General features: G+C 69.7%; 92 protein-coding genes, 1 tRNA gene and 3 pseudogenes. 17 read left to right on the forward strand and 79 right to left on the reverse strand.

Annotated features, from left to right (window positions below; genetic code table 11):
* Positions 1–83 precede the first annotated feature (83 nt).
* Both ABZ453_RS34110 and ABZ453_RS34115 read right to left on the reverse strand, forming a co-directional pair.
* Positions 84–575: a DUF6233 domain-containing protein gene (locus ABZ453_RS34110; protein ID WP_359021115.1), complete on the reverse strand. Its 492-nt coding sequence runs from the start codon at positions 573–575 to the stop codon at positions 84–86.
* A gap of 300 nt (positions 576–875) precedes the next feature.
* A complete protein-coding gene (locus tag ABZ453_RS34115; protein ID WP_356951171.1) occupies positions 876–1,211 on the reverse strand; it encodes a WhiB family transcriptional regulator in 336 nt (111 codons plus the stop codon).
* 401 nt (positions 1,212–1,612) lie between these two features.
* On the opposite strand from ABZ453_RS34115, the gene ABZ453_RS34120 reads away from it, so the two are divergent.
* Positions 1,613–1,686 (forward strand) — tRNA-Met (locus tag ABZ453_RS34120).
* Between the two features lie 149 nt (positions 1,687–1,835).
* A complete protein-coding gene (locus ABZ453_RS34125; RefSeq protein ID WP_359021117.1) occupies positions 1,836–2,633 on the forward strand; it encodes a hypothetical protein in 798 nt (265 codons plus the stop codon).
* A 127-nt stretch (positions 2,634–2,760) separates the two neighbouring features.
* Here ABZ453_RS34125 and ABZ453_RS34130 read toward each other — a convergent pair whose 3' ends face one another.
* The 16 genes and pseudogenes from ABZ453_RS34130 to ABZ453_RS34205 form a co-directional block, all read right to left on the reverse strand.
* Positions 2,761–3,174, reverse strand: a complete 414-nt coding sequence (locus ABZ453_RS34130; RefSeq protein ID WP_359021119.1) for an NUDIX hydrolase — start codon at positions 3,172–3,174, stop codon at positions 2,761–2,763.
* 254 nt (positions 3,175–3,428) lie between these two features.
* Positions 3,429–3,628, reverse strand: a pseudogene (locus ABZ453_RS34135) (class I SAM-dependent methyltransferase); the annotation flags it as partial.
* 51 nt (positions 3,629–3,679) lie between these two features.
* Positions 3,680–4,003: a MazG-like family protein gene (locus ABZ453_RS34140; protein ID WP_359021121.1), complete on the reverse strand. Its 324-nt coding sequence runs from the start codon at positions 4,001–4,003 to the stop codon at positions 3,680–3,682.
* 29 nt (positions 4,004–4,032) lie between these two features.
* Positions 4,033–4,830: an endonuclease/exonuclease/phosphatase family protein gene (locus ABZ453_RS34145; protein WP_359021123.1), complete on the reverse strand. Its 798-nt coding sequence runs from the start codon at positions 4,828–4,830 to the stop codon at positions 4,033–4,035.
* Positions 4,802–5,500, reverse strand: a complete 699-nt coding sequence (tmk, locus tag ABZ453_RS34150; RefSeq protein WP_359021125.1) for a dTMP kinase — start codon at positions 5,498–5,500, stop codon at positions 4,802–4,804. Before tmk ends, ABZ453_RS34145 begins: the two co-directional genes overlap by 29 nt.
* A complete protein-coding gene (locus ABZ453_RS34155; RefSeq protein ID WP_359021127.1) occupies positions 5,446–6,555 on the reverse strand; it encodes a radical SAM protein in 1,110 nt (369 codons plus the stop codon). Before ABZ453_RS34155 ends, tmk begins: the two co-directional genes overlap by 55 nt.
* A 175-nt stretch (positions 6,556–6,730) precedes the next feature.
* Positions 6,731–7,156, reverse strand: coding sequence for a hypothetical protein (locus ABZ453_RS34160; protein ID WP_359021278.1), 426 nt, complete (start codon positions 7,154–7,156; stop codon positions 6,731–6,733).
* Positions 7,077–8,177 (reverse strand): hypothetical protein, encoded by a 1,101-nt coding sequence (locus ABZ453_RS34165; RefSeq protein WP_359021129.1) that lies wholly within the window; start codon positions 8,175–8,177, stop codon positions 7,077–7,079. The genes ABZ453_RS34160 and ABZ453_RS34165 overlap by 80 nt, the downstream gene beginning before the upstream one ends.
* A 63-nt stretch (positions 8,178–8,240) precedes the next feature.
* On the reverse strand, positions 8,241–8,507 hold the full coding sequence (locus ABZ453_RS34170) for a hypothetical protein (RefSeq protein ID WP_359021131.1): 267 nt from the start codon (positions 8,505–8,507) through the stop codon (positions 8,241–8,243).
* 32 nt (positions 8,508–8,539) lie between these two features.
* Complete coding sequence (locus ABZ453_RS34175) at positions 8,540–9,352, reverse strand: aminoglycoside phosphotransferase (protein ID WP_359021133.1); 813 nt, start codon at positions 9,350–9,352, stop codon at positions 8,540–8,542.
* A 62-nt stretch (positions 9,353–9,414) separates the two neighbouring features.
* On the reverse strand, positions 9,415–9,555 hold the full coding sequence (locus tag ABZ453_RS34180) for a hypothetical protein (protein ID WP_359021135.1): 141 nt from the start codon (positions 9,553–9,555) through the stop codon (positions 9,415–9,417).
* 4 nt (positions 9,556–9,559) lie between these two features.
* Positions 9,560–10,669, reverse strand: a complete 1,110-nt coding sequence (locus ABZ453_RS34185) for a radical SAM protein (protein WP_359021137.1) — start codon at positions 10,667–10,669, stop codon at positions 9,560–9,562.
* Positions 10,670–10,935: 266 nt separating this feature from the next.
* The gene (locus ABZ453_RS34190) at positions 10,936–12,126 is read right to left on the reverse strand and encodes a glutamine synthetase family protein (protein ID WP_359021139.1); all 1,191 of its coding nucleotides are present in this window, start codon (positions 12,124–12,126) and stop codon (positions 10,936–10,938) included.
* 176 nt (positions 12,127–12,302) lie between these two features.
* Positions 12,303–13,820, reverse strand: a complete 1,518-nt coding sequence (locus ABZ453_RS34195) for an amino acid permease (RefSeq protein WP_359021141.1) — start codon at positions 13,818–13,820, stop codon at positions 12,303–12,305.
* Positions 13,821–13,919: 99 nt separating this feature from the next.
* Entirely contained in the window at positions 13,920–14,936 is a 1,017-nt protein-coding gene (locus ABZ453_RS34200) for a hypothetical protein (protein WP_359021143.1), read from the reverse strand.
* A gap of 108 nt (positions 14,937–15,044) precedes the next feature.
* On the reverse strand, positions 15,045–15,614 hold the full coding sequence (locus tag ABZ453_RS34205) for a hypothetical protein (RefSeq protein ID WP_359021145.1): 570 nt from the start codon (positions 15,612–15,614) through the stop codon (positions 15,045–15,047).
* 222 nt (positions 15,615–15,836) lie between these two features.
* Between ABZ453_RS34205 and ABZ453_RS34210 the strand changes: the two genes are divergently transcribed.
* The 3 genes and pseudogenes from ABZ453_RS34210 to ABZ453_RS34220 form a co-directional block, all read left to right on the forward strand.
* Positions 15,837–17,105, forward strand: coding sequence for a helix-turn-helix transcriptional regulator (locus ABZ453_RS34210; protein ID WP_359021147.1), 1,269 nt, complete (start codon positions 15,837–15,839; stop codon positions 17,103–17,105).
* A 14-nt stretch (positions 17,106–17,119) separates the two neighbouring features.
* Entirely contained in the window at positions 17,120–17,593 is a 474-nt protein-coding gene (locus tag ABZ453_RS34215) for a hypothetical protein (protein WP_359021149.1), read from the forward strand.
* 46 nt (positions 17,594–17,639) lie between these two features.
* Positions 17,640–18,012, forward strand: a pseudogene (locus ABZ453_RS34220) (GNAT family N-acetyltransferase); the annotation flags it as partial.
* 107 nt (positions 18,013–18,119) lie between these two features.
* Here the strand turns inward: ABZ453_RS34220 and ABZ453_RS34225 are convergent.
* A complete protein-coding gene (locus tag ABZ453_RS34225) occupies positions 18,120–19,550 on the reverse strand; it encodes a Twin-arginine translocation pathway signal (protein ID WP_359021150.1) in 1,431 nt (476 codons plus the stop codon).
* A gap of 315 nt (positions 19,551–19,865) precedes the next feature.
* Between ABZ453_RS34225 and ABZ453_RS34230 the strand changes: the two genes are divergently transcribed.
* The 7 genes from ABZ453_RS34230 (at position 19,866) to ABZ453_RS34260 (ending at position 26,458) form a co-directional block, all read left to right on the forward strand.
* Complete coding sequence (locus tag ABZ453_RS34230; RefSeq protein WP_359021152.1) at positions 19,866–21,050, forward strand: cytochrome P450; 1,185 nt, start codon at positions 19,866–19,868, stop codon at positions 21,048–21,050.
* 33 nt (positions 21,051–21,083) lie between these two features.
* Entirely contained in the window at positions 21,084–22,448 is a 1,365-nt protein-coding gene (locus tag ABZ453_RS34235) for a hypothetical protein (RefSeq protein WP_359021154.1), read from the forward strand.
* Positions 22,449–22,465: 17 nt separating this feature from the next.
* A complete protein-coding gene (locus tag ABZ453_RS34240) occupies positions 22,466–22,633 on the forward strand; it encodes a hypothetical protein (RefSeq protein WP_359021156.1) in 168 nt (55 codons plus the stop codon).
* A 99-nt stretch (positions 22,634–22,732) separates the two neighbouring features.
* Complete coding sequence (locus tag ABZ453_RS34245) at positions 22,733–23,443, forward strand: aspartyl/asparaginyl beta-hydroxylase domain-containing protein (protein ID WP_359021280.1); 711 nt, start codon at positions 22,733–22,735, stop codon at positions 23,441–23,443.
* An 18-nt stretch (positions 23,444–23,461) separates the two neighbouring features.
* On the forward strand, positions 23,462–24,604 hold the full coding sequence (locus ABZ453_RS34250) for a glycine amidinotransferase (RefSeq protein WP_359021158.1): 1,143 nt from the start codon (positions 23,462–23,464) through the stop codon (positions 24,602–24,604).
* A gap of 2 nt (positions 24,605–24,606) precedes the next feature.
* The gene (locus ABZ453_RS34255; RefSeq protein ID WP_359021282.1) at positions 24,607–25,842 is read left to right on the forward strand and encodes an ATP-grasp domain-containing protein; all 1,236 of its coding nucleotides are present in this window, start codon (positions 24,607–24,609) and stop codon (positions 25,840–25,842) included.
* Between the two features lie 223 nt (positions 25,843–26,065).
* Complete coding sequence (locus ABZ453_RS34260) at positions 26,066–26,458, forward strand: hypothetical protein (RefSeq protein ID WP_359021160.1); 393 nt, start codon at positions 26,066–26,068, stop codon at positions 26,456–26,458.
* A 148-nt stretch (positions 26,459–26,606) separates the two neighbouring features.
* Here ABZ453_RS34260 and ABZ453_RS34265 read toward each other — a convergent pair whose 3' ends face one another.
* From ABZ453_RS34265 to ABZ453_RS34325, 13 genes are all read right to left on the reverse strand, one after another.
* Positions 26,607–27,590: an aminoglycoside phosphotransferase family protein gene (locus tag ABZ453_RS34265; protein ID WP_359021162.1), complete on the reverse strand. Its 984-nt coding sequence runs from the start codon at positions 27,588–27,590 to the stop codon at positions 26,607–26,609.
* A gap of 96 nt (positions 27,591–27,686) precedes the next feature.
* Positions 27,687–28,364, reverse strand: coding sequence for a hypothetical protein (locus ABZ453_RS34270; RefSeq protein WP_359021164.1), 678 nt, complete (start codon positions 28,362–28,364; stop codon positions 27,687–27,689).
* A gap of 634 nt (positions 28,365–28,998) precedes the next feature.
* Positions 28,999–30,153, reverse strand: coding sequence for a hypothetical protein (locus ABZ453_RS34275; RefSeq protein WP_359021166.1), 1,155 nt, complete (start codon positions 30,151–30,153; stop codon positions 28,999–29,001).
* Between the two features lie 529 nt (positions 30,154–30,682).
* Positions 30,683–31,930, reverse strand: coding sequence for a cytochrome P450 (locus ABZ453_RS34280; RefSeq protein WP_359021168.1), 1,248 nt, complete (start codon positions 31,928–31,930; stop codon positions 30,683–30,685).
* A gap of 322 nt (positions 31,931–32,252) precedes the next feature.
* Entirely contained in the window at positions 32,253–33,272 is a 1,020-nt protein-coding gene (locus tag ABZ453_RS34285) for a hypothetical protein (protein WP_359021170.1), read from the reverse strand.
* A gap of 35 nt (positions 33,273–33,307) precedes the next feature.
* Entirely contained in the window at positions 33,308–34,141 is an 834-nt protein-coding gene (gene trpA, locus ABZ453_RS34290; RefSeq protein ID WP_359021172.1) for a tryptophan synthase subunit alpha, read from the reverse strand.
* Between the two features lie 39 nt (positions 34,142–34,180).
* A complete protein-coding gene (locus ABZ453_RS34295; RefSeq protein WP_359021174.1) occupies positions 34,181–35,476 on the reverse strand; it encodes a hypothetical protein in 1,296 nt (431 codons plus the stop codon).
* Positions 35,477–35,532: 56 nt separating this feature from the next.
* Positions 35,533–36,810 carry an ATP-grasp domain-containing protein gene (locus ABZ453_RS34300; RefSeq protein WP_359021176.1) on the reverse strand — a complete coding sequence of 426 codons (1,278 nt, stop codon included), beginning with the start codon at positions 36,808–36,810 and terminating at the stop codon, positions 35,533–35,535.
* 57 nt (positions 36,811–36,867) lie between these two features.
* Positions 36,868–37,860 (reverse strand): L-histidine N(alpha)-methyltransferase, encoded by a 993-nt coding sequence (gene egtD, locus ABZ453_RS34305; protein ID WP_359021178.1) that lies wholly within the window; start codon positions 37,858–37,860, stop codon positions 36,868–36,870.
* Positions 37,861–37,905: 45 nt separating this feature from the next.
* Positions 37,906–39,111, reverse strand: coding sequence for an MFS transporter (locus ABZ453_RS34310; protein WP_359021180.1), 1,206 nt, complete (start codon positions 39,109–39,111; stop codon positions 37,906–37,908).
* A 156-nt stretch (positions 39,112–39,267) separates the two neighbouring features.
* Entirely contained in the window at positions 39,268–39,600 is a 333-nt protein-coding gene (locus ABZ453_RS34315) for a hypothetical protein (RefSeq protein WP_359021182.1), read from the reverse strand.
* 14 nt (positions 39,601–39,614) lie between these two features.
* Positions 39,615–39,806, reverse strand: a complete 192-nt coding sequence (locus ABZ453_RS34320; RefSeq protein WP_359021184.1) for a hypothetical protein — start codon at positions 39,804–39,806, stop codon at positions 39,615–39,617.
* On the reverse strand, positions 39,776–40,771 hold the full coding sequence (locus ABZ453_RS34325; RefSeq protein ID WP_359021186.1) for an MFS transporter: 996 nt from the start codon (positions 40,769–40,771) through the stop codon (positions 39,776–39,778). The genes ABZ453_RS34320 and ABZ453_RS34325 overlap by 31 nt, the downstream gene beginning before the upstream one ends.
* A 1,885-nt stretch (positions 40,772–42,656) precedes the next feature.
* Here ABZ453_RS34325 and ABZ453_RS34330 point away from each other — a divergent pair.
* Positions 42,657–43,349, forward strand: coding sequence for a helix-turn-helix domain-containing protein (locus ABZ453_RS34330; RefSeq protein WP_359021188.1), 693 nt, complete (start codon positions 42,657–42,659; stop codon positions 43,347–43,349).
* 404 nt (positions 43,350–43,753) lie between these two features.
* Entirely contained in the window at positions 43,754–45,052 is a 1,299-nt protein-coding gene (locus ABZ453_RS34335; RefSeq protein ID WP_359021190.1) for a cytochrome P450, read from the forward strand.
* A 128-nt stretch (positions 45,053–45,180) separates the two neighbouring features.
* Here the strand turns inward: ABZ453_RS34335 and ABZ453_RS34340 are convergent, their stop codons facing one another.
* Positions 45,181–46,149: a DUF4365 domain-containing protein gene (locus ABZ453_RS34340; protein ID WP_359021192.1), complete on the reverse strand. Its 969-nt coding sequence runs from the start codon at positions 46,147–46,149 to the stop codon at positions 45,181–45,183.
* A gap of 54 nt (positions 46,150–46,203) precedes the next feature.
* Between ABZ453_RS34340 and ABZ453_RS34345 the strand changes: the two genes are divergently transcribed.
* Entirely contained in the window at positions 46,204–46,470 is a 267-nt protein-coding gene (locus ABZ453_RS34345; protein ID WP_359021194.1) for a hypothetical protein, read from the forward strand.
* A gap of 435 nt (positions 46,471–46,905) precedes the next feature.
* On the opposite strand, the gene ABZ453_RS34350 is transcribed toward ABZ453_RS34345, so the two are convergent.
* The 22 genes from ABZ453_RS34350 to ABZ453_RS34455 all read right to left on the reverse strand — a co-directional run bounded on the left by ABZ453_RS34350 (position 46,906) and on the right by ABZ453_RS34455 (position 71,643).
* The gene (locus ABZ453_RS34350) at positions 46,906–50,334 is read right to left on the reverse strand and encodes a hypothetical protein (protein WP_359021196.1); all 3,429 of its coding nucleotides are present in this window, start codon (positions 50,332–50,334) and stop codon (positions 46,906–46,908) included.
* 4 nt (positions 50,335–50,338) lie between these two features.
* Positions 50,339–50,782: a pilus assembly protein TadG-related protein gene (locus ABZ453_RS34355; RefSeq protein WP_359021198.1), complete on the reverse strand. Its 444-nt coding sequence runs from the start codon at positions 50,780–50,782 to the stop codon at positions 50,339–50,341.
* Positions 50,779–51,231: a TadE/TadG family type IV pilus assembly protein gene (locus tag ABZ453_RS34360; RefSeq protein ID WP_359021200.1), complete on the reverse strand. Its 453-nt coding sequence runs from the start codon at positions 51,229–51,231 to the stop codon at positions 50,779–50,781. The genes ABZ453_RS34355 and ABZ453_RS34360 overlap by 4 nt, the downstream gene beginning before the upstream one ends.
* Positions 51,228–51,644 carry a TadE/TadG family type IV pilus assembly protein gene (locus tag ABZ453_RS34365; protein WP_359021202.1) on the reverse strand — a complete coding sequence of 139 codons (417 nt, stop codon included), beginning with the start codon at positions 51,642–51,644 and terminating at the stop codon, positions 51,228–51,230. Before ABZ453_RS34365 ends, ABZ453_RS34360 begins: the two co-directional genes overlap by 4 nt.
* A 2-nt stretch (positions 51,645–51,646) precedes the next feature.
* Entirely contained in the window at positions 51,647–51,853 is a 207-nt protein-coding gene (locus tag ABZ453_RS34370) for a hypothetical protein (RefSeq protein ID WP_356949969.1), read from the reverse strand.
* Between the two features lie 52 nt (positions 51,854–51,905).
* Positions 51,906–52,805 (reverse strand): type II secretion system F family protein, encoded by a 900-nt coding sequence (locus ABZ453_RS34375; RefSeq protein ID WP_359021204.1) that lies wholly within the window; start codon positions 52,803–52,805, stop codon positions 51,906–51,908.
* On the reverse strand, positions 52,802–53,719 hold the full coding sequence (locus ABZ453_RS34380; protein ID WP_359021205.1) for a hypothetical protein: 918 nt from the start codon (positions 53,717–53,719) through the stop codon (positions 52,802–52,804). Before ABZ453_RS34380 ends, ABZ453_RS34375 begins: the two co-directional genes overlap by 4 nt.
* Positions 53,716–55,077, reverse strand: a complete 1,362-nt coding sequence (locus ABZ453_RS34385) for a CpaF/VirB11 family protein (protein ID WP_359021207.1) — start codon at positions 55,075–55,077, stop codon at positions 53,716–53,718. Before ABZ453_RS34385 ends, ABZ453_RS34380 begins: the two co-directional genes overlap by 4 nt.
* Positions 55,078–55,312: 235 nt before the next feature.
* Positions 55,313–56,215 (reverse strand): hypothetical protein, encoded by a 903-nt coding sequence (locus ABZ453_RS34390; RefSeq protein ID WP_359021209.1) that lies wholly within the window; start codon positions 56,213–56,215, stop codon positions 55,313–55,315.
* Between the two features lie 2 nt (positions 56,216–56,217).
* Positions 56,218–56,925, reverse strand: coding sequence for an SAF domain-containing protein (locus tag ABZ453_RS34395; protein ID WP_359021210.1), 708 nt, complete (start codon positions 56,923–56,925; stop codon positions 56,218–56,220).
* 32 nt (positions 56,926–56,957) lie between these two features.
* Entirely contained in the window at positions 56,958–57,674 is a 717-nt protein-coding gene (locus ABZ453_RS34400) for an ATP/GTP-binding protein (protein WP_359021211.1), read from the reverse strand.
* Between the two features lie 125 nt (positions 57,675–57,799).
* Positions 57,800–58,402 carry a hypothetical protein gene (locus tag ABZ453_RS34405; RefSeq protein ID WP_359021213.1) on the reverse strand — a complete coding sequence of 201 codons (603 nt, stop codon included), beginning with the start codon at positions 58,400–58,402 and terminating at the stop codon, positions 57,800–57,802.
* A 309-nt stretch (positions 58,403–58,711) separates the two neighbouring features.
* Positions 58,712–59,632, reverse strand: coding sequence for a replication-relaxation family protein (locus ABZ453_RS34410; protein WP_359021215.1), 921 nt, complete (start codon positions 59,630–59,632; stop codon positions 58,712–58,714).
* On the reverse strand, positions 59,632–62,280 hold the full coding sequence (locus ABZ453_RS34415; protein WP_359021283.1) for an ATP/GTP-binding protein: 2,649 nt from the start codon (positions 62,278–62,280) through the stop codon (positions 59,632–59,634). The genes ABZ453_RS34410 and ABZ453_RS34415 overlap by 1 nt, the downstream gene beginning before the upstream one ends.
* Positions 62,256–62,900, reverse strand: coding sequence for a hypothetical protein (locus ABZ453_RS34420; protein WP_359021217.1), 645 nt, complete (start codon positions 62,898–62,900; stop codon positions 62,256–62,258). The genes ABZ453_RS34415 and ABZ453_RS34420 overlap by 25 nt, the downstream gene beginning before the upstream one ends.
* Positions 62,897–64,006 carry an NlpC/P60 family protein gene (locus ABZ453_RS34425; RefSeq protein ID WP_359021218.1) on the reverse strand — a complete coding sequence of 370 codons (1,110 nt, stop codon included), beginning with the start codon at positions 64,004–64,006 and terminating at the stop codon, positions 62,897–62,899. The genes ABZ453_RS34420 and ABZ453_RS34425 overlap by 4 nt, the downstream gene beginning before the upstream one ends.
* Before the next feature lie 38 nt (positions 64,007–64,044).
* Entirely contained in the window at positions 64,045–66,771 is a 2,727-nt protein-coding gene (locus ABZ453_RS34430; RefSeq protein ID WP_359021220.1) for a hypothetical protein, read from the reverse strand.
* A gap of 1 nt (position 66,772) precedes the next feature.
* Positions 66,773–67,123: a hypothetical protein gene (locus tag ABZ453_RS34435; protein ID WP_359021222.1), complete on the reverse strand. Its 351-nt coding sequence runs from the start codon at positions 67,121–67,123 to the stop codon at positions 66,773–66,775.
* The gene (locus tag ABZ453_RS34440; protein ID WP_359021224.1) at positions 67,120–69,813 is read right to left on the reverse strand and encodes an ATP-binding protein; all 2,694 of its coding nucleotides are present in this window, start codon (positions 69,811–69,813) and stop codon (positions 67,120–67,122) included. The genes ABZ453_RS34435 and ABZ453_RS34440 overlap by 4 nt, the downstream gene beginning before the upstream one ends.
* A complete protein-coding gene (locus ABZ453_RS34445) occupies positions 69,810–70,391 on the reverse strand; it encodes a hypothetical protein (protein ID WP_359021226.1) in 582 nt (193 codons plus the stop codon). Before ABZ453_RS34445 ends, ABZ453_RS34440 begins: the two co-directional genes overlap by 4 nt.
* Positions 70,388–70,729 (reverse strand): hypothetical protein, encoded by a 342-nt coding sequence (locus tag ABZ453_RS34450; protein WP_359021228.1) that lies wholly within the window; start codon positions 70,727–70,729, stop codon positions 70,388–70,390. The genes ABZ453_RS34445 and ABZ453_RS34450 overlap by 4 nt, the downstream gene beginning before the upstream one ends.
* Positions 70,726–71,643 carry a conjugal transfer protein gene (locus tag ABZ453_RS34455; protein WP_359021230.1) on the reverse strand — a complete coding sequence of 306 codons (918 nt, stop codon included), beginning with the start codon at positions 71,641–71,643 and terminating at the stop codon, positions 70,726–70,728. Before ABZ453_RS34455 ends, ABZ453_RS34450 begins: the two co-directional genes overlap by 4 nt.
* A gap of 677 nt (positions 71,644–72,320) precedes the next feature.
* On the opposite strand from ABZ453_RS34455, the gene ABZ453_RS34460 reads away from it, so the two are divergent.
* Positions 72,321–72,848 carry a hypothetical protein gene (locus tag ABZ453_RS34460; protein ID WP_359021232.1) on the forward strand — a complete coding sequence of 176 codons (528 nt, stop codon included), beginning with the start codon at positions 72,321–72,323 and terminating at the stop codon, positions 72,846–72,848.
* Entirely contained in the window at positions 72,845–74,290 is a 1,446-nt protein-coding gene (locus tag ABZ453_RS34465) for a hypothetical protein (RefSeq protein ID WP_359021234.1), read from the forward strand. Before ABZ453_RS34460 ends, ABZ453_RS34465 begins: the two co-directional genes overlap by 4 nt.
* A gap of 225 nt (positions 74,291–74,515) precedes the next feature.
* On the opposite strand, the gene ABZ453_RS34470 is transcribed toward ABZ453_RS34465, so the two are convergent.
* From ABZ453_RS34470 to ABZ453_RS34585, 24 genes and pseudogenes are all read right to left on the reverse strand, one after another.
* Positions 74,516–75,232, reverse strand: a complete 717-nt coding sequence (locus ABZ453_RS34470; RefSeq protein ID WP_359021236.1) for a hypothetical protein — start codon at positions 75,230–75,232, stop codon at positions 74,516–74,518.
* 271 nt (positions 75,233–75,503) lie between these two features.
* Positions 75,504–76,124: a hypothetical protein gene (locus ABZ453_RS34475; RefSeq protein WP_359021238.1), complete on the reverse strand. Its 621-nt coding sequence runs from the start codon at positions 76,122–76,124 to the stop codon at positions 75,504–75,506.
* Between the two features lie 81 nt (positions 76,125–76,205).
* Positions 76,206–76,331 carry a hypothetical protein gene (locus tag ABZ453_RS34480; RefSeq protein ID WP_359021240.1) on the reverse strand — a complete coding sequence of 42 codons (126 nt, stop codon included), beginning with the start codon at positions 76,329–76,331 and terminating at the stop codon, positions 76,206–76,208.
* A complete protein-coding gene (locus tag ABZ453_RS34485) occupies positions 76,331–77,131 on the reverse strand; it encodes a hypothetical protein (RefSeq protein WP_359021242.1) in 801 nt (266 codons plus the stop codon). The genes ABZ453_RS34480 and ABZ453_RS34485 overlap by 1 nt, the downstream gene beginning before the upstream one ends.
* 69 nt (positions 77,132–77,200) lie before the next feature.
* Positions 77,201–77,824 (reverse strand): cell envelope biogenesis protein OmpA, encoded by a 624-nt coding sequence (locus tag ABZ453_RS34490; RefSeq protein WP_359021244.1) that lies wholly within the window; start codon positions 77,822–77,824, stop codon positions 77,201–77,203.
* Positions 77,825–78,114: 290 nt separating this feature from the next.
* Positions 78,115–78,372 (reverse strand): hypothetical protein, encoded by a 258-nt coding sequence (locus tag ABZ453_RS34495; RefSeq protein ID WP_359021246.1) that lies wholly within the window; start codon positions 78,370–78,372, stop codon positions 78,115–78,117.
* A gap of 44 nt (positions 78,373–78,416) precedes the next feature.
* Positions 78,417–78,692 (reverse strand): hypothetical protein, encoded by a 276-nt coding sequence (locus tag ABZ453_RS34500; RefSeq protein ID WP_359021248.1) that lies wholly within the window; start codon positions 78,690–78,692, stop codon positions 78,417–78,419.
* A gap of 82 nt (positions 78,693–78,774) precedes the next feature.
* A complete protein-coding gene (locus ABZ453_RS34505; protein WP_356950845.1) occupies positions 78,775–79,281 on the reverse strand; it encodes a hypothetical protein in 507 nt (168 codons plus the stop codon).
* Between the two features lie 165 nt (positions 79,282–79,446).
* Positions 79,447–79,755 (reverse strand): hypothetical protein, encoded by a 309-nt coding sequence (locus ABZ453_RS34510; RefSeq protein WP_359021250.1) that lies wholly within the window; start codon positions 79,753–79,755, stop codon positions 79,447–79,449.
* A gap of 1,027 nt (positions 79,756–80,782) precedes the next feature.
* Positions 80,783–81,562 (reverse strand): annotated as a pseudogene (locus tag ABZ453_RS34515) (DNA-processing protein DprA); the annotation flags it as partial.
* A 463-nt stretch (positions 81,563–82,025) separates the two neighbouring features.
* Complete coding sequence (locus ABZ453_RS34520; protein ID WP_359021252.1) at positions 82,026–82,868, reverse strand: hypothetical protein; 843 nt, start codon at positions 82,866–82,868, stop codon at positions 82,026–82,028.
* Positions 82,869–83,052: 184 nt separating this feature from the next.
* Positions 83,053–84,720 (reverse strand): ParB N-terminal domain-containing protein, encoded by a 1,668-nt coding sequence (locus ABZ453_RS34525; protein WP_359021254.1) that lies wholly within the window; start codon positions 84,718–84,720, stop codon positions 83,053–83,055.
* A gap of 138 nt (positions 84,721–84,858) precedes the next feature.
* On the reverse strand, positions 84,859–85,230 hold the full coding sequence (locus ABZ453_RS34530) for a hypothetical protein (protein ID WP_359021256.1): 372 nt from the start codon (positions 85,228–85,230) through the stop codon (positions 84,859–84,861).
* A gap of 84 nt (positions 85,231–85,314) precedes the next feature.
* A complete protein-coding gene (locus tag ABZ453_RS34535; protein WP_359021258.1) occupies positions 85,315–85,551 on the reverse strand; it encodes a hypothetical protein in 237 nt (78 codons plus the stop codon).
* 130 nt (positions 85,552–85,681) lie between these two features.
* On the reverse strand, positions 85,682–86,128 hold the full coding sequence (locus ABZ453_RS34540) for a hypothetical protein (RefSeq protein ID WP_359021260.1): 447 nt from the start codon (positions 86,126–86,128) through the stop codon (positions 85,682–85,684).
* A 63-nt stretch (positions 86,129–86,191) separates the two neighbouring features.
* Positions 86,192–86,995, reverse strand: coding sequence for a hypothetical protein (locus ABZ453_RS34545; RefSeq protein ID WP_359021262.1), 804 nt, complete (start codon positions 86,993–86,995; stop codon positions 86,192–86,194).
* Between the two features lie 104 nt (positions 86,996–87,099).
* Positions 87,100–88,359 (reverse strand): hypothetical protein, encoded by a 1,260-nt coding sequence (locus ABZ453_RS34550; RefSeq protein ID WP_359021264.1) that lies wholly within the window; start codon positions 88,357–88,359, stop codon positions 87,100–87,102.
* 150 nt (positions 88,360–88,509) lie between these two features.
* Positions 88,510–88,962, reverse strand: a complete 453-nt coding sequence (locus tag ABZ453_RS34555; protein WP_359021266.1) for a hypothetical protein — start codon at positions 88,960–88,962, stop codon at positions 88,510–88,512.
* Complete coding sequence (locus tag ABZ453_RS34560) at positions 88,955–89,641, reverse strand: hypothetical protein (RefSeq protein ID WP_359021268.1); 687 nt, start codon at positions 89,639–89,641, stop codon at positions 88,955–88,957. Before ABZ453_RS34560 ends, ABZ453_RS34555 begins: the two co-directional genes overlap by 8 nt.
* A gap of 194 nt (positions 89,642–89,835) precedes the next feature.
* Entirely contained in the window at positions 89,836–90,153 is a 318-nt protein-coding gene (locus ABZ453_RS34565) for a hypothetical protein (protein WP_359021270.1), read from the reverse strand.
* Positions 90,150–90,515, reverse strand: a complete 366-nt coding sequence (locus ABZ453_RS34570) for a hypothetical protein (RefSeq protein WP_359021272.1) — start codon at positions 90,513–90,515, stop codon at positions 90,150–90,152. Before ABZ453_RS34570 ends, ABZ453_RS34565 begins: the two co-directional genes overlap by 4 nt.
* Positions 90,516–90,581: 66 nt before the next feature.
* Positions 90,582–90,989 carry a DUF2958 domain-containing protein gene (locus ABZ453_RS34575; protein WP_356951380.1) on the reverse strand — a complete coding sequence of 136 codons (408 nt, stop codon included), beginning with the start codon at positions 90,987–90,989 and terminating at the stop codon, positions 90,582–90,584.
* Between the two features lie 97 nt (positions 90,990–91,086).
* Complete coding sequence (locus tag ABZ453_RS34580) at positions 91,087–91,464, reverse strand: hypothetical protein (RefSeq protein ID WP_359021274.1); 378 nt, start codon at positions 91,462–91,464, stop codon at positions 91,087–91,089.
* A gap of 35 nt (positions 91,465–91,499) precedes the next feature.
* Positions 91,500–92,045, reverse strand: coding sequence for a hypothetical protein (locus ABZ453_RS34585; protein WP_359021276.1), 546 nt, complete (start codon positions 92,043–92,045; stop codon positions 91,500–91,502).
* Positions 92,046–92,980 lie beyond the last annotated feature (935 nt).

Raw genomic sequence — 92,980 nt, forward strand, 5'->3', positions numbered from 1 at the left:
CTTCCTGTGCCGACTGGTATGCCCGCTGGGCTGCTTCCAACGCGTCCTCGCTCATACGCCCATCCTGCCAGGCCGCTCTCGGATCACGCGTGCCCGTGCGAGTCCTCGGACGGATGGCGCTCCCCTTCTCTGAGCGGGGCGTGGTCTTGTTGCGGGGGCAGCGGGTCGGCCGTGGTGGGGAGGGAGGTGGCTGCGTTGCATTCGCGGCAGGGGACGGTGCGGGGTTGGCGGAGGATGTCGAGGGCCTGGTCGAGGGTGATGGGGGTGGCGTGGGGCTGGCAGCCGATGACGTGGATCAGGCGTGCTCCGGGGTGGCCGGGGCGGTGAGGGAGATCTTGTACCGTCCAGGCCTGCCGCCCGGCGGCGGGGGGAGTAGCGCGGGTGGGGATGCGGCTGTAGTCGCTGCCTTCGAGGGGGCGGACATGACGGGCGTCGAGCCAGACACTCTGTTCTGCGGGCTCCGTACGGCCGCTGCTGCCAACTGCCCAGCCGGAGATGCCCACCCGGTACTGCCATCCGGCTGCCGCGCGCCGACGCTCATACAGGCAGGCTCGCAACTCTTGCCCGTCAGGCATGATCACGGTCACCCGGGCCGCGTTCTGCGGCATTGCGACCCCCTCCATCCTGCCCAGCATCCTAACCGGACGCTTTGGCAAGTTCATCGGGGGCCTTCCTTCGTGGATACTCCGGCCGACTTCGGTCCGAGGCCAGCATGAGCACTCCGAGCACCGGTCACGCCAGCCCTTTGACCAGCAACTTTAAATGAGCGGCATGCGGGGACGGGCGTTCGCGCCGCCCGTCGTTGGGCATGACGGCTTCAGCAGGTGGTCCATCCGGAGCTGCCGTTCGGCGGCACCCTCCACGAGACTGCGCGGTCAGCAGGCCTCGCGCAGGACCAGAATGCCGTCTTTCGCCGGGACAGCGGCACGGGTGTGTTGCTCATGCTCGACACGGGCTGTCTCCAGGAGGTGCCACCACGACGTCACGGTCGGTCGGCGGCGAAGGAGCGCTCGCCGGTCGCGTTCGGTCATGCCGCCCCAGACGCCGTGCTCAATCCGGTTGTCCAGGGCGTATGCCAGGCATTCGGTGCGCACGGGACAGCCAGTGCACAGCATCTTGGCGCGATTCTGGGCAGCGCCTTCGACGAACAGTTCGTCCGGGTCGGCAGCCTTGCACAACCCGCGCTTGCCCCAGTCGGTATCCGCTATCACCCCGGTACCGTCCTCTCCCCGATTCGGCCAGCAGCTTTGCCCCGGCTACATGAGGCAGGCATGTGACAGTACGCGAGTCGGGCGCTGGGCGTTCAGCAGCGGACGAGCGCCCAACTCCTTCGAGTGATGAGGGCTTGTCACAGGATACGCCGGACGGTATCAGTGATCGAAGCGGGAATGCCCTCGGGGAACCCGTCGCTCGCTGTCCGGACATCGGCACGCCCGGGCGATGTCGGGCGCGTCGGGCAGCTGCGCAACGACGGCCACGGCGGCCGGCGGCTGGGGGCACATGGGGCGTCCGATACTGCGTGGGGCCCGGAACCATGAGCCCCTGTGAAGCGTCGACGCATCCCATTCCGCCCGTTCCCCGCCCGGGAAATATTGTACGGTGGGCTAACCGACGCGGGGTGGAGCAGCTCGGTAGCTCGCTGGGCTCATAACCCAGAGGTCGCAGGTTCAAATCCTGTCCCCGCTACTGGATTTCGGCCTCCGCCGCTCATGCGGCGGAGGCCGACGTCTTTCTCTGGAGCGTCGGTTCGCCACCGAAATCTCCGCTAGATGTCACACGCGGCTGGGATTCGGCGCCCCTATGGAGGCGACAACCACCGACTCCATGGAGCGCACGTGTCCCACCACCCTGTCCGGGCCGACCGCGACCTGCCGAACCGTCTCGGCCTGGCACACCCCGCCGAGACGACCACGGTGATCCGGCAGCTGATCAGCCGCGGCACACCGCTCACCGCCGACAGCCCGCCGTACGACCTCGCCTGGTGGCGCGCTACCGCCCTCGTCGTGCTCTCGGCGATCTGCCCACCCGACGACCTCGTATGGAAGTGGCTTCGGCCCGACACCGCTGGGAGCCCAACGACCTATCCCCCCAGCGACCAGAGCTTCGCGGAAGGGTGGGCAACCACGCTCGGCATCCTCGAAGGCCTCGTCGCCCACCTACCGCCCGCCCACCAGACGGAACCCCTTCGATCCCCGGAACGGATGCCGACCGCAGTCCCCGGCCCCGGGCTCTACCGCCCCGTACTGCGCAACGACGACGACCCCCTCCAGACCCTCGCCGCCGCAGGCCTGGTCATCCGGCTCCTCGGACTGGACGAGATCCTGGGCACCGACAGGCCTCACCCCGACGGCCCCGACCTCCGCCGGGTCGTCGAAGCGGCCGCCTTCATCCGTGGTGCTCTTCTCCGTAAAGGTCAGGGTCGCGGCGACGGACAGGCCCTCGCCGCGGGCTCCCTTCGCCTCCTGGAAGACCTTGATGTCGCCCTACTGAGCGGCGGTGTACTGCCAGCGGTGGACGGCCAGCTCGGTCTCGCGCCTTCCAGCTCCTTGCCGCTCATGGCTTGTGGCCCGCACTGCCCGACGATCGGCTCACGGTGGGAAAGGCGAAAGCCCCGTCGGGCGCCAGGTGCTTAGCGATGCGAGGGGAGAGTTCTTGGGAATTGGGCCCCGCTCCTCCCAGGCCGGGCCAGCCTGCCGCCGTAGTCGCAGGCCGCCAGGAAGGCGAGTATCTGTCCGACGCCGCTGTCCGCTTTCTCCTCGGTCAGCTCAGGAACAGCGCCAGAGGTCCAGCGGGAAGGAGGAATCGCCCGTCGTGTGCGGCCTGCCGGGCATCGTCCATCGGCCACCACATGAGCTTGAAGTCTGTTTCGGTCTCTGTGAGTTGTTGCGGGCCGAGGGTCAGGTCACGGGCCTCGAACAGGTGGACTCGTGCCGGGGAACCCAGGGTGATTGCGTACGAGCCGAGAGAACGCCATTGCTGGGCGGTGACTCCGGCCTCTTCCCGAAGTTCGCGCTGGGCGCAGTCGAGCGGGTGTTCGTCGGCTTCGAAGCGGCCACCGGGGAGGAAGAGGTATTCGCCGCCGTGGTTTGGGAAGTTGGCGCTCAGGAGGGCCACCAGACCCTTAGCGTCGCGGGCCACAACCACGGAGGCGTCACGCCTCACTTCAGTTCCCATGCCGGGTGAGCGTATCGGTCAGGGATACACTCCGGCGGCGAATGGCACGTTGAAGACGGCAGGGTGGGCGATACCGCGGCCGTGGTAGCCGTCGTCACCGTGATCGGCACACATGACGACGAGCCAGCGGCTCCGCCCGGCGAGCCCTAGCAGGAGCCGACCCATATGGCCATCGGCGTACGATAAGGCAGCGGCCTGTGAAGCGACCGTGTCCTCGCTTGAGGGGGCTGGCCGATAGCTGCCGAGTCCTGGGCCTCGGCGAGAAACGCGAGGGCGCGACCGGTGCCGCAGCCGATCTCCAGCACCCGTCGCGGGCCGGCCAGGAGTTCGGGGCCGGGGCCGTGACCGGTGTACTGGGTCCAGCAGACGTCGGCTCGGCGTCCTGCTTGAAGACGGACTCGGCGAGCGTGTCCCACAGTTCGGTCTCGGCAGTGATGTCGTGCGGTACGGACACAGTGGTTCCTCTGGGTGTGGTGGCGCATCGCCAGGGTCACCGCCGCAGGGATCAGCCCAATGATCCGAGGGAGCGCTCACCAATGTGATGCAGCCGTGCTTCGAACAGCTTCCTTGCGTCCGGGGTCAGCGAGGCGAGCGCAATGAGCGACGTGATCGTGACGTCGCAGAGTTCCTTGTGGACGTCGTCCCACGTGTGGCTCGCCCCCTTGCGGGGATTCGCGCCCATTGCTCCGTGGAGTGCTTCGGCTACCTCACCGAACTCTTCGCCGATCTTGAGCACTCGCATGGTTTTCGCCATGTCGCCGGTTACTGGGCTCTCGGCGTCCAACCAGTCGCGAAGACGTTCGACGAGATCCCAGGTGCTTGCTTCCACGTTTTTCTCCAAGGACTGTGCGGGAGTTTTCAAAAGAGGGCGCCAGCAGCGCTGAGATCGGTGGGGTCGGAGACTCGTAGCTGGGTTTCCGGGGCGACGTCGAGCTGCACCGTCAGGGCGGAGTGATCGGTGAGTCGGTCGGAGCGGGTACGCGGCTCATGGACGTAGTGGCAGCCGTGAATCGCGCCGATGAGGGCTGCCGAGATGTGCGCGTGGTCGTAGCGGTAGCCGTCGCCTGTCCGGCCGACCCAGGAGTGTTCGGCGGCCGTCGGGTGCAGTTGCCGGAACGCGTCACCGTATCCAGCGGCTTCCAGTCCCTCGTAGAAGGCGTACTCGAACGGCTTGAAGAACGGATATCGGGGCTCGTGCTTCGGCTCGAGGATGTTGAAGTCACCGATCAGGAGGCGGGCCCCAGTCGTGCCGGACGGGATGGCCCGGCCGGCTTCCTCAAGGAAGCGGCGTTTGCGGTCCGTCTTCGCAGGCGTGGCGTCCCGGGAGGGCACGTACAGGCCGATGATGTCGAGCGGGCCCGCGGTCGTCGCGACGGTCACCGAGACGCCGCGGTGCGGCAGGTAGCTGCTCAGTGTCGCCGCCGCTTCGAGGGGCAGGCGGCTCACGATCATCACGCCCCGCTCACCCCGCTCCGGCCGGGGGAAAACGACGCGGAACCCGGCAGCTTGGAACCGGTCGGCCAGGAAGTCGCAGCCGTCACTGGGCGCCGTCTCCGTGAGCACGAGGATCTGTTCCGGTCTGGCCGCCAGCCAGTAGAGCTGTCGCTGCGCCCGCTCGCGGGAGGGGTTATTGAGATTGAACGTCAGCACGTCCATCGAGGTTGTCCCTGGGTTGTACGGCGTTGATCTCGCCCACGATGGTGCACGCGAGGGTTTCCGGATCTGTGGCTGTAGCGTCCAGAGTGAGGACTCTAGCGCCCTGGTCACGGAGGAACGTAGCCGCTTCCGCGTAAAGACCGAACTCGATCACGCTGCTGCCGGGCATCCGTTCGAATCGGCTGTGGGTGCCGCGCTGGGCGAGCCGGTTTGCGATGACGTCCGGGTGCGCGGTGAGGAACACCGAGAGGTCGGGCAGCCGCGCGTGCCGGTTCAGTTCCCACACGAGGTCACGGTTGACACCGTCCATGACCTGAAGCACCAGTGACGAGCCGATGTAGCGATCACACACGACGATGTCGCCGCGCTGGAGCGCCGGCCGGATCTCCTCCGTCAGGTGGTGGTAGCGGTCGGCCGCGATGAGGCAGGCCATCGCCATGCCCTGATAGATGTCCGTGCCGTGCCGGGCGAGTTCCCCGAGCGGGGTGTCGCTGGGTTCACGGGTCGCGTGGACGGCATGTCCGTCTTCCCGGAGCTGGGCTGCGAGGGCGTCCCTCACGGTCGACTTGCCGACGCCGCCCGGTCCGTCCAGGGTGACAAAGAATCCCCGGGGGTTCACGAGATACCGACCACGGGAAGCACGCGAGACCCGTTCGGCACGACCGGGCACTGCTCTGTGTCGACGGCTCCGATCCGGTGTCCTGCGGCGACGACCGCGGCCGGGCAGCCCTTGCCGCATTCGGCATTCATCGAGCAGCCGCCGCACGTTGGGTTCGCTCCGACCTGCCACCGCTCATGGAATCGGTAGTTGTCCAGCTGGGCGGCGATGTCGTTGTCCGTCCACACGTTGCCGACGATGAAGTCCGTGTCGGGGTGCTGGGACGCCTTCGTGCGGGCGGCGAACACCAGGTAGGGGCAAACCGTGACCTCCCCCTTGGTGAACACGTAGATGATGGTTCCGGCCTCGCATCCGGCGAGCGGCTTGTCATCGTTGGGGAAGCGGATGTGAACCAGCTCCAGGCCCTCGTCGACGAACGGAAGAGTGAGGTCCCGGATGTGCCGCATATGGTCGTCCGGCCGCCGAAGCCTCTGTGCCGAGTTCGAGGCGCCACGACCCATCTGTCCAAGCGGATTCATCAGCACGTACTTCGCTCCCTGCTCGCGAGCGAAAGCGCACAGCTCCGCGTACTCCTCGTCCTGCGCAAGGTTGTTCGGCGTGCACAGCAGGCCCTGAAGAATGCCCGCCTCCGCGAAGCGCTTGACGTTTCGGACGGTCTCCGCGAAGCCCTCGGGGCGAGCCCGGAACACCCCGTGGGAGTCGGCAGAGAAGCCGTCCAGGCTCACGTTCATGTGCACACCCAGGTGGGCGAGCGTGTGGATCTCCTCATCCGTCGCCATCGTCGCGTTCGTGCACACACCCACGCCGAACCCGGCCGTAACGAAGTCGCCGACGATAGGAAGTAACTCCGGGTGTGTGAACGGCTCACCTCCGGTGATGGTGACCCGGTTGACTCGGGCGTGAAGGAGCTGCGGGATCAGCCGGTCCTGGACTGCTTGCCGGTCCATGTCGTCGCCGCGTTTGGTCGCGTTGACGAAGCAGTGCTTGCAGAGTTCATTGCACCGCTCTGTGAGCTGGATGAGCGCCTTCCGGTACGGATGGTCCACCGTGGTCCGGAAATAGCAGGAAGCGGCCTGTCCCGAGTTGATGATCGGCTTGGCGGTCATGCGGGCCTCCGCGGGTAGAAGCGGTTGGTTGGGCAAGGACTGGTAGGTCCATGGTTGGCGCGAGATGCCTGACTTGCCAGTTGTCGTGCCCTCGTTCCACGACCGCCGTCCGGTCGGGGAACGAGGATCTTGCCCCTGCCGCCGAGGGGGAGTCTCGTCCTGAAGGCAGGGAGTTTCAGCGGATGCCGCGTTGCCGCTCCGTGTCAGTGACGTGTGTGCGGTGCCAGGCGAGTTCAGCGCGTGCCGTCTGGGCGTAGTGCCGCACCACGTCTTTGCCGACCAGGAGTTGGGCGATGGTGCTGTTGTCGAAGTACGTGAGGGCTTCGCCGAGGTCGGTAAAGAGCGGCATTGTCGCCTGGTCCTGGTAGGCGTCCCCGTCGCAGGCCGGCCGGGCCGTCAGGCGTTCCTCGATGCCGTGGGCCATCGCCGCGATGTAGGCGGCGAGGGGGAGGTAGGCGTTGGTATCCGCGCCGCCGAGGCGGATTTCAAGGGGGGCGCCGGGTCCGACACGGGCACGTTGGTCATGGCAGCGCCTCCCGTCGCCCTGCGAGGACGTCGCGCAACTCGTCCGAGGGGAAGTCGGTCCATTGCAGCCGCAGATCGTGACGGACGGCGGGGGCCAGTGGGCCGCCCTGCGGGCTTGTCCCGTCCAGGAATTCGCGCAGGCCGATGTCGCCGCCTCTGGCCATGGTGTAGGGCGGCACCGAGTGCCGGGACAGCACCAGCGCACTCGGGCTGGTGTCGTCGGCCGCACTGGATGCGAACAGCCGCCGTGCGTGGTGGAAGTGGCGTTCCTCCAGGCTGCCGATGTCGATGACCCGGGCGTGCTGTGGCGCGTGCGTGCCGTATTCCAGGTTGAGGGGGATGGCGCCGGTGCGGTCGTGGAGGAGGACGTGGGCGGCGGCGTAGAGCAGGGTCTGCTCGTCGGTGGTGGCGCCGCCTTTGCCGCCGAGCCGGTTGAGGACTGCTGTCCGCCGGGCCGGGGTCAGGGTCCGCACCAGGTCGTCCAGCGTACCGAGGATTTCGGCGGAGGGCCGTGTGCGGTACAGCCCGTAACGTCCTGGAGCCAGCGCGGCCAGGAGCCGGTCGAGGCAGTGGGTGAGCAGGTCCGTCTCCGCGGCTGTGACGGGCTCGGGCAGGACGTTGACCCGGCTGCTGAGAGGGCTGGCTAGCACGATCTTCAGGTAGGGGGTGCGCTGGCCGGCCGCGGTCAGCCGTGCCGCCATGCGGAGGGCCGGCAGGACGTAGCTGAGCGCCCGAAGCGGCATGTGGGTGCTGGCGCCGTAGACGACCCGCAGGACCAGCGGGCCCCTGACGGCCTCGCTGACTGTCCGCAGCAGCGGCTCGACGCCGTGGCGGGGCAGGCCCGACAGGTAGCCCGTGCGTCTGGCCCCGGCTCCGATGATCGCGTTCAGCAGCCGCGGGCGCGCCCGGTTCAGCTCCCCGGTCCGCTGCGCGTCGTCGCCGGGCGCAAGGGTTTCCAGCACGCTGCGGACATCACAGTCGGTCAGGACGTGGGGCTCCTTCCCGCATCCGAGGATGGGCACGCCGCGCATGATGGCGGCGAGCAGGTTTGCCTGCTTCTTCCCCAGGGACCGCTCCCTGGGAGGGGATATCTGCATCACGTGAATCCTTCATAAATAGTGATCTATTGGACGAAAGAAGGGGTTCAGGTGCGTACTAGGTCACCCACTCGCATCGCGGACCTTGAGGGGGTGGGGGCCGAATGAGCGCGACTGGACGCGTTTGTAGCTGTTGGGGGTGGGCGCATACAGGGGTGCCAGGTGCCGGCAGCAGCCGGGCAACGGCGTGTGGCGGAAGAGCGCACTGACGGCGGGTGGATGCTGCAGGCGGTGGTCGAGGTTGTGCTTCCACGCGGGAGTCCGGCTGGACGGTCCGTTCGTGTGCGGCACGAACTCGCTCTCGATGCCGGCGTTCACCTCGTAGCTCACTTGAAGAGTGGAAGACGAAGGTCAAATCCTCATCAGTTCAGGGGGTCTTTCCCTCGGTGTGTGGCCCAGGTGTGGGCTGCGTGCTGCATGGGTTTCGCCCAGTCGTCTGTGCTCTCGGCTGCGATCGAATTCCAGAGGCGGTGTTGGACGCGGGCCAGGGCGTCGAGGCCTGCGCGCGGAGCCGAACGCCACGCGGGGTGAGCGGCGGCGGCGTTTTCTGCCTGGGCGGGGGTGTGACCGTGGGCGATGAGCCACAGCAGCCACAGCGCCGGGTCGATCCAGGCGGCGCCGGTGGAGGCCCATCCCCAGTCCACGAGCAGGGCGTTGCCGTCTGAGACGAGGAGGTTGTGCGGGTTCCATTCGGTGTGGAGGAGGCTGCTGCCTGCGAACCACGCCAGGTCCGCCGGGTCGTCCACGTATGCCCGCAACCGGTGCGGCATGTCTTTCAGCTCGAGTGCCGCCGGCGGCGGCACGTCCGTCAGCCGGATCATGGATGCCATGACGGCGGGGACGTCCGGCGAGTCGGGGGTGAAGTCGGCGTGTCCACCTTCGACGTACTCAAAGCCGAGCAGACTCCAGCCCTCTTCTTCGATATGCCACAGCAGTTGAGGCGCGACGCTGCGGACGCAGGGGGCGATCTGGGCTTCTCGTTGCTGGGTCCACACGCGGGGGTGATCGAGGGGGAGGCCCTTGACGAACAGGGTGCGGTCGAGGGTGTGCACGCGGGCGGCGATGGTGCTGTTCAGGCCTGCGTTGATGGTTTTGACGTCGACCACGCGGCCGCTGACCTTCTCGATCAGCCGCAGCACGGTGTCCGGGAGTTCGGGCAGGCGCTGGGTGGGCATTTCGGTCTCCTCCAGGAGGGGGGAACAACGCTGGGGCCGCCGGGGCGGCCCCAGCGAGTGGTTCAGTTGTAGGGGTTGTCCTCGCCGCAGCCGGGGAGGGTGCCCTCGGTCAGGGTTTCGACGTCGCTGACCAGGATGATCGCGTCCGGGTCCAGGGTGGCGGCTTCTGGTTTGGGCGTGATCTCGACCATGACAGCAGTCATGTGCCTACCTCTTTCCGTGTTGGCAGTAGTGTGCGAGTGGTGCCTTCGCCTCCTGGAAGACCTTCGCCATCGGCCTGCACACCCGGCACGTGCCGGACAGTGTGCAGCCGCTGCATCCTCCGGTGCGAAGCATGAGGGACTCAGCGATCTCACCGAGCCGGGCCAGACCCTCCACGCCTTCGACGGTCAGGTCGATGTTCGGTTCGCGGCCGACCTTGCAGATCGAGGCCCGCCCGAACGGATCCGAATGGAAGAACGTCACGCCGGCGGGGCAGCCGGTGAACGGCTGCCGATGGGTGAGGTACTCGGGCGACTGCTGCGGCAGCGGCTCCGCGCTGCCGTGGATTGTCGGAGAGATGTTCGCGTACTCTGTGTGGCGAAGGCCGAGCTGATTCGCCCAAGCTCGCATCGCCTCGACGTCATGCGCGTTGGCCTGCACGATGATCAGGCTCAGCTCGATGTTCAGCCCGGCATCGCGGGCCATGCCCAGGCCCTCCCGGAAGCGGTCGAAGCCTCCGCGGCTGCGGGTCACCGTGTCGTACGAGTCGGCTGTCGCGCCGTACACACTCAGCGTCAGTTTGATGGGCGGGTAGGTGCGCAGCAGGTTGAGGATGTGCGGCTTGCGGAGCCTGGATCCGTTGGACAAGACCTCCACCTGCATGCCCAGCTCGTGCGCGAGTCGATAGGCCTCGGGGAAGTCGGGGTCGATGAGCGGCTCCCCGCCCGTGATCTGCAGCCAGATCACTCCGGCGTCCCGCATGACAGCCAGCAGCCGACGCTTGCCCTCCATATCGAGGCCCTCGAACTTCTTCTCGCCGAGGTAGCACATCACACAGTCGTAGTCGCAGCCGAGATTGATCTCCCACGTCGCCCGACTGAACGCGTACGGTCCGGGCTGCCGTATCAGGACCACCTCGTCTACGGGACGGCCGCCCAGTTCCATCTGCCACTGAGCGCGCGCGGCGTCGACGAGCCACTCGGGCACGGTGCTGGGCGCCGCGGCCAGGGTGCACAACTCATCGAATTTGGCGTGGGGGAGGTGGATGGCCTTAGCGCTGCCTGGGCGCAGGACGAGGCGCCGCCCTCCGAACGGTGTCGCAACGAGCTGGTGCACGTCGTCTTCCCTTCACGTGAGAGCGAGCTGCTGAGGTGAGAGCCCGGCGCGGGGCGGTGACTTCGCCGTGGGGTGGGCGACGATCGGTGACGCTCCCCGCGCCGGGGGTTGCCCTGTCCGACGGCCAGGGGGTCAGGGCATCCGGGCCGCCAGACAGGATCGGCCCTTGAGTCCCCCGGTCACCGTCCGACCGGGGGGATCAAGGAGAGGGACCTCTTGCCGCTGAGCGGGGAGTGCGGACTTGGCGGCAAGAGGGGCATTGGGAGTCAGCGGATGCCGCGAAGACGCTCCAGGTCGGTGACGTGTCTTCGGTGCCAGTTGAGCTCGGCGTGCGCGGTCCGGGCGTAGTGCTTCACGACATCCTCGCCGAGCAGGCTCTGGGCGGCGGTGCTGTGTTCGAAGTAGTCAAGCGCGGTACCGAGATCGCCGCACACCGGTACCGCCTCGCGGTCCTGGTAGGCGTCGCCCTCGTAGACGTCGCGGACCGTGAGGCCTTCTTCAATGCCGTGCACCATGGCGGCGACGTACGCGGTGAGGGCGAGATAGGCGTCAGCGTCGGCGCCTGCGAGGCGTACCTCCAGGTGGGTGCCCTTGCCGTGACCGCAGACGCGGACGGCGCAACCGCGGTGATCGATGCCCCAGTTGTAGCGGACGGGGGCGAAGCTGTGCGGCGTGTACCGCTTGTAGGAGTTGACGGTGGGCGCGTACAGCGGGGCCAGGTTCGGCAGGATCGAGAGCATCCCTGCAACGGCTCGCGTCAGCAGCGGCGGAAGATCCTCTCCGTGATGGTGGGCGAAGCCCGGCTCGTCGTGCTCGGACCACAGCGACAGATGCAGGTGCAGTCCGTTGCCGACCCCCGTCGCGGGAGCCGCCATGAAGGCGGGGATCAGGTTGTACTGCTGCGCAAGGTCGCGGGCGATGAGCTTGTAGACGGAGTAGTCGTCGCAGGCAGCCAGCGGGTCATCGGTGTAGGGGAAGGTCACTTCAGCCTGTCCCGGCGCGCTCTCCGTCTTGATCGACTCGTAGCCGATGCCGGCGTTGTTCAGATAGTCGCCGAGGTGTCGGAAGAAGGGCCGGACGGCAGGCGGGTGGCTGGTGCTGTAGTCCAGATTCGCGTCCCAGGCTGGCGCCGGGCCGGAATCTCCTTCTGTGTAAAGGACGAACTCGCTCTCCACTCCGACCTTGAGCCGGTAGCCCAGCTCGGCCAGCCGCTCGAGCTGGGTCTTCAGCATCTGGCGGGGCGCCACCTGCACCGGTGTGCCATCCGGGTGAATGGGGCTGCCGATCACGAGGGCCGTACCCGGCTGGGTGGGGAGCACCCAGACGGTGTCCAGGTCGGGTTGGACGAGGAAGTCGCCGTAGCCCTGCTCCCAGCCGGTAAGGGCATAACCGTCGAGGGGCGTCATGTCGATGTCGGTCGCAAGGAGATAGGCGCACATCTCCGTCAAGTCGGCCATCCGATCGAGGAAGACCCGAGCACTGAAGGTTTTGCCCTGTAGGCGTCCCTGCATGTCCGGCACGACGAGCGTGACGTCATTGATGTCGCCGCTTTCCACAAAGTTGTCGAGTTGTCCTCGGGTCTGCTTTCCCTGCGGCCAGAATGGCGCGGCGCGATAGGTCGTTACTGCGGTCATCAGAAACCTTCGCTGAGCAGGGCTTCGCCGGGCTGGGCGGTCTGGGAGGCGGTGAGTTGGTAGTCCCGCTTGCCGCGGGTGATCCACGTCGCGCAGGCCAGCAGCAGCGCGGCCAGCAGGGTCACCCCGGCGTAGTTGAAGGAGTCGGTGGTGATGGGGGTCGACTGCGGCAGGCAGAACACCACGGTGATGATCACGACGTAGGTGACCGCGACGTATCCGATCGGGCGGCGCCAGCGTCCCAGGCTCCACCGGCCCGGCTGGTAGGCGCGGCCCTTGCGCAGGGCGAGGAAGACGGGGATGCCGTAGGCCGGTGTCATGCCGACCGCGTTGATCGCGGTGATCGCGCCGTAGGCGGCGGGAGACCACAGGGCCGGAAGGGCGAGGACGAACGGTACGACGATGACGAACCACACCGCCCTCGTGGGTGTTTTCGTGCGGTCGTTGACGATGCGCCAGCTCTGCCAGCCGGGTAGGGCGCGGCTGCGGGAGAAGGCGTAGACCATGCGGCTGGCGGCGGCGACTTCGGCGTTGCCGCAGAACAGCATCGCGACGATGACGACCAGGAGCAGCGCCTTGGCCCCGGTCGCGCCGAGGACGTCGAGGAAGATCTGGGCGGGCGGTACACCGGTCGCGGAGTTCTGCGTGCCCGCGTAATCCTGTATGGCGAACAGCAGCCCGGCCAGGAGCACGAACCCAGCCGCCCATGACACCCAGATCGAGCGGACGATGCCGCGGGGCGCCGACATCTGGGCATCCGTGGTCTCCTCCGCGACGTGGGCGGAGGCGTCGTAGCCGCAGAACGTGTACCCCGAGATGAGGGATCCGACAAGCCCGACGTAGAAGGGGTGGGAGAAGCCGGTGTCGTTGTGGAAGTGGGTGAACACGAAGCTCGGTGACTGGTGCTGGGCGGGGGCGATGGTCAGGGCGCCGACGATGACGGCGACGCCGCCCAGCTGCCACCATACCGAGATCGAGTTCAGCACGGTGACCAGGCGCACCCCGGCGGAGTTGAGCAGGCCGTGCGCGAGCAGGATGCACCCGAAGATGATCATGGTCGTGCCGTCCGTGGGCGCAATGTTCCACTGCATCTGCGCGAACGCGCCGGCGAAGGCGGCGGCTCCGTAGTCGATGCCGGCGATCGCGCCGAGCAGACCGAGCAGGTTCAGCCAGCCGGTCACCCAGCCCCACCGGCGTCCGCCGAGCTTGTCGGCCATGAAGTACGGGCCGCCCGAGGTCGGGTAGGCGGAGACGACATCGGCGAGGGACAGCCCGACCAGCAGCGTCATGAAGCCGATCACGGCCCAGCTGCCGAGCATGACCACAGGGCCGCCGTGGCCCAGGCCGAACCCGAACAGGCTCATGCCGCCGGCCAGGATGCAGATGACCGAGAAGCTGATCGCGAAGTTCCCGAAGGCGCCCATCTTGCGGGACAGTTCGGGCTTGATGCCGAGCTCTGCGAGGAAAGCATCGTCCGAGCTCGCTGGTTCAACCGTGCCGGCTCTTCTGTGAGACACCAGTAATCCTTCGAAAAGGGGATGAGGGTTACGGGGACAGTTCAGGGGTGTTGATCACGCTGGGCTGGCGGGGCCCGGCAGCGCATCGGGACGCCGTGGCTAGCGCAGGACGGATGCGCGGATGCGGAGGAACTCGTCCCTCCAGTCGGCGGAGCGGCCGAGGCTGGCGTTGATGTCCTGCCACGGCTGCGGCGTGACGTAGGGGCCCATCGCCCGGAACACATAGGCTGCGCGTTCGTTCTCGCCGCAGGCCACCAGGGCGTGCGCGAGGTGGCTGAGGTCCGACAGCGGCTGCCACGGGTATTCGACCGGCGCGATGTCGGCGAACCAGTCGTCGTACGCCTTGCACGCGTAATGCCGGACCTGGGCGGTCTGCCAGAACGTGAGGGCGCCGTTCTGACCGTCTCCGTGTCGTCGGCGGTAGAGGTCCATGAGCGCGTACAGCGGCATGACCTGTAGTTCGGGGTTGAGCGTGCCCATCGCGACAAGCCAGCACGAGTAGTTCATGGCGGCCCCCGGCTCGCGTGAGCGGTTCAGAAACCACTCCCGCATGCGGTGATGGCCTTCCCGGTTTCCGGGGTGACGTTTGTTGATCTCCGCGAGGAGCGGCCAGGGTCCCCGGTGATGCATCGCTGGATCTCTCAACGCGTCCCAGGGCATCGGCCGCTCGTGGGCGTGGGGGTCAAAGTGGTGCGGCGCAAAGGGGAGCTGTGTCAGCTTGAGCAGATCCACCCACGGCACGGGGCATGCCGGCCAGAGAACCCTTGCCTGGTAGAGGGCCTGCCGGGCCAGGCCGGCGGCTCGTGCCACCACCTGCTGGCTCTGGTTGCTGTGATACGCGGCGAGCGCGGCTCGCGTGAGGACGCGGCCCCACATCATGGCAGCATCGCGGTTGTTGGGTTCCTCATCGCGCCAGGTCTTGAAGACGCCCGGCTCGCCCGCGCCAGCCGCCAGGAGCTGGCTACGGGTGGTGCGTAAAGCCCAGTTGGGGCCGGTGCGAGCCAGCAGGTCACGGGCGGAGAGGTGCCGGCCCATCTTCAGATCCTCCAGCGCCGCACGAAGATCGGTGTCGGCGCCAACCGGACTGACGATGAGAGGCGCGTCAGGAGAGGCCACGCCCCGTTCCACCTGAGGGGTGAAGGGCGTGACGGTGGTCGTTAACGAGTCGGGCATGGGAGGCCTCGGCATTGGGGATGTACGGGGGAAGATGGTGTCAACGGGTTGCTACTGGCCCCAGTCCTTGGGCATGACGACCTGCACGGTCTTCCCGACGGGCTGGCCGACGTCGTCGTAGTTGATGCGCCACGCGACGGATGCGCGGTAGTGGTGCACCCACCACAGCCCGCAGGGCTTCCCGCGTGCCTCCCGCCGGGTGCTCAACTCGTCGAAGCCAGGGAAGTCGGCAAGGCCATCGGTCACCTCGATGATCAGGACGTCCGAGTCCTGAGGGCACATAAGGCAAATGGCGATGACGTTCCCGGCGAGGGGTTTCGCGTGAACCACGGCGTTGTCGGTGAGCATGCCCGACACGCGTGCCGCTGCATCGATGTTGCCGGGCCAACGCGCGGCTGTGAGGCGTGGGCGGACCCTGATCCGGGTGTTGGGACCGATGAACTGTTCCGAGCTCATCCGCCCCTCCCACCGGAACCTCAGAGCGTTTTCGTCTGACATGAGGAGGTCACTGATCTCCAGGAAGTCACCGGCCGAGATGCCCGACGGATTCACGGATTCCTCTGCTTTCATAGGGACGATCAACGTCCGATAGCCGGCAATCCGGCAGACGTGGTCGCCCATGGGGCCATGGGAGACGGTGGCTCTACGACTCTGGCCATGCCACGGAGTGAGGATGAGGTCATGGTGGTCTCCAAGACGGATAGGAGAACGAAGTCGTAGAAGTGAGCGCCGTCACAGGAAACCGCGTTCGGCCTCGCCTCCTCTACACGCCATTCGCAGAACGGGTACGAATATTCGACAGGCGTATAACGAGGGATGACGGGACGTGGGATCCTGCCTACCGTGGGGACACAAGACATCGACTGGGCTGCGTACGGAGACATCAAAGACGCAGCCCGCGCAGGGGACTTCGGACAAGTGGTCTACCGCGCGAGGAAAGTGACCGGTGCGTCACAGACCCAGCTCGCCAGGGTCTGCGGCGTCTCTCAAGCGGCGATCTCCCGACTGGAGAACCGCGGCACCGGCGACTACAACATGACGATCCTGGCGACCGCCGCCACTGAACTGGGGCTCCCGTTCGAGCTGGTTGGCCTCGCCAATCAGCCCTCGAACGGAACACCGCCCGTGGAACGTCGCGAATTCATGGGGTTGGCGGCCGGAGCTGCAGTGCTCCCCTTGGCGTATATCGCCGCCCCTACCCCCGCCCCAGAGATCGATAACTCGCAGGCCGCTGCTCTACGTGTGGTCACTGCCTCATACCGCCGGTTGGACGCCTCGACCGCGTCCCCCGACCTCTCCAAAGTCAGCCAAGGTCATTTGGAGCTCATCCGTACCCTCATCCGGAATGCCCCCGACGACACCTACCGCACGCGCCTGGCGCCAATCGCATCAGAGGCAGCGTCGTTCGCCGCATGGCTCTCTTGGGACATGGGCAACCACGGTTCTGCGCGTGGCTGGTACGGCTCGGCAGTGAAGGCCGCGCAGTCTGCCCATGACCCGCTGCTGCTCGCGTATCAAATTGGCAGCCTGGCGTCATTCGAAGCCGACACTGGCAATCCGTACGCAGCGACACGCCTCATCCACCAAGCTCGTCACCACCTCGGTAGTCATGTACCACCCCTCGCTGCTGCATGGCTAGCCTCGATTGAAGCGAGGGCTCACGCCGTCAGCGGAGATCGGCGGGCCTGCGAAAAGGCGTTAAAGGCGTCTGCACACCATGCGGCACAGATTCCGGATGCTGAGCCCGTAGCCTGGCCATGGATCTTCGCGTTCGATGAGCGCAAGCTCGCTGCCTGCGCATTGACATGCACCGCAAGGCTCGGACAACCCCTGCACACACGCCTTTCGGATCAGGATGTCGAGTCTGCGCTGAGCAACGGTCACGACAAACAGCGGGCGCTGCTCACTCTCGACGTAGCCTCTGGTTACCTGGCCACGAAGGAGCTGGACAAGGCATTCGGCCTTGCTTCCCGGGCACTCGCCGAGGGCGTCAGATTGCAATCAGGCAAGATCGCGGAACGAGCCCGAGCCTTTCGAAGGGCCTACCACGGTGCCTCACCGCCTTCCGTGGTGCGTCAGTTCGACAGCCAGCTACAGGCCATCTACATGTAGGGGAAAGGACGCAGATGCGAGTCGGCATCACGGGCCACAGAGGACTCCCACAGCACGTCGAGAACCAAGTTCGGACGATGCTTACGGCGAGAGCCAAGGCCTTTGACTCCCGTGACCTGGTAGCGATCAGCTGCATTGCCGACGGTCCGGACGCATGGTGGGCCGAAGCAGTCCTCGAGGCTGGGGGCAAGATCGAAGTGGTCATTCCAGCTGAGAAGTACCGTGAAGGCCTGCCAGCATGGCACCACCCCGTCTACGACAAACTCTTGCAGGCCGCGTCCGACATCCACCGCACCGGCCTACGAGAGTCAACCTCCGAGGCCCATCAGGCGGGCAGTGAGATCCTCGTCGGTCTCTCCGACGAACTGACGGCAGTCTGGGATGGCCAGCCCGCACGCGGCTACGGCGGCACGGCGGACGTCGTGTCCTATGCGGAACGGGTCGGCGTCCCGGTGACCGTGCTGTGGCCCGAAGGCGCCAGTCGGTAGGTGCAGTCGCAGGCCAGACCTACTCGCCCGGACGCGGGCCGACCTCGTGTCCGATCCTCCGGGTGAGGGAGGCGGTACAGGCGGTGAACTCCAGATGCACACCTATCTCGGCGGCCCCCGCCCGCGTGACGAGCTTGAGCGCGAGATGCCCGAGGTGCCAGGGCGGTGGCCCGGGAGCTTTGCCGTTGATCTCGATGGGGCGATGATCGGCCAGATCCAGCTCAGGAGAGCACGGGAGCACCAGCCCCCGGCTGCCGAGGGCAGGGTTGATCTTAGCTATCGGTTCCTGCCGCAGGCATGGGGATGCGTATACGCCGCTGAGGCGTGTGCGGCGGTACTCGATTGGTTTGACCGTCCTCCCCGGTGCGCCGGTGGTGCTCGCCACCCACACCGCCAACACCGCCTCTATGCGGCTCGCGCGGCCCTCGGCTACCCCCTCTCGTTGATCTGGGCCCCGCTGGGCTGACTCACCGCTTCCGATCCCGATCAGGTCCGCGAGCCGACCACTGCTGGATGCCGGCAGGCGTCACGCCGATGCGACGCCGGATGCGTCCACAGGAGGCGGCAGGGTGCGCAGGCGTTCGCGCAGATCGGCCACATGCTCGGCGGGGCGGGTGGCGAGGAGGCCGTTCAGGCGCTCAAGCCGGGTGCGGGCGGTGGCACGCAGGCGGCTGGGTGGTACCCGGTCAAGGACGTCCAGGGCGCGCTGCGCGGCGTCGGACGGCGTCTCGGATGCCTCGGCCTGGGCGAGGACGAGGGTGGCGGCGGCCCATCCGGGTGTGCCGGTGGTGCAGGCGGCCGCTGAGGCCTCGGCGCGGGTGCGGGCCTGCTCGGTGCGGCCCAGCGTGAGGTGGGCTTCGGCCTGGTGCAGGGCGAGTTCGGGCTCGTCGAAGCCGAAACGCCCGGGCGCTCGGCCGGCCGGGTCGGCTTCGAGTTCAGTCAGGGCCACGTCGAGGGCGGCGGCCGCCTCCCGGTCGCGGCCCTGTTGGGCGAGGGTGGGCAGCAGCGCCCAGGCGTGGAGTTGGGCGCGGACCAGGCCGGCGGGGGCGGCGGCCGCGCCGCGTTCGGCGTACGCGAGCGCGGCGGTCAGGTTGCCGGTGTGGCGGGCCACCATGCTCTGCGCCCCGTACGCCCACGCCGCCAGCGCCGTATCACCGCACCGGTTGGCGTAGGAGACGGCGGTGCCCAGGTGGGTGCGTGCCCCGGCCGGGTCGTCCAGGTGGAAGGCCAGGTTGCCCAGGAGTCCGGAGAGCCGGCCGAGCTGGCGGTGCAGTTCGGTGCCGTCCGTGCCGGCGGGGAGCACCCCGGCCAGCAGGGTGCGCGCGGCGCGGACCTCCCGAAACAGCACGGGGACGGGGTGCTTGCTGTAGTTGAGGTGGTAGTGGTCGGCGGCGGCTTCGGCGAGTTCGTCGACGAGCGGGCTGCCCTCGGGTTCTGCCAGGAGCGCAAGCTGGAGGGACTCTCTGACCGAGGGGAGCCCCGCATCGGTGGTCATCGGATCCGCCCCTTCCTGCCGGCCGGATGCGGCGCCTCCGGCGTCGTTGCGACCGTATCCGATCAGCTCCGCCGTCCACGCCGACAACTGCCGTACACGCGCAACCTTGTGCAGTCCCAGTTGCTCGGGGGTGGCCCGGTAGGCGCGGCAGAGCATCACTGCGTAGTCCTGCCCGGGCCAGTCCTCGGGGTCGTGTTCCCAGCGGCACAGCATCGACTCCGATAAGCCCGGCGGCAGCAGTCCGTCCGTGACGTACAGCTCCCCGATCTGCGCGATGGTGTCGGCCCTCGACCAGCCCAGCGCAAGGCGCCACGCCTCCAGCTCGGTGACCTCCGCGAGTTCCTCGCGGATCGCCGCGGCGATGTGCTCGGTGGTGAAGCCGGTGCGCTGGCAGCGTCTGCGGATCAACGCGGCCTCCCGCGCGATGGCGGCACGTCGCGAGCGGGTGATTGCGGCGGTCATGGGCGCCCCCGTCCAACCAAGCCTGAGCCTTCACGCTATCCCAGGTGCCGCCGACCCGGCAGGGCGGAAACGAGCATTGCGGCAACCCGCAATTCCGGCCCTCAACAGGCGCAATGACCTTGCGGCGGGGCCGGGGCGAGGCTGTGTGCATCCGGCCGGTTCGGCCGGGAGACCTCCGGATGAGAGGAGGGGCCGTCATGGGCTACGACCACTGATCGCCTCGCACTTGACGAGGCCCGTTGTCCGCATCCCGGCCGCCGGCATCGCCAGCGGCCGGGACCGCATCACCCCTCTGATGTGAAGGAGAACTCCGCGATGGCCGCAGGGCCGATGACATCCCCGCTGGGCTACGACCCGCTGGACGAGGCGACGCTCGCCGACCCGTACCCGCAACTGGCCGCCTTGCGCGAGCAGGCGTCGGTGGCCTGGCACGAGGGAATGGAATGCTGGCTGATCACCCGGTACGAGGACTGCCTGCGCGTGCTGCGCGACCACGCCACGTTCGCGCGGGATCCGCGTCGGCTCGGCATCCCCGTGCCGGACGCGCACCTGAGCGTGCAGGTCCTCGACCCGCCTCAGCAGGCGGGCCTGCGCAGCCTGTTCATGACCGCGTTGCACGCCCAGGACCTGGACGCCCTTCAGAACTCGGTTGGGCAGGTGATCCGCGAACGGCTTCACCTGTGCGCCGCGCAGTCCGTGGTGGAGGCGATGCGCGAGCTCGCGCAGCCCGTCGCCCTGGCCGCCATCAGCGACCTGCTCGGTGTCACGCCTCCGCCGCTGGCCGAGTGGGCGGCAATCTCCGACACGATCATGCGGAGTATGGACGCCGGACTGAACCCCGAGCTGATCGAGCCCGGCCGCCGCGCCCGCGCCCAGCTGAGCGAGCTGGTGGACTCCTGGTTCACCACGACCGGACGGTCCAGCGGGCTGTTGGGCCATGTCCGCGCTCACACCGCGGACGCCAGCCCGGAGCAGGCGGCCTACGTGCGGCACTCGGCCCGCGTGATGTTCCAGGGCGGCTACTCCACTCTCACCGCCGCGCTCGGCAACCTGCTGTACACCCTGGCCCACCATCCCGAGATCTGGCCCGCGCTGAGCGAGCGCCCCGGTCTGGTGCGTACGGCCGTCGACGAGCTGGTCCGCTTCGACGGCCCCGTGCAGGGCACCACCCGCCTGGCCACCGGCGACGTCACAATCAGCGACGTGCACGTGCGCCGCGGCGAGAAGGTCACCGTGCTGTTCGCCGCGGCCAACCGCGACCCCGACACGTTCGAACTCCCCGATCAGCTGGTGCTGGACCGTACGCCCAACCGGCACCTCGGCTACGGCTGGGGCACCCACGCCTGCCTCGGCACCGTCATGGCGCAGCGCGTCCTGGCCGTGCTCGTCGACACCCTGCTCGACACCCAGACCTGGCCGTGCCCGGCCGGGCCAGCGCCGCGCCGACGCACGGCCACGATGCGCACCTTCGCCCGCCTGCCGCTTTCCCTCCAGCCCTGACCTCTGCTCTTCCTGCCATCCCTGGAGCCTGCGTTGAGGATCATCATCGCCAACCACATCGACCCGTCCATCCGCAACCGTACCGACCTGTGGGCGTGGACGCAGCGCGCGCTGTGGGGCGCCCGCAACGGCGACCTCGTCGTCCTATGCGCCCCGCCCGACCCGCACTTCCTGCGCTACGCGACCGCCCTGACCGGCACCGACCCCAGCCAGCTACACCTGGTGACGGTGCCGTCCGGCCAGTACGGCCACCGGCTGCTCGACCCGCAGATGCTCACCCACCCCGCCCTGATCGACCAGGTGCGCTCCGTGCTCGCCGGGCACGGCGGCACCCGCGCGGTTCAGGAGGTGTGGACGCTGTGGCCGTCCGCGTCCGCCGCCCGCTTCGCCACAGCCCTCGGCCTGGCCGAGAAGCTGCCCGGTGCCGGATTCCTCACCCAGGGCGGCGGCGAACTCGTCAACAACAAGACGGTGTTCAGGATGCTCGCGGCCGCAGCCGCGGCGCCCGTCGCGGCGGGCACAGTCGTCCGTGACCCGGGCGAGGCCGCCGCTGCGACCCAGCGGCTGATGGAGAACGCCGGAGCTGTCGTGGTCAAGCAGGCCCACAACGGCGCAGGGGTGGGCAACGAGCTGCTCGTGGCCGACCCCTCCCTGGCCACCGGCCACGCCGGCGCCCGCCACCAGCACCAGCTGGACGGCGCGGACCTGACCGGGGGCATCGCCGCGTACTGGTCCGAGCGCTGGACGTGGGCGTCAGCCGACGGCCGCTTCCCCGTCGTCCTCGAGGAGTTCATCCCCGACGCGCGGACCGTGTACTGCGAGCAGCACCTCACCGACACCGGCATCCAGCCGACCGAGATGGGCGAGCTGCGCTACACGAGCCGGCGCCTGAGCCACGAGAGCGTCCCCCTGCGCGACCTCACCCCGGCCGTTCAGAAGCAGCTGCTCGACGGTTCGGCCCGTCTCGCAGCCACCTACCGGGACGTCGGCTACCGCGGCTGCCTCAGCACCGACGCCATCGTCACCCCCCAAGGTCACGTGCTGTTCACCGAGGTCAACGCCCAGGTCACCGGCTCCTGGCACATCTACGAGGTGTTCGCCCACCACATCGTGCACGCGAACACGGCCCCCGAGCGCACCGTCACCGAATCCCACGTCCCCGCCCACTGGACGGTCCCGGACGGCGCCACCTTCCACCGCACGCTGACCGAACTCGGCCTCGGCTACGACCCCGCCACCCGTACCGGAGTGATCGTGTCGATGCCCATCGTCGCCCCACCCGCCGGCAGCGGCGCCCAGTTCACCTTCTCCACCGTCTACGACACCCCGGCCAGGCACAACGCGATCTGGAACGCCCTGGAGACCCGCTTCGCCGCCGCCTGCCACGCGGCGGCCTGACGAAAGGCACGAGCCTGATGAGCACCACGACCTCCGCGCGGCCCGCACCGGCGGCACGCCTCAGCCCCGTCTTCGACGCCGCTCGCCTCGCACGCGAACTCGCCCAGATCACCGAACACGAGTGGGAGCGCCAGCGCACCCACTACGCCGCCGACCGCATCGGCCCGGACACGCGGACCGACTGACGCGTCCTGCCGCTGCGCAGCCCCGGCGGCGACCCCACCCGCACCGATCCCGGCGGCCCCGGCCCCGACGACTACGCCGCCACCTGCTGGCTGCAGCAACTGCCCTACCTGAAAGAGATCCTCGACAGCATCCCGGCCCCGCTGAACGCCGTACGGCTGCTCGCCTTCGGTCCCGCCGCCGCCTCGCAGCCGCACTGCGACCCCAAGTACGCCCTGGAGCGGGGCATGGTGCGCCTGCACATCCCCATCGTCACTCATCCCGGCGCGGTGCTCGTCCTTGACGGCACCGAACACCGGTGGCAGCCCGGCACCTTCTGGTACGGCGACTTCTCCCGCGAGCACCTGGTCCGCAACACCGGGCCCGTACGGCGCGTCCACGCGGTCATCGACACGCTGCTCACCCGCGAGCTCGCCGGGCTCTTCCCCGAACCGTGGCAGGAGGAGATCGCCGCCGCCGACGTGCTGTTCAACCGGCAGCACACCACCGCACAGCGGGCGACCGCCGCGCTGCCGATCTCCCTGACCCTGCCGTCCGGGTTCATGGACTTCGGCCACGACACCCCGATGGAGGGCCACAGCACGGTCGTCCGGCTTGCCGAGCGCGGTGACGGGCTCGTCCTTCAAGCCGGGGAGCACCGCTACGCCCTCGTGCCCGTCGCCGACGGCGAGTACCGCTACGCCGGCTGGAGCGAGCAGCGCACCCTCCAGGTCCGCATCGACCACGTCGTGCTGCATGCCCGACACGGCCGCGCACTGACCAGCCAGCACGTTCCCCTCCCGGCCGCCGACGGCAGCCGGGCCGACGCCTGAAGAAGCGAGGACGCACCCATGCTGAACAGCTACGACGACTTCACCCCGCTGAGCGAGATCGTGGTGGGGTCCGCGGAGAACTACGTGGGGCACGACCGGGACCTCACCTTCGAGTTGTTCTTCCACGAGGCCCTCGGCGGCTACCGCTCCGACTGGGCCTACCCGCGCCTGGCCGCTCGCGGCAGCGGCGGGAAGGCCGAGACGTGGAAGATCAGCAAGCGGTACACCGAGGAACTCCACGAAGACGTCGAGAACCTCGCCGCCACACTCACCTCGCTCGGCATCACCGTGCACCGGCCGCTGCCGCTGCCCGAAAACGCCTTACCGATCGCCGGGCTGGGCTGGCAGGCCGCCCCGACCCCCGCCCTCAACGTGCGCGACAACACCCTCATCCTCGGCGATGAGATCATCGAAACGGCGCCCGCGATCCGCAGCCGCTACCTGGAAACCCGGCTGCTGACCCCCGTCTTCCGCCACTACGCAGACGCCGGCGCCCGCTGGTCGACGATGCCCCGGCCCACTCTCACCGACGCCAGCTTCGACCTCTCCTACGCCCGGGACGCCGCCACCACCCTCGGCGGCCCGACCGAACCGATCACCGACCCGCAGCTCAGCCCGTACGACGTCGGCCTCGAAATGATGCTGGACGGCGCCCAGGTCCTGCGCCTGGGCCAGGACCTCATCGTCAACATCGCGCAGGACAACCACCGGCTCGGCGCAGACTGGCTCCAGCGGCAGGTGACCGGCCGCTTCCGCCTCCACCGCGTGCACCGCATGGCCGACAACCACATCGACTCCATGCTCCTGGCCCTCAAGCCTGGGATGTTCCTCGCCCGGCACGCCGGGCTGCGCGACATGCTCCCGGACGCCTTCCAGAGCTGGAAGTTCATCGTGCCGCCCGAGCCCGATCCCGGCAGCTTCCCCACCTACGACGACACCGACCTGGTCCTCACCAGCCCCTACATCGACATCAACGTGCTGTCCCTGGACGAGCAGCGAGTCCTGGTCAACGCCGACTGCACCGGCCTGATCAAGACCCTGGAGGGCGAAGGCTTCACCGTGATCCCGGTCCGACACCGCCACCGCCGCCTGTTCGGCGGCGGATTCCACTGCTTCACCCTCGACATGCGCCGCGCGGGCGGACCGGAGGACTACCGGTGAGCATGCCGGTCCTGCTGCTGGAGGCGGCCGGCCCGGAGTCGGAGCACCTGGTCCGGGCCGCGGCCGCCTCCGGCCACCCCGTTCACGCCGTCACCGATGCCGCCACCCTCGCCACCTACTCCGGTGAACTGCACCGACTCCTGGCGGGCCGCCTGGTCACCAACTTCTCCCGGCCCGCCCAAGCCCTGAAGGACATCACCGGCTACGGGGGCCGAATCGGCGCGAAGGCCCTGCTCACCGTCAACGAGTACCTCACCGACCTGGCCGCCCGGGCGTGCGCGGCTCTCGACCTGCCCGGCAACGATCCCGAACGCGCGGCCGCCGCACGCAACAAGGCCCTCATGACGGCCGCCTTCGACGCCGGCCACGTCTCCACACCCCGCACCACGATCGTCACGGACTCCCGCGAACTGCGAGCCGCAGCCGCTGCGGTCGGCTTCCCGTGCGTCGTCAAACCGGCCGACGGCGCAGGATCGGCCGGCGTCACCGTGGTCACCAGCCCCGAAGCACTGGAGCCGGCCTGGCACGCCGCCCGCCAGGCGAAGGCGATGTACGGGATGCCGCGCGACGGGCGCATCCTGGTCCAAGAACACGTCGAAGGCTGCGAGTTCAGCGTCGAATCCGTCACCCAGCACGAGGTCACCACCCATCTGTGCATCACCCGCAAGCACACCACCGGCGGCATCCACCGCGTCGAGCTGGGCCATGCGCTACCCGCCCGCCTGCCCGCGGCCGCCGAACGGGCCCTGCTCGACCAGGCCGACCGGGCGATCGCCGCGGTCGGCGTCCGCAACGGCGCCACCCACACCGAACTCGTCCTCGGCCCCGACGGCCGCTGCACCGTCCTGGAGATCGGCGCACGCCTCGGCGCCGGACACATTGGCGTCCTCATCCAGCACGCGCTCGGCACCGACTGCTGGCGCACGCTGTGGGACATCGCCCTCGGCCAACCGGCCACCCTCACCTCAGCGCGCAGCGGGTACGCCACCGTCCGGTTCCTGACCGCGCCCCACGCAGGCCGGCTGGTCGCCGTCACCGGCCTGCCGGAGGTGAACGCCACCATCCCAGCCGTCCGCTTGCGCGTAGCCGAGGGAGCAGTCGTGGGCCCGCCGGCATCCAATCGCGGCCGCCTCGGCCATGTCATCATCACCGGTCACGAGCCGCGTACCGTCGACGAGCAGGCCGACTGGATCCTGCGCCAGATCACCGTCGCTGTCGGCCCGCGCACAGGCGCTTGAAGGCGCAGCGTGACAACCGCACGGCCGACCAGCCGGTCCCCAGACCAGTCGGCAAGGCACCCACAGCACCAGCACCTGAGAGAGCCAGGAACCGGCTGAACGGCCAAGGACCGGTTCGAGCCAGCTCTTGGGCACTGCCCATTCGTCCAAGACCTCTGCCTGATCAACAGAGAAGCTGCCCTGGTCACCTACCGTGCAACGCGAAACAGGGAGAACCGCTTTGATGACCAGGCTTCAGAAGAAACTCTCTGCCGCCGTCGGCCTCGGCATTGCCGCCGCCACCAGCCTCGTCACGCTTGCCGCAACGCCCGCCTCCGCATCGTCCGAGTACGGATGTGACTGGCCCAAGGTGTGCTTCTACCTGACGTCCAGCGACTGGCTCCACGACAGCCCGACCGCCGCCTACCAGGACATCACCAGTTACTACCAAACTCTCGGCTCCCAGAGCCGCGGCTCACACGCGGTATTCAACTCCCGCAACGACGACCGCGCCATGCTGCGCTACACCTACCGCGGAACGACCCACTACTTCTGTCTCAACCCCAATTCGGACATCGAGTTCGACTCTGACGCGACGGTTACGGGTATCAAGATCCAGGATGCCAGTTCCTGCTGAACCCTGGGCCCATGGGTTTCACAGAAGCACACAACTGCTCAGTGTTGGGCGCCCGGACCAGCCGGGCGCTCCGACTCGTGCTTCGCGAACAAGAGTTGGCGCCCCCATTTCGGCCCCCGCCAGGCTCACCCGCGGCCGGTTCCTCTCGTCAGGTCAGTTGCTTCAGTACGGCAGCCATGGACGCGTAGCTGTCGCGGACGCCTTGATCCTTGTGCAGACGATGCCGCTCCAGGCGGATGGCGCCCAGGTGACGGGCCTCGTAGACGAGGCTGCGCCAGGTGGCGGCGGTGGAAGTGTCACGCGAGCCGTAGGTCTTCCAGAACGCGGTGCGTTCGTCCTGCTTGGCGCTGGCCATGCGGATGCTCCAGTCTGCGGCCGGATCACCCCACAGGGTGCGGTCCATGTCGAGGACACCGCTGATGACCGGCGTGGGCGCGTCCGCGAGCATGGTGTTGACGGTCCACAGATCGCCGGTGAGCAGCCGGGGCTCGGTGATCTCGTCCAGGACCTTGTGGTGTTCGACCGCGAGGTCCGCGACCTTGCGTACGTCTGTGGCGTCCAACCCGACACGGCTGACATCGTCCGCGATGGCGCACAGGGAGGCCAGCACCGCCTCGCTCCACGTGGCGTAGCTGGGTCCGGCGACGGCCCCGAAGCGCGGACCGGTCACGGCGTGGATCTTCCTCGTGATCGTGCCGAGCTGGGCGAAGAACCCGTGCCAGAGGGTGCGGGGGTAGTCGCCGAGACGGTCGGGGGCCGGGGTGCCCTCGATGTGGCTCTGCACCATCCAGTCCCGGCCGGTGATCTCCTGCGACCAGTCGGCGGCCAGGATTCGCGGAACAAGGTCCGCGATAGGAGCGAGGAAGGGGACGGTGGCGTACTCGTTGCGCATCAGCTCGTGCTCGCTGGCGAACTGGCGTTCCGGAGCGGGGGCGATGCGCAGGATGACCGGCCCGTCGAGGCCGTCCGCCACGAGCCGGTAGGTGTTGTTGTACATGCCTCCTCCCAGCTCGACCGCCGAAGTGACGCGGACGGTGCGGCCGAAGGCTCGAAGCGTGATCGTTTCGATGTCCTCGGCCGTGACGGGCTGCTGGAAGGCCTCGCTTGCGCGGGGGATGGGGCGGAATTCCATGACGTTCCTTATACGGCCTGCGCGGGCCGGGCCGGTCTCGCGTGCTCGCTGTGCGCCAGGTCGGCGGTGATCCCGTGTGCTGCGCGCCGCGCGGGTTCAGAGGGGGGTGCCGTCGTAGCCGTCGGAACCGAGGTGGGGTTCGAAGCAGCCGGCGTGCGCTGCGTCGGGATCGTCCCTGCCGTCGCCCGGGACCGCGTGCCGGGCGAGGAAGGCGCCGGCGTGAGCTGCGGCTTCGATCCGGCTTCCGTACAGCTCTGGGGACTGACCGCTGGCGCGGTCGGCTCCGGTGGCCTCCCAGACGAACCCTTCCTGGTTGGGGAGTTGGATGATCTCGGCGATACCCCCGCCGAGCCGCAGCTCGAACGGTTCGCCTTCGCCGCTGGTGTCGTCGTGCTTGCGCACGGCGCCGGGCCAGCGCAGCCGCGCTGCCTGCTTGGTGATTCCCCAGGCAGCCCCGAGCTGGGCGTAGCTCGCTCCGGTGCCGCCGGCGGTGCGGGCCGTGTTGTCGGCAAGGCGGCGGGCGATGCCCTCGATCTCGTGAAGGGCGTACAGGTACGCGAGTTGCCAGTCAGGCGAGATCGCGATGCCGTTGGGGGCCTCCTGGCCCTCGGCGCGGTAGGCGGACTCCCGCGTCGAGATCGCCTGGGCCAGGGTGCGGGCGGCTTCCGCCACCTGGTCCTGGAGCTGCAGGACTTCATCGTCTCCGGGTGCCCGGTAGGGGGGCTCCTGCAGGGTCATGACGTCACGCCAGAAGGCGTCCAGATCGGAATCCATAGCGACAAGAGTACTTGTCGCTTAGACGGCTGACAAGTTTACTTGTCGAAGGGGGTCGATTGCTCCGCAGCAGCTCAGGTACTTCTTGAGGACACCGGCACCTGGAACTACGTCGGTCCAGTCGTCCAGCGTCGGGTCGAGCGGGCCGGGAAGGCGGTCCGCCAACTGTCATAATCGTCCGATCCGCTCCGGGCGTGAGGCTGACCAGGGGAGGCGATGCGGCGTGGCTCTGTTCAGACGGCGTACGAGCGACATCCCGGACTGGATCACAGATCTGCCCGGCAAAAGCAGGACGACTCGGCAGTTCTTCCGAGCCCTTGTTCAGGAGTACTCGTATTGGATTAAGAGGTCGGAAGGGGTGCAAGTCACCTCGGCGCCTGAGGGAACATGGGGCCAGGTCGACTGGTTCCACCGTGACATGCGGGCGGTGTTCACGGCTACTTCACTCCAGTTGCAGTCACGACGGAGTGCTTGGCTGTGCCGGCCAGACTTCGACGAGTGTCTCCACCTCGATCGGGAAGAGCGCTCACCAGCATCGCTGGTCCGCGGGGTGCACGGACAGAGCAATCGGCCGCGAGGCGACCCGGTCTAGCCGACACCCATTACGTCGACGGTCTCGCCCTTCGTGACTGGGTCAACCTGCCGCACGAAAGCCGGTGTACGCGGCTGGTGCTTCGAGGATGGGGACGGCCATCGTGCCGTAGGTGGCGATGGCGGCCGCGCGGCCGCGGATGCGGGCGGTTGCGAGGACGAGTGTCGGGTCGCTCTTGGCGGCTTCCCGCAACTGTGCCACCTCCCAAGCGGTCGGCTGGAACTCATCGTGCTCGCCATAGCCGTTGCCGGACGTGTCCGTCCCGCTGGCGCCGGTGCACTGGTGGCGAACCGTGGTGGCGGCCTGGTGGAAGGCGGCGTTCGGGGCCACGGGTGGAAGGCGTTCTTCGTGGGCCAGGTCGCCGGGGACGGCTGTGCACTCGTCGTGGGCGGCTTTGCGGTGCAGGGCGGCGGCGATGACCCGGTGTGGGGCTTTTGGCCGCCAGCGGGGCGCGCCGATGTCCTGGCCGAGGCGGTTGAGCCAGAGCACGATCTGCGGCTGGGTCCAGTCGCGGGCGACGAGGTCGAGCAGCACCCACGACAGTTCGTCGAGGGTGGCGCGCTGCACCCACGTCACCAGAGGCCGTACAGCGCGGGCGAGTTGGCGGGCCCGCTCGATCCGCTCACCGGTGATCGTGTAGCCGGTCACGGTCAGGCGGCGCTTCTTGCGTCGACGGCTCTGGCCTACTGCCGTGCCCGCGGTAGATCTTCTTTCACCACCCACTACCTGAGCCTTTCCCTCCTTCTTCACCCACCGAAGGGAAGGGGTCCGCGTTGGTCCCGTCTTCCTCCCCCCGCCTTCGGCCCGGGCTGTCGGTGCCGGGCTGCGGCGGCCGGGGCGGATGACCCAGGCTCGGTAGCCGGTGCCGGCCAGCTGGTTGCCCGCCCATGCGTCGTAGGCGGGCGGGATCGTCGCCGCGTACACGGTGGCCGTGGCCGCGTAGCCGGGCAGCCCGCGTCCTCGCCGGACGTTGGCGTGGGAGCCGTGCTCGACCCAGGCGAGCCAGCCGGCGGTGCGCAGCAGCCTGATGTGATCGGTCACCGCGGTGCGGCTCAGGCCGGTGCGCTGCATGACGTCCGTCAGCACGTATCGGGCGTGCCCGGTGTCGAAGCCCATCCGGCCGACGAGCACCATGGCGATGCGCCTGGTGGTGGCGGTGACCCCGGGGACAAGGCCCGCGCGGGCGGCCTCCTCCAATGCCCTCAGCCACGCGCGCGGGCCGGTGCGCCGGGACGCGGTGTGCGTGATCGTCTCGGCCGGAGCAGGTGTCCAACACCGAGCTGGACGGTGGGCGGCAGTGACCGGGGCGGCGGGCGGTGCGGCCTGCCGGTGGCGCGGGGAATCAGGCTGACAGGAGACAAGGGCGTATTGCATACTCGGTTCCGACTCGTAGAAAACGCGAAGTGCCCTCTGACAAAGGGGACTCGCGTCGCGGTAGCCCCGGCTGACAACCGGGGTTCTTCGCCGGGAAACGGGGTGACGCCCGATCACCGGCGGTGGCAGGCGGCCGACGAGGTCAGGTGGTGACGCACCCGACGTCGGCCAGGGCGGGATGAGGCTCCTGACAAGAGCCGGACCCGCCCCGACTGATCAACTCCCTCTCATCGCTCTCCTGCTCTGTGCGCTGTCCCGCCCGTGATCGGCGGGGTGACCGACGGCCGTTGCGGCGCCGGTGCCGCGGGGTGAGGTTCCTTTGTCGGGGGCCGGCCGGCTCCCGGCGGCAGAGTCACTGGCTGTGGGGGCCGAGGTGGACGGGCAGGCGCTGGTGGCCGTTGGAGATGTAGCTGGGCAGCGGCTGCAGTCCGCTGGGCTCGACGGCCAGGCGCAGGGACGGGAACCGGGCGAACAACTGCTGCAGGCCGATGCGGGCCTCGATACGGGCGAGCTCGGCGCCGACGCACAGGTGGGCTCCGTAGCCGAACGCAAGGTGCTGCGGAGCGGTGCGCCGGGTGACGTCGAAAATGTCGGCGTTCGGTCCGTGGGTGGCCGGGTCGCGTCCGGCGGCGGCGTAGCTGATGGCGATGGCGTCGCCGGCGGCGAAAATCACGCCGGTGATGTCGTCGATGACCTCGCGCGCCGCGAAACGCAGGATGATCGTGGCGATGGGGGCCTGGTGGCGGAGGGTTTCCTCGACGACCTGCCGCCAGGAGACCTGGCCGCTGGTCGCGAGCGCCAACTGCTCCGGGTGCGTGATCAAGTTGACCACGGCGTGACCCAGTGCATTGACGGTCGTTTCGTGTCCGGCGCTGATGATGAGGACGAAGCTGTTGGCGAGCTCCTGCTCGCTCATCCTCCCGGCGTCGCGTGCGGCGATCAGGTCGCTGCTGAGGTCGTCCCCCGGGTGGGCCCTCTTATAGTCGATCAGCTGGGAGATCAGGGCGTAGACCCGGCCGTGGGCAGCTTTCGCGGCCTGCGGGGTCAGGTCGGTGGCGAACAGCGAGCCGGCCGCATCACGGAACGCCTCATGCAGGTGCGCCGGCGTCTGGAACAGCTTGTCGATGACCAGCAGCGGCAGCCGCCAAGTGAAACGGGCCCGCAGGTCCACCACCTCACCCGGGCCGACTGTCTGGAGCTCGTCGAGGAGTTGGCCGGTGATGGTCTCGATCTGCGGGATCAGCGCGCGGACCCGGCGGGGGCTGAACGCTTGGGCGAGGGGGCGGCGCAGCCGCGTGTGCTCGTCTCCGTAGGCCGTCAAAGGGTTGCGGACATCGACCCATACCCGTTGCGGCCAACCGGCGGGTATCTCGCCGGTGATGTAGGCGGGCCAGTGCTGGTGGGCGTCTTTGGAGATGTCGGGGTGGACCAGAAGCCGGCGGATCAGGCCCGGGTCGGTGACGGTCCAGACGCGGATGTCCCCGGGCAGGACGGTGCGGACGGCCGGGCCGAGAGCGCGCAGCGCGGCGGCCTCGCCCTGGATGTCGGAGCCGGTGGCATCGAGACGGTAGGGGCAGCCGATGGTCGGGGTCAGGGTCATGGCGGTCACCTTCCAAACGGGCGCGCGGCGCGGCGCGGTGGGAATCGGGGCGGGAGATCGGGTGCGGGGTGTCTGAGGGCACGTCAGTGGCCGGGGGGAGCGCGCGTGCGGTGAGACAGGCCAGCACCGACAGCGCGACGCCAGTCCCGCGTGCGGCAACCAGCCGCGGCGAGCGAGCAGTTGGGGCGGGGAGGATCGGGCGACGTGCGGGCCGGGTTGTCCACGGAGTACCAGGCGATCCGCTCGGGCTGCGGGTGCGCGCCGTACCCTGGGGCCCAGGGCGGTGCCGCTGAGCCGGGGCCGGGGGTGTTCTCGTCGCTGCTCATCGGGAGTCGACCAGCCGGAAGGCCCGGGCGATCAGCGTCGCCTGGGTCGGGGACAGCGCGACGAGGGCCTCGCCCTGATATTCGTCAGTGATCACCGGCCGGTGGTTGGCGTTGTAGACGGCCTCCTGGGGGCCGGGGATGATCAGTCCGCCGTGCAGGTACCGCGTGTGCAGGTACTCGATGGTGTAGGCGCCGGGGGCGAGCGCGAGGACGCCGCCGTCAGCAGTGCGCAGTGCATACACCTGCGGGTGCGCGGGCTGGGCGGAGAAGTAGTTGGCGGTACGCCAGCTGCCCCGTTCCCCCCGGTTGCGGTCGTCGTGCAGCCGGACGGCGGCCTTACTGGCCGGGGTGGGTGCCAGTTGCCGGCCGTGCTTGGTGCCGCCGGTGACGTACAGATCGGTCACGGCGGCCGTGACGTCCTTGGGGGCGAGCGCGCCGACCTTGCGGGCCGGGGCGACGGCGGTGGCGAGCCCCCGGGAGTCGACGGCGATCTTGGGGATCGGCATCTTGTCAGCGGCGTAGACGGCGGCCACCATCTTGTAGCGGCCGCCGCGCTTGTCGAAGACGAACATGCCGCGCGCGTGTGTCGGGTCGCTGCTGGTGGCCGTCATCGCGAACCAGGTGGTGGGCGCCTTGGGGATGTAGTAGGTGCGCTGCTCGTAGCGGAAGCTGCTGGCGGAGCGTTTTTGCTCCTTCACGGGCCAGGTCTTCCACTGCTGGTAGTCGGCCCGGTCCTGGACGTAGGCCATCCCGGCCTCGATCTTCGCCAAGGAGGCTGCGTCCTGGCGGGCGTTGGCTGCGTTGTTCGCCGTCTGGTAGGCGTCCACCACCTCCTTGGCGGTGGTGGCGTCGATGACGCCCGCGGCGGCACGGCTTTTGGCCGGTGAGGTGACGGTGGTGTGCTGGCTGTCGCCGCCCGCGCCGCTGCACGCGGACAGGGCGACCGCAGTGCTGATGGCGAGGGCGAGGACGGTCGCCAGGCGCTGGCGTGGGGGCCGCAGAGCGGGGCGGGGCATGTGAAGTGTTCCTCCTTCAAGAAGTGCTGTCGGGGTCAGGCCGGGGAGGTGTGGGCGCGTCGGACACCGGCGGCGAAGTCGCTCGCTGCCCGGGCCGCGGCGACGGCGGCCGCGTCGGGCTGGCCGTGCATGCGGCGGATGACCGCCGAGCCGACGACGACGGCGTCCGCGTAGGCGCTGGCCTGGGTGGCCTGGGCGGGACTGCTGATGCCGATACCGACGGCGACGGGCAGGCCGGTGGCGGTGCGCAGCCTGTGCACCAGCCGCGGCAGGTATGGGCTCAGGGGGCGGCGGGCCCCGGTCAGGCCGGGTGTGGCGGGGGCGTAGACCATGCCGCTGGTGCAGGTGGCGAGGAAGGCGAGGTGAGCGGCGCTGGCGTGCGGCGGGATCAGGGTGATGGGGTGCAGGCCCGCCTCCGCCATGAGGTGCCGCCAGTGGGCGGCGCAGTCCGCGGGCAGGTCGGGAATCAGTACGCCGGCGGCGCCGGCGGCCGCGAGGTTCTGCACGAACGCTTCGGCGCCGTACCGGGCGATGGGCTGCCAGTAGGACATGACCAGCAGGGCGGTGGTGGTGGAAGCGGTCAGCTCGACCGCGGCATCGAACAGGTCCTGCATGACGAACCCTTGCGCCAGGGCCTGCGCGGCGGCCTGCTGGATCAGCGGACCGTCCAGGTGTGCGGGGGTGTGCGGGACGCCCAACTCGAGGAAGTCAGCGCTTTGGGCCATCAGATGCAGGGCGTCCAGGCTAGTTTGCCGGGTGGGGTAGCCGACGGGCAGGTACAGGCCGAGCGCGGCCCGCTGTTCGGCGCGGCTGACCGCGAGGGCATGGTCGAGCCGCAGGGCCGCCCAGGACGGCTGAGACGTGATCACAAGAGCCCCTTTCCGGGCGGGAGATGGCGAGTCCGGGCCTCACGGCCGGTCGTTCAGGACTTGCTCGGTGCGCTCCAGCGCCCGGATGAGCCGGTAGTCGCGTTCCGTCTCCCGCGGATCGCCGGAAAGCACGACCTCATCGGCCGCAGGAGTGGGGGCGCTTGGGGAGGTGCGTGGCTCGGGGCTTTCGCGGACGGCGGCCACGGTCGGCAGCTGCCGCAGGAAGCGGCCCAGCCAGGGCCGGGTCGCGGGGGAGAGGTGCAGACGGGCCCGGACGATGTGCTGCCCGGTGGGGGCGGGCACCAGTGGGGCGGGAGAGGGCGGGATCCACACGTCCAGAACGTCGGTGTAGCGGTCCCGGCCCATGGCCGCGGCCAGCGCCTGGTCGGCGAGGGTCGTCACCGGCGCGGCGACCGCGGAGATCACCATGGGGCCGTCCGCGGCGTCCATCCCCTCGCCGGTCGGGTAGGCCAGGCGCAGGGTGGCCGGGCCGCACACCACGCCGAGCGCATCCAGCGCCCGTGCCGCGGCCATTGACAGGGCCCGCGTCAGCAGACCGCCGGCGGGCATCAGGTCGGTGCGCTCCATCTGCCCGTCCGCGCCGCAGGTCTCCGCCCACGCGTCGGTGACGGCATGCTCCGGCCGCTGGCCGGGGCGGGCGGTGGTGCTGGTGTTGAAGGTGTACTGCCGAAGCGGCAGCGGCTCGGTCAGCACCAGGTGGGCGGAACCGGAGTAGAACGCCGCCAGGCGGCGCAGGGCCGGCCAGACGCTGCTGATCTGCAGCTCGCTCGTGCAGGCCACCGCCTCGACAGGGATACCGGTCGCGGCCGGGGCGAGGAGATAGCCGGGCAGCGGGCACGCCTTCGCCCAGGCCAGAGCGTCGGCCAGGCTCGTGGTGCGGATGCCGCGCGGCGCGGGAACACCGTGGGCGGCGAGCGCCTGAGCCTGTGCGCCGCGATCGCAGCGCAGCAGCCAGGAGACCGGGTCGGCGCCGGGCAGGGCGAGCTGCCAGGCAATCCGTTCGGCCAGATGGATGCCGCCGGCGCTGCCCGCGACGACCGCCGAAACCCCCATCGCGCGCAGTGCCTTGACCGTGCGCCGCAGCCCCCGGTGCACGATCGTGGCCGTGAACTCCCTTGGCACGGGCGCCTCGTGGTAGGCGAGGGGCCGGGCTTTCGGCTCGGGTACGACGGCGACGGTCCGCCAGCCGTGCCGGGCGAAAGCGGGCGGGTAGGGGCCGGCGCCGTCGTAGGGGGCGACGACCGCCGCCACGCCGGTGACAGCGTCGGCCAGCGCACCAGCGGGGGCGGGGGCGGGGGCGGAGAGGAGAGGCATGACGGCTCCCAGCAGCAGGGGGGACGAACAGCAGAAGCGGGCGACAGAGGGGTGGTTCAGCGGGTGCAGCCGGTGGTGTGCCCGGTGAAGGCGGTGGGGGCGCAGACCTCCAGCAGCGCCTGGTTGAGGTGCTGCCGGCATTCCTCGGGGGTGTCGGCGGTGACCACCCAGTGCGCCAGCCGGTCGCCGATCGTGGACTTCGGCGGGGCCGTGACCTTCTCGCCCAGGTGGCGGGTCCACACCAGGCGCTCCAGCCACGGCTGGGCGCGCAGGTCGGTCAGGGGAGGCACCGGTCCGTGGCGGCCGGTGAAGGCGGGGAGAAGGAACTGCACCGCGGCCGCCCGCTGCCGGGTCGCAGAAAGCTCGGGCCGGGTACCGCAGGCGAGGGCCGCAGCGGCCGCCATGAGATCGATGCCGGTGGCCTCCTCCACCAGCAGCGGGATGAGGTCCCCGCCGGGGCGGCCGTTGACCTCGATCAGGGCCGGACCGCGTCCGGTGAGTCGCACCTCCACGTGCAGCACGCCGCGTTCGATGCCCAGGGCCCGCACGGCGTCGGTGACCGCCTGGGTGACCGCATCGTCGCCCAGCAGCGGATCGCGGGCATCCACCATGTGCCCGGTCTCCACGAACCGCGGCTCGCGGCCCAGCTGTTTGCGGGTGATGGCCACGATGTGCACCTGGTGGTCGACGACGACGGTCTCCGCGCTGATCTCCGGGCCCTCGAGGTACTCCTCCACCAGCACCCCGCGGGTGGCGTAGGCCTCCAGCCCGATGACCGTCGCCGACAGGGCGGCGTAGAAAGCTTCTCGGACGGCCACGTCGTGGTCGGCGTGCACCACGCCGGCGCTGCCGCCCATCCCGCGCGGCTTGACGACGACGGGATAGCCGATGCGGCGGGCCGCCTCGACGGCTTCGTCCGCATCGTCGACCGGCACGGACCGGGCGGAGGGGACGCCGTGCTCGGCGAAACGGGCGCGGGTGAGGGCCTTGTCGCGGCAGGCCGCCATCGCCCCAGGCGGAGTGCCGGGCAGACCCAGCACCGCGGCCAAATGGGCGGTGAGCTCGACGTGATGCTCGAGATAGGTACACACCCCCGCCAGCGGGGTGCGCGCGGCGACCGCCTTGACGGCCATCGCGGCACCCTCGGTGTCGGCGAGGTCGATGGCCAACTGCTCATCCACGTACGGGCGGATCCAGGCGGGCGGTTCGGGGTCGGCGAGCACGAGCGGTCCGGCGGCGGCGAGCCGGCTCAGCCCGTGTTCCCGGTAGGGGCGCGCACCGGCCCCCAGGACGAGCAGAGGACGGGACGCTGCGGATGCTGTGGGGGAGGTCATCAATATCCCTTCATTGGAGGTGGCGGCCGGGGGCCGCGGCGGGTGGGCGCCGCCGGGTCAGGGCCGTGAAGGCACGGGCAGGTCGGGGGAGATGAGGGCGAGTCCGAAGAGGTGATCGGGGTTGGTCCACAGCGCGCGCAGCTGCATCCCGGCGGCCTCGACCTCCCCGGCCAAGGTCTCGGGTCGGAACTTCGCGGACACTTCCGTGCGCAGGTCCTCACCCGCGTCGAAGTGGATGGCCAGACCGGGCTCGGCGAGGGTGACGGTCTGCGCGCGCAGCGAGCGCAGCCTCATCTCGATCCACTCGTTGGCCTCGTCCCAGACGGCCACATGCTCAAACGCGTCGGCGTCGAAGTCTCCGCCCAGCTCCCGGTTGATGCGGTGCAAGATCCCGCGGTTGAAGGCGGCCGTGACCCCGGCCGCGTCGTCGTAGGCCCGCACGATGACGGCCGGGTCCTTGACGAGGTCGACACCGAGCAGCAGGTAGTCCCCGGGCAGCAGGCGGGAGGCGAGCGAGGTGAGAAACCGGCCGCGCTCGTCGGGCAGCAGGTTGCCGAAGGTGCCGCCCAGGAAGGCGACCAGCCGGGGCCCGGCAACCTCCACCTCCAGCGGGGCGGCGAAGTCGGCCAGCTGCGGGGCGATCACCACCTGGGGGAACGCGGCCGTCAGGCTGCGGGTGGCGTCCTCGAGTGCGCTGGCGCTGACGTCGACGGGCACGTACGTGGTCACGGTCGCGGCCAGCGCGGTCAGCAGCAGACTCGCTTTGTCCGCGGACCCCGAGCCCAGCTCGATCAGGCTGCGGGCACCGGTGACGGACGCGAGGGCCGGCCCGGCCTTGCCGAGCAGGGCGCGCTCGGTGCGGGTCGGGTAGTACTCCGGTAGCCGGGTGATCTGCTCGAACAGCTTGCTGCCGGAGGTGTCGTAGAGCCATTTCGACGGCAGGGTCTTCGGACGGCCGCTCAGGCCGTGGATGACGTCGAAGCGCAGCGCGGCCAGATACGGCGGCTGCGGTGCGGGAGTAGCGGCGGGTATGCGGGTGGGCATGGGCATGGGATCAGACCTCCGGATAGGACGTGCGAGGGGCGGGCAGGGGAGTCATGCGGCCTCCCGGACGGGCGGGGCCGCAGCCTGCGGAAGGCGGGGACGTCTCAGGGCGGGCCCGATCAGCAGGGCAAGGGCGGCTGCGCCGCCGGCCGGCAGCAGCCACACCCCTACGGGCAGGACGGCGGCGGCCGTTCCCATCGCGCAGCCGACGTCCAGCGCCGCCACCAGCAGTGCGCTCGCCTCGGTGGCCATCCCTTCGGGAGCGAGCCGGGCGGTGATCAGGGAGGCGGTGCCCAGCAGGGGCGCCATGACGACACCGGGCAGCAGGCAGGCGGCGACCACGGACGCCCGGCCGGTGATGGCCAGCAGCGGCAGCCAGCCCGCCGCCCACCCGGCGCACAGCACCGTCAGCTGTAACGGCATCGAGCCCGGCCAGGACCGCGTGCCGTAGGCGAGACCGCCGGCGACAGCACCGACGGACACCACCGCGGGCAGCAGCCCGGCCAGTGTCGGGGCATGCAGACGCTCGGCGTAGGAAACTGCGACCGGGACGATCGCCCCCATGGGCAGCGCGGCACACGCCATGGCCGCATACAGGCGCCGCAGACCGCGGTGACGCAGCGGGCCTAGCCAGCCGGCGGCGCGCGGCCGCGGCTTGAAGGCCCGTGCTGGCGGGGTGCTGACCACCAGCAGGGTCCCGGCAAGTCCCGCCGCCGCGGTCGCCATCAGCGCTGCCTGCGCGGACACCAGGCTGGCCAGACCCGCCACCAGCAACGGCCCGACGATGTAGATGAGTTCCTGGGCCGCGGCTTCCAGGGAGAACGCGACCCGCTCGTGTGCCCGGTCGGGCATCAGCCTCGGCAGGGTCGCCCGCAATGTCGCATCCAGCGGCGGCCGGGCCAGACCGGCAACCACCGCCCCCAGCAGTTGGGTGCGGTCGGCCAGGAGCAGACCGAAGCTGGCGCTGGCCACCACCGCGCTCACCGTCAGCACGCTCGGCTGCCCTAGTCGGTCGGCGAGTCGGCCAAGCGGAGGTCCTCCGGCGGCGTTGGCTACCAGGTAAACGGCGGCCAGGACCCCGGCGGCGCCGTAGCTGTCGCGGTCCGCTCCCGCCAGGACGACCGCCAGCGGCGCCATCCCGGACGGCAACCGGCCCAGCAGCGTACTGAGCAGCAGCCGGGTGGCATACGGAGCCCGCAGCACACTGCGGTAGGTGGCCGCAGGCGCGGCGCTGGTGACGGTGGCCGAGGGCAGCATGGAGGTGGCTCCACGAGGAGAAACGGCAGGCGTGGGGAAGCGAGCCGGTCCCGGACGCAGCACATCTGCGGGACCGCAGCGCCGGGAACGCGGCATCAGCCGGTCAGGCCGTGAACTGGTGCGCGGGGGAGCAGTAGGCGGGCCTTCCGCCCGTCTTCACCACGCACACTTCGATCTTGTAGGGCTGGCCGTCGAAGAGGTCGTGACTTTCGTGGTGCACTTCCCGTCGACCTTGGTGTCGACCATGCGGTACACGAGGCTGTCGTTGACCGTGAGGATCTGGACCAGGGCCATGTAGCCGTCGACCTTGATGTCGCAGGCGGTGACCTTGTCACCGTTCGAGGTGAAGTAACCGCTGGCGCCGATGTTGGTGCTGTACCACCAGCCGCTGTTGGCGGCGGCCGGCGTGGTGGACACAGCGGCAGCGGCGAGCGCGCCACCGAGGGCGACGGGCAGCGTGTGCCGGACGAAGCGGGGCATGGTGCGCATGAGAGGTGTTCCTTTCATCGTGGGGCGGTGGAGGAAATCGGCTGCCGTGTGCGGTGCCGGTTGACGAGCACGGCCAGCGGCAGGCAGGTGACGGCACCGCAGGAGAAGGTCGCGAGGGCGACGAGGCCGGGGCCGCCCTGGGCGAGCGCCCAGCAGGCGAGGACAGGGGCGCAGATCACGGCGGTGGCCAGGCTGGTGCCCCACACGCCCGCGTACATCCCGCGCGCGCGGCGCTGCGATCCGGTCCACGACCGCCTGCGCGGCGACGATGGCGGTGATCTCGCCCGGGACTGCCGCCGCGGCCGCCGCGGCGTACTGCAGTGCCGACGAGGCCAGGCCCGCGCAGCCGATACCCGCACCCAGCACCAGGGAACTGGCGGCCAGCCCCGACCATGGAGGAGGACCCGGTGCGGCGCGCCAGCCAGTCGGTGGCCGGCACGGACAGCAGCAGGACCGTTGCGCCGCTGGCGACCTGCGTCCAGCCGTACGCGGACGCCGGCAGGCCGGAGTGCTCCATCAGCAGCGGCAGGATGCTGAAAACGCCCGCCACCGGGATGAATGCGAGGACGCTGGCCAGCCACAGCAGCCACAGCCGGCCATCCCTCACCGGCCCGGCGGCGAGGTCGACCGGCTCGGGCGCGGGCCGGTCGCCGGGCAGGACGGCCAGGACAACGACGGCGAACACGGCGCAGGCCATGGCGTTGATCCAGAAAAGGGCCGACAGGCCGGCGGAATCCGCCAGCAGACCGCCGACGGCACCCGTGGTCGCGGCGCCGACGTTGATGCCGAAATGCCGCCAGCCGGTGATCCTGGCGCGTGTGGCCTCGTCGGTGATCTCGTCGGCCACGAACGCCGAGATCACCGGCCGGGGAGCGTCGTAGCACATCCCTGCGATGACGGCGGCCGCGCCGACTGCGACCGGCGCCGTCGCCTGCGCGAGCAGCGGCAGCACCGCGGCGGACACCAGCAGGGCGCTCACCAAGGTGGTCCGGCGCCCCAGTGTGTCGGCGAGCCGTCCGCACACGAGTTGGCCGGCGAGCCAGCCGACGCCGAAGGCCGCGAGGACGCCGCTGACGCTCCGGGCGGGAAAGTGCAGTTCACTCAGGCGGTAGGACAAAAAGGGGTAGGCGAAACCGGCTGCGCGCACGGCGCTTGCCCCCACGACCAGCACCCAGACGGCGCTGGGCTGGCGTGGTCGCGTGGCAGAAACCGGGAGGCGGACGGGGGAGGGACGGGCAGGCAGGTCGGTCGATGGCACGGCAACTCCCGAGGGCAGTCCAGGACACCGAAAGGCGGCGCCGGGACTGGTGGGGGGCGGGCAACGGGGCCAGAGTTCGGCCCAGGGCACGAACGCGAGGGCACTGGCGTGAAAACCGGGGAGCGAAGCGTCAGCAGCACACGGCCGTGCAGCCGGAAGCCGTGCTGGACACTCGGCGCGCTCAAACAGCCGCCATCAGGCGGTAGTTGAGCCCGGAAGTCAGGAGGACCGGCTCAGGCGCGGTGCCAGACTCCGCTGTCAGCGCGCACCGTGGTGTGCCTCGCGGTCAGGGCTGCCCGGCCGGGCCGCGGGAACGATGGCCTCAGGGGCGCAACGGGTCGCGCCGTACCTCGCGGCAACGGCGGGACGGCGTCGAAAAGGGAAAGACACAGCAGCCTCCATGGTGAGGTGCTGGGTGCTCGGCACACGACGGCCGACGGGCACCTGCGTGAGCGGGCGCCGTGGCCTATCCTGTGCGCGGCGTGTGCCAACACGCCTCGAGCGCCCCAGGTTGGTTACTGATCCGGTTCTGGTGGTGCGATGACTCCTCGCTGGAGTCGCTACGGGCGGCCGTTCCCTGGGCCAACAGGGGGCGGCCGCCTTCATCACATGTACTCCGCGCATCTGCGGGCCGTGTACAGCGTGGGCACCCAACGCCCCGACCACCTCTGGGCCAACAGAGATCGTCAGGCATCAAGGGAGGGCGTCCACAGGAGAGCCGGCCACCGGCGGTGTCAGCGCCGCCCGCTCAGGGCACGGCCTGGCGCGGCAACCGCCGGCCGTTGCGCGTGCCGGCCGACTTCACGGCGCCACGATCGCAAAGCATCAATCTCCCCGTGCTGCTCTGGGTCGTCAGCGGAACTGACGGTGCGGCCCCCTGCGGTGCGGCGAGCAGACGGCGACTCAGCCGTCCTCCGGAGACCATGTGGTCTTAAGGAGACTGAGCAGTCCCATCTGCCGTGACCGTCGACGACCGCTTCGGTCTGTATCCCCCAAGGCCCGCGAATCCCCCGGAGTACGACTCAAGTTCCCAGCTCGGTCATCGGGCCGGACGCTCACAGATCTCGACCTCTCTCGCCTCCCGCGAGGCGAAATGTCCGAGATACCCTCGTACTGCGTGGGCTACACGGGACTGTGCGGTCTACCTTTTCGGCGCCAAGTCTGGAACCCTAACCGGGACACGTCAAGCGAACAGTGACCACACCATTACCGGGAGGCCCAGTTGTTACCGGATCGGGCGCAAATTGCCGTACCGCTAGCGCCTTGCGATCCACCGGCGCGGCGGCCGGCGTACCGATCCAGCCCGACCCCGGAACCCCTGCACGGACACCACACCCCCGCACCTGCGCCCACCGGTCCCAGCCGGCTGCACAGCGAGCCCCTCGACGCCAAGCCGACCGGAACTGCACACGCCATGACCCGACCCACCGCGCCAGCCGCTCCCCGCCCAGCCGAGCAGCTCCCCGCCACCGTGGAGGAACAATGTGCGCAGAACCCAATTCTTCCGGCATGCCAAACCCCACCAGCATCCAGGCACCCATCGGGGAACTGATTTCCGGGTATACCGTGTGCCCGAACGGCTGCGAGATCTTGCAATTTTTCGACGTGCGAACCGCACACGAGTTACGGAAACTTGCACCCTGCCCGAAGTGCGGCAAAGCGCTGGAACGAATACCCCTGCACGTGATCACTGTATAAACAGGCTGCTGCAGCGCCCACCCCGGGCGGGCACCCCGAAATGAGCCATCCATAGGCAGGACACCGGTCCCAGCCTATGGATGGGCGGCGAAGGCGAGAAATGACCGAACAGAAGACGACCCGTAAGATCCAGCAGCGCGCGATCGACGCGAAGGCGCGCATCACCAACGCTGCAGCGCGCGAATTCATCACAAAGGGATACCGAGGAGCGAGTCTCAGTGACATCATCCTCGAAGCGGAATCGAACAAAAGATTCTTCTACAACTACTTCCCCGGAGGGAAAAGGGACATAGCGAGGCACATCATGGAAAACACCCTGACGATGGACGGGCTCCGTCCGCAGCGCCTCAAAGTCCAAGAAATCTATGACATCGGCATCATCCTGGCACACCGAATCGCCCGCGAGGACGCACTCCTCGCCGCCCTGAAACTTTCCTTCGAATACGGCTCCAGCGAGGAATACGGAACCCCCTGGCCGGACTGGGTCATTTTCAACACCGGTCAGCTGACAGAAGCCCAGCAAAAAGGTGAACTGCGGCCCCACGTCATCCCCGAAGAACAGGCCCGGCAGATCCCCGGCACATGGTCCGGACTGGTGCTCACCGCGATCGTCCTCGACGGCGGCCTCGACCACGTCGAGACCCACGTGTCGCGGGCCTACCAGAACCTCCTCGGTGCGATCGCAGTTCCAGAGGTCCTCCCCTTCGTCGACTTCTCGGTAGACCGAGGAGAAAAGCTCTACACCGAATTCCTCCTCGAGGGACAGCCGAAACCAGACGCTGCCGACGAGTGAGGCGACCATCACCCTGCACCCGCGCCCGGCAACCGTACAGTTGAAATAGCGTGCGGTGGCCGGGCCCAATCTGCTTTCCCCCAGCCCGTCACCTGGCGGGCGGTTCTCCCTGCGACGGTGAATGACTTCCCCCACTATCGGACAGAGTCGGATGCTGCCGCTCGCCCCGCGTGCAAGGTCCCCTATTGACCCCGCCCCGGACCGTTGGCGATGCGTCCCATTGACAGCCGGGTCGCAGAGACCGCCGGAGTGCGGCACACAGAAAAGACACAGCACGGCCTCTTGGCGCAGTCAAAACGTGATTCGCGCAACAGGCACCAGACCAGGTCTTGTGCATGAACGTTCAACTGTAAGGGTAGGCACGGCTCCGCGATTAAGGTGAGATCTTGCGAGAAGGAGCCCCCTTGGATTCCGCTGCGGCTGCGCCGTCAATCAACCCGCGACGCGCGCTGATCCAGCTCTTCTCCCGGCTACGCACAAGCAACGGCCAAACAAATCCGCTGCCCATATACACCCAATTAACAGCCATGGGCGAGGTAATTCCGGCACCTTGGGGCGGAAATCTGGTCACGTCCTACCAGCTCTGCCATTCCATCTTGCGCGACAAAACATGGACGGTCCCGGACCGCGCCTGGCGCTCCCGCCAGTCCAACAACACCCGGTGGCGCTCACCCGCCTCACTACAAATGAGCCAGACGCTGCCACTCCTCAACCCGCCCCACCACACCCGGATACGCAGGACCCTCGGCAACCCCTTCGACCAGAGCACGCTGTTCGCGCTGCACCGCACGGTAGAAAAAGCGGTCGACCACCTTCTAAACGACTTCACCGAACGACTGCACGACGGGGCGGCGGACTTCGTCACCCAGGTCAGCGAGGAACTCCCGGTCATCACCATCGGACACTGGATGAACCTGCCCCCGGCCGACTATGCACTCCTGCGCACCCTGACCCATGACCAGGTACACACACAGGAGTTGTTCCCCACGGCAAGCGACCTCGCCCTCTCCGATGCAGCAACAGCCCAACTGCGGGCGTACTTCCGCGAGTTCATCAAGGAACGCAGAACGAGACCCGGCGACGATCCCGTCTCGCAGTGGATCCGCACCTGGGACGCGCACGAAGCCGACCGCGACGCCGCCGACGCAGCAGTCCACTCCCTCGCCCTGTTCATGATCCTGGCAGCGCTGGAAACCACATCGCATCTGCTCGCCAATATCATCCGGCTGCTGCTCGAGCACCCGTCCCAAATGGACGCCATACGCTCGCAACCCGAACTGATACCGGACGCGATCGAAGAAGTACTGCGCTACGACGCTCCCATCCATCTCATCAGCCGCGTCGCAGCCGCCGACACCCACCTCGGCGAAATCCCCGTACCCGCAGGCGAAATGGTGCACCTCCTGATCGGCGCCGCACACCACGACCCCGCCCAGTACACCGATCCTCATGTGTTCGACGTCCGCCGCCGCCGCGGCCCGCGCGAATCCGGCACCACAACCGCGACCGGTCCGTCCACGCATCTCGGTTTCGGCGCGGGAATTCACTACTGCCTCGGCAACGCTCTCGCCCGCATGGAAGCCGCCACCCTCCTTGCCGGCCTCCTCAAACGCCCCCTCCGCCTGAACATCACCGCCCCTGCCCAGTGGGCGCCGCGCGTCGCCTTCCGACGCATGACATCCCTCCATCTGGCCGCCCCCTGAACCGCCTCCACCCCCAAGGACGACTCGCCGTGATCAACGACTTCAAGAGCCTGCACGTCACCTAGACCGACAACGACCGCGCCCTGCGCGTCCGCCGGAACCGCCCGGACCAGGGCAACGCACTCTCCTCACAGGTCCTCACCCGTGAGCACCCTCCCACCCTTCATCCCGAACCTGTCCACCACCAAGAACGCCTTGCCCAGCTCATTGAGCGTCAGCTCAAGCCGGTAGAAGTCGACCTCACCACCGCCGTTGCGGTACGGCCGGATACGTTCCGTATTCAAGTCTCGCTTCCACTCCTCGAACGGCGCCGCCGCGAAGACCTCATACTCATCGTCCCAAATACTGCAATCTGCTCTGTACTGGTCATACTCCGTCCCGTCGTACGTCTCCGGGTGCACGTGGGCGTCAGCCCACGCGAACAGCTTCGGCACCACCTCGGCGTAGCTGGCGAGACCAAGGAACACACCCCAACTGGCCAGCTTCTCGGGTTCTTCGCCGTCCTCGTTGTCTATGCCTAGACGAATGTCGCCTCGTCCTGAACCCTTGTTGATCCACTCCTCCATGTCGACCACCAGCCGCTTGCCGTTGGCCAGCAGCTCCATCCATGGCTTGGCCAGCTGCAATTCACGGATACGCAGCTCGTATGGATCGCCCTCGGCAGCCTCCCGGAGGGCCTTTCGGGCGGTAGCATCCAGCACCTGGGCTTCCGGCACCAGGAGCTTCCAGCCGCCGGTGGATGTCTGCTGGAGCGTCTTTCGATTCGCCAACTGCCAGTGGCAGCGCTTCGTCTCCGGGTGGTACAGCACCACAGCCACCGGTAGCGAGTGGTTGAGCCAGTAGGCCACGTGCTCGATGTCCGGCCGAAACCACCAACCCTCTGGCGCCGTCTCCCGGAACCAGCTCATCCCACTTTTGATCTGCAGCGCCAGCAGCCGACCACGGACGTCCTCGCCGTCGACAACCTCGGCATGCGCGTCAATGCCGTAGTCCTCGGTGGGCTGCTCGCGGAACAGCCACTCCAGCTCGTCCTCGACGGCGAGCTTGGTGTGGGTCACCCCGGCAGTGGCGACCTTGGCAGATGGTTTACGGCGCATCACGGCTCCATCTTCTGCTGGAGTGCGGTCTTCACCAGCAACGGTGACTCGTTCGTGTGGCACGACCGCACCGGCATCCGGCCAGAGAACGAGGTCGAGATCCCGCTGGAGCAGTTCCCCTCTCCCGAAGCCCTCGGCGAGGGCCTGCGCCTGGAGTGCGTGTACTACGGCCTGCCCGGCACCGGGCCGGGATCCTTGCGGCTGGCCGCGCGCAGCCTCCAGCTGGCCGACCGGCCACGTAGACCAATGCGCACCCGCGCCCCGAGGACAGTGCGCACCCAACATCCTCTCGAAGGAAGACACGCGAGCCCTGCCCATTGACACGGACGCCACCGTTATCGACTTCGACCTCCCGCAGGCGGATGCGTATTCAGTGATCCGTACGCTCGCCGGCCCCCCGGCACCTCCGACCAGGCGGCCTCCCACGCGGGTCGTGATGCACATTCACGGCGCGGGCCGAGGCTACGGACTCCCCGAGAACCTCACCGTCTGGGCCCTGGCGAGCGCCTGGGGCGGCATGCCCCTGTACCCGTTCCAAGGGCCCGTCGTTGTCACCGGCCGACGCAGGACGGGGGCACAAGCGCGCTGGACGACACTCTTGCCGCACACGTGCACGCGGTTGCGCAGACCGTACGGGAAACGCGGGAGAGCTGGCAGACCCGGCCGCCCGCGTCGAACGAGGCGGCCGTGAACAAACTGCTCGCCTACGCAGCCCGGGACGTGGCCGCCCACCGGTGGAGCACACTGCGCACCCGGCTACAGCGCTTTGCGCAGCGCCAAGCCGTTCCCGTTGAGGAGATCGCTGATCAGCTGCTCCGTTTCCACTTCAAGATCGCAGTCCAGTGACCGGTTGACCTGCTGAACCTGCGTGATCGCGGTGTGTAGGCCGGAGCGGTTTTCGGCCGCATGTTCGATCCGCATCCAGTCCCTGTAAAGGAGCTCGGCACTGTTGTCAGCTTCGAGGCCCGTCGAGATGGCCTGCCGGGCCGCGGTGAGGTCGTGGTGCGGTCCCTTCGAGGTGCGGTGCGTGGCCACTGTGTGGGCGACGTCGACGATCCTCGTGATCATCTCTTGCTGGAAGGGTCCCGCCCACGGCAGCGGCCTTGCACCGAAGGGCCGCCCTCGCACCAGTCCGAGGGCCTTCTCCAGATCCGGCAGCCCCGCTGGTCCTTGGGGCAGTGCGCGCTCGGCGAGCTGGAGGAACCTGGTCCAGTCGCACCGCACTGCGGGGGAGAGGCGGTAGGGGTCGTCGCCCGTACGGCGGCGCGGAACGTACGGGTTCCCGGCAGGGTCATTGCCCAGGGCGCTGCGCAGGCCGCGCAGCCGGGAGTTGAGGGTGTTCAAACTCCATGGGGCGAGCGGGTCCGTGTCGTTGCACAGTGCATCGGCGGAGCGGCCCGGCCGGAAGTAGAGCAATGAGGCGAGTTGCGCGATCCTCGGGCCGTGCCCCGACGTGGCAACGCCGTCCACCTCGACCGGGCCCAGGACACGGATCTCCGGGGCATGCAGGTCGTGTGCCTCCGGCTCCTGTGCAGCCCCGCTGTTGGCCGGCTCCGGGAGTTGAACGGGCGGCTCCTCCGGCGCTTCATCTTCCGCCGAGTCTTCGGTGAGCGCCTGGTCCTCGGGATCGTCCTGCTCCTGAGGCGGCGCGGTGGACAGGAGGCGAAGCCCGGCCGGGTCCGCCGACGCGGCCAGCAGGGCTGGCAACACTCCGCTGTCACCCTCGTTCTCATGCACCGTCGCCGACGCGACCGGTGTGACAGAGGCCTTGTTCGCGGTGTAGGTGCCGGCGCCGGTGGCCTGGTCATTGGTCTCGTCCCTGGCGGGCCGGGGCGGCATCTCGGGCTCGGGTTCGTCCGGGACCTCTTCCCAGGGCCCTTCGGCTGGCATGGCAGGCTGCCCGGAGACGGCGAGTGCCGTGGCGATCTGCTGGTAGGCGGCGCGCTCAAGGCGCTGCACGGTGATCTCGATGCTGGCGCAGTCCAGCTGCTGTGGCTCGTCGAGCTCGGCGTTGAGGGTCTCAGCATCGGGAAAGTGTGCGGCCGCCGCGGCCGCCGGTGCGATCAGCGTGACCGGGATCCGGGCCTTGTCGATGACGTCGGCGAACTGCCAGGCCGTGTCCTCGTCGAGAGAGGCGGCGCACAGCAGTAGATAGGGATGGTGGCTGGTCTCCGGCATCTGGTGGACTTCCAGCAGACGTTCGGAGAGATCCCGCAGGGCGTGCTCGGCCTCGCGCATGTGCATGATCCGCGAGGTGGGCAGCAGCCGGGGCAGGTCCTCACCGAATCCGGCGGCGGCCACTTCGACCACGCTGCCCCACGGGCTCATCCCGATCTCTACGGCGAGTGACGTGCACACTTCCGTGATGTGCGTCGGATCGCCGTCGAGCAGCAGCGCGGGCAACTGGGCCAAGTTCACCAGCAGGAGGTCACCGTCGGCGGTGCTGCCGAGGGTCACCAGCCCCGGATAGGGTGCCGGCACCTGATGGGCGGCTTCTTCGTCGAGGAGCTCGGCGTCTCCCGGCAGTACCCACCAGCCGTCACGTCCTGCCGTGAACGGAGCCAACGGTTCCAACGCCGGGTCCTCGGGCAGCACCTCCAGCGTGCGGGCCCCGATCCGGGCGGCCTGTAGCCGGGGCAGTGCGGCTTTGCCCTCCAGCCGGTGGGCCATCGTGCGTAGGGCCACGTCCAGACGGGCCGATCCGTCGGGCTCGGCGGCGGCCGCCAGCTGAGCCTCGGCTGAGGAGGTCGCGGGGGAGATTGCGATGGTCTCACCTGGCTTGCGGCGACGGCGCTGCAGCATGCGGCGCGTGGCGAGCGCACCGGTCACGGCGGCTGCCAGCAGCGCGCCAGCGCCCAGCACCGTCCGCAGCTGCGGCGCTTGGCCTGCGGGCGATGACGCAGGGGTATCTGAGGAGGGTGTCTCGGACGCCGGCGTCGTGGGCGTGTGTGATGCCGACGGAGCGCCCGACCCGGGTGCGGCCGAACCGTGGTTGCCGCTCGAAGGCCCGCCAGCACCCTGGCTGGCATGCTCGGCGGGACGGCTCGACTCGCTGGGAGCCGGAGTCTGCGTTCCCGAGGTGGCGGAGCCACTGGGGGCCGCCGACTCACCACCTCCGGTGCCGGCGCCCGAGTCCTTCTTGGTGTGGTCCGAAGCCGGGGGAGCGGAGTGTGCGGTCCCGGAGCCGTCCTTTGTGTGCTCTCGGGTGTGCGCGGGTTGCTCGGATGCCGCCTTGGGAATGGTGACCTGCTGCCCCGGGAAGATCTTGTTCTGGTCTGTGATCTTCGGCAGGCCGTCTGGCTGCGCCGTGCCCCGGCTGGCCTCGAACAGCTGCGGCCACTTGTTGCCGTCGTGGAGTTCCTCGGCCGCGATCTTTGAGAGGGAGTCGCCGGCCTCCACAATGACCACGTCCCCATCGCCATGCTCGTCGGCCGTATCGCGTGTGCTGGAGGCGAGCTGCGTGCGGATGCCGGAGCCGGTCGCCTCACTGGGCACCTCGGCGTTGCCGGGTACGCGCAGAGTCGTGCCCTGCGGCACCACCGTGGCCGTGGTGGGCACTTCCGGATTCAGGCGCTGCAGTTCGGTGTAGCGCGTGCCGTCCCCCAGCAGCTGCTCGGCCAGTTCCCACCAGGTGGTGTCGTCCGCCCCCACGGTGAACTCCCGCGAGTTCCCAGCCGCTGCCGTCTTCTCCGTCGCCGTACTCGGGGCCGGGGTGCTCAGCTGGCTGCTGGTTGCCTGGCCGGCCGACGGAACGTGGGTCGAGGTGGCGGTGACCGCCGGGGTGGCGGCACTGGCGGCGGCCGCGGGCGAGGCCAGCACGATGCTGCTCAGCAGAAACCCGGCCAGACGCTGACCGGTTGCCATGCCCGGCAGCCGCGGGGTCGTCCGCCGCGCCAGAACGGCGACGATCTCGATCAGAACGGGGACCACGAGCCACAGCCACGCGATCCACGCCGCCAGGGTCATCGTGGTCAGCAGTCCCGAGCCGTCACCGTCCGGGCTCAGCAGCACCGCGCGTGCCTCGGCCAGCGTCGGCACCGTCGCGGGCAGTGTGCCGAGGACGAGCAGCAACGCGGGCACGCCGACGACCAGAGCGGCCAGCGCGACGAACGCGAACAGGCCGGCCGCAACGGCCCGTGGCCACGAGCGGTCTCGGCGGCGCACGCGAGCGGGGGAGTGGGGCATGGGGTCAGCCTCCGGGCTGGTGAAGCAGGGTGGCAGTGCCGTGTCCCGTCACGAACATCTCACCGACGCCGATCAGGGAGGCGAAGTAGGGGTGGTAGGCAGCGCGCACCGTCACCGTGAGGCTCTGCCCGTCCTCGGCGATGGCGACATCACCGTCGACGCCCTCGCTGTCGAGGAAGGAGCGGGCGGCGGCTTGGGCAGCGTCCGGGTCGACGACGATCGCCTCGCCGGTGATGGCCTGGCCGGGGTCGATCTGCTGGGCGCCGGCCCGCGCGGCCTCCTGCGCGACGTAGTCGGCATCCGACATCCGGTCCAGGGCCAGCCCACCGTCGATGACCAGGCCGACGATGAGGAACGCGATCAGCACGGTGCCCGCGTAGAACAGTTCCATGCCGCCCTGGTCCCGGCGGCCGGAAGGGATGCGAAGCCATCGACGCCACCTGGTCATGAGCCGCTCCGAGTTGCCCACGTGTCAACGACGGACGTCTTGGTGCTGGTGAGCGTCTTGGACCCGCCCACGCCGGGCAGTGCGAGCTCGCTCAGCGGCGCCGTGCACGAGACGGTGGCCGTCACACTGGCGGCCTGCCCCACCGGCGCGGACAGCCCGCTGGTGTCCAACTCGACACTGATGCCGGCGCAGTGGATACCGGAGTTGGCCAGACTGGACTGCGCGGCCTGGCGTGCGTCAGCCTCGCCGGAGGCCGGGTCGCTCGCCACCGAGGCGGTACGCGCCGCGTCCCGGGCGGCCGCATCGGCGGCCCCCTCGGCCAGCGCCACCCGCCCGCAGGCGATCGTGAAGCCGATCAGCACCAGCGCCACCGGCACGAAGATCGCGAGGCTCAAGGCGGCGCTGCCGCGGTCACGCCACAGCTGGTCGGGCCACCGTTGCCACCTCATGGCCGGAATTTCTCGACGGGGGCCTGGACGCTCTGACGCACGTGTCCGCTCCACCCGGGCACCAGGTTGATCACGTCGCCTTCTACAGCCACGCTGACCGTGTCGCCGTCGTCGCTGACCTGCACCACCGCGCCCTTCAAAGATCCGCCCATCCGGGCCAGGAACGCGTCGGCAGCTGCCTCTCCCGCACCGGGTGCGGCGTCGTAGGCCCGCTGCGCGTCCACGGCCTGTTGGGCAGCGTGGTGGGCCACCGACCGGCCGTGGAACCAGATGCCGCCCTGAATCAGGGTGAACACCAACAGGAACGCGAGCGGGACGACCATCGACATGTCCAGGGCAGTGGCGCCGCGGTCCTCCCGCCACCACGGTCGGCCGGCCAGGTGCCGTCCTCGGCGTGTGCGTGTCGCTGGCATGCTCAAAAACCCAGGATCTGCTGGACTTTCTCGCCGACCGTGGTGTTGGCCGCCGCGTACACGACGCCGACCAGCGTGCCCCCGGCGACCAGGATCAGCCCCCACTCCAGTGCCGACGCGCCACGGTCTGTCGCATGTGCGCGGATCACAGCGCCGTGCCGGCGCAGTGCACCGAACACGAGGGAGAGGCGGTTGCGGACGGTGTGCATGACTTTCCTCCAGACGTTCACGGTGCTCTCTCGACGGCACCGGGCGGGCGGATCAGAACGACAGGATGCGGACGAGGGCTGGTGCCATCAGGAAGACGGCCATCAGGAAGACGATGGCCAGCGACGGCACATGCATCTTCTCGGTGGCCACGTTCGCCTTCTCCTTGCGGTCCGCGAGCAGACCCCGCCGTACGACCTCGGCCTGGGACTCCAACTGGTCGTAGACGGCTGCCTGTTCCTCGCCCGCGAGGGACAAGCTGGCGGACAGTCGTGCGATGTCGGGCACGCCGAGCTCGGTGCCGAGTCCGCCGAGCGCATCCCACGGGCTGACCCCGGCCAGGTGGGCGTGCTCGACGGTGTCCCGGATCCGGACCGCGGCGCGTCCGTCACCCGACTCCACAGCCCGGGCGAGTGCCTCGGCCGCACCGGCGTCGGAGTTACGGGCCAGGGCGACGCGCTCCAGGACCGAGGCGATGTAGTAGCGGTACTCGAGGCGGGCGTCGGTGGCCTTGTCGCGGACGTCGTCGAGGCATTTGAAGACCATGAACAGTGCGACGCCCACCCCGGCGGCCGCCGGGACGATGAACGGCAGTGTCAGACCGCCCACGCGCAGCAGGAAAATGATCCACTGCGGGATGAGGAACCCGCCTAGCGCATACAGGGCGCAGCGGCCCAGCAGCGAGGCCGGCGCCATCTCCAGCAGGTTCAGATCCCGGGCGGGCAGCCGCGTCACGAACGCATCGGTTTCCATCAGCCGGGCGCCCACGCGCTCCGCCCACTGCGCGGACCCCTTCGCCGCCGTCCTGGTGGACGATGTGCGCGGGGCCGGGGCGTGGGTGCGGCGCAGGACCTGGTCGAGTGGGGTCCGCTTGGGCAGCAGGCTGCGCACGGTGAGTGTGCTGCCGAGCGCGGTCAGCCCGCCGAGCAGCATTGCGGGGACGGACAGACTCATGCCGCCTCACTCTCCTTCCCCTTCGCGCGTTCCTCGGCGGTGAGCAGGGTGCGCGGCTCTTCCTCCATCACAGCCATCTGGCGCAGCCACAGCAGCGACGCGACGAACAGCACGCCCAGCACCAGCAGCCCGAGCTGGCCGAGCGGGGTCGAAAACGGTTGCGAGTAGCTGCCGTTGACGAGGATCACGGTGACCACGGCGATCGCGAACAGGGACACCCGTCGGGCTTCGGAGCGGGCCTTGGCCCGCTCGGCATCGATGTCCCGTAGATCCGCGGCCTGCCGGGTGACCAGAGCGGCCTGCGCGGACAGCGCGCGCGCCAGGCCGGGGCCGCGGCTGGTGACGTGGTCCATGAACAACTGGGCGAGGTCGTCGCCGATGCGGCTGGCGAGGTCGTCGGCCAGTTGCCGGTAGGCCCATCGGGCGGGCATCCCGGAACTCAGCCGGTCGGCCAGTCGGCTCACCGGCCGCTGCAACAGCGTCGGCACCGTGTCGAGTTCGACGATCGTGGCCTCCAGCGGCTTGCCGCCGGCCCGCACGCTGGCGAGCTGCTGCAGCCACTCCGCGATCGCCTCCAGCCGGGCGACCTCCGTACGGCCGGAACCACCTGGGTAGAGCACGAACGGCAGCCCGGCCACCACTGCGAAGGCGAGCAACCCGTGCGCGGGCCACCCGGTGATGGCCCACATCAGTGTTCCCGCGCCCGCGGCCCCGGCCAGCAGCAGCCGGTAGTTGTCCCGCCAGGTGGGCGGCAGTTCCTCAACTGCCCGCTGCAGACGGCCCCGCAGCCGGCCGGGCCGCACGCTGCGTGTGGCCGGCCGCCAGCCGCGCAGTGCGGCGACGAGCCCGGTCAGGCTCAAGGCCACCACCGCGCCGACGACCATACCGAGCGCGGACAGGTACGACTGGGTCACGCTGCACCTCCCGCCCGGCGCAGCGGCCGCCACTGCCCGTTCGGATAGTCGATCAGCCAACGTCGATGGAAGCCCTTGCGCTCCAGCTTGCGCAGCCGGCGCTCGTTCATCGGCGTGCGGGTGGGCATGGCCCGCGGCTCGCCCCCGTCCTCGCGGGGGGCAAAGAGCTGCGACAACGCCACCCCGCTGCCTTCGCTGCGGCCGGCCGTCTCCCATACGTGGGAGACGAACCGGTGCACCTGGCCGCCCTGGTCGGTCTCGTCGATCGCGTCCACGTACACAATGAGGTCGACGGCGGCCGCGATCAGCCGGTAGGCGGCCTGGTCGCTCAGCCCGGCCCTGGCCAGCGGCACCATCAGCCGGTCGACCACGGCTTCGGGGTCCTTCGCGTGCAGGGTGCACATCGACCCCGCACCGCCCGCGATCATCGCCTCCAGCATGGCTACGGCCTCATCGCCGCGGACCTCGCCGACCATGACCCTCGTTGCCTTGTAGCGCAGGGAGACGGGCACCAGGTCGGCGAGCGTGACCCGCCCGGTGGCGTCCCGCTCGCCGTTGCCCTCCCGCGTGCGGAAAGCGATCACATGAGCGTGCCGGTCCGGGTCGTCATGGTTCAGCCGCAGCTCCGGCTCGCTCTCCAACGTCGCCAGCCGCTCGTGAGCGGGAACTTCGCGGCCCAGGGCCCGCATGAGCGTGGTCTTACCCGTCGCCATGTCGCCGGCGATGATGATGGACAGGCCCGCTTTCACCGCGGCCGACAGGAACGAGGCAACGATCGTGTCGACGGTGCCCCACTGCTCCAGGTCGCCGAGGGTGGCCGCTTCCGCCGCGTGCCGGCGGATCGCGATCGTCACATCGTCCGTCAGCAGTGTGGCAGCTACACGGGAGCCGTCCGGCAGGTCGAACTCGACCTTTCCCGTGGCGTACGACAGCAGCCGCTCGCCATGCCCGGACGTCGCGGCCATCTGGTTGACCCACTCGACGGCCTGCGACCTGCTGGAGAACGGCGAGCGGACCCGCTCACGCGGCTTGCCGTGAGAGTCGATGAACATCCACTCACCGTCGACCAGGACGTCCTCCACGCCCGGCCGGTCAAGGACCCGCTGCAGCGCACCCGCCAGGAAGATCAGGTTGAAGACCTCGGTGCGGACCCGCTCCAACTGCTCGCCCGACAGCGGCGGGTTCGTCAGGGACCACGCCTGAGCCCACCCCGCGACCCGGGCGCGCACCCGGGCGCGCACCACCTCTTCCAGGTCCTTCTCGCCCAGCGGCACGCCGGCCTGGCGCCGCTCCTTCTTGACCTGGTCGACGTCGTCGGCGACCTGCTGCCGCAGCTTCGTTATCTCCCCCCAGGGCACAGGAAGCGCCCCGGGGAGCGCCGTTGCCGCCCCAACGTCGGCAGGCCCAGCCCCCGACGGCCCCAAGGCCGGGGGACCAGGTGCCGGGGCTGCCGGAGTCGCCAAGGGGACAGGTCCCGGTGCGGTGGCAGGCGGTGCGGGGGGTGCGGACGGGCGGGTCGCGGCGTGCTCGGACAGCAGACCCCCCAGCCGGGTGGCCACGTTCTGTCCGTTGGTGCCGTTCGGGGTGCGCCAGTCAGCCATGCCGCACCCCCCGCTGGGCGAGCTGCTGGACGATCCGCTCCACCGCCGGAGTGGCCGCCCGTACCTGCCGCATCTGGAGGTGCAGGCGCCGCCGGTCGGCGTGTTCCCGCAGCGGCGCCATGGTGTCGCGCGCGGCCCGCATCAGCCGCGAGCGCGTCACCCCGCGCGGCATCCGTCCACCGGTACGCAGATAGGCGGCCGCGGACTCGTCCCACGGAAGGGCTGCCAGCACCGGCGCCTCCAGGCCCCGGGCGACGTCGGCGGGCCGGTAGCCGTCACCGAGGACGAGCAGGCCCAGGGCCCGGGCGCCGGACCCGTGGGTGGCGAGATCGTCCTGGAGCGCGCGCACCATCGGGTAGGCGAGCGCCTGGGATTCCTCGGTCATGCGAACCACCAGCAGCACCAGGTCGGCCTCACGCAGTACGGGCGCGGGCGAGAGCACCGGGTGCAGGCGGCCGCCCTCAAGGACCATCCGCCCGCCATCGACCAGGACGTCCCAGCGCAGTTGCTGGTCCGTCAGCTGCAGCACGTTCAGCAGCGTCGGCCAGGTCGACGTCAGGGAAGCGGCCTGCCTCGGATCGATCAGCCCGGGCAGCGCCACCCGGTAGTCGCTGTCGTCCAACGGCCACAGATGCTGGGCGACCTGCGGCGTGAAATCCTGCTCGGCGCTGGCGCGTTCCCAGTCTGCCTGCGGCAGCCGGTGCAGCCCGATAGTCCCGTCCAGGCGTTCGCGCTGTTCCCCGCGCGGAACATCGCGCAACAGGCCGTGGCGCAACGTCCCGCCGGCCATGTCGAGTTCGGCCAGCAGCACCGGCCTGCGACTCGCCAGGGCCAGAGCTGCCGCCGAAGTGGTCACGCCGTCCGACTTCGCGGACACCAAAGCGATCAGAGCCACCGTCAGCTCCCGCTCTGGCGGGGCTGCCGCACAAGCGCGATCTGCTTGGCCGCGGCCTTAGTCGCCAGCAGGGGACCGTCCGCGGGCGCCACCACCAGGTTCACAACCAGCGCGCCAGTGGAGTCCGGGGTGCCGACCGACTCCACCGTCGCGTCGATCGTGGCAGGACTTTTGCTGCCCGCGGCCCCGGAGACCGCGGAAACCGTGTCCGTTCCCTGGGCGGGAAGGACGACGGCGGCCACCTTGTCGCCCGGCCGCAGCTCGTCGCGCGGCACGTAGCCCCGCTTCAGTTCGACCCCGACCACCTGCTCGGTGTCTCCCAGTCCGCCGCGCGCGCTCAGCTGCGAGCGGGTGAGCAGGTCGCCGGGGTGAAGGTCGACGGCCGCGCGCTGGCCCACGATCGAGGCGCGGTCGGCGGCGGGGATGGGGGACAGGCCCGGATCGTCGGCGAACGACACAACCTTCACGTCCTGTTCCGTGACCTGCTGGCCGACCGGGACATTCCGCGCGACGGCGAGAACGTCGGTCCGGTCCCCGGCCCTCGCCACGACGACCGCGCCGCCCAGCGCGCCGATCAGCGTGACCAGCGCCAGCAGGACGGGCACTGACCACGTGCGGCCGGATCGTTTCTTTGTGCCGGTGCTGACGGGCAGGTCGGGCTGCCGCGGGGCGTCGGTGCGCGGTGCAAAGGAGGTCTGTGTGCTGTCCATCGGCCTGAAGGCCCTTCGATCTCGTGCGACGTTTAGGAGTTGACGGCCTGGGACTCGACGATGGCCACGTTCACGGAGGAGTTGCGGACCTCGGTCAGCTGGCCGTTGATCCCGCCGCCGTTCCAGTTGATGACCCAGGTCGAGGTCGCAGTGACCTTGTACGTGCCGCCTGCTATGTCGCTGGACGGCTGGGTGTAGACGTAGCCGCAGTCCGGTGACCTCTTCAGCCCGAACAACGTCCGGTAGACCGTGCCGGGCGTCGTGCAGGTCACCGAGGACCCGTCTCCCATCGACCACACGACCTTCGCCACCTTCGCCGTCGCGGTCACCGTGACCCCGCCGGCCGTCGCGGTCGCGGTATTCGGACCCCATGTCGTCTGCGACGGGTCCACGGCCATCCACACCGGCATGCCCACCAGGCCCCGGCCGCCGGGCTTGGGGTTGATGTCGATGCGGGGGCCCAGCAGCGCCATGGAGTCGACGGCCCGCTGCGCCAGCTCCTGCGGATTCACCTGCTGCTGGGGCTGCCGACCGGTGGCGACGGCGACGAATCCTTCGGGATTGTTCAGGCCTCCGTCAGAACAGGAGTAGAAGTACAGGTCGTTCTTCTTCGGGTCGGCGCCCTTCCAGATCTCCTTCGCACTGGCCGGGGGCTTCGGGTCGATCTTGGTGTACTTGCACTTCAGCTTGCTGGCGCCGCCGCCCTGCGTGCCGGCCTGCTGCTTTGTCCCGCCGGCAGCGCCGGGCACATGGACATCGACACAGAACCTGACGACCCGGCACGTGCCCGCACCCACCCCCGGACCATCGCCGGCCTGGGCGGTGCCCGCGGCGGCCAGGACGAGAGCGGCACCCAGGAGGGCCGGGCGTCGTATCAGCAGGTCTGCTTTTGCGCGGTCAATTCGGTGACCATCCACTTCGTCCCCCACTTCTGCAGCTGTGCGGTGCTGACGTATCTGATGAGCCGCGTTGACGGCAGCGGAACCTTCTTCTTCGTGGCCTTGTCGATCAGGGTCCAGTGCGAGGTGTCGACACAATCCGTGAGTGTGGCCTTGGGGATGTCGCCGCCGGTCACCTTGGGCGCACTGGGATGGATTACCGGTTTCCCGGTCGTGACCTGCCCGGCCTTGCGCATGGTTTCCAGGTCCTGCTCGACCAGGCCCAGGGCCTGCAACGTGGTGGTCTTCCGCAAGCCAGTGCCTGCGGAGGACGCCTTGGCGTAGGCCTCGGTCTGGGCCTGCCAGGACTGGGTGTAGGCGGCGAGGACAGCGGCCTGCTCCGGATCGACCGTGGAACGGGGGGAAGCGGACGCGCTCGCGCTGGGACTCGTACCGGGCCTGGAGGGCGACGCCTCCGGGCCGTTGTCGCTGCAACCGGTCAGCGCCACCAGGCTTCCGGCGAGGAGCACTGCGGTGGTTAAGCGCTTCGGGATGCGGACAGCGGTGAGTGCCGCCGGGCGGCGTAGTGCTCGTGTCACGTGGTCTCCCCGTACGACGCGGTGCGGTCGACTGCTGCCCTCGGCGTCCGCGATGTGACGACCCAGAACTGCGGTCTGGTCCAGTTGCGGGTAATCCGTTTGCCTGATCGGAGGTTATGCATATGCCGGTCAACTTCCCACTGAGATATTTCAGTTCGCCCCTACAACCTGGGACGTATCCGGTCACTCCCGGAACTGTCCGTCCGCATGCGGTCCCTTGCGTTTGCTTTGTTCGGCAACCCAATAGGGGTAAGCGTCCGGTTTTCATAGAGAGCAACTCTTCAAAGGGACTTGGGTGAGGTTGATGCGTCACAGGTCCATCCACGGACGAGGCTCGCCACCGACCAGCGGCGACCACACGCGCCCGGCAGGACCCTCCTCTTCGAGGTCCTCCAGGATTGCGGCGCCAAGTGGTACCTGCCGGGCCATGGCGGCCACGAGGGGGTGCTGGGCGACCATGGCCTTCAGGTCGCTGGTCCGGCCGTTGAGAGCCGGCCGGGAAGCCGCGGTCAGGACGAACAGGATGCGCGGGTAGACCGGGTACCAGCGCAACCAGGTCGGGCCGGAGACCACTGCATTCGGGCGAGGCCGCCGTCGGCCGATGAGCTGCGGCTGATAGGACCAAAGGCGCGCGTAATCGATCAGCTTCACGGCGAGGCGTTCGCTGCTCATGGTGGCGCGATCGACTTCGATGAACGCCCGCAGCTTGCGCCGTTCGGTGCCTTCGAGGGCGGTGTAGTGCAGGACCGCGTCGGCGATCACGCGCTCGCCGTCGCCGATGGCGTGGGAGACCTCCGGCGTCCAGTCCCACGGGCCGTGCTCGTCGTTGCGGCGGCGGGCATCGGCGGCGAAGGCCAGGTGGGTGCGCAGCACCGTCAGGGTGTGCGGGGTGCGCAAGGAGGCGGCGGTGGCTGACGTGATGGGGTAGGGCGGCCTGCCGCGCAGAGCGGGCCAGTCCCGGGTGAGGCGGGCCCCCTCGGGGGTGAGGAACCAGGCTCGGGTGCGGTTGGACTGGGGCAGCACGACGTAGTCGGCCAGACCACGCGAACGCAGCATTTTCAGGGGGCTGGAGAGTACGAAGCGGGTCGCCTGCGGCCGCAGGAGCAGCAGGAGTTGGCTGGTGGTGGCGATGCGGTGCTGCGCGAGAGCCGCCAGTATCTGGTGGTGCAGCGGCTCTGACGGACTCGGAGCCAGCCCGGAGGATGTGGGTTGAAGCGTCTTCGCGGACATCAGGAGTACTCCTTCTTCTTCTGCAAGGACACCGGCGGTTTGACGTCGGAATTCGCTTTGGCGGGGGCGAGTTCGGTGAGGAAGGCTTCCACTCGGCTGTGTTGGGCGGTGGCCTGGGCAGTGAGCTGCCTCAGCGGCGCCGTCTGGGCTGTTGCGCGAGCGGTGCGCTCGAGGGACGCAGCCTGGTGGGGGCGGGCTATGCCGGCGAAGACGTCGTCAAGGTGGGGGCCGGTGATCTGAGCGGGTCCGATCCGGTGGCCGTCAACGGTCAGGGACACGTAGTGATCGAAACGCTTGAGGGTGGCGACGACATCGGGGCCAGGGGTGTCTCCCCACTCAGCGGTGATGGGTGCGATCGCCGATCGGGATCCTGCCGTGGATGCCAGCGTTGAGGCGTTTTGCAGCAGGGACTGGCGTACGGGTCCGGGAAGACGGGAGAGCAACTGGGTCATGCCGTGGACCTGGCACTTGTACTTGCGGAAGTCCTCGAACATCGACGCGATCGTTTCCGGGGCGGCACCGGTCAGCGTGATCAGTTCGTCGAAGTACGCGCGAAACGGCACTCGTCTGTCATGTGCGGTGTCCCGACGGGAGCGCACGGCCCTAAGCAGGTCCCGGGCGAGCAGAGCGGTCAGCAGCCGGTCGGTGGGTCCGTTGCCGCCTGGGCACACCCACACGATCATGCGTTCGTCCATGGCGGTACGGATGTTGTAGACACCATCCGGCTGGCCCAGGAAGGCGCGGGTGACTGGATTGGCGGCCAGCCGTGCGATCGGGTTGAGAACGACGCCGTAGGCGTCCGCGGGCAGCGCAGGAAACGTGGTGTCCCACCAAGAGCGCGTCTCCTCGTCCAGCCTGTTGTCCATCGCCGCGAGCGCCGCGTTGCGGAAGGAGTCGTCGGTCAGCATTGCCCGCACTTGGAAGATCGTGGCCTGGTCCTTGGGCCGTCCCGCGCGGCAGGCAGCCTCATTGACGGCGACCAGGACCGTCAGGGCTGCGGTGAGGATGGCGAGCGCCCGCGGGGCAGTGGCATCGTCCCAGCCGAGAGCAGCTGCGCAGGCATCCGCCGTGGATTCCACAACCTCATGCGCCACTTGCCCTTGATGCATGCCGATCGGATTCCACGAGCTGAGCCGGGCGGTGGGCCCGTGGGCGTTGAGGTCGACCAGCGCGATGCGCTCCATGAGATGGTCATGAGCGAGGAAGGGCACAGCGCGGGGCCAGGAGTCACCGTGCGGATCGAGGAACATCAGCCCCCCGCCGGCATGCGCCCAGCCGATCGCCTGCGCCAGAGCGCGTTCGGTCTTCCCGCCACCCGCCTTGCCCACGCCGACCTCGAACAGGGTCTCGGCGGCGTGCGTCGCCACCAGACGGCTCCGCCCGTCGGGCGTGCGGTAGATGCCTTGCAGCAGCAGATCCGGGTCGCCGAATTCGAAGGTCGGCAGGTCACCGGCCAGCAGCGGCACCCGGCAGTGCACGGTGGGCGGTTTGAGCAAGCCAACGAGCTCCTCCAGCCGCACCCAGTTGGCCCTGGGGGGCTGGCAGTGCCCCAGCAGCCAGCGGCGCTCGAAGACGCCGCGGGTAGGCCAGTGATCGGCGCCGATACGCCAGGGCCCGAGCCGCCAGCCACGCATGGCCCACCGCGCTCGGCCGCCGAAGACATCGAATGCAGCCTGAAGCTGAGCGAGCCTGGCCTGTGCGCGCCCCTCGATGTTGGAGGCACACATCACCAGCAGCTGCACCCGCACGAGGTGATCGCCGTCGGCGAGCTTGCCCAGGGCCTCGGCCGGGTCGACCCGGCGGGGGACAGGCGGCATGACCAGCCGCCGTCCGGAGCCGACCCCGCCGGACCGCGAACCGACCAGCTGCTGCAGCTGCCAGGTCAGTGAGTCCTCAACTCCGCTGGCGTCCTGGCGCAGCCATCGGGCCGAGCGCTGGGCCTCGCGCCGCTCGGCGCGGCGCGCGGCGCTCATCAACTGCAGACGTCGTGCCCGTAGCGCCCACTTGGGGGCCCGCTGAATGTCGAGGCGGATTTCGGCGAGGTCACCGAGTTCGGCGCGCAGGTCGGAGACGGCGTCTACGAGGGGCTGCAACGGGTCGGGTTCGAGCGGAACCTCACGCAGCGGCGCGACGATCTTGCCCCGCAGGATGAACTCGGCTCGCACCGTATGCTCGCGGGGCTTGTCGACGATCGGCCGGGCCGGGCTGACGGCAACGTCCGACCCGAAGGGGGTGATGGACAGCAGCCGTTGGGCACCGGCCGGGCCCTCGATGCGGTAGCGCAGCGGTGTGCTGCCGTCCGCGCGCAGCCGGATCTGCACGGTCTTTGCCCGGCGCGGCGCCCACCAGGGCATGGCCGTGGAAGCACGGGCGAGCTGGACGCCGCGGCGGAAGATCTCCTCCAGGCTCGGGTCGAAGTGCCGGCCGGGCACGAGCTCAAGGGCCATACGCTCGGCGGAAGCCTTGGCCGCGAGGCGGCGTACCACCTGCTCACCAGCGCCCCAGCACACGGCGATGGCCAGGGCGAGCAGGTACCAGCGGTCGTAGAGCCAGTCGACGGCATCAGCGAGTCCAGTGACCACGCCCAGGACCTGACCAGCGGCCCTGCCATCACCCCAGGCCATCAGGTAGGGGACTGCGGAGTCCACGTCACGGTTCCCTTCGTTGACGTTGTCCGGGTGAAGTGAAAATCGGTAATGCGGCCGTCGGTGAAGGTGCCGCCGCGGTCCAGGCCCGCCCACACCAGATGGGCCACCGCCCTGTCCGGGCTCCCTTCGCGGCGGGCGATCGCGGCCTGGATGCGGAAGCGGGCGGTGGCGAACGCCGGCGCAACCGCCTGGCCTCCATCGGGAAAGACCGTGGGCCACTTCGTGCCGCCGATGCCGGTGGCATCCGCGCGCAGCAACGCACGGCCGGCGGTGAGCAACTCCCGCTCCTCGGCGGCGGGAAGGTCGGCGGGCCAGGCCCCTTCCAGGGAGCGCTGGATGGACCGGTCACCGGCCACACCCTCGCCGTGCGGCGGCAGATGGGACGTAAGGACCGGCGGTGTTCCCGCCGCAACGGTCGTGGGTGCAGCCGGAGCCACGGCCGGCTCGCGTGCAGGCGAGGGCGGCGCGGATGACCGGTTGGTGGCCGCCTGCACGATCCGCGGCGGCACACGATCCGAGGGTTGATGACCGGACGGCATGCCCAGCAGAGCGAACCCGGAGACGGCGAACAGGGCGGTGCTCAGCACCAGCAGACGCGGTGAGCGCGGGACGGCCGTCACAGCAGCCTCGCTCCCCCCGCATAACCCGACATCGCGGTGACCGCGTCCAGGCGGACAACCGTGCCCGGACGGGCCGCGTTGATCATCTGGCCACCGCCGGTGTAGATGCCGACGTGGTAGATGGTGGAATTGCGTCCGGGGGCGTAGGCGTAGAAGACGAGGTCGCCCGGCTCGAGGGCGCCGGCGCCGAGCCGGGCGGGGATGCGCCGGCCGGCGCCGGCCTGCGCGGCCGCAGTGCGCGGCAGGCTGATTCCGGCCCGCGCGTACGCGTACACGGTCAGTCCGGAGCAGTCGAATCCCTTGACGGTCGTGCCGCTCCTGCCGCCGGGCGAGCAGCAGATCCCGTAGGAGGGGCCGTTCGCCGTGCCGCCGCCCCACGAGTAGGGCACGCCGCGCTGGGAGAGCGCCGCCTCGATGACGGTGCGGACCCTGCCCGAAAGGTTCTTGAGGTTGGGATCCTTGGCGGCCTGCGTGTACTGGTCGATCCACCCCAATACGTCGGCCACGTACGCGCTGGAGCGGTTGTACTGCCAGATCGCTTGCCTCAACTGCGACTGCCGGGTCAGATCACGTCCGCTGCCGCACAGATAGACCGCAGCCCCGAGCGCGGCGTCGTCGGCGTTGTGCGGGTCGGCAACCTTGTCCCCGTTGCCGTCCTCGCCGATCGACTCCCACGTGGAGGGCAGGAACTGGAAGGGCCCGACGGCCCGCTCACCAGTGGCGGTGCCGTCCCACCTGCCGTTGTCGGTGTCGGGCAGGGCGGTGGTGTTGCCACCCGCACCCGAGCCATTGAGGAGTACCCCGTAGATCTTCGGGCGGATGTCGCCGCCTGCGGAGATGTCCCGGCCGATGGCGTGGTCGGACTCAACCTTGGCGATCCCGGCGAGGATCGGCCAGCGCATGCCCTGGCACTTCGGCACGTGCGTGCCGACCTGTTGGACTGCCTTCTTGTAGGCGGTCAGCATCCGTGGCGGGATGTCTGCGGCGCTGCCCCCTGCGGCGATCCCCCCGTCGTCCTGGGCCCCCGCCTCGAGTGCGACGTACGCGCTGATCGCGTTGCCGACCGGTGCGGCACAGCACACGGCGGCGAACATCAGCAGCGCCACGATGCATCCCCACTGCTGGATGCGATGTCCCGGCGGCCTCACTCGTCTGCTCCGTCCTCGCGCCGCCACCGCTCGCGCATCTCCCGCAGCGCTTCGGCTTTCCGCATCGCCTCCTGTATCCGGGCCTGGTTGCCAGCACGTGGGGAGCCGTCCCCGTGACTGGGGCCAGACGTCCGAGGCAGCGGATCAGGCCCTTCGCGACGGGAAAGTGGTGCCTTCGGCGCGGTTGCGCCAGGGCCGCCATCAGAATTGGTGGGCCGCGTGGGGGCAGGACGCGCGACAGACGCCGGCCGTGGGGCGGGGGACGCAGTGATGGGCAGGCGGCGGCCGGCGAAGGAGAAAGCGCCACCTCGGTCGTCGGTGTGCTGGCGCAGGACGCGGGCCACATGCTGGCCGGTGTCTGCCCAGGCCCGGCCGTCCTCGCGGACGGTGTTGCCCCAGACCCGCACTTGCTGGCGGGCGTCCTGGGAGTAGTGCGAGCCCCCCGACCGCGCCCGGCGGACGTTCGCCGACAGGCCGACGGTGGCCCCGTACGCGGCCCGCCCGCTCCGGTTGAGGATGCGGTAGCCGCGGAAGCGGACCAGCCGGTTGTGGGCCCGGGTCGACAGCAGGGTGCGGTCGGCGTTCTGGTCGTGCAGCACCTGGCCGGTGTCGCGGTCGACGACCTGGCCCTCCGCGTTGCGGTACCGGTCCGGTGGGCCCGACGGCCAGCGCGGCCCTGCGCCACCAGGACCACCGTCCCCGCCCTCCAGAGGCATATCCCCACCCGGGTCGCCGTCGGCGGTGGGCTTTTGCCACTTCGCCAGCTGCTGTTGGTCTGGACGACGTCCGACCAGCAGGCTGTAGGCACCCTGGGCGCCCAGCCGTGCGCCCAGGCCGCCTACGGCTGCCGCGGCGGTGAGCGGTGCGAGCCCGCGGCCGGCCTCGGCGGTGGCATCGGCGAGGACTCGGCCGGTGTCGACGGGCAGGCCTGCGCCGTCGGCGAGGGAGGAAAGCGCGCTCATCAGTCGCTGCCGGGTTCCGAGCAGCCCGAACCTGCTGCCTCCCGTGCCCGTGAAGGCGCGCAGACCAGTGCCGTATCCGCCCAACGCGGCGGGGGAGTTCAGGGCGAGGGCGGCGCCGAGCTCGGAGGTGTCGCCGGGCAGGTGGGTGCCGCCGACCTTGGCGTAGCGCATCCGCAGCGCCATGCGCCGGCCGAAGGAAGCGATCCCGGTCAGCAGTCTGCGGTGCCCGGCCGCACCGGCGATGGCCAGGACGTCGATGAGGAGGATCCGCTCGACCATCAGGTCCGGGCCGTTGGTGATGGTGGCGTCGACGGCGATTCCGAAGAACGGGATGAACGCGCAGATCCCGACTACCGCCAGGACCGCGATCCCCCACAGCGACAGCCACTTCCACACGCTCTGGCGGGCCGGGCCGGGCAGCATGCCCGCAACGAAGGTCACACTCCCCGCCGCGGCTGCGGCGGCGCACACACCCTGGGTGCCCAGCAGCACGATCGCGGACGACAGGAGCATGCCGCAGATGAACAGGGCGGCGATCAGCAGCAGGAACGCGCCGCCGACTCGCCACCAGCTGGGCTTCTCGGCGTAGGCAGCACACGCCTTGCCGACGTCGCCGGCGTTCTTCATGTCGGCCAGGAACGCAGCGAACTCCTGGTCGTCTTGGCTGAGGACCGGATTTGCGGTGTCCAGCAGGGAACTGCCGGAGGTCAGATCAGGCAGGGCACTGCCGGTCTCCCGGGCTCTGTGATCGCCCTCGCACCACTGCTTCGCCGGGCCTTTGACAAGGCGGCAGGGGTCCTTTTGCGTACTCTGCTCTTCGCAGTACCGCTGAGCCGGTTTGGCGAGGGCATCGCAGTCGGCGTCCCCGCTGCCGCTGCCGCCGCTGGAGGCGTGGTAGCCGCCGGAGATCCATTTCAGGTGCACGGCGTAGGCCTTGCGGTCGGAGGCCTTGGCGGGGTCGAGGATGCGCCCGTACTCCAGGAGCATGTACGGCTTGACGATCAGTGCGTTGGTGATCGAATCCTGCAGGGGGCGTGCGACATCCGCGGCGGACACCGGCTTTTGCGCCTCAAGCTCCTCGCACTTGATCTCGGCGTTGCCGGCCATGCCGTCGCAGGGGCTCTTGCTGGCGATCTTCCCGCCCCAGTCGTAGGAGTCGACGCTCTGCTGGGCGACCTCGGCGGCGATTTGCTGGGACTGTCCCAGCGGCCCGTTAGGGCCGAGCAGGGTGTCGGGGCGGATGAGGGCGGAGGCGGCGATCGCCCCGATGAGCAGGGTGAGGAAGATTTCACCCAGACCACGGCCCACCCGCCCGCGCACGATCATGAAACCGGCGAAGACGAACGCCCAGGCCAGCAGCAGTCCTTTGATCCCGAGGGTGTCGACGATGATGTGGCCGTAGACGTCGGCGGTGTTCTGCGCGGGCTGGGTGAGGATCTTCAGCAGCGGGAACCGGAGTGCCACCTCGATCGCCCAACCGGCCAGCCCGACCAGCAGCCGGATCAGGGTGAACAGGCCCGACAGGGCGAAAGCGAGAGCCTGGCCCTTGAAATCGACGATGGAGCCGCCGGAGGCGTTCAGGTCGTACCCGTCGATCGGTACACCCTCCGACGAGTAGATGTTCAGCGGGGCGAGCAGGTCTGACGTCTCGCTGTTGCTGCCGGCCGCGTACACGACCTGGGTGTTGACCAGGAGGAACACTCCGGTGAGCAGCACGACGAAGCCGGCCGAACGCAGCATCGCGCGGTCTGGACGCAGCACGTCAACGCCGCCTTTGCCCAGTGCTGCCGCGCAGCCGCCACACCACGAGAGCCCCCACGCCCGCACCGGCGGTCCCCAGTCTCCACACCCCGCCGGCCACGTCGTGCCGGCTGGTTGAGGGCTTGGCCGCGGCGCCGCGCTCGCAGTAGGCCTTGGCCGGGCCCACGATCAGGGCACAGGGATCCTGGTGTGGGGCGTCGGCGGCGAAGGCCTGTCCGGTGTGCGGCCACCACGCCTGCGGCACGCCCACCCCGAGGGCGAGCACGACCGCGGCGACGACGACGGAGATCACGGTGAGGACACTCACGGCGGCGGCGACGCGCCGCGAGCGGTCCCACGACGAAGTTGTCATATGAAGGCTTCCTTCGGACGGTTCTGTACGGCCTCTCCTGCGAGCGGCTCCGGCATAGAGGGGGAGACCGTGCTCGTGCGGCGTCCCGGCGTGGTGGTGATGGACGTGGTGATGCGCTCGATGCGGGGGATGGAGACCTTGACGCGGCCGGTGTTCTGCCGCGGGCAGGTGATCAGGAACTCGCCCTCCCGGCCGCGCTGGCCGACGGGGGAAAGGCCCGTGGTCACCAGCCGGAGCAGCTCACCGTCATCCGGATCGAGGCCGACGAACTCCAGGCCCCGGCGGGCGCGTTCACGGTCGGCGGTGCGGGCGAGTGCCCGGTAGGCCATCAGGCCGCGGTCGGGGCCGAGTTCCTCAGCGTCGTGCGAGCCGGCGATCAGGCCGGCGCCGTGCTTGCGGCCGTCGTGGAGGATCTCGTGGACCAGGGCCGTGCCCTCGGCGGACGAGGTCAGCCAGTACAACTCGTCCAGCACCACGGCGGTGAACCGTGCGGGGTCCTCGAACGCCGTCTGCCGGGCAATCGCAGCAATCAGGTAGAGCACCGCCCGGCCGATCAGCGCCTCCAACGGCTGCTGATGCAGGACCTCCGGGTTGGCAAACGCGGCCTTCGGGGGCAGCTTCAGACCCGTGGTGGTGATCACGATCATGTCGGAGGTGCTGGAGGCGTCCAACCTGACCGGCGGCAGCGTCGGATCGAAGACCATCCGGGCCAGGGAGTTGGTGGCGACGACCCGGATGAGGCCGGCGAGGGTGGCGGCCGCGTCCTGCCGCTTGCCCGCCTCGCGCGTGGCCATCTCCTCGAGGACGGCAAGGACACGGTGCATGGACGGGGCGTCGCTGAGGGCGGCCTGCTCGACGGCATGGTGGAGGACCTCGCCGCTGGTGCTCATCGGGCCGATACCGAGCTGCAGGGTCAGGTAGGACAGCGCATAGTGCCGCCCCTCCGGCCCGTCGAACATCCTCAAGGGGTCGATGGACACCTCGGCCTGCGCGGCGTCGATGATCTGGACACGCCCCCTGGCGGCGGTGCGCGCGAAGGTCGCCCACTCGCGGACCGGGGTGCGGTCGATGCAGATCACGCAGCCGCCGCGCGCCCACACCGCCTCCGCGATCAGCTTCTGCAGCACGCTCTTGCCCGCGCCGAGGTCCCCGACGATGCCCATCGACGCGGAGGCGTCGACCTTAGGCGCGTCCGCCACGTTGATCATGACGGGGCGGGTGGTGCCGCAGTTCAGGTCGATGCCCAGGAACATCCCATTGGGGTCGCCGACCTCCGCAGCGGTGAAGGCCCCACCCAGCGCCCAGTCTTCGGAGACCTGGTGCTGGGTGAACTCCCGCACGATGCCCGGCCGTACGGTGCCGGGCAGGCCCAGGGTGAACAGGGCCTCCTGGAGGCCGGCCGGCCGGACGGCCCGGTAGTCGGCGCCGGCGAGCAGGGCGGCCAGGGCGCGGGCCCGGGCGTCGCAGACGGCGGCGGTCGGCCCCCACACCGTCAGCACGGTCACCGACTGCACCTCGACCTCCACGCTGGTGCGGGAGAGACGGGCATCGAGTTCGCCCAGGTCGCGGGCGGCCTCGGTCAGGGAGGCGGGCATGCCGGTGGGGCGGGCGTCGTACTGGTCGGCCTGGTCGATGAGTTCGTTCTTCTTGCGCCGCACCTGGTCGCGGGCCTTCTCCGCCGGCACCAGCGTTAGGTCGACGGTGTAGTCGACGGGAAATTCGAGCATTTCCAGCTGGGCGAACAGATCAGCGGCATCCTGGCTGACGGCGGGCGGGCACTCGGCCAGCGCCAACTGCGCCTGGTAGCCCACCCCGTGGTCGGACTCGACCTGCAGCCAGCGCCGTCCCAGCGGCGAGCCGGTGTTCACCCGCCACCAGGCTGTGCGGCCCGACCGGGTGATCCGGCCTGCGCTCTTGAGCTCGTCGACGTCGTCGAGCTCCGGGTCGATGCCACCTTCCTGCAGGCGCACTTGGCCGAGGTCGGCGTAGCTGGGGGAGCGCAGCACACCGTCCCGGAGCTGCCCGCCGTACAGCTGGCTGGTCTCGGCCTCCGCCAGCAGCGGCTCGGCAAGGCCACGGTGCAGGGCGTGCTGGATCATCCACACGATCTCCGCCGGGCGGGCCGGCCGGAAGGCGATGCCGCCGGTGAGCGCAGCCTGAACCCGCGAGGCCTGCTCGCGATACGCATTCACCTCGCGCCGGGCCACCGGCGCCGGCCGCATGCCCAGCATCGGCGCGAGTTCGGCCCAGGCCGCGCCGAGTTGCGCGGAGACCTGCAGGCCGCCGGCCGGGGTGTGTAGGGGCACGGCCAGCCACAGGGTGCGGCGGTGCATCTCCTGGTCGTCCAGCAGCCCGAGGGCGGCCTCGACGTTCTCCACCCACGGGTGCCGGCCCGCACCGGGTGCCTGCTCGGCCGGCTCGATGCCCTCGATCATGCGCAGGGCGATCTCACCGGGGTCGACCTGCGCGCAAAGGCCGAACAACCGCGGCGCCCCAGACAGGGAGCGCACCAAGTGTGTGATTTTGGCGAGCTGTTCGTCGCGGACCGCTGCGGGCACGTAGGTGCCCTGGACGGTCTCCTCACCGCGACCCTGATCGTCCGGGCCCGGGTGCAGGCGGTAGACGGCCCACACGCTGCCCTGCGTCGACCACACCAGATGCCCGGCGATGTGACGGATCGGAACCCTCACTGTGCACCCCCCTGCTGGGCGAGCGCGAGCAGCTGCTGCACGCCCGACACCGGCCCTGCGGTCATCGCGGGAGCAGCTGGCTGTGTGCGGCGGGGTGCGGACGAGCGGCCTGCGGCCGGGCTCGGGTGCGGCGCCCGGGATGAACGCCGTTGAACCGCACGGGCGGGTGCGGCGTGCACAGCGGAATGGGGAGCGGGCGCGGCCTCGATGGTGAAGCCGCCGAGCAGCGGGTGCGGAGCGCGGTCGCGGGCGGCCCGTCCGCCGATCCGCCCCCCGCGGGGCTGCCAGAGAAGCAGCACCCAGCCCAACGCGGTCTGCATCGGGGCACGGCCCCGGACCTTGGGACGGCGCACCATCCAGATGACCAGGCCCCACCCGACGATGGGGACCGGCCCCATCCACGACCACCAGCTGATCGTCTTGACCAGGAGGAAGCCGCCGCCGACGGCGAGGGCGATCTGTGCGGGCGTGTAGGGGCCGAGCGGGATCTTCCAGTCGGCGACCTTGCCCAGCACCCAGGGGTGGCGGCGGGCGGCGGTGTAGAAGCGGCTCACCTGTGCCGCGGCGGTCGCGCTCACAGTCGGCCCCCGCCGCCCGGCGAGTGGTCGCGCGAGGCCGGGAGTTCAGACCGGACGATCCCGGGAGCGGCGGGCGCGCCCTTGGACGGGTTCTTCACCTCGTCGGTGAACATGTTCGCCAGGTCGTTGCGCGAGTTGTACAGACCCAGCGCGATCACCATGAGGAGCAGGGCACCGATCCCCGCCTTGAGTGAGAACTTCTGGATCATGATGACGACGACGAGGCAGATCAGACCGGCCTGCAGGCCTTTCGTCGCCCACTGTTTGAACATGTTGATCCAGGAGTTGCCGAGATCGTCCAGCTGCCCGGCGAGCATCAGGTGGTGCATGGTGTTCATCGGCCGCCCCCGTCCTGGGGCGTGCCGGACTGAAGGGCGGCAACTTCCCACCGGCCGGAGCGGGCCTTGAGCGTGAGCTCGTATGCCAGCGGCCACCGGCCGGTCGCATCTCGGGCCTCCACCGAGGCGACGACCCGCACTTTCGTGCCGTCCGCCGGGACCTTCTCGGCGGCTGCTGCCTCCTCGATGGCGGACACCTGCTGGACGGCGACCGCGGTGTAGGGGGCGGGGGAGACGGCGGTGAGGTGCACGCCGGGCGCGAGGTAGCGGCTCACGTCGCCGGTACCGGTCAGGTAGGCGGTGAGGAACTCTCCGACCGCGGACGACAGATCACCCTCCGGGACGGTCACGGCGTACGGCGACTTCGCTACCGAGGCGCGGGCCGGGCCGGCCACCACGCCGGGCGAACCGGTCACCGTGAACGAGGAGCCCGTGCGGTCGGAGGCCACCGGCACGGCGTAGTAGTGCACCGGTCCGCCTGGGTATTGCGCAGCCACCGTCACCGTCCACGCGCCGCCTGCGTGCTGCGCACTGCGCACCGCCGTCACCGATGGGGGCGCCGATTGCGCATCGGTGGCCGGGCTGGGTAGTTCGACGTCCGGCGCCATCGAGTGCGCAAGGCGCGCCTGCGCAGTCGTCTCGTCGTTGGCGTCGCTGCGCAGCCACGCGCTGACGAACACTTGCGCGTAGCCGCTCGGGTCGGTGGCGGCCGTCGTGGTGCGCACGGCGGTGGGCTTGGCCGGGGTGGCCGCCTGGACCGTGGTCGGGGTGGAGGCGATGGCGACGGCCAGGGCGATGGGGCCGGCCGCGATGACGGTCCAGACTGCTACGCGTGAGAGGCGTACGCGGCGGCGCATCGCCTCCAGCCGGGCGCCGGCCGCCATCGGAGCAGAGGCCTCGCTGGCTGAGGCCATCGTGCCAGGGGACATGGTCAACTCCCAGGTCAGAACGGGCGTTGCTGGTGTTGCTGACCTTGAGGAAACCCGGCGACCCCGACCTGACCACGGACCATGAACCCCCGACCACGGTCACGATGGGGACACGAAGTCCGTGGTCGGGGTCATGGTCTGCCCAGACCATGACCCCGACCACGGGTCAGCTGGGAGCCGGCGATAGGCCATCGGAAGCCGGCAGGGCTGCGACAGGTCCCTGCGCAGTGCGCAGACGGACCTGCGCAAGAGAAGATCAGGAGTATCGGGGGGACTGCGCAGCGCCCTGGCACAACTCGACTGCGCAGAATCCCCGGGCCGGTTGCGCAGCCCGATCGCGCAACGCCCGTCCGGGGCTGCGCAGTCGGCTGCGCAATCACCGAGAGCCCGGGTGGAAGGCGCCGTGGTCGGCCCAGACCACGAGCCCGACCACGCAGCTAGAGGGCGCCGTTGCCGGATCGTGACCGATGGTCGGGGCTCGTGGCCGTCAGCCTGGTCGGGGTCGGCGGGTGAGCTGACTGCATGGATCACACGCACGCCCGCGCATCCGAGCCCGCCGACCGCCCCACCGCGGCGGGCCCGGTGTGCTGCCCTGGCCGCCGCGCGCGCTCCGCTGCGGGGGCACGGCGGTGAGCCGCTTCGGGGCAGGGGTCCGCCGGGGCGTGATGGCGGCCAATGAGTTCACCCAGATCGCCAACGGCCTGTTCCGCGACTCGCGGCTGTCCTACAAAGCGAAGGGGATCTTCGGGTACGTCAGCACGCACCGCGACGGCTGGCAGGTCACCCTCGCCCACCTCGTTGCCCGGCCCCTGCCGTATCCGGTGCGGACCACGGTCGGCGCGATCATCGCGGCCCGCCTGCGTGCCGCCCAGGCCTACTCGCCGCCCACCCTCGGGGCCAACCACCACGACGCACCCGTGTGGGACGACCCGGCGCCGCAGCCGATGACCGGCCCCGCCGCCGCGCGCACGGTGAGCGAGGCCCTGACCTGCCGGGCCCTTGCCGAATGCGCCGGCTGCGGCCAGCCCGCAACCGCCCCCGGCGAGGACCTCTGCCCGGCCTGCCTCGGCTTGCCACTGTGCCGCACCTGCCCCGGCCCCACACCCTGGCGCGCCAACCCCGACGGCGACGGCCGCTGCACCACGTGCGCCTCCGCCTTCACCGCCCAACTGGAAGGACTCAGCCCGTGACGGCCACGCCCCGCACACCACGCCCGGCAGCGGCCGGGCACCACGAGTGCCCCTTCACCCGCGATCCGAGCCGGTGGGAAAGGGAGCGCTCCCGCGCCCTGCGCACCGGCAACGTCCCAGGCCACACCTGCTCGGCCGCCTGCGAGTTGGTGCTTGTTTACGAGCGCACCTCCTGGGGCTGGCTCGCCTGGACCGTCTCCGGTGACGGCAGCCCGCCCGAGATCCCCCACCGGATCGCGGTGCTCGTCCCCGGCGCGACGCGTAGGCAGCGCCTTGCGCTGCGGTGGCTGGCCAGGCGCCCCGCCCGGCGCATCCCCGTGGACACCGTTCCCGGATCGCTGCGGCTCGGCGCCGTGGCCGTTGTGCTCGTCAGTCTGATCGCCGGGCTGGTCGCCCTCCACCACGGAGTCCCCCTCGACGTCGCCCTGCCGGCGATGCTCCTCGCCCCGCTGCTCGCCGAACACCTGCCCGGTCGGCTGGACAGCCGGGCCCGCGAACACGTCCACACGGTCGAAGGCGCCGATGCCTGCCGCTACCTGCAGCACCTCGCGAGCCTGCACAACTCACTCGTCCAGGCCGCCGCCGGCAGTGACCGCTATGAACTGCGCCGCTCGGCCGAGATCGGCCACAACCTGCTGTGGGACGCCGCCAGACTGCTCCAGGCCCGGGACACACGCGCGGTCTCAGACGCCCTCGTCGCCCGCGAACGGCTGATGCTGCAACTCGCCCACCAGGTCGCCCAGATCATCCAGCGGACCGCCCACGAGGACGCCACCGCCGACGACGTCCAGACCCGCGACCTCGCGCCCCTCGACCGGCATTCACCAAGCGTGCGGCCGGCGTCACCTCGTCCCATGGCCGCCCCATCACCTCGGAAGGGAACCCTGCTCATGCCCCAGCCCGAATCCGGCCCGGCCGACCGCACCCCGGATGTCTATCTCCTCTTCGCGCACGAGCCGTACTACCCCGGCCCCGGAACGCAGGAGATCAACACCACGGTGGTGGTTGCCGACTCGCTGCTCCACCCGCAGGTGCGCCAGCCCGACGGCGCCCGCATCCACGACCTCCTCACCCAGGGAAGGCAGCCGGGCGAGATCATCCCGCTGGCCACCCTCACCCACGAACTGAACGGCGGCGCTGACTGGCCGAGTATCGGCGACTGGGAGAGCGTCACCACCGACCTGCTGCAGCTGGTGCGCGACGGGGACTGCGATGCCCTCAGCCTCGGCCTGCCCGAGATCGCGCGCGCCCTCGTCTGCACAAGTCCCCACAGCCACGTCCGCGCCTATGACGCCACGTCCGACGACTTCGTTGTCTACGGGTCTTCGGAGCGCGCAGCGGTCCTGGACGAAGTCGGCATGTTCCTCACCGGCATTGTGACCGAACAGCCCTTCTGGCCGGGGGACAACCTCCTGCCCCCGCTGGTGGGTCGGCGCTCCTGAGGGCCAGGAGCCCGGCCGCAGCGACGGGGGCAGGCCATGTTCGGATACGAATCGCGAGCCGTCTGGGCAGAACTGCGGCGCATGCTGCATCGGCTCGTCCACCGCCGTCTGCGCTGGTGGCCGGCCTACTGACCGCCGGGCGCAAGGTTGAGCACGCCGCAGCACATCCTGGTGCCAACAGATGAAGTGCGGCTGGCCGTCCCGCCGCAGTTGTTGAGAAAGTAGCTATGCACCGCCGACGGCTTCCTCTCGAGCTGCTTTGACGGCGCGTTCCCATTTCCAGGTGGGTTCGCCGTGGATCTTGGCGAGCTCGGCGGCGGCGCCGCGGCGGTGGCCGCCGATCTTGCTGAGGTAGGCGGCTGCGGTGTCGATGCGCTGCTGGACGTCGGGGGATCGCGTGGCGCGGTCGGGGCGGGGGCCGCCGGGGGCGCCGGCGCGGCCGGTGTTGTCTCCGTTGCGGCGGCGGTCGAAGTCCTGGAGGTCGACGCGGCGGAATGCGGGGATGAGCCGTCCGGAAGGTCCTTCAACCTGACCGGCCACGGGGGCGAAGTAGCCGGGATTGTCTTTGAGGTACTTGCGGATCGCGGACGGGCTCTTGAAGTGGAAGTAGGCGGCGGCATCGTTGATGGAGACCAGCTCGTCCGGGTCGCCCTCGTACAGTGCCGGATCGGTGGGCAGCACCTTCTCCTGCTTGGACTGCTTCAACCAGTGGTGGAAGGCGCGGACCTGCTCGAGGTCGAAGTAGTCCTCGCGGTCGATGCGCGGGCCCTTCTCCGGGAAGCGGGACTCGGCCGGCTGAACGTCTTCGGGCTGTTCTGCGCGCTTGGCGTACCACGAGCGGACGGTGGGCATGCTTGCGCCGGTCTCCGCGGCGATCCAGGCGCGGTTGGCGTAGGTGCGGCCGTTGACCTCGATGGTCTTGGGTTCGGGAGCACGTGCCATGAGATGCCTCCGGGGCGTCGCGGGCAGTCAGCGGCGCGAGATTCCGCGGGCTGCCCGTATGCTGGGGGTACTCCTTCCTGGTGGGTTGGAGTACTTGATGGCCGGTGGGACGTTCGGTCGGGGTTGCCGCCCTGGGCCGACACCGTGAGGTGATTCCCGCCGGCCATTTGCGCGCCGGCACCAAAGCGACGTTGATAATAATGCGCTCTCCGGGGAGTGGTGTCAATCTGGCCCCCGCAGAACGGTTCGTCCGGCAGGGGCCGACTGTGGCTCAGGTGCTGCGCAGTGCCCGGCGGGCAGCGGCGGCGCGTGCGGCGGTGTGGGCGCCTCGGGCCATGGCGTAGATGCCGCGGCTCCACTCGGTGACCCGCTCGGCGAGGCGGTGCTGTTCCTGCGCGGCCGGGTGGCTGCCTTTACGGACAAGGTCAGCCAGACGCAGTTGCTCGGCCTCCACTTCCCGCACGGCGCGGCGCAGCACGGCGAGCGTTCCGCGTTCGTGCTCGAGGCTGCTCCAGCTGCAGCGCGTGGGCCGGCTCTCCTGTTGGACGAGGGCGAGCGAGGCCTGCGGCCAGGCGGTCTCCCGCCCGGGAGCCAGCACCAGGCTCATCAGGCAGGCGACCCGGTCGTCGTGGAGGGCGGCGTACGGGTAGTCGACTGTGGGCGAGGGCAGGGTGGTGCGGCTGCGCATGTAGGCGATGAACGAGGACGCGGTGGGTGGTTCCCGGCGGTCGCAGCTGGCGTGCAGGTAGGAAACAAGATTCGGCAGCTGCCAGGCGAGGGTGCCGAACGGGGCGGTGGGCATGGACAGGGAAGCGAACTCGACACCTCCCGAGGGGGTGGTGATCGTCGCCTGGACCACGCAGAGGGGGCCGCGGCGCGGGTCGAGCTGCATAGGACAACACTCCTTGGTGCTGGGCGGTGGGTCGGGGCGGTGTCCTGGAGTTGCCGCTCGGGGACACCGTGGCGGTGAGGATCAGGCGTCCGTGGTCAGGCCGGACGGAAGCTGCTCGCCCAGCCGGTCCGTTGCGTTGACGCCGACGGCGTTGACGGTCGGTTTGCTGCTGGCGGGTTCGGTGCCCCGCTGATCGTGGCTGTTCATCACGCTGGCGTCCGTTTCTGTGCTCGCGTGCGCAGTTCTCGCAGCGTCAGCGGCCGGGCCGTGCCGCCCCGCCGGTCGCGCAGGATGCTGACGTTGCCCAGCTGGGCGCGCAGCTTGTCCTCCTCGGCTTCCGCCTCGGCGTAGCGATCGGGCATGACCTTGAGCAGGTGCAGCCATTGGCGCTGTCCGGCCCGTACACACCGGCCTCCACAGTTGTTGTGGGGGAATCCCAGTGCGTACAGCCGCGGTGGCTCGACGCCCAAGGCCCGGGCCTCGCTGAGCAGCTGATCTTTCGTGAGAGTCGGCTGCCGCCGGCTGCACAGCGGGAACCGTGTCTGCCAGGGCTTCCAGTTGCGGGCGATGGCAGGGATCCGGGCGCGGTCGCGAGCCGTGTTCTCGATTCCGACGTACACCAGGGTGTCCGCGGGGTCGGTGTTCTCCGCCATCCAGGCCCGGCACGGGATCTGCTTGAGGATCAGGGAGCAGGGGGCGAGGCGGTCGTTGCCGAGGAACCGTTTGTCGTGGAAGACCTGCCAGGGTGTGCGGCCGTCGCGGACCCGGGTCAGGGGGACGTCCAGGAGCCGGCTGGTGTCGTTGGCGAACCGCCACAGGTCCTCGTCTTCGATGCCGGTGTCGGCGATCAGGAGGGTGAGGCGGTCGGTGCCGTACCGCTCGGCGATGCGCACGGCGGCGGCGAATGAGCCGATCCCGGCGCTGAACTGCACGACGTGCCGCTCGGCGGTGATGTGCGCGCCGCCGTCCGGACGGCGGCGCGGGCGGGCTGTGTCTGCTGGCTGCATGGGCTGGTCCTTGGTGGGAGAGGGTGGTGGGAGCGTTGCCGCGCTCCCACCACCTGTGGCGGACGTGCGTTACAGGCCGAGGCCCTGCAGGAGCTGGAGGTATCGCTGCGCCTCGGGCGGCAGGGCGGCTTTGCGCAGGAGCCGCTTGCGCAGGATCGGCACGGCGAGGCTGATGCCGACGGGGGCCTGCGGCCGCTCGTCGTGGAAGACAAGCCGGTAGTCGCAGGCGGTGATCATCCATGCCTCGTACTGCTCGGCGAGTTGTCCACTGCGGGCCTGGTGGTTGTGGCCGGGCTCGGCGGGGCAGGGACACGCGGCGTCGGTGCACGCCCGTCCCGCCGGGTGGGTGGCCAGCACCGGAAGCTCGCGGTAGCGGAGGGCGGTGCCGTTGAGCATGGGGCAGTGGGCGGCCGTGTAGGGAAGGCACTCCGGGTGCAAAGCGGGTTCTGGGGAGTGGCCGGTGATTTCGTCTGCGGGGCGGACGATCACATAGGCACGCTCGTTGAGGGGCTGGCCGCAGATCTGGCAGAGCTTTTCGGTGAAGGCGGTGCGGGCGCGTTCGGCATCCAGGGCACCGAACGTCGCATGGCCGTTGTGGGTGAAGGCTACATATGGAACGACGAGGCCTCCCGCAGTGGGGCGCTGCGCGCAACGGGATGGAATCGCCGGGGTGTGCGGAGAGTCGGGACGCATGAGGGCATGCCCCTTCGTGAGGTGGGTGGGCCCGGCCGCGGGGCGTTGCCGCGCCCTCGCGGCGGTGGCGGTGGGGGTGGGAGAGCTCTTGGGTGAGCCGCCGTCCTGCCGGGGCTCTGCAGGCTTCGGATGCCGGCGCAGTGGGCTCCGTTCAGGTCGACGGCACGGCGGCGCAGCGGTGCGTGACGTTGTCGCCTGTGCGCCGCCGGTCATGCTGGAGCCGGGCGCACGTGTTGGGCCTTCGGGGTGCCGGGCTGGGAGTGCCTTTCCGGGCCCGGCACCGGGTGGGGCTACTTCTGGTAGGCGGGGATGCGGGCGCGTACCTCGTCGGCGCTGATGCAGCCGGGGTGTCGGAAGGGGCTGGGCAGGCGGTTGCGCCTCTCGCGCAGGTGGCTCCAGTACTTCACGCCCGTCCAGCCGTCGAACTGGCACTTCAGCAGCCACGGGTTGTCGCTGCCGGGGTAACCGCCGAGCGGCGTCCAGCGGTACTCGGCGAGCTTGGCCAGCACTTCCTGTGCACGTTTGATGTTGCTGTCCGTCGCTGGCATGCGCGGGTGTAGAAGCGGCGGCGGTCCGTCCGGCTCCGTAGCCGTCAGGGAGCACTCGGCCGGGGGCAACGGCGAGATACGGCCCGCCTCGAACTCGTCGACCAGGTGCTGGGGTGCGCCGTCGCGGCCGAGGCGGCCGTCTCCGATGCGACCTCGGAGCTGCCGCCTGCGGCGATGGCGAACCATGCGCCATGCCAGCGGAAGATGTGGCCGAGGCACTGGTCGTCCGCGATCAGGACGGGGTAGCGGCATTCGGCGTCGGGCTCGCCGAGCCTGTGGCGCGGTGAAGCGGGGGGATTGGTGGGATCGGTGGTGCTCACGTGCGGGAGATCCTTCCGGAGGTCGTGGTGGGCTGGCGGTTGCGGCAGGGCGTTGCCGCGCCCTGCCGCACGATCGGCTGGCTCAGATGAGAGCGTTGAGCTCGGCGAAGGTGAGCAGCCGAGCGTGTTCGGTCAACGTGACGTCGAACAGCCGTAGTTGGTTCAGGTCCACGCGCACGGTGTGCGGGGTGGGGTGCTGCTGTTGTTCGGTGGTCCGCTTGAGCCAGGCGCGAGCCTCGTCGCCGGTGCGCAGCACCGGCGGGCCCGAGCTGAAGCGGTAGTAGCGCAGGACCGTGTGCGCGTGCTTGGGAAGTGCGGGCTGGGGCGTTGGCTCGCCGCGGCCGGGAAGCTCCTCGACGGCGATCACGCGCTTGGTGCGCTCGATGGTGTTCGCGGTGATGGTGATCCGCTGCGTCGCCGGTTTGTCGGCGAGGTCATCGTGCCAGCGGGCGGCCGTGGCGGCGCTGTCGAGGGGGAGGGTGCTGTAGAGCCGGTTTCCCTGGGCGTCGAAGGACGTGATGGTGAACAGTGTCCGCTGCTCGGTGAGAGGGGCCGGTTGGTTCCTTGCTGTGCTGTGCGGTGGGCGCACGGGTCCTCCAAGTGGTGGGTGTTGTCGCCGGATTGCCGTCCGATCGACATTGATAATTATACGCCTTAACGGGGTTTGGGGCAACCGGGTCTGCTGCGCTGACCTGCACCGTTGCGGTAAGCGCACGGACCGGTCCGGGCGTTTGAGTCGGGTGGCATCGCCGGGTCAGTCGCTGTCCTGGTGGGCATGCTCGCCGCCGTGGTCCGTGATGAGCTGGCGTACGGCGTCCGCAGGGACGCCGAGGAACAGGCGGCCCCGGCCGAGTTCGCCGCCGGTGAGGAATTCCTCCCAGCTGTCCTCGTCCTCCCAGGCTTCGTCGGTGGGTGCGTCCAGGCCGGGGAAGAGGAACACTTCGTCGAACTCGGTCGCGGCCGGGCCGGTGTTGATGGAGATCCAGTGGCCGTCGGCCAGGTGAAGGCGGCGAAAGACTCGGCCGGTTACTTCGGTGGCGATCCGGTCGATGCGTGAGGTCATCGGTCTGATCCGTTTCAGTGCGGTGGTCAGGGGGCGGGGCGGGGAGAGGTGGGTGCGGAGTGCGTCGCCGGCTGCTCGCGCGCTCCGGACTCCAGCCGGACCCGGACAGCGTCAGGCGGGTGTGTGCAACGTTGACGCCGCCGATGGCGGTGATCTTCAGGCTCATGGGGCGGACTTCGACGCAGAAGCGGACGTGCTCGGAAGGCGGCAGTGTCACGTGTTCCGCCTGCGTCCAACGGACTGCAACCTGCTCCTCGTTGGCGCCGTCCGGTCCGGGACATGCGTGTGAGATCGCGTTCAGGAGGTCGTCATCGTGGCGGCACTCGCCGGGGCAGTGCAGGAGGGCGACCCGGCAGCGGGCCGTCCGGAAGGCGTGCCGGGTGAAGGATTCTCGGGCGCGGGTTGTGATGACGCAGCCCTGGGCCGGAACACGCGTTGTGCGCTCCAGCCAGAAGCCCTCGCCGTGCTCGTCGTGGTACGCGCTGCCCAGTTCCCAGCCCCGGATGCGTGCGGCGTCCTCCCAGGTCCACGGCTGACGGTTGCGGAAGTCGCGGTCTTCCGGGCCGGTGGTGACCCACAGGAGGTAGCCGGAGGGACCGGTGACCAATGTGTCCGGCGCGAAGAGGGGCTCTACGCGCACCAGGGCACGTGGCGCGTTGAACGGTACGACGGTGCACTGCCCGCGCCAGGCCTGGAGCACGGGGCAGCCGTCGCACTGTCCGCGGTTGATGCAGCGGCCGAACCCGCCCCAGCGGGCGCGGCGGGTGTCCTGGGATTCCAGCAGCGCGCCCCAGCGCCGTGGCCGCAGGGCGCACTGGGGGCCGGTGCCCCCGTGCGCGTTGAGACTCAGCCGGTTCCACCCCTTTCCGTCGGGTCCGCCGGGGGCAGGTTCGGGTTCACGCAGGTAGATCGGCATGGACGTGGTCCTTTCCGTGGGATGAGAAGCAAGGCGTCGACCTTGGCCGTGTGGGGCCCCGGTCGGTTCGCCGGCGGCCCGGGCCCGAGTGGGCCCGGGCCCGGTTGCGGGTCAGGTCTGAGCGGCCCATTGCCGTACGACCGAGACCAGGGCTGCGGTGTCGGCGGTGAGGTCGGTGGAGGCGGAGCGGTAGACCGTCTTGCTGATGCCGTCCGGTGCGAGCTCGGCGGCGTGCCAGCCGGAGTGCTCGGCGGCCGGGTAGTTGGTCCGCTGTGTGTTCGGGTGGCCTGCGGTGATACGCAGTCGCCGGTCGGAGGCGGCCTGAACGGTGATCCACTGGGCGAGAGGGGAGGCGTCGGGCCAGGCCGTCATCTGCTGGGCGCGCAGGGCCGTCACCAGCTCGGCGGCGGCGTGCGGCGTTTCCTCCAGAGCGGCGATCGCTGCGCGGGCGTCCTGGCAGGGCTTCGCCCGTCCGGTGACGATCAGGCGGGCGTTGCCGCTGCTGTACCCGTCGTCGTCGCGGGGGAGCAGGGCGAACAGGGGGCGCTGCATGCGTTGGGCGGCTTCGGCGGCCTGCATGCTCGCGGAGCGGTGTATGCCCTCGACCAGAACGACCGCGCGGGCCAGAGCGGCCGTGACGTCCGCGCTGGCTGCGAGGGTGAGGGCGGTGGGCTCGGTGCCCGGCGCGTACAGGCTGATGACGGCTCCCCGGCCCGGGCCTGTGAGGATGTTGCGCATCAGCGCCTCCTGCGCGCGGGGGAAACACCTGTCCAGTCCGCGCGGAATGACGGCCAGGCGCCCGCTGTCGATCCCGGCGCCGCGGTGGGCGGCGGATTCGACGCCGAAGGCGAGGGAGGCGAGGACGGTGCCGCCGGCGGCGCTCACGTCGTAGCCGCAGGCTTGGGCCTCCCGGGACGGCTGCTGGAGTGGCGGCCCGGCTGCCGACGAGGGCGACGGTGCGTTCCAGGAGCGGCCGCAGCGGGACGGTGCCCCTCACCCACACACCGAACGGGCAGGTGGGGCCGAGATCGTGAAGTCCTTCGGGCCAGTCCTCGTCACCGGGGATGACGAATCGGGCGCTCTCCTGGGCGGCCTTGAGCGCGGGGATGGGATGGAAGTGACGCAGACGGCCGTTGCCGGTGAGCTGGGACCAGGCGGCGGCGTCGAATCCGGGCAGGTGGGCGCCGACTTCGGCGGGGGTGGTGTGAGTGGCCAGGGCGACCCGGGCGGCGCGCTCATTCAGCCGCTGGTCTGTGGGGGTGTTCACGGACGGTGCTCCGTTCGGTGCGTGTGATGGCCAGGGGCCAGGGGGGCGAAGAGGGCCCCGGCGGGGTGCGGCCGGGGCATGTGCGGGTCAGCTCGCGGCGTACGTGGACAGCAGGGCGTAGGCGGTGGAGATCGGTGCGTCGTGCAGTCCGACGGCGGCCCATGAGCGGGTGCCGGTGTCCTTGACGGACAGGAAGTGCCGCACGTTGAGGTGGCCGCTGAGGTCGGTCAGGTCGGTGAGCCGTGGCACGTCGCTGACGACGTGGCGGGCCGTCAGCCCGGGCAGCCGGGCGGCGAGTTCATGTACCTCGGCGGGAAGGTGGCCGGGTACCGGGACTGGTGTGCAGACGCGGGGGAGCACCGAGGCGGTGATCCGGACGGCGTCCGTCAGGCTCAGGTGCGGGATGGTGACATCCACGCGGGTGTGGCCTTCACGCGTGCAGCGGATCACCACCTGGAGCGGTCGCCGCTCCTCGGGGTGGAAGGCGACGGTGGTGCTCTTGACGTCCCCGCGCCGGTACTCGACGACGGTGCGTTCGGTGGTGCCGTGGGCGATGGCGGGGATACCAGCACTGCGTAGCGGCAGGGCGAGCACGCGCAGAGCTGCGACGGCGTTCATGCAGCCGAAGCGGGGCAGGAAGCGGGTGCGGATCGCGTCGGCCACGCGGCGGGCCGGGGTGGAGTGCCCCGCAAGAGCGACGCGCGCGGTGACCTTCTCCAGCGGCGTGCGTGGATCGGTGCTGACGCTGATGCGGGCGGTGAGCTGCACGTGACCGGCCGCCTGGTGGACCAGGACGCGCATGCCGGTGGGGTGGACCACGAGAGGGCTGCTCAGGATGGCCTGGACCGTCCACTCGCCGCCGAGTTCGGCGGCGGTCGCGCGGACCAGACTCAGCAGATCGGCGGGGATCAGGGACAGGTCGTCGTACACGGCGGTTCCTCTTTCGGGCAGGGCGCCGCAGCGCGCCGGGCGCGCGGCGGAAGACGAGGGGGACGCGGGCTGCGGGCAGGCGCCGGCAGCGCGAGCCTGGCGCCGCCACGGCCGTCGCCGTGGCGAGCGGCCGGACGGCAGAGGAGGGGCCGGGGCGCCCGCTCGGGCGCCCCGGCTGGGTTGCTCAGTCCTGGGTGTCGGCGGACTGGTCGGCCTCGACGCCGTCGGCGTGGTCGAGGGGCGTCGCGGCGGGCTCCTCCTCGATCTCGAACGGCGTGTCGTCGATGACGTTGCGCTCGACGGGGGAGAGCTGGTGGCCGAGTTCGGCGAGGAACTTCAGGTACACGCGTGCGTCGGCCCGGATCTCCTCGGAGTCCCACTCGGGCTGGTCCTGGCGCCACGTGCTCGCCCGCTCGATCCGCTTTTCGTAACTGGCGGCGATGATCGCGAAGTTGACGAAGAGCAGACGGGTGGGCGTGGCGCTGCTGCCGATCCACGTGGCCCGGTCCTCGGCGCTGGCTGCCTTGCCTTCCTCGGCGCTGAGGGCGAGCAGATCGGCCAGGATCGCCGACCGGCTGGTGTCGCCGGTCCAGGACTGCACGGGCTTGGGGCAGGACAACAGGGTCTGGGTCACCCATGCGGCGAGCGGCTTGGGCGCGCTCTTCCGGGTGATCAGCTGGCGCAGGAAGGCGCGGCGGGCGTCGATGGCGGCCCGGTAGGCCTTGTTACCGGCGAGCTTGAGATGGTGCTCGCGCCTGCGCTGCTCGGTTTCGGCGGCCGCCTTGGCCTCGGCTTCGGCACGGGCCCGCTCGGCGGCCTTGGCGGCCGCGCGCTTGGCCTCCTCGTCCTCCTCGTCCGCCTCCGGCTCCTCCGTCTCGTCCTCGTCCGCGCTGTCCTCGTCGCTGGTGGCGCGCGCTGCGGCGGGCGTGGTCTGGGCGGCGGGTTCGGTGCCGGAGGTGTAGTGGCTGTAGGCGGCGGGGTTGAGGCACAGGGCGGCGACGGCGGCCGGGTCGGCGCTGCCGGTGTCGTCCCACACCACGGCGTGTCCGGGGCAGCGGACGTGGTCGGCCTCGTCCAGATCCTCACCATCGGCGTCGACCAGGTCCTCAAGCCACTGCGCGCGCGGCGGGAGGTTGCTGGCGTCCTCCCACAGCCGGATGCCGTCGCGCTTGAGTTCGGCGCGTCGGGTCTCGCGCGCCATCCGTTCGGCGCGTTCGGTGCGCTGCTGGCTGAGCTGGTAGGGGAAGGTGCCGTTCTGGTGGGCCTCGATCAGGCGGGCGACGGCGTCGGGGTCGTCGTCGAACTCGCCGAGCGCTGCGAGGACTTCCAGATCGAGGTCGTAGGCGTCGCTGGCCTCCAGCACGGTGCGGGTGCCCGCGCCCAGCATCTTGGCGGCCTCGGCGGCCCGGGTGACCTGTTCCTTGCTGCGGCCGGTGCGGCGGGCGACGGTAGCGATGCTCGCTCCCTCCTCCAGCGCGCCGAACAGGGCGTCGGCCTGTTCCAGCGGGCTGAGGGCGCGGCGGAATGCGGCATCGTTCTCGATCAGCTGCTCGATGTAGTCCTGGCCTGCCTCGCGCAGCGAGGGGTCCAGGATGTGCGCGGGGATGGACTCGATCTCGCCCGACCGGGCGCCCGCATGCCGGCGGTGTCCCATCTTGAGCTCATAGACGGGCTCTGCGTCCGGGGTGTCGGCGTTCAGCTGCACGACCACGACGGGGACCAGGACGCCGTTCTCCGCGATGGAGGTGAGGAATTCGTCGTCCAAATTGAGGCTGTGGCGGACGTTGCGCGGGTTGGCGTGGATCTGATCGGTGCGCAGCAGGGCTGCGGTCACCTGGGGTGTGGTGCTCACGTGAGGATTACTCCTTGATCACTTGGTGGGTTGTGCCGAGTTCGGGTTGCCGCCCGAATCGACAGTGATAATTCTACGCGCTCGCGGCGCGGTGTCAAACCGTTGATCTGGAAGGGTGGACGCCCTGGCAGCGGGGTGTCAGTGCAGGGAGCACACCCAGGTCTGCGGTTCGCCATGGGCGACGAGATCGAGGGCGGTTGTTGTCGTGGCCTGGCACAGCTGGCAGGAGAGCGTGACCTGGCGGGGCATGGAGAGGGGCTGGACCGGTTCGCTGGTCCTGAGGGTGAGCGGCTGGAGCGTGCCACGCAGTTCGATCAGCAGGCGGGCGGTGAAGTCCGGGTGTTGGCGCACGTCGGCGACGGTGAGCGGGTGGTCCTGCTGCTCGGGGAGAGTGAAGACATCGCACTCTTGCAAGCGGGTGGCGGGGACGGTCGGCGGCAGCGAGAGGGTGACGAGAAAGCCGTGGGTTTGGCGGCGGTTGGGCAGGGGCGGGGTGGGCGAAGCCGTCATGGAGGCTGCTCTTTCCTGGTCGGTGCCGTGTTGGCCTGCCGCAGATGGCAACGGGTGTCCGGCAAGCTGGGGCAGGGGGGCCGGTCAATTTCTGGGGAGGGGTGTCCATGACGCGAACACGTAGTGGCCCAGGTCCCGGAGGATGTGTGCGGTGCGGTCGACGGCTGCGCGGCTGCTGGGCGTCCGGGTATAGGCCTCGATGCCGCTGTGCCAGGTAAAGCCCTCCGCGGTGAGGGCCTGCTGGGTCAAGGGGTCGGGGTCTGTCTCGGACTCGGGGGCGGCGACAAGGCCGTGGGCGGGATCAGGGACGACGAGGAACACGGGTCTCCTTCTGGGCGGGGCGGCGCGATCTGGCGTCATCGGCCGGCGCGCGGCCGGGCGGCAGGGGAAGGGGGTGGTGGCAGTGCCCGGGCTGGGGCAGCGCGCAGGTGGGCGGGCTGCCCCAGCGGGCTCAGGAGCTGCCGAAGTAGACGCTCATGTGCTCGGGGTGGCCGGGATAGCGCAGCTGGGTGATCAGGCCTGTGCGCGGCATCTCGTGCCGCTGCCCGGCGTAGTCGGCCCACCAGCGGGCCTCGCGGTTCCAGTGGCGGTGGGCGACCACGGCGCCGTAGAAGTAGCCGCACTTGATGCCGCGCTTGTCGCACTCCTCGACGTCGGGGCTGGCCGTGACGGCGCTGTAGATCGTCTGGACGGTGCGGGCCTCCCAGGAATCGGCGGCATAGTGGCGGGACTCGGAGCCTTCGATCCCGTAGTCCCTGACGTCCGTACGGGACGAGGTGTTGAGGGCGGCGATGATGTCGTCGGGCAGCAACACGACGGGGCGGCCGCCCTTGTCGGTGGTCACGGTGACCTCGTCGGCGCTGAGTTCGCGGCGCGGGACGCCGGTCGTGGCGGGCATGGAAATCCCTTCCGTGGGCGGGCGGGGGCCCGGTGGTCGGCTGTCGGACCCCCGCCCTGGGGTTCAGCGGGCGGGACGGGCGGCGGCGATCCGTCGGCGCGGCTGCATCTGGGAGCGCAAAGAGGCGGCTTCGGCCTCGAAGCGCTGCATACGGCGCGCTTCCGTGGCTGCGGCGTCCTCGTTCGCGGTGGCTGCCAGCACGAGGGCGTGGGCCTGGCGGGCCAGTGAGCCGGGCCGGTCGGCCAGCAAAAGCGCGAGGACGGGGTGCGGGTGCGTGGTAAGCCACCGTGCTGCGGCCCACCAGGCAGCAGTGACGATCCGGGCCTGGCGCCGGTCGCTGGCGGCGCGACTCCCGTAGCGGGCTATGTCTGCTGCCGAGTTGCGACGGGAGAGCGCGAAGAAGTCCAGGAGAGCGGGAGTCTGGCGTACGCGTGAGGCGTCGAGGATTTGAGCCCGGTCCGGGCGGCGGCTGGCGTCCTCGGTGACGGCGTGCAGGACGGTCCTGAGCGTGTCCCCGGTCTTGGGGGAGGGCGGCCTGCCCGACGTGGACTCGATCCGGCTCTGTTCCCACTGGGGCCCGGCCGGACCTTCCCATGCGAGCAGGTAGCCGGTGTGCCGGGCGGTGCTGTTGCGCAGCCGCGGCAGGGAATCGGCGGGCGGGAGCTCGGCCATGGCGTCGGCAGATCCGAACGTGGCGCGCAGTGCGGTGAACTGGTCCCAGTGGTGCGGGTGGTGGGTCCCGGTGACGTGCACGGTGCCGCGCAGGGCGCCTCCCAGCGTGTAGAGGATGGCGTCTTCGCCTCGTGGCGCGGCGTGAGCGTGCACGCGGCCGGAGGGGGTTTCGATGATCAGGGATTGCGGGTCCATGCAGGCTCCTTCTGAGGGTGTGGTGGGTCGGCGTCGGGAGCGGGTTGCCGCCCGTTTCCAACATTGATAATTCTACGCCCTTACCGGAAGGGTGGGCAACCCGTTCAGTCTTGGGAGAGCCGCACGGGGGCAAGGAGTTGCCGGTGGCCTTCCTCGGTCTGCTCGCCGGGAGCGGTGATCGCGAAAGGTGCGTGATTGCGGCCGTCGCGCTGGGGCGGCAGGTGGAAGGTGATGGACTCGCTGGCGAACGCGTTCAGAGCTCCCAGCAGATAGCCGCCCGTGGTGATCAGGGGCGCGCCTCCCAGCGGTGCGGTCTGCTCTCCGCATACTGCGGCCACGGCCGTACCGGTCGTCCGGTCCCGCTCGTGCTTCTGCGGCAGCCGCGGGGCGACGCGCAACACCCCTGCGTCCTCGGCGCTGTGGGTGAGGCTGACCTGGGCCCACTGTTCGGCGGCGCCCTTCGCCGTGGCCACTGCCCGTGCCTTGCGGACGGCCCGGATGAGGTCCTTGCGGTCGAGGGTGAGGGTACCGCCGTCTGCGATGGGGGCGAACACTGAGGGGGGCGCGACTCCGTCAAGCCGCCACGCCGTGAGTGTGGCGGGCCCGAACTCCAGGGTGGCCACGCACAGGTGCGGGTTCTGGAGCACATCAGTCCTCGTGACGGTCTCGTCGGGCAGGCCGATGGCCACCGGTCCGTTGTAGGGGCTGCTGGACTTCACCACCTGGCGGAGGACGTCGCCGGGGATGAGTGCGCGGTAGGCGGTGGTGTCCTCGTGGTGGTCCCAGGGCTGGGCGGGCATGACGGTTTCGGCGGCGCGGTGCCGGTCTGTCGCCCTCAGCCGCAGCGTGCCCGCTGACACGCGCAGTTCCACGCCGGTCAGGACCGGCAAGGTTTCGTCCTTCGCAGCCACCGGCAGTACGCGGGTGAGCTGACGGAAGAACTCGGGGCCGTCGACGGTGGCGACGATGGGTGCCACGGGCGGCGCAGCGGTCACCGGTGTGACGTACGAGCGGACGGGAACGGAGACGTCCGGCGTGGACACGCTAGCGCCGTGGAGATCGACGGGCGTGCGCGCGGCCTGCGCCGGACCGTCGCCCTTGACGGCTGCGTCCAGCACACGGGTCAGTTCGCGCTGGTCGAGCGTGCTGCGCCCGGTGCCGCCGGGGTCGGCCCCGAGGGACACCGTGACGGCGATGTCGGTTCCGCCGTCCGCGTAGGGGCGGTAGGCGGCGACGGTGAGTGTGCTGCCCTGGGCGGTGAGGGTGACTCCGGCGTGAGCGGGCTGCTCGGGACGGGCGCGGACAGCCAGGGAGGCAAGGTTGAGGGCGCGGCGCAGGGGGCCGGCTGCAACCCGTGCGTGCACATCGGGCGTTGCCTCCTCGATTAGATCCGGGGCGGCGGTGGGGCCCTCTGGTCCAGCGGTGGCCACGGTATCCGTGGCGGCGTCGGCAGATGGGGGCTGAGGCTGTGCGGGCATGGACGGATCACTCCTTGGGAGAGGGAAAGGGCGCGCTCACAGGGCGCGGCAGCGGGCCTGCTCGTCCAGGCGGCGCACTTCTGGTGTCACTTCGCGGAAGTGGCACCAGGTGCGCCCCATGAGGGGCCCTGCGGTGTAAAAGTGCACGGTGCGGGCCCTGCTGCTGCCTCCTGGCGCGGTGTACGCGGCGGCGAACCAGTAGCCGTTGATGTTGAACTCGACCGCGTCCTCGGGCCAGTTCCACGGAAGGACCTTCAGCTGTGCCCGTGCGACGTGCTTGACGGCTTCACCCGTCACCTCGTCGGCGATGAGGAAGTGTTCGCGGTCCGCTTCGGGGTCGTCGGTGATCAGGGCCCACTCATTGCAGAGCTCGCAGCGGCTTTCACATGCGCAGGGCAGGACGAGCAGGACGCGATCGTGCATGCGGGTGAAGGGTCCGGTGTAGGTGACGTGGCTTCCGACGTACAGCGGGGGCGTGGTCTCAGGCATGGGCGGCCTGCCAGGCCTTCTCGTTCCACTCGCGGGTGACCTCGTCGGCGATGGCCACGTCGCCCGCGCTGACCACGTCCAGTGCGGCCACGACCAGGACGCTGCCGCTGATTTGGGCCGCGCGGCGCTGGGCGGCGGTGGCCTGCTCCTGGCGCTTGTCCTCCTCGTCCGGCACACGCTGTACGCCGTCGACACTGCCGGAGCGGCTGACAACGACGGTGAAGCGCTGGAAGTCCTCGATCCGCGCGGGGCGGGCGGGGCCCGTCAGAGGGGCGCTGAGCTGGGCGCGTGCCTCGGCCAGAAGTTTCGCCACTTCCTTTGTCGGGCTCACCCCCGGACGGGGGTAGCGGTTGCGCTGGAGGAAGATGCGGGCCTGAACGGCTGCGGGGGCGGACTCGATCGGTGCGTAGATGCTGATGATGCGGCGCGCGTAGTGGTCGAGTTCGTTGCGCCTGTGCTGGGCGGTGAGGGCGGCTGAGGTGACCTTGCCCTGCCTCCAGCCGAGTGCTTTGGCGGCGCACGACGTGCCGTAGTGAACGACGTCTTCGGCGGTGCCGTTCTCGTTTCCGTCGGCGTCCAGCGGCATGAGGGCGACCGTGCGTTTGAGTCCGCTCAGTCCGCAGCAGTCGCACTGGGTGCGGTCGTCGCTGATGCCTTTGATCTTCCACCAGTAGTGCATGGCAGGGCCCTTCGGGTGTGCGCGCCGGCGTGTGGGCGCGGCGGGGTGACGTTGGGCGTGCGCGCGGTCTGCTCCGCAGACGCGTCGCGCTGCCGCTACGCGGCAGGGGAGGGCGCGGAGCGCTCCGCGCTCGGGGGAGGCGGCGGGAAGCGCTCCGCGCTTTTCGCGGGCGGCCGGTGGGGCGTCCGGCTCGCCTACGGGTGGGGTGGTGCGGGGTGGACTGTGGCGCGGCCTCGCTCAACGAAGGTGAGCAGTGCGTGAGTCAGGTACGCGTGGGCCTCGGCGCTCGACTGCATGGGGAGCGCTCCGCGCTCGTTGGCGCGCAAGAACACTTCGGTCACGTCGCGCAGGACGAGGTCACGCGCGACGGTCTTGACAAGGCGCTGAGGCGGGATACCGGTGCGGCTGGCGACGTCGCGGGCGCTGTCGGCCATGACGCGACCGATGATCTGCCACAGTTCGCGGGCCTCCGCGCTGGTCATCGGGCGGGGAAACGGCGTCTCGCGCATCATGCGCCCCCGTTCTGCGCCGCGTCGTCCGACCGACGGAGCGGCGTCGTGCCTCGGTGGCCGGTGCGTGGAACGGGGTTTGACTCCGGCGCGGCTGAGGCGGCTTCCCATGCTTCGTCCGACTCGAACACCGTGTTGCAACCGGAGGTGCAGCGAAGCTGTCCGGGCTTCAACCCGATCTGCTCCTCATAGACCGGTTCGGGGATGCACCCCACGGCGCTCTGGTGGGTGCAAAACCCGGCCTTCCCGTGGGCGGCCAGACGGCGCGCGGCGGCCTCCATCTCGGCCTGTATCAGGTCAGCGTCCCATTGGGCTTCGTGGTCGGCCTGCAACGCATCTGCCGTGGTCTCGTCGTCGTAGAACACGCATGCTCCCTGTGGTGGGCTGGAGGGGCGGGGGGTGCCTTGCCGGGCACCCCCCGCCCGTACGGGTCAGAAGCGGGCGACGCGCGCGATCTGCGGTACCTCACGGACCGGCTTGGGCTCCCAGTACAGGTCGCGCTCGATCACGAATCCGAGGCCGTACCTGATCGACTCCAGCTCAGGCAGGTGGAAATAGCCCCACTCGCCGTCCGTGATGTAGGCCCATCCGAACGCCAGACCGCACGAGGGGTCGAGCTCGGTCACGAACCAGTCCAGGCAGGCACCCCCGAAGTAGTGCAGGTGAACAATCTTGTCCGGGGTCGGGGTGTCATCGGTGCTGTACAGCGGGGGGATCGCTGCGCGCTGGGCGAGCGTGGGGTAGAAGTCGTGGCCGCGTCGGGCGCGCAGGGTGTCGGCCGGAACGGACCACTCGACGCCGTTGGGCAGGATCACGGGCGTCGGACGGTTGTGCCCCATAGGAGAGTTCTCCTTCGTTCGGTGCGGGGCGGCTGGTCGGCTGCCCCGACTGGTGGGTTGCGCCGGGTCCGGTTGCCGCCGTTCCCGACGTTGATAACTATACGCTCTCATGGGGGCGGACTCCACCACTTCGCTGGATCCGGTCACCGCACCCGCACTCCTCTGGCGGGACCTCACCGCACGCGTGGTGCCAGCAAAACCCCGGCTGACACAGGAACGGGGTCTTCTCATGCGTACGCGGGTTGTGCGTCACGTAGGCGAACACGCAGCCGTCCAGCAGGACTTCGACGTACGCGCCACGGTAGTAGCGCTCGTACGCCCTCAAAGCCTCCTGTCCGGCCTTCTCGGCGTCCCCTTGCCACTCGCCTACCTCGACCTCGCGCCCGTTCGGGAAACGCGCCGTCACGGCGTACCACGTGTACGAACCGAGCGGCACCCCGGGCTGCGAGGGGAAGTCCGGATAAGCACTGCGCATGGTGATCACTCCTCTCTCGGCAGAGGCTGTTGATGTCAGGTGAGCTGACGGCTTGTCAGCCGTGCGCGGTCATCCGCTTCCACCAGTCGCCTGACGCGTCGGGCGAACACAAGCCGTGTTTCTTCTGCCTCGGTCGTGAACCGCTGATAAACCCCGTCGAGCATTTCAACGCTGTGCGTGTCGTCCCACATGGCCGAGCACGCGAGCGACAATGCGGCAAGCAATGATGCCGCGTTAGCTTCCTCATCGGCCTTTTCAGCCGCGAAAGGAACGGTTTCCCAAATCCCTGTAGCGGCAATTCGTACCGCCTCGTTGTAGAGATCGGCTGCCTTCGCTTTTCCGTCCATGTAATGGAGAACGTCGGTTGCCGTTTCTCCGAGAGTGGACAGAGCATCGGCCATGTTCCTTTCCGCTTGCGCCTGAAACGGCGGGTCCTGGTGGTGACTGGCGTACGCATCAACGGCGGCCAGCGCTAGGGATATCCATCCCTCGATGCTGAACGGCTCGCGCTCGGCTCGCAGGGCTGCAAATACAGCCAAGGCCACGCGTCCACCACGTGCCTGCTCCAACGGAGTTGTCATGCCTCGGATCCCTTCGGGTTGCTGGTCAGCGACAGTGATAATTCTACGCTCTACTGCCAACCGTCACAACAACCATCACCTCAACCGCCACCCCAACCATCACAAAAACAGGCTCCACAACGCTCACAAAAGGGCGTCTGCCGGCGTGTGCGTTGTGCCTGGTCAACGCTGCATTGGCGTGGTCGGTCGGGTTGCTGACATCCCCTCTGCTGCTGCCTGTCCCTGACTGGTTGATGAGTGAGTGAGGAATGAGGGCGGGTAGTGAGTTGCGGGCTTCGGGGATGGGCTGGGGGTGGTGTGGTTGCGCGTCGGCTGATGCCTCCGCGCTGGCCGTGTGACCGCGAGGGAGGGGGTACGGCAGGGAAGGCTGCTGACGGGGCCTCAACGGCCCTCCTCAGCCGTCCTGTTCGGTTCCCTGCCCCATTGGTTACGGCGTGGAGGCAAACAGACTCAGGCCTCACACCGTGGGTCGGGATAACGGGCCTTGCGGGGGCCTGCTTTCCTTTCATCTGATGTGTCTTCATGGTGGTACTGTTTTCCACGAAATATCAGTGAATTCCTTAGCCTTCCCTTCCCCGAAAAGGAACAGGAGGCTCCCTCCAAACTCGCCCCCCAAGAAGTGAATTCAGAGATTTTGAATTTCTCGTCAGGTTATACAAGGCGCGACAGTCGGTAAACCCTGATCTGCCGTCAGGGAGCCGAAGCCGCCACGGCCTAGGTGCGCTTTTCAGGGATTCGCGGAGCGAATTCCTTGGCTGAATTGCGGAGCAATTCAGCCGATCGTCACGGAGTGACGATCTGTCAACTTCCTTGCGGAGCAAGGGAGTTCCCGTCGCGTAGCGACGGCGCGTCGTGTCTGCGGAGCAGACCGCGCGCTCAAGGGGTGCGGAAATTTTCTGGTGGGCTGGCTGGGCTGGAAGTGAATGATCGCGTGC

This window comes from Streptomyces sp. NPDC005799 (genome assembly GCF_040630525.1).
Classification (GTDB): domain Bacteria; phylum Actinomycetota; class Actinomycetes; order Streptomycetales; family Streptomycetaceae; genus Streptomyces; species Streptomyces griseorubiginosus_B.

What these genes read in the sequence shown, in the direction of transcription:
- ABZ453_RS34370 (WP_356949969.1), bottom strand. Translation starts at nt 51,853, where the DNA reads ATGCACACCGTCCGCAACCGCCTCTCCCTCGTGTTCGGTGCACTGCGC.
- ABZ453_RS34270 (WP_359021164.1), bottom strand. Translation starts at nt 28,364, where the DNA reads ATGGATTCCGATCTGGACGCCTTCTGGCGTGACGTCATGACCCTGCAG.
- ABZ453_RS34490 (WP_359021244.1), bottom strand. Translation starts at nt 77,824, where the DNA reads ATGCGTCCCGACTCTCCGCACACCCCGGCGATTCCATCCCGTTGCGCG.
- ABZ453_RS34455 (WP_359021230.1), bottom strand. Translation starts at nt 71,643, where the DNA reads ATGGCCTCAGCCAGCGAGGCCTCTGCTCCGATGGCGGCCGGCGCCCGG.
- ABZ453_RS34510 (WP_359021250.1), bottom strand. Translation starts at nt 79,755, where the DNA reads ATGACCTCACGCATCGACCGGATCGCCACCGAAGTAACCGGCCGAGTC.
- ABZ453_RS34470 (WP_359021236.1), bottom strand. Translation starts at nt 75,232, where the DNA reads ATGGCACGTGCTCCCGAACCCAAGACCATCGAGGTCAACGGCCGCACC.
- ABZ453_RS34555 (WP_359021266.1), bottom strand. Translation starts at nt 88,962, where the DNA reads ATGCCTGAGACCACGCCCCCGCTGTACGTCGGAAGCCACGTCACCTAC.
- ABZ453_RS34330 (WP_359021188.1), top strand. Translation starts at nt 42,657, where the DNA reads ATGACCGAACAGAAGACGACCCGTAAGATCCAGCAGCGCGCGATCGAC.
- ABZ453_RS34255 (WP_359021282.1), top strand. Translation starts at nt 24,607, where the DNA reads ATGCCGGTCCTGCTGCTGGAGGCGGCCGGCCCGGAGTCGGAGCACCTG.
- ABZ453_RS34580 (WP_359021274.1), bottom strand. Translation starts at nt 91,464, where the DNA reads ATGCGCAGTGCTTATCCGGACTTCCCCTCGCAGCCCGGGGTGCCGCTC.
- ABZ453_RS34360 (WP_359021200.1), bottom strand. Translation starts at nt 51,231, where the DNA reads ATGAGGTGGCAACGGTGGCCCGACCAGCTGTGGCGTGACCGCGGCAGC.
- ABZ453_RS34110 (WP_359021115.1), bottom strand. Translation starts at nt 575, where the DNA reads ATGCCTGACGGGCAAGAGTTGCGAGCCTGCCTGTATGAGCGTCGGCGC.
- ABZ453_RS34130 (WP_359021119.1), bottom strand. Translation starts at nt 3,174, where the DNA reads ATGGGAACTGAAGTGAGGCGTGACGCCTCCGTGGTTGTGGCCCGCGAC.
- ABZ453_RS34410 (WP_359021215.1), bottom strand. Translation starts at nt 59,632, where the DNA reads ATGTCCGCGAAGACGCTTCAACCCACATCCTCCGGGCTGGCTCCGAGT.
- ABZ453_RS34190 (WP_359021139.1), bottom strand. Translation starts at nt 12,126, where the DNA reads ATGGCCGACTTGACGGAGATGTGCGCCTATCTCCTTGCGACCGACATC.
- ABZ453_RS34395 (WP_359021210.1), bottom strand. Translation starts at nt 56,925, where the DNA reads ATGGACAGCACACAGACCTCCTTTGCACCGCGCACCGACGCCCCGCGG.
- ABZ453_RS34300 (WP_359021176.1), bottom strand. Translation starts at nt 36,810, where the DNA reads ATGACCTCCCCCACAGCATCCGCAGCGTCCCGTCCTCTGCTCGTCCTG.
- ABZ453_RS34475 (WP_359021238.1), bottom strand. Translation starts at nt 76,124, where the DNA reads ATGCAGCTCGACCCGCGCCGCGGCCCCCTCTGCGTGGTCCAGGCGACG.
- ABZ453_RS34495 (WP_359021246.1), bottom strand. Translation starts at nt 78,372, where the DNA reads ATGCCAGCGACGGACAGCAACATCAAACGTGCACAGGAAGTGCTGGCC.
- ABZ453_RS34295 (WP_359021174.1), bottom strand. Translation starts at nt 35,476, where the DNA reads ATGCCTCTCCTCTCCGCCCCCGCCCCCGCCCCCGCTGGTGCGCTGGCC.
- ABZ453_RS34205 (WP_359021145.1), bottom strand. Translation starts at nt 15,614, where the DNA reads ATGGGCGACCACGTCTGCCGGATTGCCGGCTATCGGACGTTGATCGTC.
- ABZ453_RS34565 (WP_359021270.1), bottom strand. Translation starts at nt 90,153, where the DNA reads ATGATGCGCGAGACGCCGTTTCCCCGCCCGATGACCAGCGCGGAGGCC.
- ABZ453_RS34450 (WP_359021228.1), bottom strand. Translation starts at nt 70,729, where the DNA reads ATGAACACCATGCACCACCTGATGCTCGCCGGGCAGCTGGACGATCTC.
- ABZ453_RS34225 (WP_359021150.1), bottom strand. Translation starts at nt 19,550, where the DNA reads ATGACCGCCGCAATCACCCGCTCGCGACGTGCCGCCATCGCGCGGGAG.
- ABZ453_RS34230 (WP_359021152.1), top strand. Translation starts at nt 19,866, where the DNA reads ATGGCCGCAGGGCCGATGACATCCCCGCTGGGCTACGACCCGCTGGAC.
- ABZ453_RS34240 (WP_359021156.1), top strand. Translation starts at nt 22,466, where the DNA reads ATGAGCACCACGACCTCCGCGCGGCCCGCACCGGCGGCACGCCTCAGC.
- ABZ453_RS34560 (WP_359021268.1), bottom strand. Translation starts at nt 89,641, where the DNA reads ATGCACTACTGGTGGAAGATCAAAGGCATCAGCGACGACCGCACCCAG.
- ABZ453_RS34530 (WP_359021256.1), bottom strand. Translation starts at nt 85,230, where the DNA reads ATGACGGCTTCGCCCACCCCGCCCCTGCCCAACCGCCGCCAAACCCAC.
- ABZ453_RS34215 (WP_359021149.1), top strand. Translation starts at nt 17,120, where the DNA reads ATGCGAGTCGGCATCACGGGCCACAGAGGACTCCCACAGCACGTCGAG.
- ABZ453_RS34480 (WP_359021240.1), bottom strand. Translation starts at nt 76,331, where the DNA reads ATGAACAGCCACGATCAGCGGGGCACCGAACCCGCCAGCAGCAAACCG.
- ABZ453_RS34285 (WP_359021170.1), bottom strand. Translation starts at nt 33,272, where the DNA reads ATGCCCCGCCCCGCTCTGCGGCCCCCACGCCAGCGCCTGGCGACCGTC.
- ABZ453_RS34280 (WP_359021168.1), bottom strand. Translation starts at nt 31,930, where the DNA reads ATGACCCTGACCCCGACCATCGGCTGCCCCTACCGTCTCGATGCCACC.
- ABZ453_RS34145 (WP_359021123.1), bottom strand. Translation starts at nt 4,830, where the DNA reads ATGGACGTGCTGACGTTCAATCTCAATAACCCCTCCCGCGAGCGGGCG.
- ABZ453_RS34180 (WP_359021135.1), bottom strand. Translation starts at nt 9,555, where the DNA reads ATGACTGCTGTCATGGTCGAGATCACGCCCAAACCAGAAGCCGCCACC.
- ABZ453_RS34260 (WP_359021160.1), top strand. Translation starts at nt 26,066, where the DNA reads ATGACCAGGCTTCAGAAGAAACTCTCTGCCGCCGTCGGCCTCGGCATT.
- ABZ453_RS34315 (WP_359021182.1), bottom strand. Translation starts at nt 39,600, where the DNA reads ATGCGCACCATGCCCCGCTTCGTCCGGCACACGCTGCCCGTCGCCCTC.
- ABZ453_RS34265 (WP_359021162.1), bottom strand. Translation starts at nt 27,590, where the DNA reads ATGGAATTCCGCCCCATCCCCCGCGCAAGCGAGGCCTTCCAGCAGCCC.
- ABZ453_RS34435 (WP_359021222.1), bottom strand. Translation starts at nt 67,123, where the DNA reads ATGACAACTTCGTCGTGGGACCGCTCGCGGCGCGTCGCCGCCGCCGTG.
- ABZ453_RS34545 (WP_359021262.1), bottom strand. Translation starts at nt 86,995, where the DNA reads ATGGACCCGCAATCCCTGATCATCGAAACCCCCTCCGGCCGCGTGCAC.
- ABZ453_RS34540 (WP_359021260.1), bottom strand. Translation starts at nt 86,128, where the DNA reads ATGCCCGCCACGACCGGCGTCCCGCGCCGCGAACTCAGCGCCGACGAG.
- ABZ453_RS34375 (WP_359021204.1), bottom strand. Translation starts at nt 52,805, where the DNA reads ATGAGTCTGTCCGTCCCCGCAATGCTGCTCGGCGGGCTGACCGCGCTC.
- ABZ453_RS34165 (WP_359021129.1), bottom strand. Translation starts at nt 8,177, where the DNA reads ATGCAGATATCCCCTCCCAGGGAGCGGTCCCTGGGGAAGAAGCAGGCA.
- ABZ453_RS34340 (WP_359021192.1), bottom strand. Translation starts at nt 46,149, where the DNA reads ATGCGCCGTAAACCATCTGCCAAGGTCGCCACTGCCGGGGTGACCCAC.
- ABZ453_RS34155 (WP_359021127.1), bottom strand. Translation starts at nt 6,555, where the DNA reads ATGACCGCCAAGCCGATCATCAACTCGGGACAGGCCGCTTCCTGCTAT.
- ABZ453_RS34355 (WP_359021198.1), bottom strand. Translation starts at nt 50,782, where the DNA reads ATGACCAGGTGGCGTCGATGGCTTCGCATCCCTTCCGGCCGCCGGGAC.
- ABZ453_RS34175 (WP_359021133.1), bottom strand. Translation starts at nt 9,352, where the DNA reads ATGCCCACCCAGCGCCTGCCCGAACTCCCGGACACCGTGCTGCGGCTG.
- ABZ453_RS34365 (WP_359021202.1), bottom strand. Translation starts at nt 51,644, where the DNA reads ATGCCAGCGACACGCACACGCCGAGGACGGCACCTGGCCGGCCGACCG.
- ABZ453_RS34485 (WP_359021242.1), bottom strand. Translation starts at nt 77,131, where the DNA reads ATGCAGCCAGCAGACACAGCCCGCCCGCGCCGCCGTCCGGACGGCGGC.
- ABZ453_RS34350 (WP_359021196.1), bottom strand. Translation starts at nt 50,334, where the DNA reads ATGCCCCACTCCCCCGCTCGCGTGCGCCGCCGAGACCGCTCGTGGCCA.
- egtD (WP_359021178.1), bottom strand. Translation starts at nt 37,860, where the DNA reads ATGCCCATGCCCACCCGCATACCCGCCGCTACTCCCGCACCGCAGCCG.
- ABZ453_RS34310 (WP_359021180.1), bottom strand. Translation starts at nt 39,111, where the DNA reads ATGCTGCCCTCGGCCACCGTCACCAGCGCCGCGCCTGCGGCCACCTAC.
- ABZ453_RS34250 (WP_359021158.1), top strand. Translation starts at nt 23,462, where the DNA reads ATGCTGAACAGCTACGACGACTTCACCCCGCTGAGCGAGATCGTGGTG.
- ABZ453_RS34575 (WP_356951380.1), bottom strand. Translation starts at nt 90,989, where the DNA reads ATGGGGCACAACCGTCCGACGCCCGTGATCCTGCCCAACGGCGTCGAG.
- ABZ453_RS34585 (WP_359021276.1), bottom strand. Translation starts at nt 92,045, where the DNA reads ATGACAACTCCGTTGGAGCAGGCACGTGGTGGACGCGTGGCCTTGGCT.